This window comes from Micromonospora sediminicola (assembly GCF_900089585.1).
Classification (GTDB): domain Bacteria; phylum Actinomycetota; class Actinomycetes; order Mycobacteriales; family Micromonosporaceae; genus Micromonospora; species Micromonospora sediminicola.
In genome coordinates, this window is the sequence record NZ_FLRH01000003.1 from 3,799,981 (window position 1) to 3,910,802 (window position 110,822).

114 protein-coding genes and 2 riboswitches (2 of these 116 only partly in view) are annotated in these 110,822 nt (G+C 74.3%); of the genes, 59 read left to right on the plus strand and 55 right to left on the minus strand.

Annotated elements, in window-relative coordinates; translation table 11 throughout:
* The 3 genes from GA0070622_RS18150 to GA0070622_RS18160 form a co-directional block, all read left to right on the plus strand.
* On the plus strand, positions 1-197 hold the 3' portion of the coding sequence (locus GA0070622_RS18150) for a globin domain-containing protein (RefSeq protein WP_091574406.1). It extends 964 nt beyond the left edge of the window; the window shows 197 of its 1,161 coding nt (coding positions 965-1,161); its start codon lies off the left edge, out of view; the stop codon is at positions 195-197.
* Positions 194-874, plus strand: a complete 681-nt coding sequence (locus GA0070622_RS18155; protein ID WP_091574407.1) for a DivIVA domain-containing protein — start codon at positions 194-196, stop codon at positions 872-874. Before GA0070622_RS18150 ends, GA0070622_RS18155 begins: the two co-directional genes overlap by 4 nt.
* A 122-nt stretch (positions 875-996) precedes the next feature.
* Positions 997-1,728, plus strand: a complete 732-nt coding sequence (locus tag GA0070622_RS18160; RefSeq protein WP_245666387.1) for a MerR family transcriptional regulator — start codon at positions 997-999, stop codon at positions 1,726-1,728.
* Here the strand turns inward: GA0070622_RS18160 and GA0070622_RS18165 are convergent.
* Positions 1,725-2,381 carry an NAD(P)H-binding protein gene (locus GA0070622_RS18165; protein WP_091574408.1) on the minus strand — a complete coding sequence of 219 codons (657 nt, stop codon included), beginning with the start codon at positions 2,379-2,381 and terminating at the stop codon, positions 1,725-1,727. The two genes, GA0070622_RS18160 and GA0070622_RS18165, sit on opposite strands and share 4 nt — an antisense overlap.
* Positions 2,382-2,526: 145 nt before the next feature.
* Between GA0070622_RS18165 and GA0070622_RS18170 the strand changes: the two genes are divergently transcribed.
* Both GA0070622_RS18170 and gcvP read left to right on the plus strand, forming a co-directional pair.
* Entirely contained in the window at positions 2,527-3,372 is an 846-nt protein-coding gene (locus GA0070622_RS18170) for an NAD-dependent protein deacetylase (protein ID WP_091574409.1), read from the plus strand.
* A 56-nt stretch (positions 3,373-3,428) separates the two neighbouring features.
* Positions 3,429-3,519, plus strand: a riboswitch (glycine riboswitch).
* A 73-nt stretch (positions 3,520-3,592) separates the two neighbouring features.
* Positions 3,593-6,406 (plus strand): aminomethyl-transferring glycine dehydrogenase, encoded by a 2,814-nt coding sequence (gcvP, locus tag GA0070622_RS18175; protein WP_091574410.1) that lies wholly within the window; start codon positions 3,593-3,595, stop codon positions 6,404-6,406.
* Between the two features lie 94 nt (positions 6,407-6,500).
* On the opposite strand, the gene GA0070622_RS18180 is transcribed toward gcvP, so the two are convergent.
* On the minus strand, positions 6,501-6,701 hold the full coding sequence (locus tag GA0070622_RS18180) for a DUF5999 family protein (RefSeq protein WP_013286363.1): 201 nt from the start codon (positions 6,699-6,701) through the stop codon (positions 6,501-6,503).
* Between the two features lie 123 nt (positions 6,702-6,824).
* On the opposite strand from GA0070622_RS18180, the gene GA0070622_RS18185 reads away from it, so the two are divergent.
* A complete protein-coding gene (locus GA0070622_RS18185) occupies positions 6,825-8,015 on the plus strand; it encodes a chorismate-binding protein (protein ID WP_091574411.1) in 1,191 nt (396 codons plus the stop codon).
* 53 nt (positions 8,016-8,068) lie between these two features.
* Here the strand turns inward: GA0070622_RS18185 and pip are convergent, their stop codons facing one another.
* On the minus strand, positions 8,069-9,016 hold the full coding sequence (pip, locus tag GA0070622_RS18190; RefSeq protein ID WP_091574412.1) for a prolyl aminopeptidase: 948 nt from the start codon (positions 9,014-9,016) through the stop codon (positions 8,069-8,071).
* A gap of 106 nt (positions 9,017-9,122) precedes the next feature.
* Here pip and def point away from each other — a divergent pair, with 106 nt between their 5' ends.
* The gene (gene def / locus GA0070622_RS18195; protein WP_091574413.1) at positions 9,123-9,632 is read left to right on the plus strand and encodes a peptide deformylase; all 510 of its coding nucleotides are present in this window, start codon (positions 9,123-9,125) and stop codon (positions 9,630-9,632) included.
* Here the strand turns inward: def and GA0070622_RS18200 are convergent.
* Positions 9,612-10,418, minus strand: a complete 807-nt coding sequence (locus GA0070622_RS18200) for a GNAT family N-acetyltransferase (RefSeq protein WP_245666388.1) — start codon at positions 10,416-10,418, stop codon at positions 9,612-9,614. The genes def and GA0070622_RS18200 overlap by 21 nt on opposite strands.
* Positions 10,418-11,194: a sulfite exporter TauE/SafE family protein gene (locus GA0070622_RS18205; RefSeq protein WP_176558786.1), complete on the minus strand. Its 777-nt coding sequence runs from the start codon at positions 11,192-11,194 to the stop codon at positions 10,418-10,420. The genes GA0070622_RS18200 and GA0070622_RS18205 overlap by 1 nt, the downstream gene beginning before the upstream one ends.
* Before the next feature lie 174 nt (positions 11,195-11,368).
* Between GA0070622_RS18205 and GA0070622_RS18210 the strand changes: the two genes are divergently transcribed.
* Positions 11,369-12,148 carry an endonuclease/exonuclease/phosphatase family protein gene (locus tag GA0070622_RS18210; protein ID WP_091577620.1) on the plus strand — a complete coding sequence of 260 codons (780 nt, stop codon included), beginning with the start codon at positions 11,369-11,371 and terminating at the stop codon, positions 12,146-12,148.
* Between the two features lies 1 nt (position 12,149).
* Here the strand turns inward: GA0070622_RS18210 and GA0070622_RS18215 are convergent, their stop codons facing one another.
* The 3 genes from GA0070622_RS18215 to GA0070622_RS18225 form a co-directional block, all read right to left on the minus strand.
* Entirely contained in the window at positions 12,150-13,010 is an 861-nt protein-coding gene (locus tag GA0070622_RS18215; RefSeq protein ID WP_091574415.1) for a bifunctional 5,10-methylenetetrahydrofolate dehydrogenase/5,10-methenyltetrahydrofolate cyclohydrolase, read from the minus strand.
* A 13-nt stretch (positions 13,011-13,023) separates the two neighbouring features.
* Positions 13,024-13,105, minus strand: a riboswitch (ZMP/ZTP riboswitch).
* Complete coding sequence (locus GA0070622_RS18220; protein WP_091574416.1) at positions 13,103-14,128, minus strand: hypothetical protein; 1,026 nt, start codon at positions 14,126-14,128, stop codon at positions 13,103-13,105. (Overlaps the previous riboswitch by 3 nt.)
* Before the next feature lie 231 nt (positions 14,129-14,359).
* Positions 14,360-15,358: a tyrosine-type recombinase/integrase gene (locus tag GA0070622_RS18225; RefSeq protein WP_091574417.1), complete on the minus strand. Its 999-nt coding sequence runs from the start codon at positions 15,356-15,358 to the stop codon at positions 14,360-14,362.
* A 99-nt stretch (positions 15,359-15,457) separates the two neighbouring features.
* On the opposite strand from GA0070622_RS18225, the gene GA0070622_RS33150 reads away from it, so the two are divergent.
* Both GA0070622_RS33150 and GA0070622_RS33155 read left to right on the plus strand, forming a co-directional pair.
* Positions 15,458-15,718, plus strand: coding sequence for a phosphotransferase (locus GA0070622_RS33150; RefSeq protein WP_245666389.1), 261 nt, complete (start codon positions 15,458-15,460; stop codon positions 15,716-15,718).
* Between the two features lie 4 nt (positions 15,719-15,722).
* Positions 15,723-16,094, plus strand: coding sequence for a phosphotransferase (locus GA0070622_RS33155; protein WP_245666390.1), 372 nt, complete (start codon positions 15,723-15,725; stop codon positions 16,092-16,094).
* 119 nt (positions 16,095-16,213) lie between these two features.
* Here the strand turns inward: GA0070622_RS33155 and GA0070622_RS18235 are convergent, their stop codons facing one another.
* The 7 genes from GA0070622_RS18235 to pdxY all read right to left on the minus strand — a co-directional run bounded on the left by GA0070622_RS18235 (position 16,214) and on the right by pdxY (position 22,746).
* Positions 16,214-18,574: an ATP-binding cassette domain-containing protein gene (locus GA0070622_RS18235; RefSeq protein WP_091574418.1), complete on the minus strand. Its 2,361-nt coding sequence runs from the start codon at positions 18,572-18,574 to the stop codon at positions 16,214-16,216.
* 27 nt (positions 18,575-18,601) lie between these two features.
* A complete protein-coding gene (locus tag GA0070622_RS18240; RefSeq protein ID WP_091574419.1) occupies positions 18,602-19,051 on the minus strand; it encodes a pyridoxamine 5'-phosphate oxidase family protein in 450 nt (149 codons plus the stop codon).
* An 8-nt stretch (positions 19,052-19,059) separates the two neighbouring features.
* Complete coding sequence (locus tag GA0070622_RS18245; protein WP_091577623.1) at positions 19,060-19,473, minus strand: VOC family protein; 414 nt, start codon at positions 19,471-19,473, stop codon at positions 19,060-19,062.
* Between the two features lie 5 nt (positions 19,474-19,478).
* On the minus strand, positions 19,479-19,946 hold the full coding sequence (locus GA0070622_RS18250; protein ID WP_091574420.1) for a helix-turn-helix transcriptional regulator: 468 nt from the start codon (positions 19,944-19,946) through the stop codon (positions 19,479-19,481).
* A gap of 45 nt (positions 19,947-19,991) precedes the next feature.
* Positions 19,992-21,026, minus strand: coding sequence for a hypothetical protein (locus tag GA0070622_RS18255; protein WP_091574421.1), 1,035 nt, complete (start codon positions 21,024-21,026; stop codon positions 19,992-19,994).
* Between the two features lie 109 nt (positions 21,027-21,135).
* Entirely contained in the window at positions 21,136-21,804 is a 669-nt protein-coding gene (locus tag GA0070622_RS18260; RefSeq protein ID WP_141684590.1) for a hypothetical protein, read from the minus strand.
* Positions 21,805-21,894: 90 nt separating this feature from the next.
* On the minus strand, positions 21,895-22,746 hold the full coding sequence (pdxY, locus tag GA0070622_RS18265) for a pyridoxal kinase PdxY (RefSeq protein ID WP_091574423.1): 852 nt from the start codon (positions 22,744-22,746) through the stop codon (positions 21,895-21,897).
* Between the two features lie 139 nt (positions 22,747-22,885).
* On the opposite strand from pdxY, the gene GA0070622_RS18270 reads away from it, so the two are divergent.
* Both GA0070622_RS18270 and GA0070622_RS33475 read left to right on the plus strand, forming a co-directional pair.
* Positions 22,886-24,304, plus strand: a complete 1,419-nt coding sequence (locus tag GA0070622_RS18270) for an OFA family MFS transporter (protein WP_091574424.1) — start codon at positions 22,886-22,888, stop codon at positions 24,302-24,304.
* The gene (locus GA0070622_RS33475; protein ID WP_255292581.1) at positions 24,301-24,426 is read left to right on the plus strand and encodes an MFS transporter small subunit; all 126 of its coding nucleotides are present in this window, start codon (positions 24,301-24,303) and stop codon (positions 24,424-24,426) included. Before GA0070622_RS18270 ends, GA0070622_RS33475 begins: the two co-directional genes overlap by 4 nt.
* Positions 24,427-24,467: 41 nt before the next feature.
* Here GA0070622_RS33475 and GA0070622_RS18275 read toward each other — a convergent pair whose 3' ends face one another.
* Complete coding sequence (locus GA0070622_RS18275; protein ID WP_091574425.1) at positions 24,468-25,196, minus strand: SDR family NAD(P)-dependent oxidoreductase; 729 nt, start codon at positions 25,194-25,196, stop codon at positions 24,468-24,470.
* 75 nt (positions 25,197-25,271) lie between these two features.
* Here GA0070622_RS18275 and GA0070622_RS18280 point away from each other — a divergent pair, with 75 nt between their 5' ends.
* Positions 25,272-26,105 (plus strand): patatin-like phospholipase family protein, encoded by an 834-nt coding sequence (locus tag GA0070622_RS18280; RefSeq protein ID WP_091574426.1) that lies wholly within the window; start codon positions 25,272-25,274, stop codon positions 26,103-26,105.
* 56 nt (positions 26,106-26,161) lie between these two features.
* Here the strand turns inward: GA0070622_RS18280 and GA0070622_RS18285 are convergent, their stop codons facing one another.
* Both GA0070622_RS18285 and GA0070622_RS18290 read right to left on the minus strand, forming a co-directional pair.
* Positions 26,162-27,397, minus strand: coding sequence for an RNA polymerase sigma factor (locus tag GA0070622_RS18285; protein ID WP_245666392.1), 1,236 nt, complete (start codon positions 27,395-27,397; stop codon positions 26,162-26,164).
* 4 nt (positions 27,398-27,401) lie between these two features.
* Positions 27,402-27,779 carry a YciI family protein gene (locus tag GA0070622_RS18290; RefSeq protein ID WP_218012380.1) on the minus strand — a complete coding sequence of 126 codons (378 nt, stop codon included), beginning with the start codon at positions 27,777-27,779 and terminating at the stop codon, positions 27,402-27,404.
* Positions 27,780-27,884: 105 nt separating this feature from the next.
* Here GA0070622_RS18290 and GA0070622_RS18295 point away from each other — a divergent pair, with 105 nt between their 5' ends.
* Positions 27,885-28,349 carry a peroxiredoxin gene (locus tag GA0070622_RS18295; RefSeq protein WP_281187017.1) on the plus strand — a complete coding sequence of 155 codons (465 nt, stop codon included), beginning with the start codon at positions 27,885-27,887 and terminating at the stop codon, positions 28,347-28,349.
* Positions 28,350-28,414: 65 nt separating this feature from the next.
* Positions 28,415-29,104, plus strand: a complete 690-nt coding sequence (locus GA0070622_RS18300; RefSeq protein ID WP_091577627.1) for a hypothetical protein — start codon at positions 28,415-28,417, stop codon at positions 29,102-29,104.
* Positions 29,105-29,177: 73 nt separating this feature from the next.
* Here GA0070622_RS18300 and cydB read toward each other — a convergent pair whose 3' ends face one another.
* Positions 29,178-30,176 (minus strand): cytochrome d ubiquinol oxidase subunit II, encoded by a 999-nt coding sequence (cydB, locus tag GA0070622_RS18305; protein ID WP_091574429.1) that lies wholly within the window; start codon positions 30,174-30,176, stop codon positions 29,178-29,180.
* A 13-nt stretch (positions 30,177-30,189) separates the two neighbouring features.
* A complete protein-coding gene (locus GA0070622_RS18310) occupies positions 30,190-31,602 on the minus strand; it encodes a cytochrome ubiquinol oxidase subunit I (protein WP_218012381.1) in 1,413 nt (470 codons plus the stop codon).
* A gap of 176 nt (positions 31,603-31,778) precedes the next feature.
* Here GA0070622_RS18310 and GA0070622_RS18315 point away from each other — a divergent pair, with 176 nt between their 5' ends.
* Together GA0070622_RS18315 and GA0070622_RS18320 are read left to right on the plus strand one after the other, a co-directional pair.
* Positions 31,779-32,549 (plus strand): lysophospholipid acyltransferase family protein, encoded by a 771-nt coding sequence (locus GA0070622_RS18315; RefSeq protein WP_091574431.1) that lies wholly within the window; start codon positions 31,779-31,781, stop codon positions 32,547-32,549.
* A gap of 41 nt (positions 32,550-32,590) precedes the next feature.
* Complete coding sequence (locus GA0070622_RS18320; RefSeq protein ID WP_091574432.1) at positions 32,591-33,433, plus strand: SDR family NAD(P)-dependent oxidoreductase; 843 nt, start codon at positions 32,591-32,593, stop codon at positions 33,431-33,433.
* Positions 33,434-33,436: 3 nt separating this feature from the next.
* Here the strand turns inward: GA0070622_RS18320 and GA0070622_RS18325 are convergent, their stop codons facing one another.
* Both GA0070622_RS18325 and GA0070622_RS18330 read right to left on the minus strand, forming a co-directional pair.
* The gene (locus tag GA0070622_RS18325; protein ID WP_091574433.1) at positions 33,437-33,805 is read right to left on the minus strand and encodes a DUF4180 domain-containing protein; all 369 of its coding nucleotides are present in this window, start codon (positions 33,803-33,805) and stop codon (positions 33,437-33,439) included.
* A complete protein-coding gene (locus GA0070622_RS18330) occupies positions 33,798-34,250 on the minus strand; it encodes a helix-turn-helix domain-containing protein (RefSeq protein WP_245666394.1) in 453 nt (150 codons plus the stop codon). The genes GA0070622_RS18325 and GA0070622_RS18330 overlap by 8 nt, the downstream gene beginning before the upstream one ends.
* A gap of 88 nt (positions 34,251-34,338) precedes the next feature.
* Here GA0070622_RS18330 and GA0070622_RS18335 point away from each other — a divergent pair, with 88 nt between their 5' ends.
* From GA0070622_RS18335 to GA0070622_RS18345, 3 genes are all read left to right on the plus strand, one after another.
* The gene (locus GA0070622_RS18335; RefSeq protein WP_091574435.1) at positions 34,339-35,106 is read left to right on the plus strand and encodes a glycerophosphodiester phosphodiesterase family protein; all 768 of its coding nucleotides are present in this window, start codon (positions 34,339-34,341) and stop codon (positions 35,104-35,106) included.
* Between the two features lie 17 nt (positions 35,107-35,123).
* On the plus strand, positions 35,124-36,515 hold the full coding sequence (locus GA0070622_RS18340; RefSeq protein WP_091574436.1) for an MFS transporter: 1,392 nt from the start codon (positions 35,124-35,126) through the stop codon (positions 36,513-36,515).
* Positions 36,516-36,582: 67 nt separating this feature from the next.
* Positions 36,583-37,302: a thymidine kinase gene (locus GA0070622_RS18345; RefSeq protein ID WP_091574437.1), complete on the plus strand. Its 720-nt coding sequence runs from the start codon at positions 36,583-36,585 to the stop codon at positions 37,300-37,302.
* On the opposite strand, the gene GA0070622_RS18350 is transcribed toward GA0070622_RS18345, so the two are convergent.
* Complete coding sequence (locus GA0070622_RS18350; RefSeq protein WP_091574438.1) at positions 37,303-37,761, minus strand: Rv0361 family membrane protein; 459 nt, start codon at positions 37,759-37,761, stop codon at positions 37,303-37,305. It abuts the gene before it with no gap.
* Positions 37,762-37,871: 110 nt separating this feature from the next.
* On the opposite strand from GA0070622_RS18350, the gene GA0070622_RS18355 reads away from it, so the two are divergent.
* Positions 37,872-39,023 carry an outer membrane protein assembly factor BamB family protein gene (locus tag GA0070622_RS18355; RefSeq protein WP_091574439.1) on the plus strand — a complete coding sequence of 384 codons (1,152 nt, stop codon included), beginning with the start codon at positions 37,872-37,874 and terminating at the stop codon, positions 39,021-39,023.
* Between the two features lie 35 nt (positions 39,024-39,058).
* A complete protein-coding gene (locus tag GA0070622_RS18360) occupies positions 39,059-39,424 on the plus strand; it encodes a VOC family protein (RefSeq protein ID WP_091574440.1) in 366 nt (121 codons plus the stop codon).
* 4 nt (positions 39,425-39,428) lie between these two features.
* On the opposite strand, the gene GA0070622_RS18365 is transcribed toward GA0070622_RS18360, so the two are convergent.
* Positions 39,429-40,274: an LLM class flavin-dependent oxidoreductase gene (locus GA0070622_RS18365; protein WP_091574441.1), complete on the minus strand. Its 846-nt coding sequence runs from the start codon at positions 40,272-40,274 to the stop codon at positions 39,429-39,431.
* Between the two features lie 29 nt (positions 40,275-40,303).
* Positions 40,304-41,290, minus strand: coding sequence for a tyrosine-type recombinase/integrase (locus GA0070622_RS18370; RefSeq protein ID WP_091574442.1), 987 nt, complete (start codon positions 41,288-41,290; stop codon positions 40,304-40,306).
* 81 nt (positions 41,291-41,371) lie between these two features.
* Between GA0070622_RS18370 and GA0070622_RS18375 the strand changes: the two genes are divergently transcribed.
* On the plus strand, positions 41,372-42,394 hold the full coding sequence (locus GA0070622_RS18375) for a helix-turn-helix transcriptional regulator (protein WP_091574443.1): 1,023 nt from the start codon (positions 41,372-41,374) through the stop codon (positions 42,392-42,394).
* Positions 42,395-42,401: 7 nt separating this feature from the next.
* Here the strand turns inward: GA0070622_RS18375 and GA0070622_RS18380 are convergent, their stop codons facing one another.
* The 4 genes from GA0070622_RS18380 to GA0070622_RS33480 all read right to left on the minus strand — a co-directional run bounded on the left by GA0070622_RS18380 (position 42,402) and on the right by GA0070622_RS33480 (position 44,537).
* On the minus strand, positions 42,402-42,836 hold the full coding sequence (locus GA0070622_RS18380; RefSeq protein ID WP_091574444.1) for an Hsp20/alpha crystallin family protein: 435 nt from the start codon (positions 42,834-42,836) through the stop codon (positions 42,402-42,404).
* Positions 42,837-42,910: 74 nt separating this feature from the next.
* Positions 42,911-43,420, minus strand: coding sequence for a GNAT family N-acetyltransferase (locus GA0070622_RS18385; RefSeq protein WP_245666396.1), 510 nt, complete (start codon positions 43,418-43,420; stop codon positions 42,911-42,913).
* The gene (locus GA0070622_RS18390; RefSeq protein ID WP_091574445.1) at positions 43,417-43,941 is read right to left on the minus strand and encodes a DUF2087 domain-containing protein; all 525 of its coding nucleotides are present in this window, start codon (positions 43,939-43,941) and stop codon (positions 43,417-43,419) included. The genes GA0070622_RS18385 and GA0070622_RS18390 overlap by 4 nt, the downstream gene beginning before the upstream one ends.
* 83 nt (positions 43,942-44,024) lie before the next feature.
* Positions 44,025-44,537: a MarR family winged helix-turn-helix transcriptional regulator gene (locus GA0070622_RS33480; RefSeq protein WP_091574446.1), complete on the minus strand. Its 513-nt coding sequence runs from the start codon at positions 44,535-44,537 to the stop codon at positions 44,025-44,027.
* Between the two features lie 76 nt (positions 44,538-44,613).
* On the opposite strand from GA0070622_RS33480, the gene GA0070622_RS18400 reads away from it, so the two are divergent.
* Positions 44,614-45,837 carry an MFS transporter gene (locus GA0070622_RS18400; protein WP_281187040.1) on the plus strand — a complete coding sequence of 408 codons (1,224 nt, stop codon included), beginning with the start codon at positions 44,614-44,616 and terminating at the stop codon, positions 45,835-45,837.
* A gap of 10 nt (positions 45,838-45,847) precedes the next feature.
* Here the strand turns inward: GA0070622_RS18400 and GA0070622_RS18405 are convergent, their stop codons facing one another.
* Positions 45,848-46,243, minus strand: coding sequence for a cupin domain-containing protein (locus tag GA0070622_RS18405; protein WP_091574447.1), 396 nt, complete (start codon positions 46,241-46,243; stop codon positions 45,848-45,850).
* Positions 46,244-46,270: 27 nt separating this feature from the next.
* Complete coding sequence (locus tag GA0070622_RS18410; RefSeq protein ID WP_091577633.1) at positions 46,271-46,759, minus strand: GNAT family N-acetyltransferase; 489 nt, start codon at positions 46,757-46,759, stop codon at positions 46,271-46,273.
* A 106-nt stretch (positions 46,760-46,865) separates the two neighbouring features.
* Here GA0070622_RS18410 and GA0070622_RS18415 point away from each other — a divergent pair, with 106 nt between their 5' ends.
* The 10 genes from GA0070622_RS18415 (at position 46,866) to GA0070622_RS18460 (ending at position 55,727) form a co-directional block, all read left to right on the plus strand.
* The gene (locus GA0070622_RS18415; RefSeq protein ID WP_091574448.1) at positions 46,866-48,407 is read left to right on the plus strand and encodes an ArnT family glycosyltransferase; all 1,542 of its coding nucleotides are present in this window, start codon (positions 46,866-46,868) and stop codon (positions 48,405-48,407) included.
* 24 nt (positions 48,408-48,431) lie between these two features.
* Positions 48,432-49,250 carry a TIGR04222 domain-containing membrane protein gene (locus GA0070622_RS18420; RefSeq protein WP_091574449.1) on the plus strand — a complete coding sequence of 273 codons (819 nt, stop codon included), beginning with the start codon at positions 48,432-48,434 and terminating at the stop codon, positions 49,248-49,250.
* A gap of 68 nt (positions 49,251-49,318) precedes the next feature.
* Positions 49,319-50,788, plus strand: a complete 1,470-nt coding sequence (locus tag GA0070622_RS18425) for a hypothetical protein (protein ID WP_091574450.1) — start codon at positions 49,319-49,321, stop codon at positions 50,786-50,788.
* A gap of 38 nt (positions 50,789-50,826) precedes the next feature.
* Positions 50,827-51,135: a hypothetical protein gene (locus tag GA0070622_RS18430; RefSeq protein ID WP_091574451.1), complete on the plus strand. Its 309-nt coding sequence runs from the start codon at positions 50,827-50,829 to the stop codon at positions 51,133-51,135.
* A 222-nt stretch (positions 51,136-51,357) separates the two neighbouring features.
* Entirely contained in the window at positions 51,358-52,311 is a 954-nt protein-coding gene (locus GA0070622_RS18435; protein ID WP_091574452.1) for an SMP-30/gluconolactonase/LRE family protein, read from the plus strand.
* A 192-nt stretch (positions 52,312-52,503) separates the two neighbouring features.
* On the plus strand, positions 52,504-52,962 hold the full coding sequence (locus GA0070622_RS18440; protein WP_091574453.1) for an HNH endonuclease: 459 nt from the start codon (positions 52,504-52,506) through the stop codon (positions 52,960-52,962).
* Between the two features lie 392 nt (positions 52,963-53,354).
* Positions 53,355-53,915 (plus strand): DUF1062 domain-containing protein, encoded by a 561-nt coding sequence (locus GA0070622_RS18445; RefSeq protein WP_091574454.1) that lies wholly within the window; start codon positions 53,355-53,357, stop codon positions 53,913-53,915.
* A gap of 64 nt (positions 53,916-53,979) precedes the next feature.
* Positions 53,980-54,465 carry a GNAT family N-acetyltransferase gene (locus GA0070622_RS18450; RefSeq protein ID WP_091574455.1) on the plus strand — a complete coding sequence of 162 codons (486 nt, stop codon included), beginning with the start codon at positions 53,980-53,982 and terminating at the stop codon, positions 54,463-54,465.
* 38 nt (positions 54,466-54,503) lie between these two features.
* Positions 54,504-54,923: a nuclear transport factor 2 family protein gene (locus tag GA0070622_RS18455; RefSeq protein ID WP_091574456.1), complete on the plus strand. Its 420-nt coding sequence runs from the start codon at positions 54,504-54,506 to the stop codon at positions 54,921-54,923.
* 24 nt (positions 54,924-54,947) lie between these two features.
* Positions 54,948-55,727 (plus strand): class I SAM-dependent methyltransferase, encoded by a 780-nt coding sequence (locus GA0070622_RS18460; protein ID WP_091574457.1) that lies wholly within the window; start codon positions 54,948-54,950, stop codon positions 55,725-55,727.
* Positions 55,728-55,759: 32 nt separating this feature from the next.
* Here the strand turns inward: GA0070622_RS18460 and GA0070622_RS18465 are convergent, their stop codons facing one another.
* The 3 genes from GA0070622_RS18465 to GA0070622_RS18475 all read right to left on the minus strand — a co-directional run bounded on the left by GA0070622_RS18465 (position 55,760) and on the right by GA0070622_RS18475 (position 57,365).
* Positions 55,760-56,428, minus strand: coding sequence for a nucleotidyl transferase AbiEii/AbiGii toxin family protein (locus GA0070622_RS18465; protein WP_091574458.1), 669 nt, complete (start codon positions 56,426-56,428; stop codon positions 55,760-55,762).
* Complete coding sequence (locus GA0070622_RS18470) at positions 56,428-56,784, minus strand: hypothetical protein (RefSeq protein ID WP_091574459.1); 357 nt, start codon at positions 56,782-56,784, stop codon at positions 56,428-56,430. The genes GA0070622_RS18465 and GA0070622_RS18470 overlap by 1 nt, the downstream gene beginning before the upstream one ends.
* A 95-nt stretch (positions 56,785-56,879) precedes the next feature.
* Positions 56,880-57,365: a DnaJ family domain-containing protein gene (locus tag GA0070622_RS18475; RefSeq protein WP_091577636.1), complete on the minus strand. Its 486-nt coding sequence runs from the start codon at positions 57,363-57,365 to the stop codon at positions 56,880-56,882.
* A 110-nt stretch (positions 57,366-57,475) separates the two neighbouring features.
* On the opposite strand from GA0070622_RS18475, the gene GA0070622_RS18480 reads away from it, so the two are divergent.
* Positions 57,476-57,871, plus strand: coding sequence for a YkvA family protein (locus GA0070622_RS18480; RefSeq protein WP_091574460.1), 396 nt, complete (start codon positions 57,476-57,478; stop codon positions 57,869-57,871).
* 3 nt (positions 57,872-57,874) lie between these two features.
* Here GA0070622_RS18480 and GA0070622_RS18485 read toward each other — a convergent pair whose 3' ends face one another.
* Positions 57,875-58,420, minus strand: a complete 546-nt coding sequence (locus GA0070622_RS18485; RefSeq protein ID WP_091574461.1) for a GNAT family N-acetyltransferase — start codon at positions 58,418-58,420, stop codon at positions 57,875-57,877.
* 119 nt (positions 58,421-58,539) lie between these two features.
* Here GA0070622_RS18485 and GA0070622_RS18490 point away from each other — a divergent pair, with 119 nt between their 5' ends.
* A complete protein-coding gene (locus GA0070622_RS18490; RefSeq protein WP_091574462.1) occupies positions 58,540-59,190 on the plus strand; it encodes a LysE family translocator in 651 nt (216 codons plus the stop codon).
* On the opposite strand, the gene GA0070622_RS18495 is transcribed toward GA0070622_RS18490, so the two are convergent.
* Positions 59,109-61,199: a beta-galactosidase gene (locus GA0070622_RS18495; protein WP_091574463.1), complete on the minus strand. Its 2,091-nt coding sequence runs from the start codon at positions 61,197-61,199 to the stop codon at positions 59,109-59,111. The genes GA0070622_RS18490 and GA0070622_RS18495 overlap by 82 nt on opposite strands.
* 114 nt (positions 61,200-61,313) lie before the next feature.
* Between GA0070622_RS18495 and GA0070622_RS18500 the strand changes: the two genes are divergently transcribed.
* The 4 genes from GA0070622_RS18500 (at position 61,314) to GA0070622_RS18515 (ending at position 68,614) form a co-directional block, all read left to right on the plus strand.
* Positions 61,314-63,647: a TIM-barrel domain-containing protein gene (locus GA0070622_RS18500; protein ID WP_091574464.1), complete on the plus strand. Its 2,334-nt coding sequence runs from the start codon at positions 61,314-61,316 to the stop codon at positions 63,645-63,647.
* A 78-nt stretch (positions 63,648-63,725) separates the two neighbouring features.
* The gene (locus GA0070622_RS18505; RefSeq protein ID WP_091574465.1) at positions 63,726-64,937 is read left to right on the plus strand and encodes an ROK family transcriptional regulator; all 1,212 of its coding nucleotides are present in this window, start codon (positions 63,726-63,728) and stop codon (positions 64,935-64,937) included.
* A 234-nt stretch (positions 64,938-65,171) separates the two neighbouring features.
* Positions 65,172-67,592, plus strand: coding sequence for a glycoside hydrolase family 3 C-terminal domain-containing protein (locus tag GA0070622_RS18510; RefSeq protein ID WP_091574466.1), 2,421 nt, complete (start codon positions 65,172-65,174; stop codon positions 67,590-67,592).
* Positions 67,589-68,614: a LacI family DNA-binding transcriptional regulator gene (locus GA0070622_RS18515; RefSeq protein WP_091574467.1), complete on the plus strand. Its 1,026-nt coding sequence runs from the start codon at positions 67,589-67,591 to the stop codon at positions 68,612-68,614. Before GA0070622_RS18510 ends, GA0070622_RS18515 begins: the two co-directional genes overlap by 4 nt.
* A 7-nt stretch (positions 68,615-68,621) precedes the next feature.
* Here the strand turns inward: GA0070622_RS18515 and GA0070622_RS18520 are convergent, their stop codons facing one another.
* The 4 genes from GA0070622_RS18520 to GA0070622_RS18535 are packed head-to-tail and all read right to left on the minus strand — an operon-like array spanning position 68,622 to position 71,973.
* Complete coding sequence (locus GA0070622_RS18520) at positions 68,622-69,131, minus strand: NUDIX hydrolase (RefSeq protein WP_091577638.1); 510 nt, start codon at positions 69,129-69,131, stop codon at positions 68,622-68,624.
* 10 nt (positions 69,132-69,141) lie between these two features.
* The gene (locus tag GA0070622_RS18525; protein ID WP_091574468.1) at positions 69,142-69,966 is read right to left on the minus strand and encodes an SDR family NAD(P)-dependent oxidoreductase; all 825 of its coding nucleotides are present in this window, start codon (positions 69,964-69,966) and stop codon (positions 69,142-69,144) included.
* Positions 69,963-71,273: a flavin-containing monooxygenase gene (locus tag GA0070622_RS18530; protein ID WP_091574469.1), complete on the minus strand. Its 1,311-nt coding sequence runs from the start codon at positions 71,271-71,273 to the stop codon at positions 69,963-69,965. The genes GA0070622_RS18525 and GA0070622_RS18530 overlap by 4 nt, the downstream gene beginning before the upstream one ends.
* 55 nt (positions 71,274-71,328) lie before the next feature.
* Positions 71,329-71,973, minus strand: a complete 645-nt coding sequence (locus tag GA0070622_RS18535) for a TetR/AcrR family transcriptional regulator (RefSeq protein ID WP_091577641.1) — start codon at positions 71,971-71,973, stop codon at positions 71,329-71,331.
* Between the two features lie 76 nt (positions 71,974-72,049).
* On the opposite strand from GA0070622_RS18535, the gene GA0070622_RS18540 reads away from it, so the two are divergent.
* Genes GA0070622_RS18540 through GA0070622_RS18550 form a run of 3 tightly spaced genes read left to right on the plus strand, consistent with a single transcriptional unit; the run spans position 72,050 to position 75,203 of the window.
* Positions 72,050-73,402, plus strand: a complete 1,353-nt coding sequence (locus tag GA0070622_RS18540) for an MFS transporter (RefSeq protein ID WP_091574470.1) — start codon at positions 72,050-72,052, stop codon at positions 73,400-73,402.
* 12 nt (positions 73,403-73,414) lie between these two features.
* A complete protein-coding gene (locus GA0070622_RS18545) occupies positions 73,415-74,554 on the plus strand; it encodes a hypothetical protein (RefSeq protein WP_091574471.1) in 1,140 nt (379 codons plus the stop codon).
* Positions 74,555-74,612: 58 nt separating this feature from the next.
* Complete coding sequence (locus GA0070622_RS18550; RefSeq protein ID WP_091574472.1) at positions 74,613-75,203, plus strand: pyridoxamine 5'-phosphate oxidase family protein; 591 nt, start codon at positions 74,613-74,615, stop codon at positions 75,201-75,203.
* A gap of 7 nt (positions 75,204-75,210) precedes the next feature.
* On the opposite strand, the gene GA0070622_RS18555 is transcribed toward GA0070622_RS18550, so the two are convergent.
* The gene (locus tag GA0070622_RS18555; protein WP_091577643.1) at positions 75,211-76,692 is read right to left on the minus strand and encodes a peptide MFS transporter; all 1,482 of its coding nucleotides are present in this window, start codon (positions 76,690-76,692) and stop codon (positions 75,211-75,213) included.
* 224 nt (positions 76,693-76,916) lie between these two features.
* Here GA0070622_RS18555 and GA0070622_RS18560 point away from each other — a divergent pair, with 224 nt between their 5' ends.
* Positions 76,917-77,258 carry an RNA polymerase-binding protein RbpA gene (locus tag GA0070622_RS18560; protein ID WP_046564157.1) on the plus strand — a complete coding sequence of 114 codons (342 nt, stop codon included), beginning with the start codon at positions 76,917-76,919 and terminating at the stop codon, positions 77,256-77,258.
* Between the two features lie 70 nt (positions 77,259-77,328).
* Here GA0070622_RS18560 and GA0070622_RS18565 read toward each other — a convergent pair whose 3' ends face one another.
* The 3 genes from GA0070622_RS18565 to lnt are packed head-to-tail and all read right to left on the minus strand — an operon-like array spanning position 77,329 to position 80,247.
* A complete protein-coding gene (locus GA0070622_RS18565) occupies positions 77,329-77,838 on the minus strand; it encodes an FxsA family protein (RefSeq protein ID WP_091574473.1) in 510 nt (169 codons plus the stop codon).
* A gap of 55 nt (positions 77,839-77,893) precedes the next feature.
* On the minus strand, positions 77,894-78,685 hold the full coding sequence (locus GA0070622_RS18570) for a polyprenol monophosphomannose synthase (RefSeq protein ID WP_091574474.1): 792 nt from the start codon (positions 78,683-78,685) through the stop codon (positions 77,894-77,896).
* Between the two features lie 26 nt (positions 78,686-78,711).
* Positions 78,712-80,247 carry an apolipoprotein N-acyltransferase gene (gene lnt, locus GA0070622_RS18575; protein ID WP_245666636.1) on the minus strand — a complete coding sequence of 512 codons (1,536 nt, stop codon included), beginning with the start codon at positions 80,245-80,247 and terminating at the stop codon, positions 78,712-78,714.
* Positions 80,248-80,418: 171 nt separating this feature from the next.
* Here lnt and GA0070622_RS18580 point away from each other — a divergent pair, with 171 nt between their 5' ends.
* The 3 genes from GA0070622_RS18580 to GA0070622_RS18590 all read left to right on the plus strand — a co-directional run bounded on the left by GA0070622_RS18580 (position 80,419) and on the right by GA0070622_RS18590 (position 85,377).
* Positions 80,419-83,553, plus strand: a complete 3,135-nt coding sequence (locus tag GA0070622_RS18580) for an ATP-binding protein (protein ID WP_091574475.1) — start codon at positions 80,419-80,421, stop codon at positions 83,551-83,553.
* Positions 83,554-83,620: 67 nt separating this feature from the next.
* A complete protein-coding gene (locus GA0070622_RS18585; RefSeq protein WP_091574476.1) occupies positions 83,621-84,598 on the plus strand; it encodes an ATP-binding cassette domain-containing protein in 978 nt (325 codons plus the stop codon).
* Entirely contained in the window at positions 84,595-85,377 is a 783-nt protein-coding gene (locus tag GA0070622_RS18590; RefSeq protein WP_245666399.1) for an ABC transporter permease, read from the plus strand. The genes GA0070622_RS18585 and GA0070622_RS18590 overlap by 4 nt, the downstream gene beginning before the upstream one ends.
* A gap of 411 nt (positions 85,378-85,788) precedes the next feature.
* Here GA0070622_RS18590 and GA0070622_RS18595 read toward each other — a convergent pair whose 3' ends face one another.
* From GA0070622_RS18595 to kdd, 6 genes are all read right to left on the minus strand, one after another.
* Entirely contained in the window at positions 85,789-87,123 is a 1,335-nt protein-coding gene (locus tag GA0070622_RS18595; RefSeq protein ID WP_091574477.1) for a glutamate mutase L, read from the minus strand.
* 112 nt (positions 87,124-87,235) lie between these two features.
* On the minus strand, positions 87,236-87,634 hold the full coding sequence (gene kal, locus GA0070622_RS18600; RefSeq protein ID WP_172967784.1) for a 3-aminobutyryl-CoA ammonia lyase: 399 nt from the start codon (positions 87,632-87,634) through the stop codon (positions 87,236-87,238).
* On the minus strand, positions 87,631-88,398 hold the full coding sequence (gene kamE / locus GA0070622_RS18605) for a lysine 5,6-aminomutase subunit beta (RefSeq protein ID WP_091574479.1): 768 nt from the start codon (positions 88,396-88,398) through the stop codon (positions 87,631-87,633). The genes kal and kamE overlap by 4 nt, the downstream gene beginning before the upstream one ends.
* Complete coding sequence (gene kamD, locus GA0070622_RS18610) at positions 88,395-89,954, minus strand: lysine 5,6-aminomutase subunit alpha (RefSeq protein WP_091574480.1); 1,560 nt, start codon at positions 89,952-89,954, stop codon at positions 88,395-88,397. The genes kamE and kamD overlap by 4 nt, the downstream gene beginning before the upstream one ends.
* Positions 89,951-91,522 carry an amidohydrolase gene (locus GA0070622_RS18615; RefSeq protein ID WP_091574481.1) on the minus strand — a complete coding sequence of 524 codons (1,572 nt, stop codon included), beginning with the start codon at positions 91,520-91,522 and terminating at the stop codon, positions 89,951-89,953. Before GA0070622_RS18615 ends, kamD begins: the two co-directional genes overlap by 4 nt.
* Positions 91,523-91,526: 4 nt before the next feature.
* Positions 91,527-92,588 carry an L-erythro-3,5-diaminohexanoate dehydrogenase gene (kdd, locus tag GA0070622_RS18620; protein WP_091574482.1) on the minus strand — a complete coding sequence of 354 codons (1,062 nt, stop codon included), beginning with the start codon at positions 92,586-92,588 and terminating at the stop codon, positions 91,527-91,529.
* Positions 92,589-92,732: 144 nt separating this feature from the next.
* Between kdd and GA0070622_RS18625 the strand changes: the two genes are divergently transcribed.
* Complete coding sequence (locus GA0070622_RS18625; RefSeq protein WP_091574483.1) at positions 92,733-94,139, plus strand: KamA family radical SAM protein; 1,407 nt, start codon at positions 92,733-92,735, stop codon at positions 94,137-94,139.
* 61 nt (positions 94,140-94,200) lie between these two features.
* Here the strand turns inward: GA0070622_RS18625 and GA0070622_RS18630 are convergent, their stop codons facing one another.
* Positions 94,201-94,395 carry a CsbD family protein gene (locus tag GA0070622_RS18630; protein WP_091574484.1) on the minus strand — a complete coding sequence of 65 codons (195 nt, stop codon included), beginning with the start codon at positions 94,393-94,395 and terminating at the stop codon, positions 94,201-94,203.
* Positions 94,396-94,551: 156 nt separating this feature from the next.
* On the opposite strand from GA0070622_RS18630, the gene GA0070622_RS18635 reads away from it, so the two are divergent.
* On the plus strand, positions 94,552-95,166 hold the full coding sequence (locus GA0070622_RS18635; protein ID WP_091574485.1) for a histidine phosphatase family protein: 615 nt from the start codon (positions 94,552-94,554) through the stop codon (positions 95,164-95,166).
* On the opposite strand, the gene GA0070622_RS18640 is transcribed toward GA0070622_RS18635, so the two are convergent.
* From GA0070622_RS18640 to GA0070622_RS18655, 4 genes are read right to left on the minus strand one after another with little or no spacing between them, the layout of a single operon-like run.
* The gene (locus tag GA0070622_RS18640; protein WP_091574486.1) at positions 95,096-95,602 is read right to left on the minus strand and encodes an Lrp/AsnC family transcriptional regulator; all 507 of its coding nucleotides are present in this window, start codon (positions 95,600-95,602) and stop codon (positions 95,096-95,098) included. The two genes, GA0070622_RS18635 and GA0070622_RS18640, sit on opposite strands and share 71 nt — an antisense overlap.
* A gap of 59 nt (positions 95,603-95,661) precedes the next feature.
* Positions 95,662-95,877: a DUF433 domain-containing protein gene (locus GA0070622_RS18645; protein ID WP_091574488.1), complete on the minus strand. Its 216-nt coding sequence runs from the start codon at positions 95,875-95,877 to the stop codon at positions 95,662-95,664.
* A 9-nt stretch (positions 95,878-95,886) separates the two neighbouring features.
* Positions 95,887-97,029 carry an acyl-CoA dehydrogenase family protein gene (locus GA0070622_RS18650; protein ID WP_091574491.1) on the minus strand — a complete coding sequence of 381 codons (1,143 nt, stop codon included), beginning with the start codon at positions 97,027-97,029 and terminating at the stop codon, positions 95,887-95,889.
* Entirely contained in the window at positions 97,026-98,135 is a 1,110-nt protein-coding gene (locus GA0070622_RS18655) for a M24 family metallopeptidase (protein WP_091574493.1), read from the minus strand. Before GA0070622_RS18655 ends, GA0070622_RS18650 begins: the two co-directional genes overlap by 4 nt.
* 226 nt (positions 98,136-98,361) lie before the next feature.
* On the opposite strand from GA0070622_RS18655, the gene GA0070622_RS18660 reads away from it, so the two are divergent.
* The 10 genes from GA0070622_RS18660 to GA0070622_RS18705 form a co-directional block, all read left to right on the plus strand.
* Entirely contained in the window at positions 98,362-98,832 is a 471-nt protein-coding gene (locus tag GA0070622_RS18660) for a hypothetical protein (RefSeq protein WP_176710556.1), read from the plus strand.
* The gene (locus tag GA0070622_RS18665; RefSeq protein WP_091574499.1) at positions 98,832-100,229 is read left to right on the plus strand and encodes a hypothetical protein; all 1,398 of its coding nucleotides are present in this window, start codon (positions 98,832-98,834) and stop codon (positions 100,227-100,229) included. The genes GA0070622_RS18660 and GA0070622_RS18665 overlap by 1 nt, the downstream gene beginning before the upstream one ends.
* Positions 100,226-101,551 (plus strand): VWA domain-containing protein, encoded by a 1,326-nt coding sequence (locus GA0070622_RS18670; RefSeq protein ID WP_091574502.1) that lies wholly within the window; start codon positions 100,226-100,228, stop codon positions 101,549-101,551. The genes GA0070622_RS18665 and GA0070622_RS18670 overlap by 4 nt, the downstream gene beginning before the upstream one ends.
* Before the next feature lie 13 nt (positions 101,552-101,564).
* A complete protein-coding gene (locus GA0070622_RS18675; protein WP_091574504.1) occupies positions 101,565-102,680 on the plus strand; it encodes an ATP-binding protein in 1,116 nt (371 codons plus the stop codon).
* A complete protein-coding gene (locus GA0070622_RS18680; protein ID WP_091574507.1) occupies positions 102,677-105,472 on the plus strand; it encodes a DUF5682 family protein in 2,796 nt (931 codons plus the stop codon). Before GA0070622_RS18675 ends, GA0070622_RS18680 begins: the two co-directional genes overlap by 4 nt.
* A gap of 97 nt (positions 105,473-105,569) precedes the next feature.
* Complete coding sequence (locus tag GA0070622_RS18685) at positions 105,570-105,950, plus strand: YccF domain-containing protein (RefSeq protein WP_098744876.1); 381 nt, start codon at positions 105,570-105,572, stop codon at positions 105,948-105,950.
* Between the two features lie 670 nt (positions 105,951-106,620).
* Positions 106,621-107,391, plus strand: a complete 771-nt coding sequence (locus GA0070622_RS18690) for an FkbM family methyltransferase (protein WP_176710505.1) — start codon at positions 106,621-106,623, stop codon at positions 107,389-107,391.
* A 231-nt stretch (positions 107,392-107,622) separates the two neighbouring features.
* The gene (locus GA0070622_RS18695; protein ID WP_091574512.1) at positions 107,623-108,624 is read left to right on the plus strand and encodes a LacI family DNA-binding transcriptional regulator; all 1,002 of its coding nucleotides are present in this window, start codon (positions 107,623-107,625) and stop codon (positions 108,622-108,624) included.
* Positions 108,625-108,745: 121 nt separating this feature from the next.
* Positions 108,746-110,425 carry an ABC transporter substrate-binding protein gene (locus GA0070622_RS18700; RefSeq protein ID WP_091574515.1) on the plus strand — a complete coding sequence of 560 codons (1,680 nt, stop codon included), beginning with the start codon at positions 108,746-108,748 and terminating at the stop codon, positions 110,423-110,425.
* Between the two features lie 84 nt (positions 110,426-110,509).
* Positions 110,510-110,822, plus strand: partial view of an ABC transporter ATP-binding protein gene (locus GA0070622_RS18705; RefSeq protein WP_091574518.1) — the start only. The gene runs 779 nt beyond the window's last position; 313 of the gene's 1,092 nt are visible here — the first part of the coding sequence; the start codon lies at positions 110,510-110,512; its stop codon lies beyond the right edge, outside the window.

The following is a 110,822-nucleotide window of genomic DNA, read 5'->3' on the forward strand; positions in this document are numbered from 1 at the left end:
ACCGGGTGCTGGCCGACGGGGACTGGCGGTCGCGGCACGTGTACGTGTGTGGCTCCGACGAGCTGGTGAGCCATTCGGTGGCGGCGTTGACCGGTGCCGGCTACCAGCCGGGTCAGGTGCACCACGAGGGTTTCGGCAAGCACTGGTACGGGCCGACGTGGCGGACCGTGACGACCCCTGACGGAGGTATCCAATGAGTGCGACTCCGATCAGCCGGTACGACGCGCAGCAGGTGTCCGGGCCGGTGCAGGTGCGGCTGACCCCCGACCGGGTGCGGCGGTGGGAGTTCGGGTCGGCGGCGTTCACCCGCCGCGGCTACGAGCAGGCCGACGTGGACCGGTTCCGGATGCAGGTGGCCGACGAGTTGGATCTGCTGGCCGCGCAGGTCGCGAACCTGCGGGCGGAGAACGAGCGGCTCAACGACCATCTGGAGCTGCACCGGCACGGGGTGATCCCGAGCGCCGACAAGCCGGCGATGCCGGCGGCGAAGGAGGTCAACCTGCTGTCGGCGGCGCAGCGGGAGGCCGAGCAGATCATCGCGCAGGCCCACGACTACGCCCGCCGGGTCGCCGAGTACGCCCGGACGCAGTACGAGAGTTACATGCGGGCGGCGGCGGAGGAGGCGAAGCAGGAGGCCGAGCGGGTGGTGGCGGAGTACCGCAGCAGCGCCGGCGGGAGCTTCGACGACTCGGTGGCCGCGCGGGAGGCGTTGCGGATCTTCGGCGAGATGATGATGTCGCACATGCAGGCGGCGGCCCGGCACCTGGACGAGGGCAGCGAGCAGTTGGCGCGCACGATGGAGCGGATCGCCCGTGAGGCGCCGCCGGTGGGTGGCGTCGCGGCGCAGCCGGCGTTGCCGCGTCACCAGCGGTAGGTCCTCAGCCGCCGGCCCGGCTCACCCGAGCGTCCGGCCCGGCCCACCCCGCCGGTGGGCCGGGTCGGGCGGTCGCCCGTATCGTCGGGGTCGACGGTGGACCCTTCGACGATCCGGGCGGGGTGGTGGGGCGGCACCCGCGGGCACGCGACCGGCTGCGGCCGGTGGACCTGGCGCGCGCGTACGGCGTGTCCACTCAGGCGGTGCGTAACTACGAGGCGGCCGGGGTGTTGCCGCAGGCGGCGCGCACCGGGCACGGCTACCGCACCTACACGCCCCGGCACGCGGCGGCGTTGCGGGCGTTCCTGGCTCTGGTCGCCGGGCACGGCCATGGGGCGGCGACGGCGATCATGAGGGCGGTGCACCGGGGTGCGGTGGACGAGGCGCTGCGGCTGGTCGACACCGGTCACGCCCGGTTGCTGGACGACCGCCGGACCCTCGACGCGGTGGCGGCGGCGCTGGCGGACCTGCCGGCCGGGACCGGCGAGGACGTGGCGTCGGGGCGCGGCGCGGTGTTCGTCGGTGCGCTGGCCCGCCGGCTGGGGGTCCGGGCGGCCACGCTGCGGCAGTGGGAACGCGCGGGTCTGCTGTGCCCGGGCCGGGACCCGCGCACCGGTTACCGGGTGTACCGGCCGGCGGACGTGCGGGACGCGTTGCTGGTGGGTCAGTTGCGGCGCGGCGGTTACCCGCTGGCCCGGATCGTCCCGCTGCTCGTCGAGGTCCGCGCCGCCGGGGGTGTGGCGGACCTGGACGCGGTGCTGGGCGACTGGCGGGCCCGGTTGGGGGCGCGCGGGCGGGCCCTGCTCACCGGCGCCGCCGCTCTGGCCGCCTACCTCGACGGGGACGGGAGCTAGCCGGCGAGGGCGCCGACGGCCTCGGCGATGGGGGTGTCCCCGCCGACGAGTTCGACGGTGTGGCCGGCGGTGCCCGGGGCGTTCAGCAGGGCCAGCAGCACCCGGGCCACGTCGGCGCGGCTGACCGCGCCGGCGTCGACGTGCCGGGCCAGGGTGATCCGGCCGGCCGGTTCGTCGTCGGTGAGCCGGCCCGGGCGCAGCACGGTCACGTCCAGGTCCCGGCCGGTGACCTCGTCCTCGGCGGCCTTCTTCGCCCGCAGGTACGCCGCCCACACCTCGTCGGTGCCGGCGGCGGGCGGGTCGTCCACGCCCATCGAGGAGACCAGCAGGTAGCGGCGGACCCCGGCGCGGACGGCGGCGTCGGCGAGCAGCACGGCGGCGCCCCGGTCGACGGTGTCCTTGCGGTCGGCGCCGCTGCCCGGCCCGGCCCCGGCGGCGAACACCACCGCGTCGGCGCCGGCGAGGTGGGCGGCGAGGGCGTCGACGTCGGTGTGTTCCAGGTCGCACACGACGGGTTCGGCGCCGGCGGCGCGCAGCGCGGCCTCGTGCTCGGGGTTGCGGATCAACCCGACGGCGGTGTCCCCGCGCCCGGCGAGTTCCCGCTCCAGCAGCTTGGCGATCTTCCCGTGGCCTCCGGCGATGACGACGCGCATGCCCTCAACCTAGCCCGCCACACCGCACCCCGCCGGGCGACCGGCCCCGCCGATCATGAGGTCGGCGACGCCAACCTCATGATCGACGCAGTGATGCGGGCAGCGTGGCTGGGAGGTGTGGGGGTGGGCGAGGGAGCATGGACGGGTGAGTGACGAGTTCGAGGCGTTGACGCGGCTGGTGGCCGCCGGGGGTGTGGTGGTGCTCAGCGGCGCCGGCCTGTCCACCGAGTCGGGTATTCCCGACTACCGGGGGCCCAGCGGCGCGGCCCGCCGGCACACCCCGATGACCTACCAGGCGTTCACCCGCGACCCGGTGGCCCGGCGGCGCTACTGGGCGCGCAGCCACCTGGGGTGGCACACCATCGCCCGGGCCGCGCCCAACGACGGGCACCGGGCGGTGGCCCGCCTGCAACGCGCCGGGCTCCTCGACGGGATCATCACCCAGAACGTCGACGGGCTGCACACCGCCGCCGGCGCCACCGGGGTGATCGAGCTGCACGGGCGCCTCGACGAGGTGACCTGCCTGGACTGCGGCAACGCCACCGGCCGCGACGAGCTGCACCGGCGCCTGTCCGAGGCCAACCCGGGCTTCGACGCGGTCGCGGCGCACGTCAACCCCGACGGCGACGTGGACCTGCCCGACGAGGCGGTGACCGGGTTCCGCGCCGTCGACTGCGGGGTGTGCGGCACCGGCATGCTCAAACCGGACGTGGTGTTCTTCGGCGAGACGGTGCCGGCGCCCCGGGTGGCGGACTGCTTCGCGCTGGTCGAGCGGGCCCGGGCGCTGCTGGTGCTGGGATCGTCCCTGACGGTGATGTCGGGGCGGCGGTTCGTGTTGCGCGCGGCGAAGCACGGCATCCCGGTGGGCATCGTCAACCAGGGCGTCACCCGCGGCGACGGGTACGCCACGCTGCGCCTGGACGCCCCGCTGGGCGCCACCCTCACCGCGCTGACCGCCGCGCTCACCGAACCGGTGCCGGCGGCGCGGTGATCACCCCCGGGACATGAGCCGGAAACACGCCCGCTGGTAGCGTGGGAGGTGCCGGTACCACCCACGTGGGAGAGACCGTCTCGCCGACGGCGCCGAAGGGGCAGATTCTCCCCGGAACCTCTCAGGCAAAAGGACCACGTGGGCAGGCGCTGTGGAGCGCGTCAGCGCGACTCAGGGGGAGGCCGACCCGTCGACCTCGCCCCCACAAGGAGCGCCGCCCATGACCGCAGAGCAGTTCGCCGACCGGCACATCGGCCCCGGCCCGGACGACGAGCGCCGGATGCTGGAGGCCGTCGGCTACAGCTCCGTTGACGAGCTGATGGACGCCGCGATCCCCGAGGTGATCCGCTGGCACGGCACCCTCGACCTGCCCGCGCCCGCCTCGGAGCGGGAGGCCCTGGCCGAGCTGCGCGCCCTGGCCGCCCGCAACACCGTCGCCGTGTCGATGATCGGCCTGGGCTACCACGGCACCCACACCCCGGCGGTGATCCGCCGCAACGTGCTGGAGAACCCGGCCTGGTACACCGCGTACACCCCGTACCAGCCGGAGATCAGCCAGGGCCGGCTGGAGGCGCTGCTGAACTTCCAGACCATGGTCACCGACCTGACCGGCCTGGCCACCGCGAACGCCTCGATGCTCGACGAGGGCACCGCCGCGGCCGAGGCGATGACCCTGGCCCGCCGCGCGTCCAAGAGCAGGAGCCCGGTGTACGTGGTGGACGCCGACGCGCTGCCGCAGACCGTCGCGGTGATCACCAGCCGCGCCGAGCCGCTCGGCATCGAGGTGCGCGTGCTCGACGTGGAGCGCGACGACCTGCCGGCGGAGTTCTTCGGCCTGCACCTGCAGTACCCGGGCGCGTCCGGCGCGGTCCGCGACCACCGGGCGCTGGTCAAGGCGGCGCACGGCGTGGGCGCGCTGGTGACCGTCGCGGCGGACCTGCTGGCGTTGACGTTGCTGCGCCCGCCGGGGGAGATCGGCGCGGACATCGCCGCCGGCACCACCCAGCGTTTCGGCGTACCCATGGGCTTCGGTGGCCCGCACGCCGGCTACCTGGCGGTGCGCGCCGGCCTGGAGCGGATGCTGCCGGGCCGGCTGGTCGGGGTGTCCCGCGACGCCGACGGCAACCCGGCGTACCGGCTGGCGTTGCAGACCCGCGAGCAGCACATCCGCCGGGAGAAGGCGACCAGCAACATCTGCACCGCGCAGGTGCTCCTCGCCGTGATGGCCGGCATGTACGCGGTCTACCACGGCCCGGACGGGCTGCGCGCGATCGCCCGGCGCACCCACGAGGCGGCGGCCCGGCTCGCCGCCGGCCTGCGCGCCGGCGGTGTGGACGTGGCCGACGTGCCGTTCTTCGACACGGTCACCGCGACCGTGCCGGGCCGCGCCGCGCAGGTGGTGGCCGCCGCCGCCGAGCGCAACGTGAACCTGCGGCTGGTCGACGCCGACCGGGTCGGTGTCTCCTGCGACGAGACCACCACCGCCGCGCACCTCGCCGCGGTGTGGGCGGCGTTCGGCGTGGACGGGTTCGACGGGGACGTCGACGCGGGCCTGCCGGGCGGGCTGACCCGCACGTCGGACTTCCTCACCCACCCGGTGTTCCGCACCCACCACTCGGAGACGGCGATGCTGCGCTACCTGCGCCGGCTGGCCGACTTCGACTACGCCCTGGACCGGGGCATGATCCCGCTGGGCTCGTGCACGATGAAGCTCAACGCCACCACCGAGATGGAGCCGATCACCTGGCCGGAGTTCGCGGACGTGCACCCGTTCGCGCCGGACGCGCAGACCGTCGGCTACCGGGAGATGATCGCCCAGCTGGAGGGCTGGCTGGCGGAGGTCACCGGCTACGACGCGGTCAGCGTGCAGCCCAACGCCGGCTCGCAGGGTGAGCTGGCCGGGCTGCTGGCCATCCGCGCCTACCACCGCGAGCGCGGCCAGGGGCACCGCGACGTGTGCCTGATCCCGTCGTCGGCTCACGGCACCAACGCCGCGTCGGCGGTGATGGCCGGCATGCGGGTGGTCGTGGTCGGCTGCGACGCCGACGGCAACGTCGACCTGGTCGACCTCGACGCGAAGATCGACAAGCACCGGGACGCGCTCGCCGCGATCATGGTGACGTACCCGTCGACGCACGGGGTGTACGAGACCGGCATCGCGCAGCTGTGCGCGAAGGTCCACGACGCCGGCGGTCAGGTGTACGTCGACGGGGCGAACCTCAACGCGTTGGTCGGGTTCGCCAAGCCGGGCAAGTTCGGGGCGGACGTGTCGCACCTGAACCTGCACAAGACGTTCTGCATCCCGCACGGCGGCGGCGGCCCCGGCGTCGGGCCGGTGGCGGTGCGGGCGCACCTGGCGCCGTTCCTGCCGGGCGACCCGGCCGACGGGCGGCCGGCGATCTCGGCGGCCCGGTACGGGTCGGCGGGGATCCTGCCGATCCCGTGGGCGTACCTGCGGATGATGGGCGCGGACGGGCTGGCCCGGGCCACCGGCGTGGCGGTGCTGGCCGCGAACTACGTGGCAGCGCGGCTGCGCGCGCACTTCCCGGTGCTCTACGCCGGCAACAAGGGCCTGGTGGCCCACGAGTGCATCCTGGACCTGCGGCCGCTGACCAAGGCGACCGGGGTGAGCGTCGACGACGTGGCCAAGCGGCTGATCGACTACGGCTTCCACGCGCCGACGATGTCGTTCCCGGTGGCGGGGACGCTGATGGTGGAGCCGACCGAGAGCGAGGACCTGGCCGAGCTGGACCGGTTCTGCGAGGCGATGATCGCCATCCGCGCGGAGATCGACAAGGTCGGCTCGGGAGAGTGGCCGGCGGGGGACAACCCGCTGTCCCACGCGCCGCACACGGCGGCGATGGTGTCCGCTGACGAGTGGCCGCACCCGTACCCGCGGTCGGTGGGCGCCTACCCGGGCGACACGGACCGGGTGGGGAAGTACTGGCCGCCGGTGCGGCGCATCGACGGCGCGTACGGCGACCGGAACCTGGTCTGCTCGTGTCCGGCGCCGGAGGCGTTCGAGGAGGACTGAGCGCATCGCGCCGGGGCGGTGGGGACACGGCCGCCCCGGCCGGCGCGCCGACGATCTCCGTCGGCGCGTACGCTCACTGACGCTGCGTGATCGCTCAGGCGACGAGGGCGTGGCGGGCCGGTCCCCGGTGCGGGGCGATGGTCCGCCCGTCGGGGAGCAGCTCACCGGTGTCCTCGAAGACGATGACGCCGTTGCAGAGCAGGCTCCAGCCCTGCTCAGGGAAGCAGGCGAGGACGCGGGCGGCTTCGCGGTCGGTCGCGTCGGCGGAGGGGCAGGTGGGCTGGTGCTGACACATCGGGTTCTCCGGACTGTGGGGGCACTGTGTCATGGTTCACATGACCAGTGACGCACAGTACCAAGGAAAACTGAGCGGCATCGAGCAAGGATGCGTCTTGTTCACCCAGAATCGGCTGAACGGATGAGCCGGAACCACCCGGACGTTGTGGAAGCGCTCCCACAGGTGCCGGTCGATGCCCCCGGCGCACCCCCCGCCTGCCGTGGTCGGCTGGTCGAGACCGCCCGGCTGCAATGGCGCGTCGCCGACGGCGGCGACCCCGCCGACCTGGCGCAACGCTTCCTCGCCGCGCACGGCGTACCGACCGACGACCTTGCCCGACCCGCCCGGCACACGCCGGACGGGGTGTGCGGCGCGGCGCTGTTCCTGTCCGCCGCCGCCGGCGCCCACACGATCGGCGCCCCACCCGGCGCGCCGAGCCCCGCCCCGGCGCTGCCGGACCTGGCCGTGGTCGTCTACCACCACACCGACCGGCCACCCACCCGTCGCCCGACGCCCGACCGATGGTGGCTGGGGGACTGGCAGGACAGCTGGAGCGCCACCGAGCACGCCGCTGCCGTCGACGCCGTCCGCGCCGCCATCGGACGCGGCGACGTCTACCAGGTCAACCTCGTCGGCCACGCCGCCGCCCCGTACGCCGGGGACCCCCGCCCGGCGCTGGCCCGCCTCGCCGCGCTGCCCGGCGCCCGCTACGGCGGCACCCTCACCGGCGCGGGCTGGGCGGTCGGCTGCGCCTCCCCGGAGACACTCGTCGCGCTGGAACACGGCCGCCTGGTCACCCGACCGATCAAGGGCACCCGCCCGGCCACCCCCGCCGGCCGCCGCGAACTGCTCGCCTCGGCCAAGGAACGCGCCGAACACGTGATGATCGTCGACCTGGAACGCAACGACCTCGCCCGGGTGGCCCGCACCGGCTCCGTGCGCGTCGACGAACTGTTCGCCGTACGCCGCTGGTGCGACCTGTGGCAGGCCGAGTCGACCGTGTCCGCGGCACCCGCCGACGGCCTCGGCCTGGCCGACCTGCTGCGCGCGGTCAGCCCCGGCGGGTCGGTCACCGGCGCGCCCAAACACGCCGCCCTGGCGCACCTGGCCGCGCTGGAACCGGTCGGACGCGGCGCCGGCATGGGCGCGCTCGGCTGGATCGGCCCCGGCCGGCTCGACCTGGGACTGACCATCCGCACCGCCGCCGCCGACGCCCACCGGCTGCACCTGTGGGCCGGCGGCGGCATCACCTGGGGCAGCGACCCCGCCGCCGAGGTCGCCGAGGCCGCCGCCAAGGCCGCACCCGTGCGCGCCCTGCTCGCCGCCGGCTGAGCACCGACAGCCCGGAGCCGCCCGGCGGTCCCGCGCGGGACCGCCCGCGACGCTCAGGCGGCGGCGAACGCGTCCAGGGCGGCGACCACCCGCTCACCCACACCGTGCCCGCTGCCGTGCCCACCGGCCTCGACGATCTCCAACCGCGCGTCCGGCCAGTCCCGCGCCAGGCGCCACGCGACGTCCGGCGGACCACTGACGTCCAACCGGCCCTGCACCATCACCCCCGGAATGCCGGCCAGGCGGCCCGCGTCGCGGAACAGCTGCCCGTCGGGCAGGAACCCCCGGTTGGCGAAGTAGTGGGTGACCAGCCGGGTGAACCCGAACCGGAACACCGGGTCGGCGAACCGGGGGTCCGGCGCGAACCCGCCGGCCAGGGAGACGTGCACGTCCTCCCAGTCGCACCAGTCGCGGGCCGCCCGCTCCCGCACCGCCGGGTCGGGGTCGTTCACCAACCGGGCGTACGCGGCCGCGAGATCACCGTCACGGTCGGCCTCCGGCACCCCGTCGCGGAACCGCGCCCACTGCTGCGGGAACACCCGACCCATGTCCCGGGTCACCCACTCGACCTCCCGCGCGGTCGTGGCCACCACGCTGAACAACACCAGCGCGCTCACCCGATCCGGGTGCCGCTGGGCGTACGCCAACGACAGCGTCGACCCCCACGAGGCGCCGCACACCAACCACCGGTCCACCCCCAGATGCGCGCGCAGCGCCTCCATGTCGGCCAGCAGATGTCCGGTCGTGTTCACCGACAGGTCGGTGGCCGGATCGGACACCGGCGGGGTGCTGCGCCCGCAGCCGCGCTGGTCGAACAACACGATCCGGTAGGCGGCCGGGTCGAACAGCCGCCGCCACGACGCGCCCGCGCCCGACCCGGGGCCACCGTGCACCACCAGCGCCGCACGGCCGTCGGGATTGCCGCTGGTCTCCCAGTGGATCCGCTGCCCGTCACCGACGTCCAGCATCCCCCGCGCGTACGGCTCGACCGGTGGATACATGCCACACCCCTCCCACGACGGATCCGACAGCGCGCACCCTACGACCCGCCCGCCGCGCCGACGGGTGGGCACCCGGGGCCGGTAAGCAACGGATAGCCTTCCGGGCATGACTATGCGCCCGATCCGGATCATCGGCGACCCCGTGCTGCGCACCCCCAGCGAGCCGATCACCAGCTTCGACGCCGAGCTGCGCACCCTCGTGCAGGACCTGATGGACACCCTGCTCGGCGCACCCGGGCGCGCCGGCGTCGCCGCCCCGCAGATCGGCGTGAACGCCCAGGTGTTCGTCTACCAGGCCGACGGCCACCGCGGCCACATGGTCAACCCCACCCTGGAATTGTCCGAGGAACTCCAGGACGACGACGAGGGCTGCCTGTCCATCCCCGGGCTCTACTTCCCGACCCCCCGGGCGCTGCACGCCACCGCCCACGGCGTCGACCAGCACGGCGAACCGCTCACCGTCACCGGCACCGGCTTCCTCGCCCGCGCCCTGCAACACGAGACCGACCACCTGCGCGGCCGCCTCTACGTCGACACGCTGCGCGGCGACACCCGCCGCCGCGCGCTGCGCGAGATCCGCGCCGGCCGGTTCGACTCACCCAGCCGCGCCCGCTGACCCGGCCGCCGGCCCGGTCAACCGGGTCAACGCGCACTCGGTGAACCCGGCGACCGCGGTGAACCCCAACCGCTCGTACAACCGCACCGCCGCGGCGTTGTCCGCCCGCACGTTGAGCGTCACGTGATCCACCGACGCCCGCAACCGCGCGCACAACGCCGCCACCACACCCGCACCCAGACCACGCCCCCGCACGTCCGGATGCGTCGTCACGTTCCCCAACGCCGCCACCCGCCACCGCGGCGACCACACGTGCACCCCGGCCACCGCCACCAACCGGCCCCGATCCCGCACCCCCACGTACTGGCCGGTGTCCAGCATCCGCGGATCGAACCAGTTCCCCGGATACGCCACCGCGTACAACTCCCGCAACTCCGCCAGATCAGCCCGACCCAACGGCTCACCCACCGCCGGCACCGCCGCCGCACGCGGAGGATCCGTCCACGCCATCCGCAGGTGCGCCGCCGCGTCCGACACCGCGTACCACCGCGACACCGTCGCCTCCAGGCCGGGGGACAGGTGCGCCCACAACCGCGCCGGCAGCACCGGCGCCGCCTCCACCAGCAACGCCGACAGCGCCGCCACCCGCTCCGGCGCCGCGAACGCCAACAACGTCGGCAACTCCACCCCGTGGTACAGCAACACCACCTCGTCACCACGACGGAACCACGACGTGTACGGCCAGAAGAAATCGTCCAGATCACCCAACTGGTACGCGTGCAACACCGGATCCCGACCCAACAACCCGGCCAACACCGCCCGGTCGTGCTCCGCCCGCACCGCCATCACCGCACCGCCGTCCACTGGTCGTAACCCAGCCGCGCCACCAACGCCAGCACCACCACCAGCAGCACCACCCGCACGAACCCGGCGCCGCGCCGCAACGCCATCCGCGCACCCACCATCGCCCCCGCCACGTTGCACACCGCCATCGCCGCACCCAACAGCCACCACACGTGCCCGGTCACCCCGAACACCACCAGCGCCCCCAGGTTCGTCCCCGCGTTGACCACCTTCGCCATCGCCGACCCGTGCAGGAAATCCGCACCCACCAGCGCGGTGAACGCCAACACCAGGAACGTGCCCGTACCCGGACCGATCAACCCGTCGTACAACGCGATGCCCACCCCGGCCACCGCCACCGCCGCCACCACCCGCCCACGGGTCCGCCGCGCCGGCGACGCCACCACCCCCAACCGCGGCCGGGTCAGCACGAACACCGCCACCGACACCAACACCACCAGCACCACCGGCCGGTACGCCCCCGCCGGCACCAACCCCGCCAACGCCGCACCCAACCCCGCCGTCACCACCGCCAACCCCGCCGCCGGACCCGCCACCGCCCAGTCCAGCTTCGTCCGCCGCGCGTACGTCACCGCCGCCGTCGACGTCCCGAAGATCGCCGCCAGCTTGTTCGTCCCCAACGCCGTGGCCACCGGCAGCCCCGGCGCCGCCACCAACAACGCCGGCAACAACAACAGCCCACCGCCGCCCACCACCGCGTCCACCCACCCGGCCAGCGCGGCAGCGCCCAACAACGTCGTCAGCGACACGGCATCCACGGCCGCATTCTTCCCACCCCGCCACCGGCGACGAGACCCCCTGTGGCCAGCCTCACCGGCCCCGACGCCGCCGCAACCACATCCCCACCGACGCCACCGCCACGAACACCAGCATCGAACAGCACAGCAGCTTCAGCACCCGGCAAGCCTGCCACGGCGACGTAGGGTGTGCAGGTGCGCCTGGCCACCTTCAACCTGCTGCACGGCCGTTCCCTTACCGACGGGCTCGTCGACCCGGACCGGCTCACCGCCGCCGTCACCGCCCTCGACGCCGACGTCCTCGCCCTGCAGGAGGTCGACCGCGACCAGAGCCGCAGCGGCAAACTCGACCTCACCGCCCTCGCCGCCCGCGCCCTGCACGCCGAGCACCACCGCTTCGCCGCCGCCGTCGTCGGCACCCCCGGCGAACAGTTCCGCCCCCTCACCCACGACGACGACGGCCACGGCGAACCCCTCTACGGCATCGGCCTGATCAGCCGCCACCCCGTCCGCTCCTGGCAGGTCACCCGACTGCGCGCGGCACCCGTACGCTCACCCATCTACGTACCCGGCCCCGGCGGCGGACTCGTCCTGCTCCGCGACGAACCCCGCGTCGTGCTCGCCGCCGTCCTCGACACCCCCCACGGCCCACTCACCGTCGCCGCCACCCACCTGTCCTTCGTCCCCGGCTGGAACGTGTGGCAACTGCGCCGCGTCGTGCGCGCCCTGCGCGCCCTGCCCGCACCCCGGATCCTGCTCGGCGACCTCAACCTGCCCGCCGGACCCGCCGCCGCCCTGTCCCGCTGGCGACCCCTGGCCCGCCGCCCCACCTACCCGGCCGGGCAGCCCCGCGTCCAACTCGACCACATCCTCGCCGACCGGCAGCACCTCGACCGGCTCCCACCCGTCACCGCCGTCGACACCCCCCTGGCCACCATCTCCGACCACCGGCCCCTCGTCGTCGACCTCGGGTGACCTAGCCGGTCTGCCGCGCCGTCGCCCGCACCGCGTTGCGGAACAACATCGCCACCGTCGTCGGACCCACCCCACCGACGCGCGGCGTGATCGCCCCCGCCACCTCGGCGCACGACTCGTCCACGTCCGGCAGCAACCGCCGCCCCTCGTAGCGCACCCCACCACCGACCACCACCGCACCCGGACGCACATGCTCCGGACGCACGATCCCCGGCACCCCCGCCGCCGCCACCAGGATCTCCGCCCGCCGCGTGTACCGCGGCCAGTCCGCCACCCCGGTGTGCACCACCGTCACCGCCGCGTTCGCCGTCGGCCGCTTCTGCGCCAGCAACATCGCCAACGGCCGACCCAACGTCGCACCCCGACCGAGGATCACGACCTCCCGGCCCGCCACCGGCACCCCGTGGAACGCCAGCAACGCCTCGATCCCCGCCGGCGTACACGGCAACGGACCCGGCAACCCCAACGCCAACCGGCCCATGTTCACCGGATGCATACCGTCGACGTCCTTGTCCGGGTCCAGCTCCGCCAACGCCCGGTCGTAGTCCAGGTGCCCCGGGATCGGATGCTGCACCAACACCCCGTGCACACCCTTGTCCGCGTTGAAGTCCGCCAGCACCGCGTGCAGATCCGCCTGCGACGCCGACGCCGGCAGATGCACGTGCGGCGACGCGAAACCCAACTCCGCCGCCTGCCGAGACTTGATCCGGATGTAACCCGCGCTCGCGTCGTCGTCACCCACCAGCACCGTCGCCAACGCCGGCGTCACCCCCGCCGCACGCAGCTCCGCCACCGACGCGGCGACCTCCGCCAACACCCGCTCCGCCACCGGGGCACCCGGCAACAACCGCGCAGAAGACATACGACACCTCGCCCGCGGAGGCCCAGGCGGTCGACCCCCGCGACGAGCTCCCCGATGGTCAACCCATCCCCGTGCCGCCAGTCGCGTCCCCCTCACCCTGCCACAGCACGCGCCGCGACCGCATCCACCACCGCCTGCCACCCCGGCAACGCCGCCAGCAGCGCATCCGCCCGCCGCCGCCGATCCGCCGCCGACGCCACCCCGAGATCCGCCAGCATCGCCGCGAACGCCGGCCGCAGCGCCCGCTCCCGCCGCGGCGCCACCGACGCCAACACCGCATGACACCGCGCGTACGTCACCAGCACCCAGAACATCGCCTCCCGGTGCCGCCCCGCCGCCACCAGCTCCGCCGCCCCGTCGAACACCACCGGCCGCCCCGCGGCACCCAGATCCGCCCCGAACGCAAACCCCTCCCGCGGCAGGCCCGCCACCTCGTCGAACACCACCGCCAACCCGGCCAGGTGCTCCCGCACCCGCCCCGCGCCCACCCCACCGCTGTCCAGCGTCGCCAGCAACTCCGGATACCTCCCGGCGAAACCGAACCGCTCCAACACCTCCGCCGCCCGCACGTACCGCCGCCGCACCGTCGGATCCACCAACCCCGCCACCGCCGGCCACACCGCCACCAGCGACGCCGGGAACACCCACGCCAACACCTGCTCCGCCGGCGGCGCCTCCGCGTCCGGGACCCGCAATCCGACCTCGACCCGCCGCCGCACCCCGGCACACCGCCGCCGGACCCACACCGGATCCGCGAAGACCGCCGCCACCCGCTCGCTCAGCACGGCCAGACGGCCCGACGGATCCGCGATCACTCCATCGGTACGGAACATCGGCGCGAACACCCACGACCCCAACACGTCCTCCGGGCCACCCAACTCGTCCCAGGTGACCGCGCCGACGTCCAGCAGCACCCCCCGGTGGGTGAGCTTGCCCAGCTTCGTCGCGGGGGAGTCACGCACCAGCACCACGTCCACGTCCGACGACGCCGGCAGCTCCGCGTCCTCCGGCATCCCCAGCGTCGACCCGCTGAACACCGCGCCCCGCACCGACGGATCCACGCGCATCCGCTGCCGCACCCAGTCGACCGCCACCGCTCGCGCCGCACCCACCCGCACCGACCCGATCCTGCCAGCGTCCGATCCACCGGACCATCGACGTGACACCGCGTCGCGCGAGCGCTCGGTGAAAGGGCACCCCACAACGCGATATACCGCTTAGTCATAAATATGACCCAGCGGTATATCGCCAAGAAGGGGGACACTGCCCCGACGCCCGACGCCCGACGCCCGACGCCCGACGCCCGACGCCCGACGCCCGACGCCCGACGCCCGACGCCCGACGCCCGGTCAGCTCCGTGTCGTCAGCCCGGACAACGCCCGGTTCGTGCGGTTCGCCGCCACCGCCGCCCGCTGCTGACCCGCCGTCACCTCGATGTACGTCTGCGACGACGCCAACGACGCGTGCCCCAGCAGCCGCATGATCTCCGCCGCGCTCGCCCCGTCCTCGGCCAACCGCGTGGCGAACGTGTGCCGCAACGCGTGCAACCGCGCCCCCCGCGGCACCCGGTCCCCGATGCCCGCCCGCCGGTAACACGACTCCACCAGATACTGCAGGCCGCCCCGGCGCAACGGCTCACCCCGCCGGTCCACCAGCAACGGCCCGTCCGGACGCACGCTGCGGGCGCCGAACCGGAACCGACGACTGTCCAGGTAGCCGGCCAGCACCCGGTCCACCCCCGCCTCGATCGGCACCGTGCGGGGCCGCCCACCCTTGCCCGCCACGTCCACCCGACGCTCGCCGGCGCGGCCCGCCACCGACGACACCCGCAACGCCAACAGCTCCGACAGGCGCAACCCCGCGCACAGCGCCAGCGCCAGCACCGCGAGGTCCCGCTCCGGCCACGGATCGCGCTGCCGGCCCTCCGCGCGCGCCACCGCCGCCAGCAGTTCCTCCGGCGTGTCCTCGCCCCGCAGCGGCTTCGGCCGGGGGAGCGGCGTGCGGGGCCGCCCCACCGCCGGCATCGGATTCCCGGGCACGACACCCTCGGCGACGAGGAAGGTGAAGAAGCTGTTCCAGGTGGACCAGGCACGGTGGACGGACGCGGCGGCGCGGGGAGCGGCGAAACGCGCGAACGCCGCCCGCATCACGCGGGGGGACAGGGCGGTCACCGGCAGCCGGTTCAGGGGGAGGGGAGTGCCGCCGTCGTCGGCCGCCACCAGGGCGGCCACCGTGGTCAGGTCCCGGCGGTAGGCGGCCAGGGTGTGGGGGGAGGGCTTACGGGTGGCCCGCGCGGTCAGGAACTCCTCGATCAACACCTCGACCATTTCGTCCACTTTGTCGTGCATAAGGGATATTATGCACGATTCTCGCGTTCTCGCCAGTGGGGCGTTCCCGGGGGAGAGCGGACGGAAAAACGCGTTGTGGACCTCCGGAGACTGGACCGCATGGTGGAGATCGACGCCGCGCTCGTCCGGACTCTCGTCGCCGCGCAGTTCCCGCAGTGGGCGCACCTGCCGGTCACCGCGGTCACGCGACAGGGGTGGGACAACCGGACCTTCCGTATCGGCGACGACCTGCTGGTCCGCCTGCCCAGCGCCGAGGGCTACGCGTCGGCAATCGCCAAGGAGGACCACTGCCTGCCGATCCTGGCCCGCCATCTGCCGCTGCCCGCACCCGAACCCGTCGCCACTGGAGCGCCTCGGTGACCGGGTGGACGGCGACGCCTGCCGCGAGGTGTGGGCGCGTGCACTGACCTCGGCCTGGCCGGGAGTGCCGGTGTGGTTCCACGGTGACGTCTCGGCGGGCAACCTGTTGGTCGTGGACGGGCGGCTCGCCGCGGTGATCGATTTCGGCACGTGCGGGGTGGGTGATCCGGCGTGCGATCTGGTGCCGGCGTGGACGTGGTGCGTCGGCGCCGAACGCGCGGTGTTCCGGGACGCGGTCGGTCTGGACGCCGACAGCTGGCGTCGGGCCCGCGGGTGGGCGCTGTGGAAGGCGCTGATCTCGGTCGCGCACGGCAGCGAGGCTCCGGAGGAGCCGTTGCGGGTGGTGGCGGAGGTCCTCGCCGATCCGGTGGTGTGAACGGGCGCGGGGAGGCCCCGATCCGCTTTACTTGACATAATGTAGATTATCGAATCGAGCGGTACGGGGTGCGGGGCGGCGGTGTCGGTGCCGGACGCCGCCGCCCCGCGTACGCCGGGTCAGGCCCCGACGTAGTCGGCGAGGTGTTCGCCGGTGAGCGTCGACCGGGCGGCCACCAGCTCGGCCGGCGTGCCCTCGAAGACGATCCGGCCGCCGTCGTGGCCGGCGCCTGGACCGAGGTCGATGATCCAGTCGGCGTGCGCCATGACCGCCTGGTGGTGTTCGATGACGATGACCGACTTGCCGGATTCGACCAGCCGGTCGAGCAGGCCGAGGAGTTGGGCCACGTCGGCCAGGTGCAGGCCGGTGGTTGGCTCGTCGAGGACGTAGACGCCGCCCCTGTCCCCCATCCGGGTGGCGAGCTTGAGCCGCTGCCGCTCTCCCCCGGACAGGGTGGTGAGCGGCTGGCCGAGGGTGAGGTAGCCGAGTCCGACGTCGGCGAGCCGGTCGAGGATGGCGTGGGCGGCCGGGGTGCGGGCGTCGCCGGCGCCGAAGAACTTCTCGGCCTCGTTGACCGGCATGGCGAGGACCTCGCTGATGTCGCGGCCGCCGAGGTGGTAGTCGAGCACGGCGGCCTGGAACCGCTTGCCGTCGCAGTCCTCGCAGGTGCTGGCGACGCCGGCCATCATGCCGAGGTCGGTGTAGATGACGCCGGCGCCGTTGCAGGTGGGGCAGGCGCCTTCGGAGTTGGCGCTGAACAGGGCGGGTTTGACGCCGTTGGCCTTGGCGAAGGCCTTGCGGATGGGGTCGAGCAGGCCGGTGTAGGTGGCCGGGTTGCTGCGGCGGGAGCCGCGGATGGCGGTCTGGTCGACGCTGACCACGTCGTCGCGCTTGCCGAGGGAGCCGTGGATGAGGGAGCTCTTGCCGGAGCCGGCGACGCCGGTGACGACGACCAGGACGCCGAGCGGGATGTCGACGTCGACGTCGCGCAGGTTGTGGGTGCGGGCGCCGCGGATGGGCAGGGTGCCGGTGGGTGTGCGGACGGTGTCCTTGAGGGTGGCGCGGTCGTCGAGGTGGCGGCCGGTGACGGTGTCGCTGGCGCGCAGGCCGGCGACGGTGCCCTGGTAGCAGATGGTGCCGCCGTCGGTGCCGGCGCCGGGGCCGAGGTCGACGACGTGGTCGGCGATGGCGATGGTCTCCGGTTTGTGTTCGACGACGAGGACGGTGTTGCCCTTGTCGCGCAGGCGCAGCAGGAGGTTGTTCATCCGGGCGATGTCGTGCGGGTGCAGTCCGATGGTGGGTTCGTCGAAGACGTAGGTGACGTCGGTCAGTGACGAGCCGAGGTGGCGGATCATCTTGGTGCGTTGGGCCTCGCCGCCGGAGAGGGTGCCGGAGGGGCGGTCGAGGCTGAGGTAGCCGAGGCCGATCTCGACGAAGGAGTCGAGGGTGTCCCCCAGTGCGGTGAGCAGTGGGCCGACGGAGGGTTCGTGCAGGTCGCGTACCCAGGTGGCGAGGTCGCTGATCTGCATGGCGCAGGCGTCGGCGATGGTGATGCCGTTGATCTTCGAGGAGCGGGCTTCGGGGCTCAGTCGGGTGCCGTCGCACTCGGGGCAGGTGGTGAAGGTGACGGCGCGTTCGACGAAGGCGCGGATGTGCGGCTGCATGGCGTCGACGTCCTTGGCGAGCATCGACTTGCTGATGGCGGGGATGAGGCCGGTGTAGGTGACGTTGATGCCTTCGACCTTGACCTTGGTGGGCTCCTTGTGGAGCAGGTCGTGCAGTTCGCGTTCGGTGTAGTCGCGGATGGGTTTGTCGGGGTCGAACATGCCGCTGGCGCGGAAGATGCGGCCGTACCAGCCGTCCATGCTGTAGCCGGGGATGGTGATGGCGCCCTCGTTGAGGGTGCGGTCGGCGTCGTAGAGGACGGTGAGGTCGAAGTCGGTGACGGCGCCGCGGCCCTCGCAGCGGGGGCACATGCCGCCGAGGCGGTGGAAGGTGCCCTTCTTGGTCTGGGTCTTGCCGGGGCCGCGGTCGACGGTGATGGCGCCGGCGGCGCGGACGGAGGGGACGTTGAAGGAGTAGGCGTTGGGTGGGCCGATGTGGGGTTGGCCGAGGCGGCTGAAGAGGATGCGCAGCATGGCGTTGGCGTCGGTGGCGGTGCCGACGGTGGAGCGGGGGTCGGCGCCCATGCGTTCCTGGTCGACGATGATGGCGGTGGTGAGGCCTTCGAGGATGTCGACCTCGGGTCGGGACAGGGTGGGCATGAAGCCCTGGACGAAGGCGCTGTAGGTCTCGTTGATGAGTCGTTGGGACTCGGCGGCGATGGTGCCGAAGACCAGGGAGCTCTTGCCGGAGCCGGAGACGCCGGTGAAGACGGTGAGGCGGCGTTTGGGCAGGTCGACGTCGACGTCGCGCAGGTTGTTCTCGCGTGCGCCGTGGACGCGGATGACGTCGTGGCTGTCGGCGGTGGCCGTGGTCATGGTGTCTCCGTCCGGTCGTGCGGGGTGTCAGTCGAGCCAGGCGCCGTCGCGCATGAGCGTGCGGTCGGTCATCTCGTTCACCTCGCGCCAGGCCTGGATGCGGCGGGGTCGGATGCGGTACCAGTGGTAGGGCTCGGTCAGGGTACGGGGGTCGAAGCCGGTGCGGGTGGCGAAGCGGTCGCCGCGGTCGGTGGGTAGGGCGTGGATGTCGAGGGTTTCGACGTCGCCGTCGATCATGACGACGTCGCGGGTGTGGCCGAGGCCGACGCGGGCGCGGCCGGTGGCGAGGTTGCGGCCGGTGGGGCTGTGCGCGGCGGTGGCCAGCAGCAGGGTGTGGCCGTCCCAGTCGAAGGACAGGGGCACGAGGTGGGGGGTGCCGTCGGGGTCGGCGCTGGCGACCCAGCAGTCGATGTCGTGGTCGAGCCGGTGGGTGGTGTCCTGGCGGCGTCGGGCGCGGGTGCGGGGGGCGTCGGTCATCGGTGGGTTCAGCGCCGCTCGTTGATGCGGATGAGGTTGCCGGTGGGGTCGCGGAAGGCGCAGTCGCGGACGCCGTAGGGCTGTTCGGTGGGTTCCTGGACGACGTCGGCGCCGCTGGCCTGGAGGCGGTCGAACAGGCCGTCGAGGTCGTCGGTGGCGAGGGTGAGGGCGCCGTAGCTGCCCTTGGCGATGAGTTCGTGGATGGTGCGGCGCTCGTCGTCGGTGATGCCGGGGTCGACGGCCGGGGGGTGCAGGACGATGCCGGTCTCGGGCTGTTCGGGTGGGCCGACGGTGAGCCAGCGCATGGTGTCGCCCTGGCCGACGTCGTTGCGCAGGTCGAAGCCGAGGGTGTCGCGGTAGAAGGCGATGGCGGCGTCGGCGTCGGTGTGCGGCAGGAAGGCGTAGTGGATGGTGATCGTCATGGTGGTCACGCTAGTGGGGGCGTGCCGGTGCGGGCTTCTCGATTCCTGATCGGTCGGGTGGCCTGCTTGGTCAGGCACGGGGGTGGTTCGGGGGTGTCGGGTGTGTGGCGGGCGCGGTAGGCGCTGGGTGGTTCGCCGACGAGTTCGGTGAAGCGGGTGCTGAAGGTGCCGAGGGACTGGCAGCCGACGGCGAAGCAGACGTCGGTGACGGTGAGGTCGCCGCGGCGTAGCAGGGCCATGGCGCGTTCGATGCGGCGGGTCATGAGGTAGGCGTAGGGGGATTCGCCGTAGGTCTGGCGGAACTGGCGGCTGAGGTGGCCGGCGGACATGTGCACGCCGCGGGCGAGGGCTTCGACGTCGAGGGGGCGGGCGTATTCGCGGTCGATGCGGTCGCGGACGCGGCGCAGCCGGGCGAGGTCGCGTAGTCGTTGGGCGAACGCGGGGTCTTCGGTGGCCGGGTGGTGGGCGTGCACCTGTGCATCTTCCCTGCTCGGCGGCGGGGTCGTCCACCTGTTCGGTCAGGGCGGCGTGTCGGTCGACCCGGCGGCCCAGGCGGTCCAGGCGTCGCGCCAGGCCTGGTCTGCGGCGGCGCGTCGGTGGAGGTCGGCCGTGGGATCCGGCACCAGTCGTTGGTGGTGTCGCCAGGCTCGGTGGGCCGGGCCGCTGGGTGGGTCGTCGGCGAGGCCGGTGACGTGCAGGAGGGTTTCGGTGATGGCGCGTTCGCGTAGCCGGGGTGAGGTGTCGAACCAGTCGGCGTGCCCGGCGAGCGTGGTGAGGTGGGCGATCGCGTCGGACACCGCACGGTTGGCCGCCGGTTCGCTCTGGTCGGTCAGTTCCTGCTGGCGGCGCACGGCGGCGCGCCAGAGGCCGGACCAGTGAGCCGGCAGTTCGGGGTGTGCTCCCCCGCCGGCGATCCAGGTCAGGGTTTGGCGGCGGTGGGTCAGGGCGGCGTCGATCAGCGCCCGGTGCGGTTCACGGGCGAGGTCTTGTGGCACGGGCGGTGGGGGTGGCTGCGGGAGCGGGTCGGGTCGACGCCATGTGCGGTCGAGCAGGGGTGCCGGGTCGGCGACGAGGCGGAGCTGGATGGTGGCCGCGGGCCAGTCGCGGGCCACGACCGTGATCTCGGCGTCGATCAGGGCGTCGGCGCAGCGGGTCGCCGTCCACCGGTCGCCGGCTCGCACGGTGCGTCCGGTGACGGGTCGGCCGTCGAGGTGCATCGTGGCGTCGTCCTCGGTCCATTCGACGTCGGACAGGTGTGCGCCGGCCATGCGCATCGCATGTTCCAGTCGGTGGCGGAGGGGGTCGCCCCGGTTGTCGGCGCGGCGCGCGGTGTCGACGACGGCCCACGGGCCGGTCGTCGCGTCGCCGTGCGCGACCCGTACGTGGGTGATCGTGCCGTCGGTGGATTCGAGTCCGGCGAACCGCGCGGTGGTGGGCAGGCCGGGGCCGGTGAGCGCGACGACGGGCAGGCCGCTGTCGCGCAGTTCACGGCGCAGGTGCTCGGTCTGTCGTGCGAGGCGCTCGTCGACGTGGGCTCTCGGGTCGTGTTCCACCGCGACCTCCTCGTCCGCGCGGGGTTTCCGGCTGCGACGGTACTCGCGCGGGTCGCCGCCCGGTCGCGTCAGGCATGTTGGCGCGGCCGGGCGGCGGTGTCGGTCGGGGTCAGGTGATGGTCGTGGACGTGGTCGGCGAGTAGGAGTAGCAGAGCCAGCCGGCTTCGGTGATGGTGAAGCTGCCCCAGGTGACGGTGGCGTTGGCCCAGCCGCGGGTCAGGTTCAGGGTGCGGGCGCTGGCGGCCCAGGACAGGCCGAGGCCGGAGTAGTAGCCGTCGTACTCGTCGTAGTTCTGGGTGGAGTGGCCGCCGTTGTCGCTGATGTCGACGTGCCAGTGGATGTCCCATGGGCCGCCCGAGGCCTGGACGAGGGTCATGCCCGTCGTCAATGTCGCCCGGCCGCCGCCTCTGGGGTCGAGGCCGACCCATGAGCTGCCGCACTCGCCGGTTGCCGCGCCGTAGCTGTTGGTGGACATCGAGCTGCCCGGCTTGAGGACACCGTGCTCGGGCACGTAGCGCCCTTCGGTCGCTGCCGTTGCCTTGTCGGCCGGCACCGAAGACTGGGAGCCGTCGGGCAACGTCACGACGCGGTAGCCGTGCGCCTCGGCGACCTTCGCGTCGAAGCCCACCAGGCCCATGCCGAGACGGTCGGTCTTGGCGACGGCGCCGGGTGCCGCGGCAGCCGGGGTCGTGAGGGCCGGGACGCCTGCCGTGGCGAGTGCGAGAGCGAGCAGCGCTGATGCGGACAGTCGGGTGCGTCGTCTGTTCCTGGTGGTCATTCCTTCTCCCCGTGTGAGTGACGTTCCCCGAGCCTATTCGAGATGCGTCAATATTTATAGAGAAGGATGGATGTGTTTCGAGATAGCTGGTCAGCGCAGTTGGCGGGCGGTGAAGCGGGTGGGTGGGTCGGCGATGGCGTCCTGGGCGGCGACGAGTTGCAGTTCGCGGGTGCCGGCGGCGAGGGTGGCCTCGAGTACCGCGAAGATCGAGTTGGTGGTGCGTTCGAGCGCGGTCTCGGGTGAGCCGGTGGTGGCGAGGTGGGCCAGGTAGAGGGCGGCGGTGACGTCGCCGCCGCCGTTGGGGGCGATCGGCAGCAGCGGGGTGGTGACCGCCCACGCGCCGGTGTCGGAGACGGCGACCACGTCGAGGTGGTCGGCGGGCAGGTCGCCGTGCAGGACGCTGGTGACCAGGACGTGGCGGGGGCCGGTGGCGCGGACGGTGTCGACGGCGGCGAGCAGGTCGTCGAGGGTGTCGGTGGTGCGGCCGGCGAGGAACTCCAGCTCGAACTGGTTGGGGGTGACGATGTCGGCGCGGGGGACGACGGTGTCGCGGAGGTATTCGGGGATGCCGGGGCGGACGAACATGCCGCGGCCGACGTCGCCCATGACCGGGTCGCAGCAGTAGAGGGCGTCGGGGTTGGCGGCCTTGACCTGGGCGACGGCGTCGAGGATGACCGCGCCGACGGCCGGGTCGCCCTGGTAGCCGGAGAGCACGGCGTCGGCGGTGCCGAGGACGCCGCGGTCGGCGATGCCGGCGATGACGTCGGCGACGTCGGTGGGGGCGAGCAGGGGGCCGCGCCAGGCGCCGTAGCCGGTGTGGTTGGAGAAGTGCACGGTCAGTACGGGCCAGACCTCGTGGCGGAGGCGTTGCAGGGGGAACACGGCGGCGGAGTTGCCGACGTGGCCGTAGGCGACCGACGACTGGATGGACAGGATCTTCACCGGTTCATCGTCGCATCCGGGGCCGGTGGTGACCGTTCGGCTCAGGGTTTCGACCGTCGGGCGCGGGGCGGGTTTGGGCGCAGCGTGCGGCGGGGGCATGAAGCGAGGTGTTCTCGTCATCCGGACGGAGGAAGCACTGATGCTTTCCGCACTCGATCGTCGGCACACCGTCGCGCCACCGGGTTACAGCCGTTGGCTGATTCCCCCGGCGGCGTTGGCGATCCATCTCTGCATCGGGCAGGTCTACGCGACCAGCGTGTACAAGAACTCTCTGATCGCGCACTTCGACACCGGGCAGACGGCGATCGGGGTGATCTTCAGCATCGCGATCGTGATGTTGGGGTTGTCGGCCGCGGTGGCCGGTACGTGGGTGGAGGCGAACGGGCCGCGTAAGGCGATGTTCGTCTCGGCGTGTTTCTGGGCGGCGGGATTCCTGGTGGGCGCGTTGGGGATCGCGACGTCGCAGCTGTGGCTGCTGTACCTGGGATACGGGGTGCTGGGCGGAATCGGTCTGGGGATCGGGTACATCTCCCCCGTCTCCACGTTGATCAAGTGGTTTCCGGACCGGCCGGGTCTGGCGACCGGTCTGGCGATCATGGGGTTCGGTGGTGGGGCGATGGTGGCCTCTCCCCTGTCCCGGCAGCTGTTGTCGTTCTTCGACTCCGGGTACGACCCGTCGAACAGCGGTTCGACGGCGTCGGGGTCGGCGTTGGTGTGGTTGTTCGTCACCCTCGGCGTCGGCTATTTCGTGATCATGATGTTCGGGGTGTTCAACGTGCGGGTGCCGGCGGCGGACTGGCGTCCGGCCGGCTTCGACCCGGCGAGGGTGGCGGCGAAGCCGCTGGTGACCACCGCGAACGTGTCGGCGGCGAACGCGGTGAAGACCCGTTCGTTCTGGCTGCTGTGGGTGGTGCTGTTCTGCAACGTGACCGCCGGGATCGGCATCCTGGAGCAGGCCAGCCCGATGATCCAGGACTTCTTCCGCGAGGGTGGCACGTCGGCGGTGTCGGTGGCGGCGGCCGGCGGTTTCGTGGGGCTGCTGTCGTTGTTCAACATGGCGGGCCGGTTCGTCTGGTCGTCGACCTCGGACGTGATCGGCCGGAAGCCGATCTACGTGGTGTACCTGGGTGTGGGCATGGTGCTGTACCTGCTGCTGGCGCTGGTGGGGCAGAGCGCGACGGCGTTGTTCGTGCTGCTGGCGTGCGTGATCCTGTCGTTCTACGGCGGTGGGTTCGCCACCGTGCCGGCGTACCTGCGGGACCTGTTCGGCACGTTCGAGGTGGGTGCGATCCACGGTCGGCTGCTGACCGCGTGGTCGGCGGCGGGGGTGGCGGGTCCGCTGATCGTCAACGCGTTCCTCGACGCGCAGGGCGAGCCGGGCACGTTGACCGCGGCGGCGTACCGGCCGGCGCTGTTCACGATGGTCGGGGTGCTGGCGGTGGGGTTGGTGGCGAACCTGCTGATCCGGCCGGTGCCGCAGCGGTTCCACGAGCCGGCGTCGGGCCGGGAGGAGAGGGCGGACGAGCGGCCGGTGGCGGCGGAGAGGAGCGGGTCGTGAACGAGCGGGTCGGTGGCGGGCAGCGGGTCCGCCTGGTGGTGTCGTGGCTGGTGGTGTCGGTGCTGTTGGGTTACGGCGTGGTGCAGACGCTGATCACGGCGGCGAAGCTGTTCACGCAGTGAGGGCGGCTGCGGCCCGGGTCTCCCCCGGGCCGCCGCGCCGCTCAGAGGCCGCCGGCCACGCGTAGGACGGCGCCGGTGGTGTACGAGGCGTCGGGGCCGAGCAGGTGGGCGATGGCGCCGGCGACCTCGTCGGGTTCGCCGGCGCGGCCCAGCGGGATCCGACCGGCGGCGGTGTCGGGTCGGTCCGGCACGCCGGAGCGGGCGTGGATGTCGGTGCGGATGATGCCGGGCGCGACCGCGTTGACCCGGATGCCGCGCGGGGCGAGTTCCTTGGCCAGGCCGACGGTGAGGGTGTCGGTGGCGGCCTTCGCGGCGGCGTAGTGGATGTACTCGCCGGGGCTGCCGAGGGTGGCGGCGGCGGAGGAGACGTTGACGATCGCGCCGCCGGCGGTCATCCGGCGGGCCGCCTGCTGGGCGCAGAGGACGTAGCCGACGAGGTTGACGTCGACGACCTCGCGCAGGTCCTCGGCGCGCAGGTCGGTGAACGGGCCGATGGGGCTGGTGACGCCGGCGTTGTTGACCAGGCCGGTGAGCGGGCCGAGCCGGTCGGCGGCGTCGAAGATGCGGCGTACCTGCTCGGGGTCGCAGGTGTCGGCGGCGACGGTGACCGCGCGGCGGCCGGCGGCGCGCACGTCGGCGGCCACGGATTCGGCGGCCGCGTGGTCGGTGCGGTAGCCGATCACCAGGTCGTGGCCGTCGGCGGCGAGTCGTCGGGCGGTGGCCGCGCCGATGCCGCGCCCTCCCCCGGTAACGATGGTGACGGAGGTCAATGCCCTTCTCCCCTGCCTGGTGGTGGGGGCGACGTTACCGTGAGCGGGACCACCCGGGGTGGAGAGGACTGTCACATGGGGCGCGCGTTGGTGTTGGGTGGCGGCGGGGTGACCGGGGTGGCCTGGGAACTGGGTCTGCTGGCCGGGTTTGCCGGGCACGGGTTGCGGCTGGACGAGGCGGACCTGGTGGTGGGCACGTCGGCCGGGTCGGTGGTCGGGGCGCAGGTGCGTTCGGGTACGCCCCTGGCAGAGCTGTACGAGGCGCAGTTGCGGCCACCGCGCGACGAGGTGCCGGCCCGGCTCGGGGCGGGGGTGCTGTTGCGCTGGGCGTGGGCCGGTGGGCGGGGCCGGGACGCGGCGCGGGCCCGGGCGCGCATCGGCGCGATGGCGTTGTCGGCGCGTACCGCGTCGGAGCAGTCGCGGCGGGCGGTGATCGCGGCGCGGTTGCCGTCGTCGGAGTGGCCGGCGGCGCGGCTGCTGGTCACCGCGGTGGACGCGGCGTCGGGTGAGTTCGTGGTGTTCGACGCGGACAGCGGGGTGCCGCTGGTGGACGCGGTCGGCGCGAGTTGCGCGGTGCCGGGGGTGTGGCCGCCGGTGACCGTCGGTGGCCGGCGTTACGTCGACGGCGGTGTCCGTTCGCCGGTGAACGCGGATCTGGCGGCCGGGTGCGGGCAGGTGGTGGTGCTGGCGCCGACGACCGCCGCGGTGGGGCCCATGCCGCGGTTGGCGGCGCAGGTGGTGGCGTTGCGCAAGGCGGGGGCGCGGGTGGCGGTGGTGTCGCCGGACCGGGCGGCGCGCACGGCGATCGGTCGTAACGTGCTGGACCCGGCGCGGCGGGCGGCGTCGGCGCGGGCCGGGTTCGCGCAGGCCGAGGCGGTGGCGCACGAGGTGGGCGCGGTGTGGCGCTGACCGGGGGCGCCGAGCACGACGCGGCCTGACCGGCCGCGCCGCTGCCACCGGCGGTGTCAGGAGGCGCCGGTCAGGCGGGCCAGGCGTCGGTTGAGGTAGCGCTGTTCGGGCAGGCTTCCGGACAGCCGCGCCGCCAACCGGTAGTGGTCGGCTGCGGCCCGCGGATCGCCGTCGAGTTCCAGCAGGTGGGCGCGGACGGCGTGCAGCCGGTGGTGGCCGCGCATCGCCGGGTCGGCCAGCAGCGGTTCGAGCAGCGCCAGCCCGAGGCCGGGGCCGTGCGCCATGGCCACGGCGACGGCCTGGTTGAGCGTGACGAACGGGCTGGGAGCGACCCGGCTCAGCATGTCGTAGAGGACGCTGATCTGCCGCCAGTCGGTGTCCGGGAAGGCCGGCGCCTCGGCGTGGACGGCCGCGATGGCCGCCTGGAGTTGGAAGCGGCCCACCGGCCCGTGGGGCAGGGCCCGACCCAGCAGCGTGACGCCCTCGTCGATGAGGTCGTGGCGCCAGCGGGAGCGGTCCTGGTCGGCCAGCGGCACGAGGTCTCCGGCGGCGTCGGTGCGGGCGGGCGACCGGGCGTGGGTGAGCAGCATCAGCGCCAGCGCGCCGGTGACCTCGTGGTGGTCGGGCAGCGCGGCGTGGACCTGACGGGTGAGCCGGATCGCCTCCTCGGTGAGTTCCACGTCGACGAGTTGGTCGCCGGAGGTGCGGGTGTAGCCCTCGCTGAACACCAGGTGGCACACGTCCAGCACGGCGGCCACCCGGTCGGGCAGCGCGTGCCGCGGCGGCATGGTGAACCGGGCGCCCGCGTCGCGCAGCGTCGCGCGTGCCCGGCTCAGCCGCTGGGTCATGGTCCGGGCCGGCACCAGGTAGGCGGCGGCGATCTGCTCCACGCGCAGCCCCGCCACCGCGCGCAGGGTCAGCGCGACCTGGGAAGGGCGGCTCAGCGCCGGGTGGCAGCAGAGGAACAGCAGCCGCAGCGTGTCGTCCGTGTCGGTGACGGGTGTGTCGTCGACCGCCGGCACGACACCGGCGTCGGGCTGCCGGGCCGCGTCGAGCCGTTCGCGGCGGGTGCGGGCCGTCTCGGCGCGCACCCGGTCGATCAGCCGTCGCGAGGCGACCCGGATGAGCCAGGCGCGGGGTTCGTCGGGGACACCGGTGAGCGGCCACCGGGCGGCTGCTGCCTCCGCCGCGTCCTGTAGGGCGTCCTCGCAGGCGTCGGGGTGCCCGTGGTGGCGCAGCAGCGCGGCGCGGACGTGCGGCGCCTCCCGGCGCCACACGTCCGCGAGCGCCACGACGTCACTGATCGGAGCCGCCCGGCCACATCGAGGGCCGCAGCTCGACGGTTTCCCCGGGGCCGGCGAACCTCGCGGCGACGGCCTCGGCGCGGGCCTGGTCCTCGACGTCGATGAGGAAGAAACCGGCGAGGTGTTCCTTGGCCTCGGAGTACGGGCCGTCGGTCGCCAGGGGTGCGCCGTCGCGCCACCGGTAGAGCCGGGCGGTGCGGGGGTCGGCGAGCGCCTCACCGACGACCAGCTCACCGTTGGCGTGCAGCTCGGTCATCACCTGCTCGAAGTCGGCGTTGAGCCGGTCGCGTACCTCGGCGGGCAGCTCCTGGTGGGCGGCGAGGTATTCGGAGGTGGGGTGGCCCCACGGCTCCGGGTTGGAATGGATCATGATCACGTACTTCACTGTCTGTCCTCCGCGTCGTGCGGCGGTGTCTCCCCGCCGCTCGCCCGGTACGACGGAGCGGGATCGCCGATGTCTACATATCCTCGCGTCATGAGTGACGCGGTGGGTGTCGGTGACCTGGTCGAGGATTTCACGCTGCCGGACGAGACGGGCACGCCACGGCGCCTGTCGGAGTTCCTGGCCGCCGGTCCGGTGGTGCTGTTCTTCTACCCGGCGGCGATGACGCGGGGCTGCACGGCGGAGAGCTGCCACTTCCGGGACCTGGCGGCGGAGTTCGCGGCGGTGGGCGCGCAGCGGGTGGGGATCAGCCGGGATCCGGTGCAGCGGCAGGCGGAGTTCTCCCGCCGGCACGGGCTCGGCTATCCGCTGCTGTCGGACATCGACGGCGAGGTGGCGCGGGCGTTCGGGGTGCGGCGGCGGCTGCCGCTGGGCGCACTGAGCACCCGGCGGATGACGTTCGTCATCGGCACCGACCGGCGGGTGCTGGCCGTGGTGCACAGCGAGCTGAGCATGAACGAGCACGCCGACGCGGCGCTGCGGGCCCTCGGGGGCTGATCATCGCGGTGTCGCAGCCGGCTGGTATCAAGGCTGCGTCAAACAGGTGTACGGAAGAGGGCGTGATGGCGGGTCAGGGTTTGTCCACTGACGAGGTTCAGGGAATCCGGGAGGCCCTTGCGGCGGGCCGCAAGCCCCGGGTGGTGTTCACCGAGGCGGCCGGGCAGATGGCCGGGCAGCTCGGGCAGGTGGTGGAGCTGACCGACCCGGCGGCGTCGGAGGAGTTCGTGGTGGTGCGGTTCGGCCGCGACGAGCTGCCCTTCTCCCCCGCCGACGTGGCGATCGCCCCCAAGGGCGCCGGGCGGCGTCCGGCGGCCGAGGCGAAGCCGGAACCGGAGCAGGCGCCGGCCGCCCCGCCGGAGCCGGAGTTCGTGCTGGACACCCCGCGGGTTCCGGCGCCGCGACGGGAGGAGCCGAAGGCGGAGCAGCCGACAGCGGAGCCGAAGCCGGCGAAGCGGGCGGTGAAGGCCGCGAAGCCGAAGACTCCGCCGGGGCTGACCGTGACGCTTGCCTACGCCGAGGGTGAGTGGACGGTCGCCGCGCAGCAGGGCACGAAGGCGCTGGCCCGGCCGTACGTGGTGAAGCCGGCCGAGGCGCTGCGGATGGTGGCGCTGGTCGACGTGCCGGGGGTGCAGGAGGCGGTGGAGCAGATCCTGGCCGCGGAGCGGGCCGAGGCCGAGCAGCAGGCGGAGAAGCTGCGCGCCGAGCTGGCCGAGATCGAGGCCCGGCTGGCGGAGCTGCGCGAGGCGCGCTGACCCCGGAACGCCCCGCGGGGCCGGTGCGACCCCCTCGCACCGGCCCCGCGTCACCCCTGCGCCCGCAGGTCCATCAGTGTTGCGGAATGTTCTGTACCCCGATCCGGCGTCGGAACACCCAGTACGTCCAACCCTGGTAGGCCAGGACGATCGGCGTGAAGACCACCGCCACCCAGGTCATGATCTTCAGGGTGTAGGGGGTGGACGCGGCGTTGGTGGCGGTGAGCGTGCCGGCCGCGTCGAGGGTGGAGGGCAGCACGTTGGGGAACAGCGCGGCGAACAGCGTCGCCACGGCCAGGGCGATGGCCACGGCGGTTCCGGTGAACGCCCAGCCCTCCCGGCGTACCCGGGCGGCGGCCAGGCCGCCGAGCAGCGCGAGAGCGGCACCGGCGGCGAGCACGACGGCGGCGGCGCTGGAGCGGATGGTCAGCGACCAGCTCAGGAACGCCACCGCGGCCACGGCGGTGCCGGCGCCGAGCTTGACCGCGAGGGCGCCGGCGCGCTCGCGGATGTCGCCGGTGGTCTTCAGCGCGAGGAACACCGCGCCGTGGGTGAGGAACAGCCCCAGCGTGGTCAGGCCACCGAGCAGCGCGTACGGGTGCAGCAGGTCGAGCAGGCCGCCGACGTACTCGTGGTCGGCGTCGAGCGGCACGCCGCGGAAGATGTTCGCGAACGCCACCCCCCACAGCACGGCCGGCACGGCCGAGCCCCAGAAGATGGCCTGGTCCCAGCGGCGCTTCCAGGACGCCTCGGGCCGCTTGTGCCGGTACTCGAACGCCACGCCGCGGGCGATCAGGGCCAGCAGGATGAGCAGCAGCGGCAGGTAGAAGCCGGAGAACAGGGTGGCGTACCACTCGGGGAACGCGGCGAACATGGCGCCGCCGGCGGTGATCAGCCACACCTCGTTGCCGTCCCACACCGGGCCGATGGTGTTGATCAGGACGCGGCGTTGCCGGTCGTCGCGGCCGAGCACGGGCAGCAGCATCCCGACGCCGAAGTCGAAGCCTTCGAGGATGAAGTAGCCGGTGAAGAGCACGGCCACGAGGAGAAACCAGACGGTCGTCAGTTCCACTGTCGGCTCCGGGTCAGTAGGCGAACGCGAGCGGGCGCTCGGCGTCGTCGGTGTCGTCGTCGGTGGGTTCCGGGGTGAGGTCCGGTACGCCGGCGCGGGCGTAGCGGACCAGCAGCTTGAACTCGATCACCGCGAGGGTGGCGTAGATGAGGGTGAAGGCGGTGAAGGAGGTGAGGACCTCGGTCAGGGAGACGCTGCGGGACACACCGTCGCGGGTGAGCATCTCGCCGAACACGATCCACGGCTGGCGGCCCATCTCGGTGAAGATCCAGCCGAAGGAGTTGGCCAGCAGCGGCAGCACCGGCATGACCAGGCCGGCGCGCAGCAGCCAGCGGCTGGTGGGGGTGCGGCCCTTGCGCTGGCTCCAGAGCACCAGCAGCGCGATCGCGGCGGCGGCCAACCCGAAGCCGATCATGAAGCGGAAGCTCCAGTAGGTGACCGGGATGATCGGGGCGTAGTTGCCGGGGCCGTACTGGCTGGCGTACTGGGCCTGCAGGTCGTTGATGCCCTGCACGGTGCCGTGGGGGTCGCCGGTGCCGAGGAACGACAGCAGGTAGGGGATCTTGAGGGCGAACACCTCGCGGCTGCCGTCGAGGCTGCCGACGGTGAGCACGGAGAACGAGGCGGGGCTCTCGGTGGTGTAGAGGCCCTCGGCGGCGGCCATCTTCATCGGCTGCACCTCGGTCATGATCTTGCCTTGGATGTCGCCGGTGAGGACCACCAGCGCGGACGAGACCAGGACCACCCAGGAGCCGAACTTCGTGGCGAAGCGGTAGGCGCCGGTGTCGGCGCTGCCCCGGTTACGCATCACGTGCCACAGCCCGACGGTCACCACGAGGGACCCGGCGACCAGGAACGACCCGGCGAGGGTGTGCGGGAAGGTGACCAGGGCGACCTTGTTGGTGAGCACGGCGACGAAGTCGGTCAGCTCGGCCCGGCCGCTGTCGGGGTTGATCCGGAAGCCGACCGGGTTCTGCATGAACGAGTTCGCGGCGAGGATGAAGTACGCCGACAGGTTGGTGCCGATCGCGGCGGCCCAGATCGCGGCGAGGTGCAGCCGCTTGGGCAGCCGGTCCCAGCCGAAGATCCACAGGCCGATGAAGGTCGACTCCAGGAAGAACGCCACCAGGGCCTCGATGGCCAGGGGGGCGCCGAAGATGTCGCCGACGAAGCGGGAGTAGTCGCTCCAGTTCATGCCGAACTGGAACTCCTGCACGATGCCGGTGACCACGCCCATGGCGAAGTTGATCAGGAACAGCTTGCCGTAGAACTTGGTGAGCTTGAGGTACCGCTCGTTGCCGGTGCGGTGCCACATCGTCTGCAGGACGGCGACGAGCACGGACAGGCCGATGGTCAACGGCACGAACAAGAAGTGGTAGACGGTGGTGACACCGAACTGCCAGCGGGCGACGTCCAACGCGTCCACCTGAAACCCCCAGCTGTGCATACTACGAGACGTAGTAAATACTACTCGGCGTCGTAGAGAAAGCGGCAGGGCCGCACGGCCCGAACGGTCCCGGGACCAATGACCCTGATCACCTCGGCCGGGTGGCCCGTGCCGGGGCGCACGGTCACCCCCGCACGTGCGACCATCCAGCACTGATGAACAGCACCCCCTGGCGCGCGCCGCTGCTGTGGCGCGGCGCGCAGACGCTCGCCCGCGCCGCCGTCGGGCTGGTCGGTCGGCTGGAGGTCACCGGCGACGTGCCGCAGGCGCTGCGGCACGGGCCGCTGATCCTGGCGGCCAACCACATCAGCCCGTTCGACCCGGTGGTCCTCGCCGCCGCGTGCCGGGTCCGGCGGGTCGCCCCCCGGATCATGGCCACCGCCGGGCTGTTCCGGGCCCCGCTGATCGGGGCGCTGATGCGCCGCGCCGGGCACATCCGCGTCGACCGGGGCACCGCCGCGGTGCACCGGTCGCTGGAGGTCGCCGCCGACGCGGTGGCCGGCGGCTCCGTGGTGCTGGTCTACCCGGAGGGACGCATCGGCCTCGACCCCGGCATGTGGCCCGAACGGGGCAAGACCGGCGCCGCGCGGCTCGCGTTCGCCAGCGGCGCCGCCGTCGTCCCGGTCGCCCAGTGGGGCTCGCACGAGGTGCTGCCCTACCGGGCGCCGAAGGGGATGCTGCGCGGCCTGGCCCGGGCGGTGGCCCGGCGGCCCGTGATCCGGGTGCACTTCGGCGCGCCGGTGACGCTGCGCGACCTGCACCCCACCACGCCCGGCGCGGCCCGCCGCGCCACCGACCGGATCATCGACGCGATCACCGAGGACCTGGTTGCGCTGCGCCCGCTGGAACCCGACCGGCCGCGACACGTCGACCCGGGCCGCCCGGTGGACCCCAGCCGCGCGCACCGCCGCCCCCGGACCGGCTGAAACCCACCCCGGCGCCCCGGCGAGGTGAGACCGTGGCAGGCGTGAGCGCACCCGTCGTGCTGATCACCGGCACGTCCACCGGCATCGGCCTGGAGACCGCCGTGGGCGCCGCCCGCGCCGGCTGGCGCACCGTGGCCACCCTGCGCGACCCCGACCGCGCCGGCCGGCTGCGCGCCGCCGCCGACGCCGCCGGGGTCGGCGACCTGCTGGAGGTACGCCGGCTCGACGTGGTCGACCAGGCCTCGGTCGCCGCCTGCGTCGCCGACGTGGTGGCCCGCCACGGTCGGCTCGACGCGGTGGTCAACAACGCCGGCGCCGGACACGTCGGCACCCTGGAACAGGAGACCGTCGACGACGTGCGGGCGGTGTTCGAGGTCAACTTCTTCGGCGTCCTGCACGTCACCCGCGCGGCCCTGCCACACCTGCGCGCCGCGCGCGGGCGGCTGATCACCGTGACCAGCGTCGGCGGCGTGGTGGGCCAACCGTTCAACGAGGCGTACTGCGCGGCCAAGTTCGCCGTCGAGGGGTTCATGGAGTCCCTCACGCCGGTGGCGGCCACCGTCGGGGTGAGCGTCAGCGTGGTCGAGCCGGGCGCGGTGGCCAGCGAGTTCGTCGCCAACGTCGGGATCGACCGGGACGCGGCGGTGACCGACGCCGGGCCGTACGGGGCGGCGCTGCGGGCGTACCTCGATCGCAGCGCCGCCGCGTTCGCGGCCGCGCAGTCGCCGGCCGAGGCCGCCGCGGCGGTGGTGGCGACGCTGACCGACCCGGAGCCCGCGCCCCGGGTGCAGACCTCGGCCGCAGCCCGGCAGTTCGTCGCGGTCAAACTGGCCGACACCGACGGTCTCGGGGTGACCGCGCTGACCGCCGGCTGGCTGCGGTAACGGTCAGCCGGCGGCGCGCAGCCGCTCGTCGAGCGCGTCCAGGTCGGGCAGGAACCACACCTGGTCATGCCGGTTGGACTCGGCCACCAGTGCGCGCAGCGCGCCGCTTCGCGCCAGGTGGGCCGAGATGTCCCCGACCACCACCAGGCGCAGCCGGTAGTTGACGAACTTCTGCATGACCTCGCCGGCGAACCGGGTGCCCAGCGCGAAGAAGCTCGGATCGAGCCGTGCCGCGGGCACCGCCACCACCGTGGCGCCGAGGAACGCCGCGCCGATCAGGTCCAGCACGTCGCTCTCGGTGACGATCGGCGGGCCGTCCGGGTCGCCGACCAGCACGGTCGCGCCGCCGAGGTCGCGCAGCTCGTCAGCCACGCTCGGCCCCCTCGCCGGCGAGCAGGCCGTTGTCGCCGCCCAGCACCGCGTCGACCAGCCGCAGCAGGTCGGCGGTGGCGGCGACGTCGCCCAGGATCACGATCTTCATGCGGTGGCGCTCCTCGTCGTGGACCGTCTGCACGCGCAGCGGGCGGTCCGGATCGTGGTGGGTGTTCACGCCGGCGAGCACCAGCGTGGCGAGTCGGTCGGCGGCGGCCCGGTCGACGCCGTCGAGCTGCACGATGCTCGACACCTCCGCCGTCGCCGACGGTGCCGACGACGCCGGACGGCCGGTCAGCGCGTCCAGGTCGGCGCGGGCGATCCGGTACTGCTTGCCGATGCGCACCGCCCGCAGCCGTCCGGCCCGGATGTAGCCGCGCACCGTGCGGACGTGCAGCCCGAGCAGCTCCGCGACCTGCTCCACCGAGTACATGTCGTTACCCATCGCACCCTATGCTAGCGAATTCAGGGAAGGATAGGTAATTTCACCGGCCGGTCACCCCGCTGCCACCTGGGCCCGGCATACTGCGGGCGTGCAGCCCCGTCACGGCTACCTCGACGCGCCCGCGCCGCTGGCCTTCGCCCACCGTGGCGGCGCGGCCGACGGAGACGAGAACACCGCCGCCGCGTTCGCCCGCGCCGTCGCCCTGGGCTACCGGTACGTGGAGACCGACGTGCACGCCACCGCCGACGGCGTGCCGGTGGTCTTCCACGACCCCACACTGCGGCGGGTCACCGGCGAGGCGGGGCGCATCGCCGACCTGCGCTGGGCCGACCTCGCCTCGGTACGCGTCGGCGGCGCCGCCCTGGTCCCCCGCCTCGACGACGTCCTCGGCGCCTGGCCGCAGGTGCGGTTCAACGTCGACGTCAAGGCCGACGGCGGCGTCGAGCCGACCGTCGAGGCGGTCACCCGCGCCGGCGCCGCCGACCGGGTGCTGCTGGCCTCGTTCAGCGACGCCCGGCTGACCCGGCTGCGGGCCCTGGCCGGGCCGAAGGTCGCCAGCAGCCTCGGCATGCGCGGCGTGGCCCGGCTGCGGATGGCCTCGCTGCACGGGCGGCCGATGCGCCTGCCCCCGTCCGTGGTCGCCGCCCAGGTCCCGGTCTCCTACGGGCGGATCCCCGTGGTCGACCGCCGTCTGCTGGCCTACTGCCACCGGATCGGGCTTCAGGTGCACGTCTGGACGATCGATGAACCCGCCCAGATGCACCACTTACTTGATCTTGGTGTGGATGGCATCATGACCGATCACGTCGGCGTGCTCCGCGACGTCTACCGCAGCCGCGGCCACTGGGCCGCCTGAGCCCCGAGGACCACCCGATGGCCGATACGGTCACCCCCGCCGTCGCCGAGCCCGAGCGCCCGGGCAGCACCCGCCGCGAGCGCACCGGCTGGTACTTCTACGACTGGGCGAACTCCGCGTTCCAGACCACCGTCATCACGGTCTTCCTCGGGCCGTTCCTGACCACGGTCACCGAGCTGGCCGCCGGCTGCGAGCTGGGCGCGGACAGCTGCGACGGGGTGGTGCACCCGCTCGGCATCAGGGTCGCCGCCGGCTCCTACTACCCGTACCTGATCTCGCTGTCGGTCTTCCTCACCGTGTTCGTGCTGCCCGTGGTCGGCGCGATCGCCGACCGGTCGGTGCACAAGAAGCGGCTGCTCGCCGCCGCCGCGTTCACCGGCGCCGGCGCGACCATCGCCTTCGCGTTCGTCACCGGCGAGCGGTACCTGCTCGGCGGCGCGCTGTTCCTGATCGCGAACATCTCCTTCGGCGCCGCCGTGGTGGTCTACAACTCGTTCCTGCCGCAGCTCGGCGGCCCGGACGACCGCGACGGCATCTCCAGCCGGGGCTGGGCCATCGGCTACCTCGGCGGTGGGCTGCTGCTCGCGCTCAACCTGGTCGCGGTCACCATGCTCAGCGAGGAGGGCAACGCGCAGCGCACCCTCGACCTGGCCCGCTGGTCGATCGTCTCGGCCGGCGTGTGGTGGGCGGCGTTCACGCTGCTGCCGCTGCGCTGGCTGCGCGAGCACCCCACCGCGGCCGCGCTGCACGGCGGCGCCAACGTGCTCACCGACGGGTTCCGGCAACTCGGCCGCACCCTGCGGGAGATCAAGGCGTACCCGCTGACGCTGTTCTTCCTGCTCGCGTTCCTGGTGTTCAACGACGGCATCCAGACCGTCATCACGCTGGCCAGCCAGTACGGCACCGAGGAGCTGCGGCTGGAGCAGAGCACCCTGATCGTGACCATCCTGCTGGTGCAGTTCCTCGCCTTCGGCGGCGCGCTCGCCCTGGGCGCGCTCGCCCGGCGCATCGGCGCGTGGAAGACCGTGCTGCTGTCGCTGGTGCTCTGGACCGGCGTGATCATCGCGGCGTTCCGGCTGCCCGCCGAGGCGCCCGTGCCGTTCATGATCCTCGGCGGCTGCATCGGCCTGGTCCTCGGCGGCAGCCAGGCGTTGAGCCGTTCGCTGTTCAGCCAGCTCATCCCCGCCGGCAAGGAGGGCGAGTACTACGGGTTCTACGAGATCAGCGACAAGGGCACCAGCTGGCTCGGCCCGCTCGCGTTCGGCCTGGTGTTCCAGCTGACCTCGTCGTACCGGGTCGGCCTGGTGTCACTGCTGATCTTCTTCGTGGTCGGGTTCGCGCTGCTGGCCGCCGTGCCGATGCGCCGGGCCATCATCGCGGCCGGCAACACCCCGCCCCGGGTCCTCTGACCCGGACGCCGGTCGGTGGATCATCGCCGACCGATGCAGCGGCGTCGATCGGCTAGGCTGCCCCGACGTGACCGACGACGCCGCTGCCGCCCTGACCTGCCTGGCCCGCCCTCTGCCCGGGCCCGGCGACGACCGCGCCGGCGGCTGCGCCGCCGCCCGGGGCGTGGACGGCCGCCCGTTGCACGCCGCCGCGCTGAAGTTCTTCTGGGGCCCGATGGACTGCGGCAAGTCGACGATGGCGCTGCAGATGAACCACAACCACGCCCGGCAGGGCCGGCGCGGCCTGGTCACCACCCGCATCGACCGTTCGCTCGGCCCACAGGTCACCACCCGCATCGGCCTGGCCCACGAGGCCGTCGAGGTCACCGACGACCTCGACCTGCGCGACCTGGTCCGCGACGCCTGGGCCGAAGGGGTACGGGTCGACTACCTGATCTGCGACGAGGCGTCGTTCTACAACCTGGAGCACGTCGAGCAGATGGCCGAACTGGTCGACAAGTTCGACGTCGACGTCTACGCGTTCGGCCTGGCCACCGACTTCCGCTCCTGCCTCTTCCCGGCCGCGCAGCGGCTGTTCGAACTGGCCGACGAGGTGGCCCGCATCCAGGTCGAGGTGCTCTGCTGGTGCGGGCGCGAGGGCCTGCTCAACGCCCGCGTGGTGCGCGGCGAGGTGGTCCGCGAGGGCGCGCAGGTGGTCATCGGCGACACCGTCGACACCGCCGACGTGCGCTACCAGGTGCTCTGCCGGCGGCACTACCGCTCCGGCGACCTCGGGCCGCGCGCCTGATCAGAACGGGTCCCCGCACACCCGCCAGCCCCCGTCCTCCGGCACCACCGACAGCTCCCGCTCCTCGCTGCCGCCGCCGTCGCGGTTGATCCGCACCACGACCGTGCCGCGCGGCCGACCGCCCCGGGTCGCCACCGACACGTCGACGATCTCGTAGCCGCTGACCACCGGCGGCGTGCGCATCCAGCTGCCGAACCCGACCTGGCTCCACCGGCCGCGCGTCTCCCGGCACAGCCGCTCGTAGGCCCGGTCGGTGTCGCCGGCCGCGACGTCGCGGAAGAACCCGTCCGCGGTCTCCCGCACCGGCCCGTCGGCCTGCAGCACCACCTGGGCGTTCCACACCGCCAACCCGGCCACCCCGACCAGGCAGGTGCCCAGCCCGAGCACGGCGACCAGCACACCGGCGCGTACCGGCCGGCGACGCCGGGCCGGCCGATGCCATCCCTGCTCCCTGCCCATCACCACCGACGGTAGGCAACCGGCGACCGGCGCGCAGCCGGTTGCGCCGCTGTCGTACCGCGACGGCGGATCGTCTACCGTCGGCGCACGACCCCCTCAAGGAGCGGTGGATGACGCGTGACGGGCGCCCGCAGACGGCCGTGATCGAACTGGACCGGCCACCCGCGCGACCACAGCCCCGCCCGCCTCGCCGCCGCCGGTGGCGGACCGCGGCGACACTGGCCGGATGCCTGCTGCTGGGCGCCGCCGCGCCGCCGCGCTCCGGGCCGGTCACCGGTCTGCCGCTGTCCGCCCGGGTCGCCCTGCTCGGCGCCGGCGGGCTGCTGCTCGTGGCCGATCCGCCCGCGCTGACCGCGTACGGCCGCGACGGCCGGGTGCGGTGGCGGGGTCCGGCTCCCGTCGGCGCCTGGTCCGCGGCGGCCACCGAAGACCTGATCCTGGTGACCGGCCGCGACAGCGCGCGGCAGGTGACCGGCACCTGGGCGTACGCGGTCGGCACCGGAGAGGTGCGCTGGTACCGGCCCGATCGCGTCCGGCCCGCCGGTGACGGCGCGGTGGCGGTGACCGAGGTCCGCAGCGTCGCCGACCCGGGCCAGCGGATCCAGGGCGCGGTGCGCGGCGTCGACCTGGCCACCGGCGTCGACCGGTGGTCGGTGCCGGTGCCGTCGACGGCCGTGCTGGCCACCACGCCCGGCCGGGTCGTGGTGGTGCACGACGACGGGCTGGCCCGGGTGCACGACGTGCGCGACGGCGCCCGGCTCGGCGAGACCCGACTGCCCCCGGCCGGCTACGCCCCGGGCAATCCCCTCGTCGTCGGCACGCACCTGGTGCTGCGGCACCCGGCGCCGGCCGGCGCCGCCCTCAGCGGCTACGACCTGCCGGCGCTGACCCCACGCTGGCGCCGGCTGCTGCCGGCCGGGGAGACACCCTCCGCGGGCTGCGCCGCGGTGCTCTGCCTGAGCGGCGTGCGGGACCGGCGTGCGCTCGACCCGGCCACCGGCGAGCAGGTGTGGCGCTGGCCCGGCGGCGCCGACTGGCGGGCCGGCGCCGACGACGGAGACCCGGCCCGGCAGGTGCTGCTGCGCCCCGCCCGCGTCGACGGACCCACGCTGGTGGTCACCATCGGCCGCGACGGTCCCCGACCGGGGCCGGTGCTGCCCGCCGGCACCCGCGACTGTCACGCCGTGGCCGGCGCGCTGGCCTGCCGGGGACCGCACGGGCGGCTGGCGGTGTGGCCGTGGGGATCCGCCGGAGGTACCTGACAGCAGGTGACAGGTACCGGCGACACACTGCCGGCATGACGACGCACGCCGACCTCGCGATGGTCAACCTGGACAGCTCCGACCCGGCCGCGCACGCGGCCTTCTACGCCCACGCCCTCGGCTGGGAGATCACCCACAGCGAGACCGAGTACGCCATGATCACCAAGGACGGGACCTCGATCGGCTTCGGCCGGGTGCCCGGGTACGCGCCGCCGGCCTGGCCGGACCCGACCGGCGGCAAGCGCTACCACCTCGACCTCACCGTCGACGACGTGGCGGTCGCGGAGAAGGACCTGGTGGCGGCCGGGGCGACCCGGCCGGAGTTCCAGCCCGGCGGCGAGCGGTGGACCGTGCTGCTCGACCCGATCGGGCAGCCGTTCTGCCTGTGCCCCCGACGCTGACCGGTCAGCGCAGCGGGCCGCGGGCGACCGCGGCCCGCATCGCGGCCGGGTCACCGGCCGGCACGTACTCCAGCCACCAGGTGGCGCCCGCCCCCGCCAGCTCCGCCAGGTAGGCCCGCTCGGCCCGCTCGTCGGTCCGGCGACGCCTGCCGCCGACCACCACGTCGAACGGCTGCCCGTCGGCCCGGGTGGCCGGCAGCGCGGCGACCAGGTCGGCGACCTCGTCCGGGGTGAAGTCGGACCAGTCGTCGGTGTCGGTCAGCTTGTAGGGCACGATCCCGTCGGCCCGGGCGGCACGCCGCAGCACCGCCCCGGCCTGGGTGCTGCCGCCCACCCAGACCGGCACCCGCGGCGACTGCACCGGCGCGGGACGCAGGGCCACGCCCTCGGCCCGGTAGTGGGTGCCCTGGTGCGTGACCCGCTCGCCGCCGAGCAACCCGACCAGCAGGTCGAGGCCCTCGTCGAGCATCGCGGCGCGGGTCCTGAGGTCGGTCGGCTCGCCGAACGCGGCCAGGCCCCGGTCGCCGGGGTCGCCGACACCGACCGCGACGCCGGCCCGCCCGCCGCTGAGGTGGTCGAGGGTGAGCACCTCACGGGCCAGCTTGGCCGGGCGGCGTCGGGGCAGCGCGGTCACGGTGGTGCCCAGCCGCACCCGCTCGGTGCGCCCGGCCACCGCCGCCAGCACCAGCCACGGGTCCCAGGTGGGCGGCTCGTCCCCGGCGTGGTGGATGAGGTAGTCCTCCAGGAACACGCCGTCCCAGCCGGACCGCTCGGCCAGCTCACCGAGCGCCACCAGCTCGGCCACCGTCACCGCGGCGCCGCCGCAGCAGATCTCCAACCCGTGTCGCACGCCGGCACCCTACGACCCGGGTACGACGCTCACCCGCGGCGGCGGGCGCGAGCCGCCCAGATCGCGTACGCCGGGTCGCGGTCCAGATTGTGCCGGTCGCGGTCGTAACGGCGGGTGGTACGCGGGTCGGCGTGACCCATGGCGTCCTGCACGTCCTCCAGCGGCACCCCCTCGGAGCGGGCCGTGGTGGCGAACGCGTGCCGCAGCGAGTGCGGTGACAACCGCGCCCAGGCGGCGATCCCGGCGGTCTGCGCGAGCCGGCGCACCAGCCGGAACACGGCGTGCCGGTCCAGCCGGCCCCCGGTCGCGGTGACCAGCAGCGGACCGGTCAGCTCCGGCACCGTGACGCCCTGCGCGGCGGCCCGGGCGGCCAGGTAGGCGTCGAGCGCGTACGCGGTGCCGGGGGTGAGCGCGCGGCGACGAGCCTTGCCGCCCTTGCCGACGAAGCGGACGCTGCGGTGGCCGCGTTCGCTGCCCAGGTCGGCCAGGTTCAGCGAGACCAGCTCGCCGACCCGCAGCCCCAGGTCGGCCAGCAGCGCCAGGGTGGCCCGGTTGCGGGCGGCGGTCGGGCCGGTGTCGGCGTCGGCGGCCGCGAGCAGCGCGTCGACCTCCTCCGGGCTCAGGCCGACGGTGGCGGAGTGGTCCCGGTCGACCCGGGGGCGGTCCGCCGCCGCGACCGGGTTGGCCGGCACCGCGCCCAGCTTCGCCAGGAAGTCGTACCAGCTGGACAGCGCGGACAGCCGGCGTGCCACGGTGGCCGGGGTCAACGGCCGGCCGTCGCGGCCCCGGGGGGTGGACTCCAGGTCCCGGCCGTAGGCGTTGACGTCGAGGAAGGTGACCCGCAGCGGGTCCAGCCCGCGCTCGGCGCACCAGGTCAGCCAGCCGGTGACGTCCCGCCGGTACGCGTCGCGGGTGTGCTCGGACAGACGCCGGTTGCGCAACCACGCCTCGGTGAAGTCGGCCGGACCGCCGGGCAGCGCGGGACGCGCGTGGGACAGCACCTCGGGACGCAGCATGTGAGAAAGGTTCTCAGTCGGCGGGGCGTTTCGCGACGAGGCGCGCCCGGGCGGATTCGCCGCGCGGGTTACCGTCACCGGGTGCGCGCCAGCCGGCTGGTCTCCCTGCTGCTGCTCCTGCAGACCCGGGGGCGGACGACCGCCCAGGAACTCGCCGACGCCCTGGAGGTGTCGGTGCGGACCGTCTACCGCGACATCGAGTCACTCGGCGCCGCCGGCGTGCCGGTGTACGCCGACCGCGGGCCGGCCGGCGGCTACCGCCTGCTGGAGGGCTGGCGTACCCGGCTGACCGGCCTGACCGGGCCGGAGGCCGAGGCGTTGTTCCTCGCCGGCGTGCCCGGGCCGGCGGCGGAGCTGGGTCTGGCGTCGGTGGTGGCCGCCGCCGAGCTGAAGGTGCGCGCCGCGCTGCCCGGGGACCTGGCCGACCGCACCGGCCGGATCCGGCAGCGGTTCCACCTGGACGCCCCCGGCTGGTTCCGGCACCCCGAGCCGGTGCCGCACCTGGAGACGCTGGCCGGCGCGGTGTGGGAGGACCGGCTGGTGCGGCTGCGGTACCGGCGCTGGCGCGCCCCGCGCGAGGTGAGCCGGACGGTCGCCCCGCTGGGCGTGGTGCTCAAGGCGGGCCGGTGGTATCTGGTGGCCCGGTGCGGGGAGCAGATGCGCACCTACCGGGTCGGGGCGGTGCTCGACGCGGTGGTCACCGAGGAGCGCCACGACCGCCCGGACGACTTCGACCTGGCCGCCTACTGGCGGGAGTGGACCGCGCGCTACGAGCGCGACGTCTACCGGGGCGAGGCGCGGATCCGGCTCACCGTGGCCGCGCTGGAGTTCATGCCGTACGTCTTCCCGCCGGAGATGAGCCGGGCGGCCCGGGCGGCGGCCGGCGAACCGGGCCCGGACGGCTGGTTGGAGACCACCGTGCCGATCGAGTCGGCCCGGCACGCCCACGCCGAGCTGCTCAAGCTCGGCGCCGAGGTGGAGGTGCTGGCGCCGGCCGAGCTGCGGGACCGGTTCACCGCCACGGCGCACGCGCTGACCCGGCTCTATCCCGCCGACGCCGAGGCGGGGTCGGCCGGCGCTCCGGCCTCCCCCGCCTCGGCGTGACCCGCGCTCAGGCGGTGGTGAGCTGCCGGTGGCCGTTGCCCTCCGCGGTCGACGTGACCGTGATCCGGCGCGGCTTGGCCCGCTCGGCGACCGGGATGCGCAGCGTCAGCACCCCGTTGTCGTAGCCGGCTTCGAGGCGGTCGGTGTCGAGCGTGTCGCCCAGGAACAGCTGGCGGGTGAAGGTGCCCATCGGGCGCTCGGCGGCGACCAGTTCGACGTTCTCGCCGGTCGGGCGGCGCCGCTCGGCGCGGACGGTCAGCACGTTGCGCTCGACCGTGCAGTCGATGCTGTCCGGGTCCACGCCGGGCAGGTCGAAGGCGGCGTAGAAGTGGTCGCCGTCGCGGTAGGCGTCGAGGTGCATCACGGCCGGCCGGGTGGTGGTGCCGAAGAACTGCTCGGCGATCCGGTCGATCTCACGGAACGGGTCGGTACGCATCAACATGGCAGTGCCTCCTCGGTTCTCCTGGCCCAAGGTCTCACGTTGAGTCTGGTCGACTCAACTTCCCGATTTCTGTTTTAGCGCGGCGTCGCGGCGTCGTCAACTCGCGCCGGCAGTGACTTCTCGAACCAGTGCTGCGCGTACGGGCCGGAGGTGTAGGCGGGGATCTCCCGGTAGCCGTGGCGGGCATACAGGGCGCGTGCCTCGACCAGGTCGGAGCGGGTGTCCAGGCGGATCCGGGCCGCCCCCGCGTCGACCGCGTACGCCTCGGCCGCCGCGAGCAGGGCCGCGCCGCCACCGGCGCCCCGGTGCGCCGGGCGCACGTACAGCCGGGTCAACTCCGCCCAGCCCGGCCGCCACCGCAGCCCGGCGCACCCGGCGGGAAGGCCGTCGTGGTGAGCTGTCATCAGCAGGCCGGTGGGCGGGGCCAGGTCGTCGCTGGGCATCTCGGTCAGCGCGGCGTCGACCTCGCCGGGCCGCTCCGGGCGGCCGTACCAGCGGCGGACCATCTCCGCCATGTACTCCCGCAGCAGCACCCGCGCGACCGGACCGTCGGGCGGGTCGAGGCGGGTGTCCCAGCCGGTCACGGGCCGGTCCGCCAGTAGACGCCGTGCTCGCGGGTGAGCAGCATGTCGTCGACCAGGTAGCGGCGCAGCGTCACGTGGTCGGCCTCGCCGCCGGCGCACCAGGGGCGCAGCGCGTCGTCCACCGCCCGTTCCGGATAGCGCAGCCCGGGTTCGAAGGTGTGCGTGGTGATGTGTTCCAGCAGCACGCGCCGGCGGCCGCGCTGCGCGGGCAGCCGGGTCAGCGCGCCGTCACGCAGGAACGTGCGCAGGATCGACTCGCGCCGGTCGGCGGGCGGGGCGGACGGCGTCGCCCCGGAGCGGGCGACGTCGCGCAGCCACCCGTCGTCGACGCGCAGCCCGGAGCCGTCGTCGACGAGCACGCCGGTGTCGGTGAGCCGGCGCACGGCGGTGGCCACGTCGCGGGCCGGCAACCCGGTGCGGGCCACCACGGCGGGCACGTCCCGGGCGCCGAGGACGACGGCGGCGAACACGACGCGGCGGCGCTCGTCGACGAGCGCGCCCGCGAGGGCATGGGCGGTCATGCCCGGCAGCCTGTCAGCACCCGACGCGGACGGCCAGGCGTTTTCGGCCCGTGCGGGGGATGCCCGCCGGCGGTGTCAGGCCGTCACGGGCCCCCGACGTTTCCGGTCGGTCGCTCGGCGGCCGAGTTCACCCGGCGCAGCAGGTCGGCCAGCGTCCGCCGCTCCGCCGCGTCCAGTGCGCCGAGCACCCGGTGCTCCTCGTCACCGACGACGTCCAGGGCCTGCCGCCAGATGGCCTCGCCGGCCTCGGTGAGCGCCACGTCGACGCGCCGCCGGTCGACCTCGGACGGGATCCGGCGCACGAAGCCGCGCCGGACCAGGGCGTCCACCCGGGCGGTGATCGAGGCGGGCGCCATCCGCAGCGCGTCGGCGATCTCCGACGGGGCGGCGCGCCCGCCGCGCCCGGCGAGGACGTGCAGCGTGCCGTACTCCTTCTCCTGCAGGTCGAGGTCGGCCAGGACCCGGTCCTTGACCGCGCGCAGGTGCCGGGTGAGCAGCATCATCCGCACCACCGCGCCCTCCACGTCGGGGTCGAGGTCGGGCAGGACGGGCTGCCAGCGCGCCACGTGCTGGTCGACGGAGTCACGGTCGGTCACGACAGCCACGGTACGTCGAACCCAAAATATTCGTTGTCGAAATATTCGACGTCGAAGTAGTCTGCGGCGGTGACGCATCCCCTCCGGCTCCGCGCCTTCCGTCTGCTCTTCCTCGGCCGTACGGTGTCCGCCCTCGGCGACGCCGTGGTCCCCACCGCGCTCGCGCTCGCCGTGCTGCGGGCCACCGGCTCGACCGCCGCGCTGGCCCTGGTGCTCGGCTGCGCCATGGTGCCCCGGCTGCTGCTGCTCCCCGCTCGGCGGCGTGGTCGCCGACCGGTTCGCCGCCCGCCGCGTCGCGCTCGCCACCGACCTGATCCGCGGCGCCGCCCAACTGGTCGTCGGCGTCGAACTGCTCGGCGGCGCGCCGACCCTCGCCCACCTCGCCGTGGCCTCCGCCGTCGGCGGGGTCGCCTCCGCCTTCGCCATGCCCACCGCGTCCCCCCTGGTCGCCGGCGTCGTCGACGCCGCGGGACGGCAGCGGGCCAACGCCCTGCTCGGCGCCACCACCAACGCCAGCCGGCTCGCCGGCCCGGCCCTGGCCGGCCTGCTGGTCTGGACCGCCGGCCCCGGCTGGGCGTTCGTCATCGACGCCGCCTCGTTCGGCGTCAGCGCCGCACTGCTGGCCGCCATCCAGGTCCGGCACGTGCCGGTCGAGCGCCGCTCACTGCGCGCCGACCTGGTCCTCGGGTGGCGGGAGGTCCGCGCCCGCGACTGGTACTGGAGCAGCCTGGTCGCCCACGCCGTCTGGAACGGAGCCGCCGCCGTGCTGCTCACCGTCGGCCCGGCCGTCGCCGTCACCCGGCTCGGCGGCGAGGGCGTCTGGGTACTGCTGCAACAGGCCGGCGCGGTCGGGCTGCTGGCCGGTTCGCTGCTGGCCAGCCGCGCCCGCCCCCGCCGCCCGGTGCTGGTGGGCAACCTGGCGCTGGCCACGTACGCGGCGCCGCTGCTGCTGCTCGCCGTGGCCGCGCCCGCCGCGCTGACCGTGGCCGCCTACTGCCTGGCGCTGAGCGCCCTGGGCTTCCTCAACCCGGTCTGGGAGACCGTGGTCCAGGCCCGCTTCCCCACCGAGGTGCTGGCCCGGGTCACCTCCTACGACTGGCTCATGTCGCTGGGCGCCATGCCCCTCGGTTACGCCCTCGCGCCGCTCGCCGCGTCGGCCTGGGGCGCCTCGACGCCCCTCGCGGTCGCCGGGGTGCTCGTGCTGCTCGCCTGCGCCGGCACCGCCGCCGTGCCCGGCGTACGCCGGGTGGGCTGGACCGTCGCCGCCGCGCCGGCCCAGCCGGAGCCGGCGCGGCGGTGACCAGGACGACTCAGAGCCGGTGCCCGGTGGTGGCGTCGACGCTGTCGGGGACGGCGTCGTGCCGGTCCCCCACGCTGGACGTGCCGGACGGCTCGAACATGAGGATCGAGGCGCCGTCCGGCGCGTACGGCCGGTGCTCCACCCCGCGCGGCACCACGAACACCGCGCCGCGCGGCAGCGTCACCTCCCGCTGCGCGGCGTCCGCGCCGTCGCGCAGGGCGATGCGCAGCTCCCCGTCGAGCACCAGGAAGAACTCGTCGGTGTGGTCGTGGGCGTGCCAGACGTGCTCGCCCGCCACCTTCGCGACCCGGACGTCGTAGTCGTTGACCGTGGTCACGATCCGCGGACTCCACAGCTGGTCGAAGCGCGCCAGGGCGGCGGCCAGCTCGATCGGCTCAGGGTTCATCCGACCATCCTCGCGCACCGGCGGCGGTCACAGGGGACGGTGCATGACGTGCAGGCCCACCCGACCCCGCGCCGGGTGGGCGAACGACTCCGGCACGGTGCCGATCACGGTGAAGCCCAACCGCCGGTACAGCGCCACGGCCGCCGCGTTGGTCTCCACCACGGCGTTGAACTGCATCGCGGCGAAACCCTGCCGGCGGGCCCAGTCCAACGCGTCCTCGCACAGCGCCCGGCCCACGCCGCGGCCCCGCGCGCCGGCGGCCACCATGAAACTCGCGGTCGCCACGTGCGAGCCCGGCCCGGGCCGGTTCGCGCCCATCTTGGCGGTGCCGAGCACGGCGGCGTCGTCGTCCACCGCCACCGAGGTACGCCCCGGGGGGCGTTCCACCCACACCTCGTGGGCCACCTCGGCCGGCCAGGCCGGGTCGTAGGGGAACGTGTCCCCGGCGGTGACGACGTCGGAGAAGATCGGCCAGACCTGGCCCCAGTCGGCGTCGGTGTAGTCACGGATGCGCACGGCGGGCACGCTAGTCGGGACCCGACCGTCCGGCCACCGGATTCCGTCCACCCGGCCGAGGCCGGCGGGACGACGTCGGACCGCCCCGCCGGGCCATCATGGGCAGGTGGCCGAATCAGTCGCCGACGTCGATCGTCGCGAGGCCGCCACGCCCGCCGGGCCGCCGCCGCCCGGGCCACACACGGCGGTCCCGTGGCTGGTCGGCGCGGCCCTCACCGCCGTCCTGCTGCTGCTCGCCGGCCGCTACGGCTACCACCGCGACGAGCTCTACTTCCTGCTGTGCGGCCGGCACCTCGACTGGGGCTACGTCGACCAGGGGCCGCTCGTGCCCGCCCTGGCCCGGCTGGCCGACACCGTCGCGCCGGGCAACCTGGTGCTGCTGCGCACCCCGTCGGCGGTCATCGGCGGCGCCGCGGTGGTGCTGGTCGCCGCGATCGCCCGGGAGTTCGGCGCCGGTCGGGTCGCCCAGTCGGCGGCGGCGGTGCTCGCCGCCGCCTCGGGCATCGTCCTGGCCGGCGGGCACCTGCTCAGCACCACCAGCGTCGACCTGCTGGTGTGGCTCGTCGCCGCGTTCTGCGTGGCCCGGATGCTGCGCACCGGCGACACCCGCTGGGCGCTCGGCGCCGGGCTCGCCCTCGGCGTGGGAATGCTCAACAAGCCACTGCCCGCCCTGCTCGGCGTCGGCCTGGTCGCCGGGGTCGTGATCGCCGGGCCGCGTCGCCTGCTGCGGGACCGGTGGGTCCTCGCCGGGGCGGTGATCGCCGTGCTGCTCGCCGTGCCGTACGGGGCGTGGCAGGCCGCGCACGGCTTCCCGCAGCTCTCCGTCGCCTCGGCCATCGCTGGCGGCGACAGCTCCTACAGCGGCCGGCTGGACGCGCTCGTGTTGCAACTGCTCATCATCAGCCCGTTCGCCGTCCCGGTGTGGGTGACCGGGCTGGTGGCGCTGCTGCGCCGCCCGGCCTGGTCGGCGTACCGGGCGATCGGCTGGGCGTGGCTGGTGGTGGTCGCGGTCGTCGTGCTGGCCGGCGGCAAGGGCTACTACGACGCGCCGCTGCTGCTGGTGCTCACCGCCGCCGGCGTGACGCCCACCCTCGACTGGGCGCGGCGCGGCGCCGCCCGGGCCCGACAGACCGCACTCGCCGCCGCCGCCGTGCTGATGGCGGCCAGCAGCGCGGTGCTGCTGCTGCCCACGCTGCCGGCCGACCGGCTGCCCGGGTTCGTCGTCGCGGCCAACCCCGACGTCGGCGAGACGATCGGATGGCCGGAGTTCGCCGACTCGGTCGCCGCCGTGCACCGGGGTCTGCCGCCGGCCGAACGCGACCGGGCGGTCATGCTCACCGCCAACTACGGCGAGGCCGGCGCGCTGGCCCGCTACGGCCCGGCGCGTGGCCTGCCCCGCGCGTACTCCGGGCACAACAGCATGGTCACGTTCGGCCGGCCGCCCGACGGCGCCGACGTGGTGATCGCCGTCGGCTGGTCCCGCCCCGACCGGCTGCGCGCCTGGTTCACCGAGGTCACCGAGGCCGGCCGGGTCGACCAGCGGGTCGACGTCGACAACGAGGAGAACGGCGGGCCGATCTTCGTCGCCCGCGGTCCGCGCCGCCCCTGGTCGCACATCTGGGACAGCGAGGTCCGGCACGCCTCCTGAGGCCGGCGGGCCATACTTGTCGCCATGCTCTGGGGTGTCAGCGGGCCGCTCTTCCTCCTCGACTACCTCGGCGCGGTCGCCGTGGCCGCCGCGATCGCCCTGGCCGTACGGGAACTGACCGGCCGGCGGGCCGCCGGCGCGACGCCCGACCGGGTCGAACTGGCCTACCTCACCGACCGCGCGCTGCTGGCCTGCCAGGTGGGGATCGCCGCGCTGCGCCGCGCCGGCGGGGTGAGCACCGGCGAACTCGCCACGCTGCGCGCCAACGGCCCCCCACCGGCCCGACCATCCGGTCTGGTCCGCGCCCTGCACACCGCCCTGCGCCGCCCGCAGACCTGGGCCGCCGTCCTCGCCGACCCCGACGTCGCTCGGGCGCTGCGCCGGATGGTCGGCCGGCTGGTCCGCGACGGTTGGCTGCTCACCCGCGCCCAACGCCGCCGGATCGCGCTGGGCACCCTGCCGCTGTTCGCGATCGCCGCCGTCGGCGTGACCCGGCTCGTGGACAGCGCCGTCGAGGGACGCTCCGCCGGCGGCCCGGCCTCGGTCGCCGGGCTGCTGCTGTGCTGCCTGGCCACCGCGCTGGGCGGCTGGTGGCTGACCGAGGTGCCGGAGACCGGCGCCGCCGCCCGCCGCCTGCTGCGCCGGCTACGACGCGAGCACGCCGACCTCGACCCCGAACGCCGCCCCACCTGGCAGGGACGGGACACCGACGCGCTGCTGACCGCCATGGCGCTGTTCGGTCCCCGCCCGCTGCTCGCCGTCGACCCGGCCTTCGCCGTCCAGGTCGGCGTCGACCCGGACCGCGGCCGACCCCGCCCGGAGCCGAAACCCGCCCGCCGCTGAGCCCTCGACGGGCGGCGGCGACGCCGATGCGGCAGAGTGGCCCCACGACCGCGAGCAGGAGGTGACCCGTGGACGGCCCGACCGGGGTGGTGTTCCCCGCGACCGCCGACGGCCGGCGCAGCACGACCGCGCTGGGACGCGCCGTGGTCGCCGACGCGCTGCGCGCGGTCGACCCGATCGGCGCGCGCTCCGCCGAGCACGAGACCGACTGGCGGCGGGGCTACGTCGGCCACTTCCGCCGCCTGGTCGAGGCCGGCCTGCTCTCCCGCGACGCCGCGCTCACCGTCGCCCGCGACGGCCTCGCCGCGCTGCACACCCGCATGCGGTACGCCCCGCCGCGCGGCGGCCCCGAGACCACACCGGCCGAGGCGTTCGCGTCGGACGACCGGGAACCGCCGCTGCGGACCGCCACGGTCACCGGCTCCGGCCCGGTGGAGCGCGAGCTGTCCCTGCCCTACCGGGGGCAACGCCTGCGCGGCGACGACCTGCGCCGCCGGCTCGACGCGTGGGTCGACGCCGGGGTCATCGAGCCCAGCTGCGCCGAGGCGGTCGGCCGGGTGCTGGCCAACCCGGACTGGCTGGACCTGCGCGACCAACGGATCGTGGTGCTCGGCGCGGGCGCCGAGATGGGCCCGCTGCCCTCGGTGCTGCGCTGGGGCGGCGACGTCGTCGCGGTCGACCTGCCCCGCCCGGAGATCTGGCGCCGCGTCCTGCGTACCGCCCGCCGCCACGGCGGCCGGCTGCACCTGCCCGTGCCGCCGGACACCGGGGACGACGACGCGGCGCTGACCGCCGCCGCCGGGGCGGACCTGCTGCACCGCCTCCCGCAGGCCGCCCGGTGGCTCGCCGGGCTCGACGGTCGGCTCGTGCTCGGCAACTACGTCTACGCCGACGGCGCCACCAACGTCCGGGTGGCCACCGCGGTCGACGCGCTCACCGTCGAGCTGACCGGGCAGCGCCCGGACGCCGCGCTGGCGTTCCTGGCCACCCCCACCGACGTGTACGCGGTCCCCGGCGACGCGGTCGCCCACGCCGAGCGCGGGTACGCCGCCCGTGGCACGGCTCGACGGACCCTGCGGCTGATCTCCGGCGGCCGGCTGCTGCACCGCAACTACCCGCCCGGCGCCGACCCGGGCATCAACGACAGCCTGGTGCCCCAGCAGGGGCCGAACTACGCGCTGGCCAAGCGGCTGCAACGCTGGCGCGCGGCGGTGGCCCGAGACGCCGGCGCCACGGTGTCGTTCACCGTCGCGCCGCCCACCCGCACCCGGTCGGTGCTGCGCAACCGCGCGCTCGCCGCCGCGTACGCCGGGGCGCACCGCTTCGGCGTCGAGGTGTTCGAGCCGGCCACCAGCAACACACTGATGGCCGCGCTGCTCGTGCACGATCTGCGCACCGGCGGTGGACCGGCGCAGGAGCACCCGTGGCGGGACGAAACGTACGCGGCGGCACACGGCGGACTGTGGCGCGTGCCGTACGCCCCGCGCAGCGCGCTGGGCCTGGCGGTGCTGCTGGGCCTCGGCGGGGCCCGGGCCTGAGCGGGTTTCCTTGTCTTGGGCGCCGGGAAGGCTCCGGTATGGCCGAGACATTCGTGAGCGAAGACCTGAAGACGCTGCAGTCGATGGCGCGCGGGGCCGGGATTCCGGATGCCGAGCGTCTGTCCCACGACGACCTGGTGGAGGTGTTGCGCCGGGCCGGGCTGGCCGACGGCAGCCAGGACGACTGGCCGGACCAGCCGATCGAGGATCCGGCGCACCTGGCCGGACTGCCCCGCAGCTCGCTGCGGCAGGGTGACGAGAGCACCGGCGGTCGGGCCGCCGAGGAGGCGATCGGCGCCCGGCCCGGCGAGTCCGGCACCGAGATTGACGACCGCACCGAACGCTGACCGCAAGAACGGGCGGCTCCCGCAGAGCGGGGGCCGCCCGTTCGTGCTCCCGGTACCACGACTACGGCGTGCCGATGATTCCGGGAGGCTGGCCGGGCACGCCGGGCAGCAGTCCCGCCGCTGACAACCGATCGGGCCGCCCGAACGGTTTCCTCACTGTCGGGCTCCACAAGGGAGCCCAGGTCAGGTCAGGTGGTGGCTCTGTTGCGCAGAAACTCGATCATGGTCCTCGTTCCGGTGCTGGCCGCGGTCGGCCTCGTCGCTCCCAGCCCGGCGATCGCCGACGCCGGCGCTTCCTCGCCTCGCGTCGCCGGCCCGTCCCACCGCACCTACTTCCCGTCCCGCATCGCGTTGCCGGACGGCTTCACACCGGAGGGACTCACCATCGGCCGCGGCACCACGGTCTACGTGGGGTCCATCCTCGACGGCGCGATCTGGCGGGGGGACCTGCGCACCGGACGGGGCGCAGTACTGGTGCCGGGGGTGCCCGGCACCGACAAGGCGGGACTGAAGGTGGACGCGCAGGACCGGCTCTGGACCGCCGACTTCTCCGGTGGCGGCGCCAGCGTGTACCACGCTCGGACCGGTGCCCTGCTGGCTCGCTACCGGTTCACCGATCAGCCCGGAAGCCTGGTCAACGACTTGGTGATCACTCCCCGGGCGGTGTACTTCACCGACTCCACCCGACCAGTGCTGTATGTCGTGCCACTTGGTCCCCGTGGCCGGCTGCCGGCCGGCTCGGCCGTTCGGACGCTCGCCCTCAGCGGGCCGGCGGCCGAACCGGACGCGTTCGCGAACGGGATCGTCACGCTGCCGGACGGAGACCTGCTGGTCGCCCAGATGCTCGCCGGTCGGCTGGTCCGGATCGATCCGGCCACCGGTGCCAGCCGTGCGTTCGACCTCGGCGGCTACTCCGTGACCCGGGCCGACGGGTTGGTGCGGCGGGGCCGCACCCTCTACGTCATCCGCAACCTGACCAATGTCGTGGCCGTCTTCCGGCTGTCGCCCGGGTACGACTCCGCGACTCTGGTCCGAGAGATCACCGATGTGCGACTGCGGGTGCCGGCGACCGGCGACCTCTTCGGACCCTGGCTGTACGTGGTCAACGGCCGGTTCGACGTCGAGCCGACACCGAGCACCGACTACGACATCGTCCGGCTGCCCGCCTGGCAGTGAGACGACGCCGACTGACCGGGGCCGCCGGCCCAGGTCAGCCGGCCGCTCGGGTGAGTCGCCCCGCTGACCGGGGCGGCTCACCCGTCTTCTCGTCGCCGGGTGACCCCGCTGAGCCCCGGCACGGGGCCGGCATCTGGCGGACCGGGGGCAGGACCGCAGAGCGTTGTCGGAGGACGTCTCTACGCTTTCTGCATGCTGTCCCAGGTGACCGGCCTGTCCCGGCACTTCACGGAGGAATCACTACGCTCCTACCTGCTGGCCCGCTCGCAGCGCCTGCCGACGGGCTGCCTCGTGGTGCGTGGATATGGCGGCCAGCGCGGCGTCTACCAGAAGCTCGCCGGACGCGCCTGGGCCCACATCGCGGCATACGCGGTCTTCGTCGGCGGCTACCGGCCGGACCTTGACGTCCATCACGACTGCGGTGTGCCCGACTGCATCGAGCCGACCCACCTGCGTCAGCTCAGTCACGCCGACAACTGTCGGGAACGTCGACAGCAGTCGCTCTGCCGTAACGGACACGACCGGGAGGTCGATCCCGACACCGGACGCTTCCGGAAGGTGTGCCGTCGCTGCAACAGCGAAGCGCAGAGGCGGTGGCGTGAGCGGCGCGCGGCCGAGGTGGCCGCGGCCAAAGCTTCCTACCGGTCGTGAACGGGACGTCGTGGCCGCCCGGTACACCACCGTAAAGCCTTACGCATAGGAACTGTCATTATGATGTACCGCCCTTTCGTCCGTTATGTCTGCGCTAATTAATGGATTGTCGTTACCGGTAATCCGTTAATTAGGGCGTGGGTCGGCGGTAAAGCGCTTGAGGCGTACCTCGGCCCTCGCTTACGGTCGCCGCGACCCCGCACCCCTGAGGACAGAGGACGAACCGCGTGACCCCGCCTGCTCTCTGAACCTGACACGCCTTTCACCCACCCCGAGCCGACGCTTCCCCGTCGGCTCCGCCGGGCTGCCTCCACGCGCCCGGTCACACGGCGATCGAGGCCGCGCGTCATCGGCCTCGTGTCAGGTCTACAGAGATCAGGTTTTCCGTCCTCATGTCTTCATCACCCCATGTCGTGCTGCCCTGGTTCGTCCGCCGGACCAGGGTTCCGCTGCTGTCACTGCGCTGCGTGGACTGCCGATCGGAGTCCGCCACCACCGGCGACGGCCGGTTCCGGGTCAACGCCAACGGCAAACTGCTCGACGTCTGGCTGCTGGTCCGATGCGTCTCCTGCGACCGGACCAGCAAGCTGACCGTGCACGAGCGGGCGCCGGTCAGCTCGCTCGACCCGGCCACGCTCCACGGCTACCACGTCAACGACCCGGTCCTGGTCGCCGTCACACTGGTCGATCCGGCGCTGGCCCGGCGCGGTCGCTTCACGTTGGACTGGACCGGCGCCTGGCGTCTGGACACCCCGACCGAACGGCCCGCCGAGGCGTGGCCGCTGCGGGTCGAGGTCACCTTCGAGGACCCGGTGCCGGTGCGCCCGGACCGGCTCATCGCCCACGGCCTGGGCCTCAGCCGGCACGAGGTGCTGCGCCGGGTCAAGGGCGACGTGTCGCTGCGCCGCCCGAGAAGCACCGACTTCACCTTCACCGTGCTGGCCGAGGGTTAGCGACGCGCCGGTCGTGGCGGGGCACCCCGCCCGCCACGACCGGCGCGTGGGCGACACTTGCGGAGTGACAACGACGATCGTGCCGATGACCTGTGCTCATCCGGCGTTCGACCGCACCGCTGCCCTGTTCGACGCCTACCGGGTGCACTACGGCCTACCGTCATCTCCCGAGACGACCCGCTCCTGGCTGCACGATCAGCTCGCACAGCACCGGATCTCCGCTGCTGCCGCCGTCCAGGCCGACCAGGTCTGCGGTTTCGTCACGGCCATGGTCATGCCCGCATCGCTCATGCTGGGCACCGCGTGGTCGATCCGTGACCTGTACGTGGACCCGCGCCACCGCCGTAGCGGTGTCGCGTCCGCACTCCTGCAGCACGTCATCCACAGTGCTCGTGCTGCCGGTGCCTCGCGCCTGTCGCTGCAGACCGAGACCGACAACGTCCCGGCCCTGACGCTCTACACGCAGGCCGGCTTCCGGCCCGTCACCGGCCTGGAACTACTCAATCTCCGCCTCGACCCCACCCCGGAAGATCCAGGAGACACGACCTAGGCTGGTTCCGTCGATGAGGATCCATCTCGGGAGGCACGATGGCGGGTCGGGCACGGGAGGTCGTCGAGCGGGTCCTGCGCGCCAGCCGGGAGGGCGACGTCGAGGCGTTCGTGGAGCTGATGGCCCCGGAAGGCTACATCGAGTGGCCGTTCCGCCCCGCCGGTGTGCCCGGCCGGGTGCGGGGGCGGGCCGACGTCCGCCGGCACCTGATCGAGACGGCCGGCACCCTGATCACGTTCGACGAGTACCGCGACGTGGTGATCCACGAGACGCTCGACCCCGAGGTGGTCATCGTGGAGTACGACGCCGTCGGCAGCGTGGTCGCCACCGCGGAGCCGTTCGAGCAGACGGTGATCGCCGTGTTCCGCGTCCAGGACGGACTCGTCGTGTCCTACCGCGACTACATCAACCCGCTGCCGCTGATGGAGGCGCTGACCGGCGGCGCGGGAAACCGCTGAGGCGAACGACGGAAAGGCGGGTCCATGGGACACGACGACCAGGTCCGACACTCCTCGTCCTTCGGCGCGGCGGCGACCGCGTACGCCGAACACCGCCCGGACTACGCGCGCGACGCGGTGCGGTGGGCGCTCGCACACTCGCCCGGCCCGCGGGTGCTCGACCTCGGCGCCGGCACCGGCAAGCTCACCGCCGGACTGCGCGCGGCCGACGTCGACGTCAGCGCGGTGGAGCCCGATCCGGCGATGCTGGCCGAGCTACGCCGCGCGGTGCCGGACGTCCGCGCGCTGCCGGGCAGCGCCGAGGCGATCCCGCTGCCGGACGCGTCCGTCGACGCCGTGCTGGCCGGCAACGCGATGCACTGGTTCGACATGGCCGCCGCCGGTCCGGAGATCGCCCGGGTGCTCGCGCCCGGCGGCACTCTGGCCGGGCTGTGGAACGTGCTGGACGACCGGGTGGACTGGGTCGCCGAGTTGGCGCGGGTCAGCGGGAGCGCCGCCGTCGGCCCTCGGGACACGCCCGCCTCCTGGCGCGTCGAGACGGCGCGGATGCACGTCCCGACCAACGGCGCCGCCGCCCGGTTCGAACGTCCGGAGCAGGCCGAATTCCCGCACGGACAGCGTCGTACCGCCGACTCCCTGGTGGCGACGCTGGCCACCCGCGCCGGGATGCTGGTCATGCCGGCGGAGGAACGCGACGCCACGCTCGGCCGGATCCGCGCGTTCCTGGCGAGCCGCCCGGAGACCGCGGCCGGCGAGTTCACGCTTCCGATGCTGACCTGCGTGCTCCGCGTGCGGCGACGCTGAACCCGCGCGGATGCCGTCTCATGCGCCGCGCGCTAGGCAGCGCTCGCCCGGGGCCAGTCCGTGAAGGCCTTGCGCAGCTCGTGGATCTGCGTGGGGGTGAGTCGGTAGAGCGCGAAGACGGTGTCGGGTAGCCGGTCGAGCCGTCGGATCGCATCGGAGACCTCTTCGTCGGTGAGGTCGGGATCGGCGCGACGCCCGAGCGTGATCAACTCATGCCGGTCGTGACGCTTCATGAGCGCCGCGACATCTATGTAGTCGCGGGGTTGAGCACGGGTAACCATGGCTGCGACCTTCGTGCCGATGACGTCGTCGAGGTGCAGCACCGGGCCGATGTCGAGGACAACGGGGCTGGCGGTGCGGGCGAAGCGCACGAGTTGCAGCCGAACGGCCTGGTCGTCCCGGTGTACCTCGAACTCGGTCATCTCCTGGTCTAAGCCGTAGAAGACACCGCTCAACTCGCTGGACTCGGCCATGATCTCGACCTGGAAGCCCGCGTCGAGCAGGGCGCCGCGGACGTGTCCGCTCGCGGCGGCGACGCCTCCGTCGACGTTCGTGAAGAGGTCGACGTCCTCGGTGGGCCGTTCACCGATGCCGTGAGCGATCAGTGCCTGACCACCGGCGAGGGCAAACCCGTGGCTACTCGCTGCGGCGAGCGCGATGCGGGCTACGTCGTGCTGGAACTGGTCGGGTGCAGACGACATCAGGCGGCAGCCTCGCGGGAGCGCAGGACCGGGTGACGCTCCTCCCAGGCGTGCCGCACCCCCCGGGGAAGGTAGAGCTGGGGCCAGAGTCGGACGAGGGTGGGGCCGTGCAACCAGGTGCGTAGTTCGTCGGATCGGACGGCTTCGGTGAGCACGGTCTCGTACATCCAGGTCAACAGGCCCGGCCGGTCGAGGTCGACGTGCCGGTCAGGCTGCCAGAACAGGCGGTGGGGCAGCTCGACGACGCCGGTGGTCGGGCCTCTCAACTCGCCGAGATCAGCGACCACGGCGGGCCGTCGTCCCGGCCGCGCCTCGTGCGGTCGACGCGAGCTGCGGACGAAACCGCTCGGATCCATGTCCCCAGAATAGGCCCTGGTGACCTGCGTTCGGGCCACGCCGGGCGCGGCCGGTCAGGAATCGGCGTGCCACAGGGTTGTGCGGCGGCGCCCGGTCAGCGGCGCCACCAGCGCCAGCCGCGGCGGGGACGCCCCGCGCGTCGACCGGTGTCCTGCGGCTCCGCCGCGGCGGCCGCCGACCGCTCGGCCGCGGCGCGTTCCCGGTCGGCCCGCCACCGGCGCACCGCCTCGTCGACGTTGACCGGGCGGACCACCACCCGCGGCCCGGTCGGGGTGCGCAGCCAGGCCACCACCTCGGTGTTGAGCGCGGCCACGTACGACCGCACCGCCTCCTCGGTGGGCAGGTCGCGCAGCTCGGCCGGGAGCTGCTCGATGCGGCGGCGCAACTGCAGCGGCGTGGGCAGCATCAGGTCGGACGGGATCTGTTCCCGCTCCATGAAGCTGCGGATCCACCAGCCCTCGTCGTAGGGCAGGTCCCGGCCCGGGATCGGCTTGCCCGCGCCCGGCAGGTTGTCGAACTCGCCGCGCTCCTGGGCCGAGCGGATCTGCGCCTCGACCGCGGCCTCCCAGCCTGTCGTCACCGCCGTCACCTCCCGTACCCACCGTATCCGCCGGTTCCCGACCAGGGTCAGCGTCGGACGGGCCCGGGGTTGTTCCCGGCCGTGCCGGGAGCAGGCGTAGCGTGCCCGGCATGCGCGACTGGCTGATCGGGCTCGGGGTGGCGCTGGCCTGCCTGGTGGTGAGCTGGGCGGTGCTCGTGCTGCTGGCCCGGCGGCTGCCGCCCGGGCCGCTGCGTGACCTGGCCGCGTTCCTGCCCGACTGCGCCACCACGGTGCGGCGGCTGCGCCGGGACCCGAGGGTGCCGCGCCGCGCCCGGATCGCGATCATCGTCGCCGGTGTCTGGGTGGCCAGCCCGATCGACCTGATCCCGGAGTTCCTGCCGGTGATCGGCCCGTTGGACGACGTCGTGGTGGTCGCCCTCGCGCTGCGCTACGCCGGCCGGCAGGTGCCCCGGCAGGTGCTGCTCGACGCGTGGCCGGGCGAGCCGCGCCTGCTGCTGCGCCTGCTCGGCGCCCCGGCGGACTGACGGTCAGGTCAGCCGGCGGACGTGCCGGTGCCCGTCGCGGGGGAACGGTGGACGGGCCGGCAGCACCTCGACGAAGGCGTACCCGCTCTTCTCCGCCACCCGGCAGGAGGCCGGGTTGTCGATCTGGTGCAGCAGCTCCAGGCGGGTCAGCCCACCGGCGGCGAACCGGGCGAACGCCCAGCCGGTGACCGCCTCGACCGCCCGGGGCGCGACGCCCCGCCCGCGCGCCGGCGCCGCCGTCCAGTAGCCGACCTCGGCGTCCGGGCGGCCCGGCCGGACCTCCTTGAGCACCACGCAGGCCACCAGCCGCTCCCCCGGCGCGTCCTCCACCACCGCGAAGCTGAACCGGCGGTCGGCGGCCCAGCCCTGCCGGCTGCGGCGCACATAGTCCCGCGCCTCGGCCGGGGTGGTCACCGGGCGGCTGGTCCAGGCCCGCAGCACCGGGTCCCGGTAGGCCTCCAAGAGCGCGTCGGCGTCGCCGTCGCGCCACGGACGCAACAGCAGACCGGGCGCGGTGGGGGTGGCGTCGGCGGACAACACGATCGACATCCGGTCAGTATGGCGTCGTCCGGGTGGCGCGCGTCACCCCGCGCGGCGGCCGGAGCAGGACCGTGGCGTCACCGCCGGCGGCGTAGGGTCCGGGGCAGGGCCGACGGCGGGAGGGCGACATGGTCACGCTCGGTGCGGTGGTGGGGATCGCCCTGGTGGCGCTCGGTCTGGTGCTCACACCCGGGCCCAACATGGTCTACCTGGTGTCCCGGTCGGTCACCCAGGGCCGGCGGGCCGGCCTCGTGTCGCTGCTCGGGGTGGCGGTCGGGTTCGGCGTCTACCTGGCCGCCGCGGTCGCCGGCATCGCCACCGTCTTCGTGCTGGTGCCGCCGCTCTACACGGCCGTGAAGCTGGCCGGCGCGGCCTACCTGCTCTGGTTGGCGTGGCGCACGCTGCGCCCGGGCGGTCGGTCCGCGTTCACCCCGGCGCCGCTGCCGCCGGACCGGCCCCGACGGCTGTTCACCATGGGTCTGGTCACCAACCTGCTGAATCCGAAGATCGCCATCCTCTACGTGTCGCTGCTGCCGCAGTTCGTGGACCCGTCGCGCGGACACGTGGCGGTGCAGAGCCTGCTGCTCGGGCTGACCCAGATCGGCATCGCGCTGACCGTGAACGCGCTGATCGTGCTCAGCGCGGGGTCGGTGTCGGCGTTCCTCACCCGCCGGCCGGGCTGGGCCCGCGTCCAGCGTTACGTGATGGGCACGGTGCTGGCCGGGCTCGCGGTGCGCATCGCCGCCGACCGCTCGCGCGCCGCCGTCGCCACCCCCTGAGGCGGTACGCGCTCGCGCAGCACCGCCACGCCGCCCGGCGCGAGGGTGAGCACCTCCGCGACCGGCTCGTCGGTGAGCAGCTCGTGTCCGTCGGTCGCCACCCGCTGCGGCCGGTCGGTGTGGTTGAACAGGTACAGGCGGGTGTGGTCGCCGGCGTGCCGGCGTACCGCCTCGACGCCCGGGGGCGCCTCGGGGCAGGTGGGGCCGACGCCGGCGCGGCGGGCCACGTCGGTGAGCAACCGCCGGTAGGTGTCGTCGTCGGGGCGGGTGGAGACGTACCAGGTGAGGGCGTCGCCGACCCGCTGTCGGGTCACCGCCGGCCGGCCGTCCAGCACCCCGCCGATGTAGGCGGTGACCGGCTCCGCCCCGGTCAGGTGCACCGTCTCCGACCAGATCCGGCCGATCCCGCCGCTGGTCAGCGGCACCCGTTCGTCGTCGGCGAGCGGGTGGAACTCCTCCACCCGCACCCCGAGCAGGTCCCGGTACGCGCCCGGGTAGCCGCCGGGACGCACGCGGGCGTGTTCGTCGGCGACCCCGCTGAGCCAGGTGACCAGCAGGTGCCCGCCGGCGTGGACGTGGCGGCGGACCCAGTCGACGGTGGCGTCGGAGGCCAGGTAGAGCGCGGGGAGCAGGAGCAGCCGGTGCCCGTCGAGCGGGTCGCCGGGGGTCACCAGGTCGACGGTGATGCCGGCGTGCCACAACGCCCGGTGCGCGGCGGCCACCTCGCCCGGGTGGTCGAGGCCGTCGCGGGGCATGCCGGGGTGGCGCAGCGCCCAGCCGCTGGCGGTGTCGTGGGCGATCGCGACGCCCGCCTGCACCGCACCGCAGGCGGTGCCGGCGAGCCGGCCGAGCATGGCGCCGAGCCGGGTGACCTCGCGGAACACCCGGGTGTCCGCGCCGGCGTGCGACACCACCGCGGAGTGGAACCGTTCCGCGCCGCCGGCCGGTGCGCGCCACTGGAAGAACATCACCCCGCCGGAGCCGCGGGCCACGTGCGCGAGGCTGTGCCGGATCATCCGGCCCGGTTCCTTGGTGTGCATGCGGTGGGCGGTGTGGATCTGGCTCGGCGCGCTCTCCATCAGCAGCCACGGCACGGGACGGCCGGCCCCGTGGCGGGCCCAGCCCCGCGCGAGGTCGGCGGCGAGCGCGGTCTGCTCCTCGGCGCCCCGGTCGGTGCGGGACGGGTAGTGGTCGACGGCCACCAGGTCCACCTCCCGCGCCCAGCGGGCGTGGTCGACGGGCACCCAGTCGCCGAGCGCGTAGTTGGTGGTGACCGGCACCGCCGGGTTCGCCGCGCGCAGCAGGTCCCGCTGCGCGGTGTACGCGGACAGCAGCGTGTCGGACCAGAACCGGCGGAAGTCGAGCAGCTGCCCGGGGTTGCCCAGGTACTGCGTGGCGCGGGGCGGGGCGACCTGCGCCCAGTCGGTGTAGTGCTGGCCCCAGAAGCTGGTCACCCAGGCGTCGTTGAGCGCGTCGAGGTCGCCGTACCGGTCGGTGAGCCAGCGGCGGAACGCCGTCTCGACGTGCCCGCAGTGGCAGGTGGTGCCGTACTCGTTGTGCACGTGCCACAGCGCCAGCGCCGGGTGGTGGGCGTACCGGGCGGCCAGCACCTCGGCGATGCTCCGGGCGGCGGTCCGGTAGGCGGGCGCGGCGGCGCAGTAGGTGTCCCGGCTGCCGTGGTGCAGGCGTACCCCGTCGGCGGTGACCGGCAGCGCGTCCGGGTGGGCGAGGGAGAACCAGGGCGGCGGCGAGGCGGTGGGGGTGGCGAGCGCGGCCCGGATGCCGGCGTCCTGCAGCAGGTCCAGCACCCGGTCGAGCCAGTCCAGGGTGTAGCGGCCGGGTGCGGGCTCCAGGCGGGACCAGGCGAACACGCCGACGGTGACGAGGTCGATGCCGGCGGCGCGCATCAGCGCGACGTCCTCGCGCCACACCGTCTGAGGCCACTGCTCCGGGTTCCAGTCGCCGCCGTACCGGAGTCGACCGTCGGCCCACAGTCCTTTAGTTGTCATCAAAGCCAAAGTAAGAACAGGTGAGAGCGAAAGTCAATGCGGTCGCTCATTGACAGTTAGTTGTGGTTCCAAAGAAACTGGCGGAACCGCCCGTGTCGCCGCGAGGAGACGCCCATGCTGTACCGCCCGCCCCTGGTCCCGTTCGAGACGTTCGTGGCCGACCCGCCCGACCTGCCGGTGCGCGCCCCCGGCGAGGAGGGCGCCGACGACGTGCTGCGGGCCGAGGTGGCCGCCACCGACGCGCACGGGGTCACGCTCACCGCCACCTGCGCCTCCGGCCGCACCGTGGTCGCCCGGGTGGAGGCCGCCGGCCACGGCATCCTGCGGGTACGCCTCGCCGACGACCTCGCCGTGCGCAGCCGCTCGGCGCGGGCGCTGCCCCTGGTCCGGCCCGCCCCGCACCCGGCCGTGGTCACCGTCGACGACGCGTACGCGCGCGTGGACGCCGGCGCGGCGGTCGCCGAGGTGCGCCTCGACCCGTGGGGGCTGCGGTTCCTCACCCCGGACGGCCGGCTGCTGCTGGCCGCCGACACCGGCACCCGGGACATCAGCGGCCGGCGGCGCACCCTGCCGTTCGGGCGCTCCACCGTGGACGGTGAGCCGGCCGCCTGGCACGAGAGCTTCGTCGCCCCCGGCGACGAGCGGTTCGTCGGCTTCGGGGAGAAGTTCACGCCGCTGGACAAGCGCGGGCAGCGACCGCTGATGTGGAACTTCGACGCCTTCGGCGGGGAGTCCGACCGGTCGCACAAGAACGTGCCCTTCTACCTCTCCGACCGCGGCTACGGGGTGCTCGTCGACAGCGGCCTGCCGGTGCAGTTCGACGTCTGCGCCAGCACCCACAGCAGCGTGCAGGTGCTCGTCCCGGACGACCTGCTCGACTACTACGTGCTGGCCGGCCCGACCCCGGCGCAGGTGCTCGACCGGCTGGACGCGCTGACCGGCCGGCCCTATCTGCCGCCGCGCTGGGCGTTCGGGGCCTGGATCTCCTCCGGCTTCTTCCCGGACAGCCAGCAGCGGGTGCTGGAGCGGGCCCGGCTGATCCGCGAGCGGGACATCCCCTGCGACGTGCTGCACCTGGACTGCTACTGGCAGGTCGCCGGGCGCTGGTCGGAGCTGCGCTGGGACGAGCGGGCCTTCCCCGACCCGGCCGCAATGCTCAAGGACCTGGCCGAGCAGGGGTTCCGGGTGTGCCTGTGGATGAACCCCTACCTGATGACCGACAGCCCGCTCTACGCCGACGCCGAGGCCGCCGGCTACTTCCTGCGCCGCCCGGACGGCGCCACGTACGTCGCCGACACCTGGCACGGCAGCTATCCGGTCTGCGCCATGGTGGACCTCACCAACCCGGCGGCGGTGCGCTGGTTCCAGGGCCTGCTGCGCCCCCTGCTCGCGCAGGGCGTCGCGGTGTTCAAGACCGACTTCGCCGAGGCGGTGCCCGCCGACGCCGTGGCGCACAACGGCATGACCGGCGTCGAGCTGCACAACGTGTACGCGCTGCTGTTCAACGACGCGGTCGCCGACGTCACCGAGGAGGTGGCCGGGCACCGCACGGTCTGGGCACGCTCGTCGTACCTGGGCGGGCAGCGGCACAGCGCCCAGTGGAGCGGCGACGTCAACGCCACCTGGCCGGGAATGGCCAGCACGCTGCGCGGCGGGCTCTCCCACGGCCTGTCCGGGGTGCCCTTCTGGAGCCACGACACCGGCGGCTTCCACGGCACCCCCGACGCGGACCTGTACGTGCGCTGGACCCAGTTCGGCGCGCTGTCGCCGCTGGTCCGTCTGCATGGCACCACCAGCCGGCTGCCCTGGGACTTCCCGCCGGAGGCGGAACGGCACGCGGTGGCCGCGCTGCGGCTGCGGTACCGGCTGCTGCCGTACCTCTGGTCGGCGGCAGTGGACGCGGCCCGCACCGGCGCTCCGATGCTGCGCGCACTGCTCGTCGACACCCCGGACGACCCCACCGCCTGGACCACCGACCTGCAGTACCGTCTCGGCCGCGACCTGCTGGTCGCGCCGGTGCTCGACCCGTCCGGGGAACGCGCCGTCTACCTGCCGGCCGGCGACGACTGGCTGGACGCGACCACCGGTGAGAGCCACCGCGGCGGCCGACACCTGCGGGTACGCGTGCCGATCGACCGCCTGCCGCTGTACGTGCGACGCGGGGCGCTGGTCCCGGTGACCCCGGCCGCCCCCACCGTCGCCGAGGGGCCGTTCCGCGACGTCACGCTCGTGGCCTGGGGCGGCGCCGACGGCGTCACGGTCATACGCGACGAGGCCGGCGACACCACGGTCACCGCCGCCCGCGACGGCGACACGCTGCACGTGCGGGTGGACGGGCCGCTGGACGTGCGCGGAGTCTCGGTGGTCGGGGCGGACCCGCCGCGCCGGATCGTGCTCGACGGCGAGACCGTGCCGCCGACCGCGTTCGAGCCGTGGTTCGGGGGCTGACTCCGGCCCTCCGGACCGTCGCCGATTTAGTTTAAGCTGTAGCCGAAACCGGGGCCGGGCGCAGGAGGCGGGCAGTTCGTGATCAGCATCGACCGGCCGTCACGGACGGCCGACCTGGGCGACGTACGGGTGGCCAACCGGGCCGCGGTGCTGCGGCACGTCCGGCTGCACGCCCCCTGCTCCCGGGCCGACGTCGCCGCCCGCACCGGGCTGAACAAGGCCACCGTCTCCAGCCTGGTCGGCGAGCTGGTCGAGCACGGTCTGCTGCGCGAGACCGGACTGACCGAGAACCGGGTGGGCCGCCCGGCGACCATGCTCGTGCTCGACGGCTCCCGCTACGTCGGGCTCGGCCTGCGCATCGGCGCCGACGAACTGGTCGTGGTCGCCGTCGACGTGGCCGGCGAACGGGTCCTCACCTGGCGGCGGGCGTTCGCCGCCGCCACCGCCGGCCCGGACGAGACCGTGGCGGCGCTCGCCGCGCTGGCCCGCCGGGCGATCAACCGGGTCACCGGCACGGGCCGCACCGTGCTGGGCCTCACCGTGGGCGTGCCCGGCCCGGTGGACGCCGACGGCGTGGTGCCGGCGGCGCCGGCACTGGGCTGGCGCGGTGTGCCGCTCGCCGCCGCGCTGCGTCGCGCCCTGCGCGACCCGGGTTTCCCGATCGGCGTCGACACCGACGCCAACCTCGCCGTCTCGGCCGAGCTGCGACACGGTCCGTACGCCGGCACGGCCGACCTGGTGCACCTCACCGGCGGGCCGACCGCCGGGGTGGTCAGCGGCGGGCGGCTGCTGCGTGGCGGCCGGGGCTTCGCCGGCGAGATCGGCCACCTGCCGGTGCTGCCGGACGGGCCGGCGTGCGGGTGCGGTCGTCGGGGTTGTCTCGCCGCGCTCGTCGGCGTGGACGCCGTGGTGCGCCGCCTGCTGCCGGACGCCTTGCAGGACGGTCCGGTCACCGACCACCTGCCGGAGATCGAGCGGATCCAGGCGCTCGCCCGCGCCGGGAACGACCCGGTGCGGACCGGGCTCACCGAGGTCGGCCGGCAGCTCGGGCGGGCGGTGTGCGTCCTGGTCGACCTGCTCGACCCGGAGGTCGTCGTGCTGGGTGGGCACCTGGCCGCGCTCGCGCCGTGGCTGCTGCCGGCCGTCCGCGCCGAACTCGCCGACCGGACCCTGGCACCGCCGCCGGTGGTCCGGGTCGAGGCCAGCACGCTGGGCTCGGAGGCCAGCGCCCTCGGCGGCGCCACCGCCGCACTGGCCACCGTGGAGGCCGGGCACCTGCCCGCCGCCTGACCCCTTGACCGCGCCCGCGCGGGGTGCCAACCTCGGTAACGCCGTCACCGCGACCGGGCAACCCGGTGCCGGCGTGTTTTTCGGCGGTCGTCGAAGCGCTTCACCACCGCTCCGGGCCGACGCCGCCGCCCGACCACCACCCCCCTTTCCGCGTGCGCGCCGCCGTCTCCCGGCCCGGTTGTCGAAGCGCTTCGACACACCGGGGTGCCGCACGCTTCCCCGGAGGCGCCCGCCATGACCGATCCCGTCGCACCCCGTCCCGACGACCTGCTGGCCCGGCTCACCCTGCCGGAGAAGCTCGGCCTGCTGCACCAGTGGCAGGCGCCGGTCCCCCGGCTCGGCCTACCGGCGTTCCGCACCGGCACCGAGGCGCTGCACGGGGTGGCCTGGCTCGGCGAGGCCACCGTCTTCCCGCAGGCGATCGGGCTGGCGAGCAGCTGGAACCCGGACCTGATCCGGGCGGTCGGCGCCGCCGTCGGCGACGAGGTCCGGGCCAAACACCAGGCGGACCCGGGTCGGGTCGGGCTCAACGTGTGGGCGCCGGTGGTCAACCCGCTGCGCGACCCCCGGTGGGGCCGCAACGAGGAGGGCTGGTCCGAGGACCCGTGGCTGACCGGCCGCCTGGCCACCGCCTACGCCCGCGGGCTGCGCGGCGACCACCCCACCCGACTGCGGACCGCGCCGACACTCAAGCACTTCCTCGGCTACAACAACGAGACCGACCGGGCGGTCACCTCCAGCGACCTGCCGCCGCGCGTGCTGCACGAGTACGAGCTGCCGGCGTTCCGCGCCCCGCTGGCCGCCGGGGCGGCGGTGGCCGTGATGGCGTCGTACAACCTGGTCGACGGCGTGCCGGCGCACCTGAGCCCGCTCATCGACGGGGAGTTGCGCGGCTGGGCCGACGACGAGGTGCTGGTGGTCGGCGACGCGGGCGCGGTCGGCAACATCGCCGGCGTGCAGGCGTACCTGCCCGACCACGTCACCGGGTTCGCCGCCGCGCTGCGCGCCGGGATCGACAGCTTCACCGAGGACGACGACGACCCCGGCCCCACAGTGGCCCGGTTCACCGAGGCCCTGGCGCGCGGGCTCGTCACCGAGTCCGACGTGGACCGCGCGGTCCGGCGGATCCTGTCGGTGCGCACGCGCCTGGGTGACCTGGACCCGCCCGGCCACGACCCGTACGCCGGGGTGCCGGCCGACGTGGTGAACTGCCCCGCGCACCAGGAACTCGCCCGGGAGGCCGCCCGCCAGTCGGTCGTGCTGCTGCGCAACGACGGTCTGCTGCCGCTGGCACCGGACACCCGGGTCGCGGTGCTCGGCCCACTCGCCGACACCGTGCTCACCGACTGGTACAGCGGCACGCCGCCGTACGCGGTGAGCGCGTACCGGGGGCTGCTCGGCCGACTGCCCGACGTGCGCACCCACTGCGGCGCGGACCGGATCACGTTACGCGTCGGCGAACGGGCCGTGCGGTGCGTCGACGGCGCACCGCTGACCCTCGGCGACGGCGCACCGACGGAGTTCGACGTGGTCGACTGGGGGCAGGGCGTGGTGGCACTGCGCGTGGCCCACCACGGCCGGTACGTCGGCGCCCAGGACTCCGGCACGCTGGTCGACGACCGTCCAGGCCCGGGCGGCTGGGTGGTCCGGGAGACGTTCCGCCTGCGCCACCGGCCCGACGGCACCGCGCTGCTGCACCACCTGGCCACCGGCCGGCACGTCGGTGTCGACCCGGACGGCCGCCTGCGCGTCGACACCGGCGACCCGGCCGGGTTCACCGTCGACCTGGTCGTCGACGGGGCCGCCGAGGCCGCCGCGCTGGCCGCCGCCGCCGACGTGGCGCTGGTGGTGCTCGGCAACCATCCGATGGTCAACGGGCGGGAGACCGAGGACCGGGCCGACCTGGCGTTGCCGTCCGGCCAGCAGGACCTGCTGCGCGCCGTGCGGGCGGCGAACCCGCGTACCGTGCTGGTGCTGACCAGCAGCTACCCGTACGCGGTGGGCGGGGCGCGGGAACACCTGCCGGCGGTGCTGTGGAGCGCCCACGGTGGACAGGAACACGGCAACGGGCTGGCCGACGTGCTGCTCGGCGCCGCCGACCCGGGCGGCCGGCTCACCCAGACCTGGTACGCCGACACCGCCGAGCTGCCCGACCTGCTCGACTACGACGTCATCGGCGCCGACGCCACCTACCTCTACCACCGGGGCGAGCCGCTGTACCCGTTCGGGCACGGGCTCAGCTATGCCGCGTTCGACTACGCTGACCTCCGGCTGAGCACCGCCACGGCGCACGCCGGCGAGGAGGTGCAGGTGAGCGTCGAGGTCACCAACACGGGCCGCCACCCGGGCACCGAGGTGGTGCAGCTCTACACCCGGCAGCGTCGTTCCCGGGTCAAGCAGCCGCTGCGGCAGCTGCGCGACTTCGCCCGGGTCACCCTCGACCCGGGGTGCGCGGCCCGGGTGACGCTGCGGCTGCGTACCGCCGATCTGGCCTGGTGGGACGAGAACCGCGCCGCGACGGTGGTGGAGGACGCCGTCCACTCGGTGCTGGTCGGCCGGTCCGCCCGGGACGTGCGGCTGGTCGGCGCGCTCGCCGTCACCGGCGGCGACGCCGCGCCGGTGACCACCGACGGGCGGTCGGGGGCCGCCCGGTGACCGGCCGGGTCGCCGGTGACCAGGTCACCATCGCCGACGTGGCCCGCCACGCCGGGGTCGCCGCCAGCACCGTGTCGTACGTGCTCAGCGGCAAGCGCGCCATCTCGGCGACGACCCGGGGCCGGGTGCTGGCCAGTGTCCGCGCGCTGGGCTACCACCCCAACGCCGGGGCGCGGGCGCTGGCCAGCCGCCGCGCCAACGTGATCGCCCTGGTGCTGCCGCTGCGCACCGGCATGCAGGTGCCGGTGGTGATGCGGTTCGCCACCGCGGTGGTCACCACCGCCCGCCGCCACGACCACGACGTGCTGCTGGTGACCGCCGACGAAGGGCCGGCCGGGCTGCACCGGATCGCCGGCAGCGCGTTGGTCGACGGCGTCCTGCTGATGGACGTGGAGCTGGAGGACTCCCGGGTGCCGTTGCTGCGGGAGCTGGCGCTGCCCGGCGTGCTGATCGGGCACCCGACCGACAGCAGCGGGCTGGCCTGCGTGGACCTGGACTTCCGGCGGGCCGGGGAGCTGTGCGTGGAGCACCTGGCCGGCGCGGGGCACCGGCGGATCGCGTTGCTCGGCGCGCCGGCCGCCGTCTACGACCGGGGCACCGGCTTCGCCCACCGGACCCGGGCAGGGGTGCTGGCCGCCGCCGACCGGCTCGGCGTCGACGCGGTGGCCCGGCCCTGCGAGGAGGGACCGGCGGCGGTCCGGCGGGACCTGGAGGCGCTGCTGGCCGACCACCCCGACGTCACCGGGCTGGTGGTGCAGAACGAGTCGGCCGTCGGGCCGGTGCTGTCGGCGTTGCCACTGCTGGGCCGGCGGGTGCCGCGGGACGTCTCGGTGGTCGCGGTGTGCCCCGACGAGCTGGCCGAGCAGTTCGGGCTGACCGGCGTGCCGGTGCCCGCCGAGGAGGTCGGCCGGCAGGCGGTGACGCTGCTGATGCGGCGGCTGCGTGACGAGCCGGTGCCGGAGGTGACCCTGCTGGAACCCCGGCTGACCGTGCGCGACACCAGCGGCCGACCCGGTCGGTGAGGACCGGTCAGAGGCTGTCCGGGCGGCGCAGCGCCGGATGCTGCTCGCCCGGGGCCGCGTACCAGGGTGGGGCGTCGTCGTCGAGCGCGGTGCCGATCCGCAGCCGCGACCAGTCGTCCAGCTCGGGCAGCGCGTCCGGGGCGAACCAGGCCACCGCCAGGGACTCGTCCCCGTCGGCGGTGGCGGTGCCGCCCACGGCCCGGCAGCGGAACCAGATGTTGAGGTATTCGCAGGCGTCGCCGTTGGGATAGACCACCGGGTGGGTGGCCACGCCGGCCAGCCGCTCGATCGTCACCTCGACGCCGGTCTCCTCGCGCACCTCACGCACCAGCGCGTCGGCGGGCTGCTCGCCCGGGTCCACGGTGCCGGCGGGCACCGACCAGCGGCCGTTGTCCCCTCGGCGGGCCAGCAGCACCCGCCCCGCGTCGTCGGTCACCACGCCGCTGACCCCGTAGAGCATGAGCAGGTCGTGGCCGACGTGCCGGCGCAGCCGGGCGATGTAGGGCGACACGGGCATGGCGAGCAGGCTACCCGCGTGCCTGGCGGTGCCGCCGCACCATCCCGGCGGCCAGCGCCGCGCCGTCCAGGTCACCGGCGGCGACGCGCCCGGCGACGGTCCGCCGCACCAGCCGGTCGGCCAGCGCCGGCGCGTGCCGGGCCAGCGCCAGCTCGACCCGGCCGCGTCGGGTGGTGGCCACGTCGCGGGGCGCGCGCCGGGCGGCGGCGGCGCGCAGGATCGCCGCGACCACTCCCTCGACCGGCTCGGGCCGGGACACCCCGCTCAGCGACAGTCCGGCGGCGACGGTGCTGTCGTGGATCGGGGAGGCGACCATGCTGGGGTAGACGACGCTGACCCCGACGTGCGTGCCGACCTCGTGGCGCAGCGCGTCGGCGTACGCGACCAGGGCCCGCTTGCTCACCCCGTACGCGGCGGCGAGGGGCAGCGGCAGCACCGCCATCCGGCTGGCCACGAAGATCACCCGGCCGCGGGCGGCCTCCAGCGCCGGCATCGCCGCGGCCGTGGTCCGCCAGGCGGCGAGCAGGTTCACCTCCAGTTGCCGGCGCACCACCTCGTCCGGGGCCAGCTCGGCGGGGGCGGGACCGCCGACGCCGGCGTTGTTGACCAGCAGGTCCAGCCCGCCGAGCCGGTCGACGGCGGCGGCCACCGCGGCCGGCGTCGCCGCCGCGTCGGTCAGGTCGACCCCGAGCACCGGCGGCGTCGCGTCGGCGTCGGCGTGCAGGTCCAGGCCGACCACGTGCGCGCCGGCGTCGGTCAGCGCGGCGCTCAGGCGCCGGCCGAACGTGCCGTGCGCGCCGGTGACCAGCACCCGCCGCCCGGCGAGCGCGCTCACCGGGCCGCTCCGGCCCGCCGGCGGCCGGCGGCCAGTTCCCGGCGCAGCTCGGCCAGGTACGCGTCGAAGTCCACCCGCATGTGCGGCCGGCGCTGTCCCCAGCGGGCGGTGGCGGCGCGCAGCTCGGCGCGGCAGGCGGCGGCCTGGCGGTCGCGTTCCGGCGGCGCCCAGGTGCCGGCCAGCCGGGCGGCGACGAGCCGGGCCTGCGCCTCGACCAGCGGGAACGCCGCGCCGGTGGACTGCATGAGCCCGACGAAGGCCAGGCCGGGGGCGTCCAGGTGGAACACGTGCCGGTACAGCGGCAGTCGGTCGGCGCCGTCGCCGAGCAGCGCCGGGTCGAGGAACGGCACCTCCACCCGGTAGCCGGTGCACCAGATCACCAGGTCCACCTCGTCGACCCGGCCGCCGGTGAACTCGACCCGGTCGCCGGCGAAGCGGGCGATGCCGGGACGGGCCTGCACGTCGCCGTGGGTGAGCCGGGACAGCAGCGTGTCGGAGAGCGTCGGGTGGTCCTGGAGGAAGCCGTGCTCCGGGGCGGGCAGCCCGTAGCGGGCGGGCGGGCCGACGGTGGCGGTGAGCATGGTCTGGCTGATCCGCTGGCGCAGCCGCCAGGGCAGCCGGCGGGCCAGCGCCCCGTTGAGCGTGTCCGACGGGCGGCCGAGCAGATACTTGGGCACCACCCAGACGCCCCGGCGTAGCGACAGCAACGTCCGGGTGGCGGCGTACGAGGCGTCGACGGCGATGTCCATGGCGGAGTTGCCGCCGCCGACCACCAGGACCCGGCGGCCGGCGAGCTGCTCGGGTCCACGGTAGTCGTGGCTGTGCATCTGCTGCGCGGCGCATTCGCCGGGATAGGGCGCGGGCCGGTTCGGCACCCGGTTGTGCCCGTTGGCGACCACGACCGCCTCGACGTCGACGGTCACCGGGCCGTCCGGGCCGGTCGCGTGCACCCGCCAGCCGTCGCCGGCGGCGGTGACCCGGTCGACGGTGTGCCGCAGCCGCACCGCGTCGCGCAGGCCGAACCGGTCGGCGTAGTCGCCGAGGTAGCCGGCGACGCGGGTGTGGTCGGGGTAGTCGGGCCAGTCGGCGGGCATCGGGTGGTCGGCGAACTCGGTGCGCCCCCGGCTGGTGTTGAGGTGCAGCGTCCGGTACGCCGGCGAGCCGGGCGCACCGTAGACCCAGAGGCCGCCGAGGGTGTCGGCGGTCTCGAACGCGACCGCCGGCACGCCGGCGTCGCCGAGCGCCTTGAGCGTGGCCAGTCCGGCCGCTCCGGCGCCGACGACCGCGACCCGGGGTGGTGCCGACATGCCCGCCTCCTTTTATCCAACGACTGCTGGATAATCCCCGGTGGGCGGGACGCCGTCAAGGGGTGGCCGGTGGGTAGAGCCCGTCGAGCAGGCGGTGCACGAACGCCCGGAACTCACGCCGCTCCCGCGCTGCGGAGCCGGAGCGCGCGGCGAGCGCCACCACGTGCCCGTGCACCGCCCAGACCAGGCTGCGCACGGTCACGTGCGGGGCCGGCTCGACCAGCGCCCCGGCTCCCGCCGCGGCGGCGAGCAGGCGCTCGACCTGCGCGTACAGCGGCGCGGAGTAACGCCGGTCCAGCTCCGCGTGCCGCTGCGGCTCCAGCCAGCGGCGCAGCCACAGCGCGGTGGTCTCCGGCCGGTCCTCCAGGAAGTCGACGAACACGTCGACCAGTTCGTGCAGCGCGCGCAGCGCCTGACCCGGGCCGGCGGTCAGGGCCTCGGCCGCGCGCTGCCCGGCCGCCTCCAGGACCTCGCGCTCGGCGCTGAACACCCGGGCGAAGCAGGCGTCGTAGAGCTGCGCCTTGGTGCCGGTGTGGTGGGCCACCGTGGCCACGTCGACGCCGGCCGCGGCGGCCACGTCCCGGACGCTGACCGCGTCGAACCCGCGCTCGGCGAACAACGCGGTCGCGGCGGCGAGCACGAGGTCGTGGGTCGGTCGCTGGTCGTCGCGGCGGGGGCGGCCCGGCCGCCGGCGGGGCATGGTCATCCGGCCATTGTTCCCCCTACAATCCAGCATCCGTTGGATTGGGGCGGCGCGCCCCGGGACAGGAGACGGCATGACCGGGCTGGACCAGCGGCGCGACGACGCCGTCGCCCTGCCACGCGGACCGCTGGTCGGGTTCGCCGCCGGCTCGCTCGGCATGGGTGTCTGGGTGACCGTGCCGGGGCTGCTGCTGCTCTACTTCCTCACCGACGTCCTCGCGGTCGCACCATGGCTGGCCGGGCTGACCCTGCTGCTGCCGAAGATCGCCGACGTGCTGCTGCACCCGTGGATCGGGCACCGCTGCGACGTCGAGCAGGCCCGCCGGGGTCACCGCCGGCGGCTGCTGCTGGCCGGCTGCGCGTTGCCGGTGGCGTTCGCCGCGCTGTTCGCCGTGCCCGGCCACCTCACCGGCGCGGCCGCCGCGGGCTGGGTGGCGGTGTTCTTCGTGGCCGGCAATCTGCTGTTCGCCGCCTACCAGGTGCCCTACCTGGCCACCCCGGCCGACCTGCGGATCGGCTACCACGAGCGGACCCGGCTGATGGCGTTCCGGATGGTGGTGCTGACCCTCGGCATCCTGGTCTCCGGGCTGCTGGCGCCGCTGCTGACCGGCGGCGACGACGCCACCCGCGCCGGTTACCTGAAGATGGCCGTGGTGCTGGCGGCCGGGATGCTCGCCGCGATGGCGGTCGGCGTGGTCGGGATCGACCGGCTGCGTCGTACCGCCGCCGCCCCGGCGGCCCCGCACGGCGCCGGCGGGTGGCGGACGCTGGCGGCCAGCCTGCGCGACCGGCAGTTCCGCGCGCTGGTCGGCGCCTACCTGGCCATGTCGACAACCACCCACCTGGTCCTGGCCGGGGTGCCCTACTACGCCGAGTACGAGCTGGGCCGCCCCGGGCTCACCACGGTGCTCGTCGCCGCGTTCGTCGCGCCGGCGCTGCTGGTCACGCCCGCCTGGCTGGCGTTGGCCCGCCGGGTCGGCAAGCAGCGCGCGCTGCTCGCCGGGCAGGCCGCGTTCGCCGCCGGGTCGCTGGTGCTGGCGGTCGGGCGGCCCGCGGGGCTGCCGGTGCTGGTCGCCGCCGTGGCGGTGCTCGGGGTGGCGTTCGCCGGCATGCAGCTGCTGCCGTTCTCCATGCTGCCCGATGTGATCCGCGCCGCCGGCACCGAGCGGGCCGGCACGTACACCGGGGTGTGGACCGCGACCGAGGCCACCGGCGCGGCGCTGGGCCCCTACGCGTACGCGTTGTGCCTGGCCGCCGGCGGGTTCGTCGCGTCCTCGGCCGGGCAGACGGTGACCCAGTCCTCGGCGGCGCTGGACGCGCTGCGCTGGGGCTTCGGTCTGCTGCCCGCCGCGGTGATGGTGGTCGCGGTGCTGGTGCAACGCCGCTACACCCTCGACGGCGCGGCCCGCGCCGGGACCGGCCACTAGACTTCGCCCCCGATGGACGTCGAGCCCGCCACCGAGACCCGCCCCTGCGCCCACTGTGGGCGGGAGGTGCCGCAGCGCTTCGGCGCGGGCCGCCCGTTCCGTTACTGCCGGGACAACGACGGCGCCTGCCAGCGCGCCGCCCGCAACTCGCGCATGCGCCACCGCAACTCCCCCGGCCTGCCCGGGCAGGTGGCACGCACCTGGGAGGCGGTGGACCGGCTCGACCAGATCGTGGAGACGCTCAGCGAGGCGTTGCACGCCGAGCTGTCCCCGGCCGGGGTGGAGCGGCAGCTCGCCGAGCTGCGCGCGCAGACGGCCGCGCAGGTCGCCGCCGCGCACGCCGAACGCGACGAGGCCCGCCGCGACGCCGAGGACGCCGCCGCGGCGGCCACCCGCGACCGGCAGGACGCGCGCGCCGCACACGCCGAACGCGACGCCGCCCGGGACCGGGCCGACCGCGCCGAGACGACCGCCGCGGCGGCGGCCGAGCGGGTCGCCGCCGCCGAGGACGCCCGGGACGCCGCCCGCGCCGAGGCGGGCGCCGCCCAGGCGCTGCGGGTGCAGGCCGAGCGGGACCGCGACGCCGCCCGCCACGAGCTGCGCACCGTGCGGGCCGAACGCGACGGCGAGCGGCAGCGGGTCGCCGAGCTGACCGCCGAACGGGACACCGCCCGCGCCGACGCGGAGCGGGCCATCCGCTCGGCCGCCGAGGCCCTCGACCGGGCCGAGCGGTCCCGCGTCGACACGCAGGCCGCCGCCGCCCGGGCCGTCGAGGCCGAGCAGGCGGCCCGGGCCGCCGCGGAGCGGGCCGACGCCGAGGCCGCCGCCGCGCGGCAGGCTCTCGTCGCGCGGGACCGCGCCGGCGCGGCCCGGGCCGAGGCCGAGGCGGCGGTGGAGCGACTGCGCGCCGAGGTGGCCGCCGCGGCGCAGCAGGCCGCCGCCCGTACCGCCGAGCGGGACGGGCTGGCCGCGGAGCTGGCCGACGCGCGGCGGGCCGCGAGCGCCGCCGAGGCCCGGGCGGGTGACCTGGCCGCCCGCACGGCCGCGGCCGAGGCCGAGCGGGACGCCGCGCAGCGGCGCGCCGGGCAGCTCGCCGACCAGGTCAGCGACCTGGCCACGGCCCTGGCCCGGCTCGGCACGCGCACCGGCTGACCGGCCACGGGCTGGGACGGGACAGCGCCACACCCCGCTGCCCGGGGAGGATCGGGGCATGGGAAAGACGTACGAGCGCATCGACGGCCGGCTGCGGGACTTCATCGAGGCGCAGCCGATGTTCTTCGTGGCCACCGCCCCGCTGTCCGGCGACGGCACCGTCAACCTCTCCCCCAAGGGCCTGCGCGGTTGCCTGGCGGTGCTCGACGAGCACACCGTGGCCTACCTCGACTTCGCCGGCAGCAACGCCGAGACCATCGCCCACCTGCGGGAGAACGGCCGGGTGACGCTGATGTGGTGCGCGTTCGCCGGGCCGCCGACCATCGTGCGGGTGCACGGGCGCGGTGAGCCGGTGTTCCGCGACGACCCGCGCTGGCCCGACCTGCTGCGGCACTTCCCGGACATCGACCCGAGCCCGCACGGGCTGCGGGCGGTGATCGTGGTGCGGGCCGAGCTGATCCGCGACACCTGCGGCTACACCGTGCCGCTGATGAGCTACGACACCGACCGGGACCTGCACGGGCGGCGGTTCGCCCGGGAGGACGACGCGTCGCTGAGCGCCTACTTCGCCGGCAAGGAGCACGTGGCGACCAGCATCGACGGGCTGCCCGGCTTGCCGCTGCCGTTGCCGCCCGTGCCGGCGGGGTGAGCGGCGGTCAGTGGATGCCGGCCATCAGGCCTCGGATCTGGCGGGTGAACATCACCGCGGCCAGGCCCAGCACCACCGAGGCCAGGCCGAAGGTGAGGAAGTAGGTCGCCTGCGACCAGCTGTCCGCCAGCCGGGCCACCTGACCGCCGATGGCGTCGCCGACGGCGGTGGCGAGGAACCACAGGCCCAGCATCTGGCTGGCGTACTTGACCGGGGCCAGCTTCGTGGTGGCCGACAGGCCCACCGGGCTCAGCGACAGCTCACCGGCGACCTGGATCGCGTACACGGCGACGAGCCACCACGGCGAGACCAGGTCGCCGCCGACGGCGGCCTGGGCGGCGGCGGCCATCAGCACGAACGACAGGCCGTTGAGCACCAGGCCGACGGCGAACTTCGTCGGCGTGGACACCCGGTGGCCGAGCTTGAGCCACAGCCACGCGGCCAGCGGCGCGCCGATGATGATGAGGATCGGGTTGACCGACTGCAACCAGGACGCCGGGAAGGTGAACCCGCCGACGTTCCGGTCGGTCCGGTCGGCGGCGAAGATGTTCAGCACCGACCCGGCCTGGTCGTAGATCAGCCAGAACGACGCGGCGAAGAGGAACAGCCACACGTAGGCCTTCATCCGGCTGCGCTCGGTGTCGCTGATCTCCCGGTCGGTGAGGATCCGCGCGAAGTAGGCGACGGTCACCAGCACGGTGACCACGGTGAGCAGGTTGACCACCGTGTCGACGGTGAACCAGCCGGTCAGCAGCAGCGCGAGCAGCACCACCAGCACCACGGCGGTGGCCACGCCGACGCGGGTCAGCGCCCGCCGCCGGTCGGCGCCGAGCAGCGGGTCGGCCGGCCGGGCGCCGGCGTCGCCGAGGTTGCGCCGCCCGGCCACGTACTGGATCACGCCGAAGGTCATGCCGATGGCGGCGGCGCCGAACCCGAGATGCCAGTTGATCTTCTCGCCGAGGAAGCCGGTGATCAGCGGGGCGATGAACGCGCCCAGGTTGATGCCCATGTAGAAGATGGAGAACCCGGCGTCGCGGCGGGGTGAGTCCCGCTCGTAGAGGTCGCCGACCATGGTGGAGATGTTCGGCTTGAGCAGGCCGGTGCCGAGCACGATCAGCGTCATGCCGGCGAACACGCTCCACCCGGTGGGGATCGCCATCACGTAGTGGCCGGCGGCGATGACCACACCGCCCCACAGCACGCTGCGCCGCGCGCCGATGAGCCGGTCGGCGACCCAGCCGCCGGGCAGCGCCATCAGGTAGACCATCGCGTTGTAGGTGCCGTAGACGGCGTTGGCGCTGGACTCGCCGATGCCGAGCCCACCGTCGGCGACCGCGGCGGTCAGGTAGAGCACCAGGATGGCGCGCATGCCGTAGAAGCTGAACCGCTCCCACATCTCGGTGAGGAAGAGGGTGGACAGCGCCCGTGGGTGACCGAAGAAGGTCTTCCCGGCGGGCGGTCGTGCGCCGACCGGCGCGTCACTGGTCATCGTCACCTCCGGCACGCATGCGGGTGGGTAACATCCCCGTTGACAGGCGAAACACTCCACCGATTCGGCCCGGCCGGGGACGACCCCGCCGGGCAGCTGTCATGGCCGGTTACCCTTGATGCTTCCGACCCGCGTACGGCCCTGCCGGCGTGGGTGGGGAATGGGCGGGCGGTGACCGGCCGTTACACCTGAAGACCAGCACCACGGACGAGGGGAAGTCGATCATGGGCGAGCGTATGCTGCGCGGTAGCCGGCTGGGCGCGGTCAGCTACGAATCCGACCGCAACACGGAGCTCGCGCCGCGTCAGACCCGCGAGTACCTGTGCGCCAAGGGCCACCAGTTCGAGGTGCCGTTCGCCGTCGACGCCGAGGTCCCGACGACCTGGGAGTGCAAGTTCGACGGCAGCGTCGCCCGGCTGGTCGACGGCAGCGAGCCGGAGCAGAAGAAGGCCAAGCCGCCGCGCACCCACTGGGACATGCTGCTGGAGCGCCGCTCGATCGCCGAGCTGGAGGACATCCTCGCCGAGCGGCTGCAGGAGGTCCGCACCCGCCGCGGTCGCGCCTGAGCACCCGTAGACGACCGAAACGCCCCCGGGATGATTCCCGGGGGCGTTTCGTCGCGTCTGGGGGGTTGCGTCAGCGGTCCACGATCTCACCCTCGATGGCCCGGCCGGGCTCGGCCACCGGCGGCTGCTGCGGCGTGGGCGTCGGCTGCGACTGCCCCTGGTAGACCCGCACCCGGCGCGGCCCGAACAGGTCACCGGCGACCATCGACGACACCCGCCGCTCGGTGGCCCGGCGCACCCCACCGCCGGCCAACCGACGCAGCGGCGGCACCAGCAGCAGCAACCCCACCGCGCCGCTGACCAGACCCGGCAGCGCCAGCAGCAGCGCACCGAGCAGGCCCACCAGCCCGTCGGTGACCTGCGGCCCCGGCGGCTGGCCGGCCTGCGCGGCGGCCCGGAACCCCCGCCACGCCCGCATGCCCTCGCGGCGCAGCAGCACCAGACCCAGCAGCGAGGCCGCGAACACCAGCAGCAGCGCCGCGCCGAACCCGACGGCCCGGCCCACCAGGACGAAAACGGCCAGCTCCAGCAGCGTCAGCAGCAGCAGGGCCGGTGGTAGGTATCTCAGTCCTCGGCGCATCTCACCTCATCCGCCCGGTGTGTCGTCACGCCCCTCCAGCATGACACGCCCGCGCTCACGGCCACCGGGCCAACGCCGCCGGCCGGCCCCGCACCGACGCCCGCCGGTCCCGCACCCCCCACCGGGTGACCCGCCACAACGCCTCCGCCACGATCAGCGGGCTCATCTTGCTGTCGCCGTGCTCCCGCTCGGCGAACGTGATCGGCACCTCGACGATGCGCACCCCGGCGCGGTGCGCCAGCCGGGACAGCTCCACCTGGAACGCGTACCCCTGGGAACGCACCGAGTCCAGGTCGATCGCGTCCAGCGCGCTCGTCCGGTACACCCGGTAGCCGCCGGTGGCGTCGCTGACCGGCATACCCAGCGCCACCCGCGCGTACAGGTTCCCGACGCGCGACAGCAGCAGCCGACGCCACGGCCAGTTCAGCACCCGCGCGCCCCGGGTCCACCGGGAGCCGATCACCACGTCGGCGTCGCGGGCCGCCGCCAGCAGCGCCGGCAGGTCCTCCGGGGCGTGCGAGCCGTCGGCGTCCATCTCCACCACCGCGTCGTAGCCACGCCGCCGCGCCCACGCGAAACCGGCCAGATAGGCCGCGCCGAGACCTTCCTTGCCCGGACGGTGCAACACGTGCACCCGGGGGTCGTTCCCGGCGATCGTGTCGGCGATAGCGCCGGTGCCGTCGGGGCTGTTGTCGTCGGCGACGAGGACATCCACCGCGGGTGCCGCCACGCGGACCCGGTCGACGATGCGGCGCACGTTGTCGGCCTCGTTGTAGGTGGGGATGACCACCAGGACCCGCCCCACCCCGGGATGGCCGACCGTCCGCCTGTCGGCTGCCACGCCCACCGTCGCACCGCCTCCCGCTCGTCGGTTCAGCCGGCGGTGGCCCTGCGGCGGCGGCGCAGCACGGCCGCGCCGGCCAGCGCCGCGACCGCGAGGGCCGCGAGCGCCACCTCCGGCCACACCCCGGCCGTGGTGGCCGGGGTACGCCCGTCCCCGAGTCGCATCTGCCGCACCACCACCTCGGCGGTGTTGAACCCGGTCGCACCGTCTACCCGCCCGTCGGGGGAAACGAACCCGGACACCCCGACCGTGGAGGCCATCAGCGCGGACCGGCCGTGCTCCACGGCCCGCAACCGCACCATGGCCAGCTGCTGGCGGGCCTCGGCCACGTCGAACGTGGCGTTGTTGGTCTGCACCACCAGCAGCTGCGCGCCGCCGGTGACGGTGTCCCGGACGATGCCGTCGTAGGCCACCTCGAAGCAGATCACGTCGCCGAGGGTCACCGCGCCCGTGTCCAGCACGCCCGGGCGGGTGCCCGGGACGAAGTCCGAGCGCACCCGGTCGACCTCGGCGCTGACCTTGCGGGCGATCGACCGCAGCGGCACGTACTCGGCGAACGGCACCGGGTGCCGCTTGGTGTACAGCTGGGTCAGGTCGGCGCCGCTGCCCGGGCGCCACAGCAGACCGGCGTTGCGGACCTGCCCCTGACCGGGGCCGAGCAGCACCGCACCGACCAGGATCGGCGCGCCGATCGCGTCGGCGGCCTGGGAGATCCGGTCGCCGGCGCCCGGGTTGCGCAGCGGGTCGATGTCGCTGGAGTTCTCCGGCCACACCACCAGGTCAGGGCGGCGCTGCCCGCCCTGCGCGACCTGCTCGGCCAGTTTCAGGGTGGCGTCGACGTGGTTGTTGAGCACCGCCTGCCGCTGGGCGTTGAAGTCCAGCCCGAGGCGGGGCACGTTGCCCTGCACGATGGCGACGGTGACGGTGTCACCGGCCCCCCGTACCCCGGTCGGGACGGCCGTGCCGGCGGCCACGACCGCGACGAGCGCGGCGGTGAGCCCGGCGACCGGCCGCCACTGCCCGGCGGTGCGGCGCCAGTCCCGCCAGGCGAGGGTGAGCAGGATCCCGCCGGCGAGCGCGACGGCGAACGTGACCAGCGGCGCGCCGCCGAGCGCGGCCAGCCGCAGCAGCGGCGAGGTGTCCTGGCTGAACGCCAGCCGCCCCCACGGGAACCCGCCGAACGGGGTGCGGTCGCGCAGCGCCTCCTGACCCACCCACAGCACGGCGGTGAGCAGCGGCCACGCCGCCCGGTGCCGGTCGGCCAGCGGTGACACCCAGGCGGTGGCCGCGCCCAGCAGCGCCAGGTAGCCGGCCTGCAGCAGCGACAGCAGCACCCACGGCAGGTAGCCGGTGTGCAGGTTGGTCCACTCCAGCAGCGGCGCGAACAACGCCACCCCGGCGAGGAAGCCCAGCCCGGCGCCGGCGCGCAACCGCCGCCGGTGCACCGCTGCGGCCAGCAGCGCCACCCCGACCGGCGCGAGCGGCCACAGCCCGTACGGGGGGAACGCGACCAGCAGCGCCAGACCGGCCAGCACGGCGGCGGGCACGGCCAGCGTCAACGGCAGAGGACGCGCGTCGGCGTCCGGGCGTGCCCCGTCGGTGGCACGCGGCTGTTCCCGGTCGAGCGTCGTCACCGGCACCTCACCACGATCACGGGCCGAAGGCTACCCGGCCGCGACGTCGACCGGCCCGGCCGGTGTGGGCCGGACCACCAGGGGCAGGCGACAATCGGGCGTATGCGGTTCGGTGTCCTCGGCCCCACCCAGGCGTACGCCGCCGACGGCACCGCGCTGCCCGTCGCCGGGCAGCGGCTGCGCGCCCTGCTGGCGTTGCTGCTGCTCGACGCCGGCCGCACGGTGCCGCCGGGACGGCTCGTCGACGGCGTCTACGACGCCGACCCCCCGCAGCGGGCCGCGAACGCGCTGCAGTCACAGGTGTCGCGGCTGCGCCGGCTGCTGCCCGGCGTGGAGATCGAGTTCGGTCCGGCCGGCTACCGGCTGGCCGTCGACCCGCAGCAGGTCGACGTGCATGAATTCGCCGGCCTGGCCGAGGCCGGCCGGGTCGCGCTCGCCGCCGGCGACCCGGGCCGCGCCGGCGCGCTGCTGCGGCAGGCGCTGCGACTGTGGCGCGGCGAGCCGCTGGCGGACGTCACCGGCACGGTGCTGGCCGCCGAGGCGGCCCGGCTGCGGGACCTGCGCCTCGCCGCGGTCGAGGACCGCGTCGAGGCGGAGCTGGCGTCCGCGCCGGCCGGTCCGCCGCTGGTGGCGGAACTGCGGGCGCTGGTGGCGGAGCACCCGCTGCGGGAGCGGCTGTACGGGCAGCTGATGCGCGCCCTGCACGGCGCCGGACGACGCGCCGAGGCGCTGGCCGTGTACGCCCGGGCCCGGGAGGTGCTCGCCGACGAGCTGGGCGCCGACCCGTCGGCGGAGCTGACCGCGCTGCACACCGCCCTGCTGCGCGACGACGGTCCGCCCGCCGGTGGCACGCCGTCACGGCTGCCGACTCCGCTGACCAGTTTCGTCGGTCGGGAGCGGGAACTGCGCCGGGTCGGTGAGCTGATCGCCTCGGCGCGTCTGGTGACCCTGCACGGGCCGGGCGGCGCCGGCAAGACCCGCCTGGCCGTCGCCGCCGCGAGCCGCCACGACGCCCCCGTGTGCCTGGTGGAGTTGGCGTCGGTGGCGCCCGGGTCGGCCGTGGCGCCGGCGGTGCTGGCCGCGCTGGACCTGCGCGACGCCGGGCTGCGCGCCCCCGGCGGCCCCCGTGACCTCACCGACCGGTTGGTGGCGGCGCTGACCGACCGGCGGCTGCTGCTCGTGCTGGACAACTGCGAGCACGTGGTCGACGACGCGGCCCGGTTGACCGCCCGGCTGCTCGCCGCCGCACCCGACCTGAGGGTGCTGGCCACCAGCCGGGAGCCGCTGGGTCTCACCGGCGAGGCGATCTGCCCGGTCGGTGGGCTGCCGGTGCCCGCCGGCCCGGTGTCACCGCAGGCGGCCGCCGCCTACGCCGGGGTGCGGCTGTTCACCGACCGGGCCGCCGACGTCGCGCCGGGCTTCACCCTGGACGCGGCCACCACGCCGGCCGTGCTGCGGATCTGCCGCACCCTCGACGGCCTGCCCCTGGCTCTGGAGCTGGCCGCGGCCCGGTTGCGGGCCCTGCCGGTGGCGCAGGTGGCGGCGCGCCTGGACGACCGGTTCCGGCTGCTGCGCCGCGGCGACCGGGCGGCGCAGCCCCGGCACCGCACGCTGGAGGCGGTGGTGGGGTGGAGCTGGGAGCTGCTGGACGAGCCGGAGCGGCGCCTGGCCGCCCGGATGGGCGTGTTCGTCGGCGCCGCCGACCTGCCGGCGGTGCAGGCGGTGTGCGGGCCGACCGGCGACGACGACGTCGTCGACGTGCTCACCGGGCTGGTGGACAAGTCCCTGGTGGAGGCCGACGACGGACGGTACCGGATGGTGGACACCATCCGCGCCTACGCGGCGCGGCGGCTCACCGACGGCGGGGAGGCCACGCGGGTGCGGGCCGCGCACACCGCGTACTTCCTGGACCTGGCCCGGGCCGGCGACGCCGGCCTGCGCGGTGCCGGCCAGGACCGCTGGCTGCGCCGGTTGGACGCCGCCCGCGACGACCTGCACGCGGCGCTGCGCCGGGCGGTGGACGACGGGCACACCGAAGCCGCGCTGCGGCTGGTCGCGGCGCTGGCGTTCTACTGGTGGCTGCGGGGGCTGCGCGGCGAGGGCGCCGAGCTGGCCGGGCGGCTCGTCGACCGGCTCGACGCGGCGCCGGCCGGCCTCGACGAGGAGTACGCGTTGTGTCTGCTGGTCGCCACGCTCGCCGGCGCCGGCGACGCCACGGCGGTCGCCACGGCCTCGCGCATCCTGTGGGACCGCGACCGGCCGCCCCGACACCCGTTCCTGCTCTACCTGTCCGGCATGGCCAGCGGCCCGCCACCGCCGCACCGGCTGGCCGTGCTGACCGACCGGGCCAGCCGGGAATGGCTGCTCGGCACCGACCCGTGGAGCCGGGCCCTGGGCGTGCTCGGCACCGCCACCGTGCACCTGCTGCACGGCCACCACGACCGGGCCCGCGCCGACCTCACCGAGGCGCTGGCCGGGTTCCGGGCGCTGAACGAGCGGTGGGGCATGATCCTGGCGCTGAGCACCCTCGCCGAGACCGCCTACCGGGAGGGCGACGCCCGCGCGGCCGCCGCGCCGATGGCCGAGGCGCTGCGCCTGGTCGAGCAGCTCGGCTCCACGCTGGACCTGGCGGAGCTGCTGCGCACCCGCGCCGACGGTCGCCTGCTCGTCGGTGACCTGACCGGCGCGGGCGACGACTACCGGCGGGTGCGCCGGATGGCCGGGCCGGCCGGCGCGCCGGAACTGGTCGCCGCCGCCGACCTGGGGCTCGGGGAGATCGCCCGGCGCGACGGCGACCCCGACCGTGCCCGGACGCTGTGCGAGCGGGCCCTCGCCGGGTGCCCGTCGGGCTGGTTCGGCGCGGAGGTGGTCCGGTTGGCGGCGCGGGTGACGCTCGGGCAGCTCGCCGACGCCGCCGGTGACCCGGCGGCGGCCCGCGCCCACTACCGGCGCGTCGTCACCGCGACCGTCGGGGTGTGGGACGTCCCGACCGTCGTCGCCGCGGTGGACGGGCTGGTCCGGCCGCTACTGGCCGACGACGGGCCCGAACAGGCCGCGTACCTGCTGGGGGCCGTGTCGGCGCTGCTGGCCGGCACCGGCGCGGCCGACGCCCCGACGGTCGCGCCGGTCGCCGACGCGGCCCGGTCGCACCTCGGCGCGGCAGCGTTCGCCGCGGCGTTCACCCGCGGCGCCGCGCTGGCGCGGCCGCAGGCGGTGGCCGTGCTCGCCGCCGGCTGACCGCGCCACCGCCGCCCGGTCAGCGCGCGGTGCGCCCCCGGTCAGCGGCGCCGGCGACGCTGGCGCCATGACCGATGAGACGACGGCCGTGCTGGCCGAGGGGTTACGCAAGCGGTACGGCCCGACCACCGCCCTGGACGGGTTCGACCTGGCGGTACCGGCGGGCACGGTGTGCGGGATGCTCGGCCCCAACGGGGCGGGCAAGACCACGGCGGTGCGGATCCTGACCACGCTGCTGCGCGGCGACGGCGGCCGGGCCCGGGTCGCCGGACACGACGTGGCCGCCCGCCCGGATCGGGTACGCGAGGCGATCAGCCTGACCGGGCAGTACGCAGCCGTGGACGAGGTGCTCAGCGGCCGGCAGAACCTGGTGCTGTTCGGCCGGCTGCGGCGCCTGCCGGCGCGTACCGCCCGTCGCCGCGCCGACGAGCTGCTGGACCGTTTCGGGTTGGCCGCGGTGGCGGACCGGTCGGCCGGCACCTACTCCGGTGGGATGCGTCGCCGCCTGGACCTGGCCGCCAGCCTGGTCGTGCCGCCGCGGGTGCTGTTCCTCGACGAGCCGACCACCGGGTTGGACCCGCGCAGCCGCAACGGGTTGTGGACGGCGGTGCGGGAGCTGGTCGCCGACGGCACCACGGTGCTGTTGTGCACCCAGTACCTGGAGGAGGCCGACCAGCTCGCCGACCGGGTGTGCGTGCTCGACGCCGGCCGGGTGGTGGCCGAGGGCACCCCGGAGCAGCTCAAGGCGCGCATCGGCGCCGACCGCGTCGAGCTGGTGGTGCGACGCGCGGCGGACGTGCCGGCGGCGGCGACGGTGCTGGAACGGGCCACCGGGGCGGCGGTGACGGTGGACGGGGAGCTGCGCCGCGTGGACGCGCCGGTGACCGACCGGATCGCCGTGCTCACCGCGGTCCTGCGGGAGTTGACCGACAGCGGGGTGGAGGTGGAGGACGTGCTGGTGCGTCGACCCACGCTGGACGAGGCGTTCCTGCGGTTGACCGGCCACACGGCGCACGCGCGGCAGCGTGCGGAGGTGGCGGCGTGACGGCGCTCGTCGACGGCTGGGTGATGGCCGGACGGAACCTGCGGCACGTGGTCCGCTCCCCCGAGGAGATCGTGCTCTACTTCACCCTGCCGATCATGTTCGTGCTGGTGTTCGGCTACGTGTTCGGCAGCGGCATGGCGGTGCCCGGCGACGGCAGCTACCGAGAGTTCCTGCTGCCCGGGGTGTTCGTCATGACGATGCTCTACGGTCTCGGCGCCACCGCCTCGGCGATCGCGGTCGACGCCGGCCGCGGCGTGGTGGACCGTTTCCGCTCCCTGCCGATGGCCCGCTCGGCGCCGCTGTCCGGGCGGGCCGGCGCGGACCTGGTGCGGGCGTGCCTGGAGATGGCCACCCTCGTGGTGTGCGGGCTGCTGGTGGGCTGGCGGTGGCGTGAGGGCCTGCTCGCCGCACTCGGGGCGGTGGCGCTGATCCTGCTGCTGCGCGCCGCGCTGACCTGGGTGGGGATCCTGCTGGGGTTGCTGGTGCCGAACCCCGACACGGTCGGGGTGGTGGTGTTCCCGCTGGCGTTTCCGCTGACCGCGCTGTCGAACGTGTTCGTCGCACCGGAACTGATGCCCGACTGGTTGGGCGCGGTCGCGGCGTGGAACCCGCTGTCGGCGACGGTGGCGGCCGTGCGGGACCTGTTCGGCAATCCGGGTGTCGGCGCGGACTCGTGGCCGGCGCGGCACGCGCTGCTGCTGGCGATCGCCTGGCCGCTGGCGCTGATCGCGGTGGCCGCCCCGGCGGCGGTGCGCCGCTACCAGCGGCTCGGCCACTGACCCGGCCGGTGACGGAAATCGGGGCGCGGCCTAAGCCGCGCCCCGATGCTCCCAGGCCCTCCCCGGCCGGTGGGGCGAGGACGATCGGCGCCGACCTTCGGACCGACCGGACGTGGACTGGCTGCCCCCGCCTGGCCGTTGTCTACTGGCCGTTCCTCTCACCCTGCCCGTACACCGGTAACCGCGGCCGGTTCGCGCCGCCCCGCCGACCCCCGCCCGCTGGACCTGGCCGCCGCAACCTTCCGGTCACTCGGCCAGCGGACGAAGGGACGAAGCGAACAACAGCCGCTTCCCGTAGTAGGACTCAAAGACGGTACGGCGTAGACCCCCGCCGCTGTCAACCCACCCCGGCCTGTCGTGTGTTGCGCCACGGCGTGTCGCGTCGGCGCGTCTCGATCCGTGGACGGTCGGTCAGCCGGTCAGGTGCTGGCGCAGCACCGCCGCCGCCGCACCCGGATGCTCGTCGGCGAGCAGCCCGGCGGCGGCCAGCACGTAGTCGACGTCGACGACCGGCCGGGCGGCGCGCGGCAACGGCCACCCCCCGGCGTGGTCGGTGAGCACCGCGTCGAGCACCGCCGCCGCGTGACCCGCCTCGGCGTGGCGCAGCACCCCGCCGGAGCCGACGAGCAGCCGCACCTCCCGCAGGTCCCGGCCGGCGCGTTCCCCGGTGGCCGCGCCCCGGGCGTGCCGCCGCAACGCCACCGTCGCCGCGAGGGTCGCGATACGCCGGTCGGCGGCCCGCTCGGCGTCACCGGCGGCCAGGAACCCCGGGTCGGCGGCCCGCACCGCCGCCGCCTCGGCCAACGGCCCCTCCTCCCCCGGGTCGAGCAGCCGCTCCTCGGCGGCGGCCCGCACCACACCCGGCGCGCTCCACCGCATGCCCAGGTCCCCCTCGACGGTGCGGGCCCGCCACAGCGTCCCGGCGACCTCCTGACCGGGGCCGCTGTCGCGCTCGTCGGGGGTGAGCACCGAGTACACGTCGGTGGTGGCCCCGCCCACGTCCACCACGGCCAGGTCACCGCCGAGGGTGTCGGCGAGGACCTCCACCCCGGTCAGCACCGCGTCGGGCGTCGCCGCGCGGACCAGCCGCGCGAACCGGGTGCCCCGCGACAGCCGCTTGCCGCCGATGACGTGCCGCAGGAACACCTCGCGGATCGCCGCCCGGGCCGGCGCGGGCGCCAGCACCCCGATGCGGGGCAGCACGTTGTCCGCGGCGGTCACCGGCACCCCCGCCGCCACCAGCACGGCGTGCAGGTCGGCGCGGACGTCGGCGTTGCCGGCCAGCACCACCGGAACCCGCCAGCGGGCCCGCGCCAGTCGGGTCGCGTTGTGGGTGAGGGTGTCGGCGTCACCGCCGTCGGTGCCACCCACCAGCAGCACCACGTCCGGTCGGGCCGCCCGCAACGCCGACAGGTCGGCCGCGCCGAGCCGGCCCGCAGCCACGTGCACCACGTTCGCACCCGCCGACAGACCCACCCGCCGGCCCGCCTGCGCCGTCACGAGCGGCTCGTAGCCGATCACCGCCAGCCGCAGCCCACCACCGGCCGACGAGCACACGTACCACGGCACGTCACCCACGCCGGCTGACGCGGTGGCCGCGCCGACCGCGGCGTCCAGGCCGTGCAGCACGTCCGTGCCGACCGTGGTCGGCGCGGACGCCGCGCCGACCAGCCGACCGCCGTCGAGGTCGACCACCGCCGCCTTCGTGTACGTCGACCCGACGTCGGCGCAGACCGCCACGTTCACGCGCGGCCGCCCGTCGCCTGCGGGGCTCGCAGGACCGGCTCGCTCCTCGCGCTCACGGGGCTGGTCTTCGTTCGCGACTGCGGGGCTCGCAGGACCGGCTCGCTCCTCGCGCTCACGGCGCCGGCGGCACGACCACGGTGCCGGTGGCGGTGACCGCGACGATCGGAGGGTCCAGCACCTCGGCCGCCGACTCGCCCCGGTCCGGGCGGCCCCGGCACACCACCGCGCAGCTCAGCTCCAGCGTCCGGCTGCGCGAACCCACGCGGGCGACCTGCGCCGTCACCTCCACCACGTCACCGGCCCGGATCGGCGCGGTGAACCGCACGTCCGAATAGCCGGCGAACAGCCCCTCGTCGCCGTCGGTGCGGATGCACACCTCCGTGGCCACGTCACCGAACAACCCCAACGCGTACGCCCCGTCGACCAGGTTCCCCGCGTAGTGCGCGTGGGCGTACGGCACGTACCGGCGGTGGGTGACGGTCAACCCCAGCCGGGGATCCTGCTCGCTCAACTGCTCGCCTTCCTGGAGGTGATCAACGCGTGGACGAGGTAACTGGCGACCTCGCCCGGGGTGGTGCCGCGACCGAAGATCCGGTCGACGCCCAGCTCCGTGGTCATCGTCTCGTCGAACCGGGGCCCACCGACGATCAGCAGCGGCCGCTTCCCCGCCGGCATCGCCTCCCGGAACGCCGCCGACATCTCCCGCGTGTTGTGCAGGTGCGCGTCGCGCTGCGTCACCACCTGCGACACCAGCACCGCGTCGGCCTTCTCCGCCCGGGCCGCCTCCACCAACTCCGGCACGCTGACCTGCGCACCCATGTTGGTGACCTTCAACTCCCGGTAGTACTCCAGGCCCTTCTCCCCCGCGATGCCCTTGACGTTCAGGATCGCGTCGATGCCCACGGTGTGCGCGTCCGTGCCGATGCAGGCGCCCACCACCGACAGCTTGCGCCGCATCCGCTGCTTCACCACCGTGTTGACCTCCTTGGCCGACAGCAGCGGGAAGTCCCGTTCCACCACCTGCACCCGGTCCAGGTCAACCAGGTGGTTCACCCGCCCGTAGACCACGAAGAAGGTGAACCCGTCACCGATCGGCTTGGCGTGCACCAGCATCGCCGGGTCCATGCCCATCTTGTTGGCCAACTGCACCGCGGCGCCCTCGGCCCGCTTGTCGTGCGGCACCGGCAACGTGAACGACACCTGCACCATGCCGTCACCGGTGGTGTCCCCGTACGGCCGCACGATCTTCTTCTCGCTCGGGCTGTGCTGGCTCATGCCGACTGCTCCAGGATCTCGGTGGCCGGGTTGAAGTAGTCGGCCTCGTGCCTCGCGACGCCGTCGAGGCCCTTGCCCCGGTCCGCGGGCCGCTTCATGATCCCGAACGTGCCCTCCGCGATCGCCGTCAACAGCGACTGCTCACCGATGCGCTCCAGCAGATCGACCGCCTCACCGAGCACCCGGTGCGCCCGCTGCTGGATGAACCCGCCCGGCGCCGGCACGAAGTCCTCGTGCAACCCGCCCGCCGCACCCAGCACGTACCGCACGTTCTGCAACGCGATGTCCCGGTCCGACAACCACGGCGTCACCACCGCCTCGGTCATCATCCCCACCAGCAGGATGCCCTGCCCGGTCATGGTCCCGACCAGGTTGAAGAACCCGTCCAGCAGGTTGCCCCGGAACACGTCCCCGGTCATGTGCTTCGTCGGCGGCATCCACTTCAACGGCGCGTCCGGGAACAACTCCCGCGCCAGCAACGCGTGCGCCAACTCCAACCGGAACGACTCCGGCACCTCCGGGTTGATCTCGAACGCGTGCCCCAACCCCAGCAACCCGTCGGACAACCCCGCCTCGTGCGCGAAGAACTCGTTGAGCAACTGCGACACCGTCACCGTGTGCGCCTCGTCCACCGCGTCCGCGGTGGTCAGGTAGTTGTCCTCACCGGTGTTGATGATGATCCCCGCCCGCGCGTGCACCTGCCGGGAGAACCGCTGGTCCACGAACGTACGGATCGGGTTGATGTCACGGAACAGGATCCCGTACATCGAGTCGTTGAGCATCATGTCCAGCCGCTCCAGGCCGGCCAACGTCGCCATCTCCGGCATGCACAGCCCCGACGCGTAGTTCGTCAGCCGCACGTACCGGCCCAACTCCCGCGACGACTCGTCCAACGCCGCCCGCATCAGCCGGAAGTTCTCCTGCGTCGCGTACGTGCCCGCGAACCCCTCCCGGGTCGCCCCCTCCGGCACGTAGTCCAGCAGCGACTGCCCCGTCGACCGGATCACCGCGATCACGTCCGCGCCGGCCCGCGCCGCCGCCTGCGCCTGCGGAATGTCCTCGTAGATGTCACCGGTCGCCACGATCAGATAGATCCACGGCCGCTGCTTCGGATCCCCGTGCCGCTTCACCAGACGGTCCCGCTCGGCGCGCCGCCGGTCGATCTGCCGCACCCCCGCCGCCACCGCCCGCCGCGCGGCCCTCCTCGCCGCCGTCGCCGCCTTCGCCGTCGGCTGCGCGAACCGCACCGACCCCGCCGCGGCCTTCTGCGCCAGCAACGTCACGTCCGACACGCCCTCCCGGGCCATCGCGTCGAACACCGGCACCGCCACCCCGTGGCCCAGCCCCACGTCGGCCACCACCGCGTCCACCAGACGGTTCACCCACGGGATGCCGTCCGGGTCCGCGCCGGTCACCCCGGCCAACCGCAGCACCGCCCGCTCCACCGACACCGTCGTGTGGCTGCGCGCCAGATCCACCACCGGCTGCCCGGCCCGACGCGCCAACTCCCGCGCCCGCGCCACCAACGCCGGATCCAGCCCAAGCTTCCCTGTCACGAACTGCCTTCCTGATAGATCACGTCACCGCGCAACACCGTGGCCCGGCACACCGGCAGCGGCGTCGGATCCTCCGGACCCCGCGCCTCCGGGTCCTCCGCCTGCAACACCGGCAAACCCCGCTCCACCCCCGCCGGGGTGTCCCACACCGCGAACGTCGCCGGCGCACCCAACGCCAACACACCCTCGTTGTCCAGGTGCACCGCCCGCCAACCACCGCGCGAGTGCGCCGCGAACGCCGCCCGCACACTCATCCGCTGCCCCGGGTTGTGATGCGCCGCCGCCGCCCGCACCGACCCCCACGGATCCAGCGGCGTCACCGGCGAATCCGACCCGAACGCCAACGCCACCCCGACCCCGTGCATCGCACCCATCGGATTCGACTCCAACGACCGGGCCAGACCCAACCGCGACTCGTACATCCGACCCGCGCCACCCCACAACCGGTCGAACGCCGGCTGCATCGACGCCACGATCCCGTACTCCACGAACCCGGCGATCAACCGCTTGCTCATGATCTCCGCGTGCTCCACCCGGTGCCGCGCCGCCCGCACCCGATCCGTGCCCAACGTCCGCGCCGCCGCCGCGAACCCCTCCAGCACCGTGCCGATCGCCGCGTCCCCGATCGCGTGGAACCCGCCCTGCATCCCGTGCGCCGCGCAGTCCACCAGATGATCACGCACCTGCTCCGCCGTCACGTACCCGTGCCCGCACGCCCCCGGCTCACCGTCCAGGTACGCCGCCGACACGTGCGCCGTCCGCGACCCCAACGCCCCGTCCGCGTACAGGTCCCCGCCCGCGCCCACCGCACCCAGATCCCGGGCCTTCGCCGCGCCCAGCAGCTCACCCCAGTACCCGTACACCTCCGGCACCCCGTCCCCGGACACCGCCAGCAGACCCGTGAAGTCCGACTCGTCCGACGTCCCCGGACCGCCGCACTCGTGCACCGCCGCGATCCCCAACGACGCCGCGTGCCGCAACGCCGCCCGCTGCGCCACCACCCGCTGCGCGGCCGACACCGAACCCAGCGCCGCCTCCCGCACCACGTGGTGCGCGTCCCGCCGCAACCAGCCCGACGCGTCGTACCCGGGCGCCGCCACCACATCCGGACACGCCGCCAGCAACGCCGCCGACACCAACGCCGAATGGATCGACGCCTGCGACAGGTACACCCGCCGCCCTCCGGCCGCCCGGTCCAACGCCGCCGCGTCCGGCACCACCGGCGCCGCCCACGTCGACTCGTCCCAACCGTGCCCCAGCACCACCGCGTCGCCCGGCAACCCCGCCGCGAACGCCGCCACCGCCTCCAGCAGCTCACCGGCCGACCGCACCGCCGACAGATCCAACCCCGACAGGGCCAGACCCGTGTCCGTCGCGTGCACGTGCGCGTCCACGAACGCCGGCGTCACCAACGCCCCGCCCAGGTCCACCACCCGATCGGACACCGGCGCGTCCGCGTCCGCACCCAACCAGGCGATCCGCCCGTCCCGCACCAGCAGCGCCGTCGCGCTCGGGTCGGCCGGACAGTGCAGCACTCCACCGCGATACAGCGTCGAGGGGTTCGTCATGGCCTCAGTCTGCCGCCAGCCGCGCCTCGAACAGCCCGCGCACCCCCGGCTCGGCGCGCAACAACTCCAACGCCAACTCCGCGTGCCCCGGCACATACCCGTTGCCCACCAGCATCGTCACGTCCGCCGCCAGGCCCTCCGCGCCCAACGCCGCCGCCGCGAAACTCGTCGCCATCGAGAAAAAGATCACCGTACCGCCGTCCGCCGTGGCCAGCACCGCGCCGTGCTCACACCCCGGCACGTCCACGCACACCACCGTCACGTCCGCCGGCACCCCCAACGCCGTCGTCACCGCCGTCGACAGACCCACCGGATCCCGGGCGTCCGCCAACGCCACCACGTCGGCCACCCCGGCCGCCGTCAGCGCGTCCCGCTCCGCCGCCACCGGCACCACCCCGACCGTACGGCCGGCGCCCGCCCGCCGCGCCGCGGCCAGCGACAGCGACCCGCTCTTGCCGGCCCCGCCGATCACCGCCACCGACACCGGACGCGGATCACCCTCCCGCGCCCGCCGCGCCACCTGCTCGGCCACCACCCGCGACGTCAACGCCGGCGCCCCGCACACGTCCAGCACCGCCAGGGACAACTCCGGGTGCAGATCCGCCGGCAGCACCGCCGCGATCGACCGCGCGAACAGGATCGCGTACCCGTCGCACGGCACCTGCTCGCTGCGCCCGTCCCACCGGGCCAGGCCGTCGGTGATCGTCAACGGCGTCAGCGTCAACGACACCAACGTCGCCACCCGGTCCCCCGGCCGCAACCCCAGCGGCGAGCGGCGACCCGCCTCCTCCACCGTGCCGATCAGCATGCCGCCCGACCCGGTCACCGGGTTCTGCATCTTCCCCCGGGTCGAGATGATCTCCAGCACCTCGGCGCGGACCTTCTCCCCGTCCCCGCCGTGCTTCTCCGCCAACTGCCGGAAACTCGCCGCGTCCAGGTTCAGCCGCTCGACCCGGATCCGCACCTCGTTCGCCGCGATCCGGGGGTCGGCGTCCAGCCGCCAGGCCGCCTGCGGCAGCACCCCCGCCGGTTCCACGACTCGGTGCAGACCCACCGGTGACGTCACGCCGACCCCCTATGTCCAGCCGCCCGAACCCCCGGTCAGGGCTCGCGTCGCGGGAAAACTTCCGGCAGACTAATTTCTTTACCGCAGATTTTCCAGTAGCGTTCGCACCCGCTGATCAACCGCACCGCACGACGAGGAGGGGCCGTGACCCAGACCCAACCGGTGGAGACCATCCCGACGTCCCGCCCCGCGCCCGTCGCCGTCCCCACCGCCGGACAGCCCTACGAATACCGGCGCGCACCCCTGGTCGAACCCGACTGGACCCGCTTCCCCGGCTGGCGCCACGTCACCCGCGACCAGTGGGAGAGCGCCCAGTGGCAGCGCGTCAACTGCGTCAAGAACATCAAGCAGCTGCGCACCGTCCTCGGCGACACCGTCGACGAGACCTTCTACGCCGACCTGGAGGCCGACCAGAAGGCCCTGGCCACCATGTCCATGCTGGTGCCCCCGCAGATGCTCAACACCATGGTGCCGTTCGCGCCGATGAGCACCGAGGCGCTGCTCGCCGACCCGGTCCGCCGCTACATGATCCCGGTCGCCTCCGACCGGCGCACCGACTGGCCCTCACACCCCTACGCCAGCCGCGACAGCCTGCACGAACACGACATGTGGGTCGCCGAGGGACTCACCCACCGCTACCCCACCAAGGTCCTCGCCGAGCTGCTCTCCACCTGCCCGCAGTACTGCGGGCACTGCACCCGGATGGACCTCGTCGGCAACTCCACCCCCGCCGTCGACAAGCTCAAGCTCACGCTCAAGCCGGTCGACCGCTACGACGCCCACATCACCTACCTCAAGGCCCACCCCGGTGTCCGGGACGTGGTCGTCTCCGGCGGCGATGTCGCCAACGTGCCGTGGCGTAACCTCGAGTCCTACCTCATGCGCCTGCTGGAGATCGAGACCATCCGCGACATCCGGCTCGCCACCAAGGCGCTCATGGGCCTGCCGCAGCACTGGCTCCAGCCCGACGTGGTCGAGGGCCTCGAACGGGTCGCCCGCACCGCCGCCCGCCGCGGCGTCAACCTGGCCATCCACACCCACGTCAACCACGCCCAGTCGCTGACCCCGCTGGTCGCCAAGGCCGCCCAGACCGCGCTCGACGTCGGCGTCCGCGACGTCCGCAACCAGGGCGTGCTCATGCGCGGCGTCAACGCCACCAGCGCCGACCTGCTCGACCTGTGCTTCGCGCTGCAGGGCGAGACGGGCATCCTGCCGTACTACTTCTACATGTGCGACATGATCCCCAACGCCGAGCACTGGCGGGTCCCGGTCTGGCACGCCCAGCAGCTCCAGCACGACATCATGGGCTACCTGCCCGGCTACGCCACCCCGCGGATCGTCTGCGACGTCCCGTTCGTCGGCAAGCGCTGGGTGCACATGCTCACCGACTACGACCGCGAGCGCGGCATCTCCTACTGGACCAAGAACTACCGCACGTCGATCGAGTCCGCCGACCTGGAGGCGCTCAACAAGCGCTACGCGTACTACGACCCGATCGACACCCTGCCCGAGGCGGGCCAGTCCTGGTGGCACGCCCACCGCGACGACTGACCGTCCCGTCGCACCACGTCGCCCCCGCCGGCTGAGCCGGCGGGGGCGACGTGCGTCCGGGTCACTTCTCGAACGCGTCCTTGACGTCCCGGCCGGCCTGCTTGACGTCCTGCCCGGCCTGACGCGCCCGTGCCGCGCTCTGCTCGCTGGCGCCCTCGGCCCGCAACCGCTCGTTGTCGGTGACGTCGCCGATGCGCTCCTTGGCCATGCCGCTCATCTCCTGGGCCTTCATCTTCGCCTTGTCGGTGAAGCTCATGTCGCCCTCCTCGTCAGCGTGCGGCTTGCCCTTGTCGCGTCCCCGGTGCCGAGCTCGACAAACGCTGTTGACCGGCGCACATCCCCTAAGGCATCCTAGGACAATAGGTCAGAGCGGTTCCCGGTGCCGGCCCGACGGGCGTGGTTGACTGGGCGGGTGAACGAGATACTGCTGATCCGGCACGGCGAGACCACGTGGAGCGCCAGCCACCGGCACACCTCGTACACCGACCTGGAGCTGACCCCTGACGGTGAGCGGCAGGCCCGCGCGCTCGCTCCCCTGCTCGCCGGCCGGCGCTTCGTCCGGGTGCTGTCCAGCCCCCGGCAACGCGCCACCCGCACCGCCCACCTGGCCGGGCTGACCGTCGACGCCACCGACCCCGACCTGGCCGAATGGAACTACGGCGACTACGAGGGCCGCACCAGCGACGCCATCGGCGAGGAACGGCCGGGCTGGAGCATCTGGACCGACGGCGGCGGCCCCGGCGGCGAGTCACCGGCCGAGGTGGGCGCCCGGCTCGACCGGGTGCTCGACCGGGTCGCCCCGCTGCTGGATCGGGGCAGCGTCGCGCTGGTCGGGCACGGGCACAGCCTGCGGGTGCTCGGGGCGCGGTGGATCGGCCTGCCCCCGTCGGGCGGCGGACTGCTGCGGCTCGACACGGCCACGCTCAGCGTGCTCGGCCACGAGCACGGCCGGCGGGTCATCCGGCGCTGGAACCTGCCGGCTCCGTCGCCGACCGGGACCGACCCCGACCGGGCAGCTCGGCACTGATCCGCGGCGGGCGGTTCTCATACGGCGTGGACAGCACCACAGTGGTGCGGGTCGTGACGTTGGCCGAGATGCGGATCTCCTGCAGCAGCCGTTCCAGGTCGGCCGGGCCGGCCACGCGCACCAGCAGGAGATAGAAGTCCTCCCCCGCGACCGAGTAGCAGGAGTCGATCTCGGGCAGGTGGGCCAGCCGCTCCGGCGCGTCGTCGGGCTGCGACGGGTCGAACGGCCGGATCGCCACGAACGCGGTCAGCGGCAGGTCCAGCGCCTCGAACGACACCCGCGCGGCGTACCCCTTGACCACGCCACGCTGCTCCAGCCGGCGGACCCGCTGGTGCACGGCCGACACCGACAGGCCCACCCGCTCGGCCAGGTCCGTGTACGACAGCCGACCGTCCCCGGTCAGCGCGGCGACGATGGCGCGGTCGATCTCCTCCACGCGGCGCAGCCTAGCCGCAAAAGCGCTCCCACGCCGCACCCGGCCCGCCGGGATGACGCTCAGCGCGCCGTCCGGTCGCGCACCGCGTCGGCGGCGTAGTTGAGCACCTCCGCCATGTCCTCCTCGTCCAGGAACGGCAGATCGGTGAGGATGTCGGTGACGGACATGCCCTCGGCCATCATGGCCAGCAGGGTGGCCACGGGGACGCGCGACTGCCGCACGCAGGGCGCACCCCCCATGACGTCGGGGTCGACGGTGATCCGGGGGAAGGTCACCGCGACAGGTTAGCCCTTGGCCAGGGCGCGGGAGATGACCAGCCGCTGGATCTGGTTGGTGCCCTCGACGATCTGCAGCACCTTCGCCTCGCGCATGTAGCGCTCCACCGGGTGGTCGGCGACGTAGCCGGCGCCGCCGAGCACCTGCACCGCGTCGGTGGTCACCCGCATCGCCACGTCGGTGGCGAACAGCTTCGCCTTCGCCGCCTCGATCGAGTACGGCCGGCCGGCGTCGCGCAGCCGCGCCGCGGCCAGCATGAGCGCGCGGGCCGCGGAGATCTGGGTCGCGTGGTCGGCCAGGTTGAACCCGAGGCCCTGGAAATCGATGATCGCGCGGCCGAACTGCCGGCGCTCCCGGGCGTAGCCGACCGCGTAGTCCAGGGCCGCCTGCGCCAGCCCCACCGCGCAGGCGGCGATGCCGAGGCGGCCGGAGTCCAGCGCGGACATGGCGATGGTGAACCCGGCGCCCTCGCCACCGATCAGCCGCTCGGCGGGCACCCGCGCGTCGTCGAAGGCGATCTGCGCCACCGGGGAGGAGTGCAGGCCCATGGTCCGCTCGGCGGCCTGCGGGTGGATGCCCGGCGTGCCCCGGTCGGCCAGCAGGCAGGAGATGCCCTTCGGGCCGGGCCCGCCGGTGCGGCAGAAGATGTTGTAGAAGTCCGCGACCCGGGCGTGGGTGATCCACGCCTTGGTGCCGGTCACCACGTACGCGTCGCCGTCGCGCACCGCCCGGGTGGTCAGCGCCGCCGCGTCCGAGCCGCCCTGCGGCTCGGAGAGGCAGTATGCCCCCAGCAGCTCCCCGCCGATCATGTCGGGCAGCAGCTTGCGCTGCTCGTCGGAGCCGAACTGCGCCACCGGGTAGCAGGACAGCGTGTGCACGCTGACCGCCTCGGCCACGGCCAGCCACCGGCTGGCGAGGATCTCCAGCACCTGCAGGTAGACCTCGTACGGCTGGGCGGCGCCCCCGTGCTCCTCGGCGTAGGGCAGGCCGAGCAGGCCGGCGCGGCCCAGGGTGCGCAGCACCTCGCGGGGGAACTCGGCGCGCTCCTCGAAGCCGGCGGCCTTCGGGGCCAGCTCCCGGTCGGCGAGCTCGGTGGCGAGGTCCAGCAGGTCGTGGGCCTCGTCGGTGGGCAGGATCCGGTCGACGTTCATAGCGCGATGAGCTCCGTGGGGGTGGTGTTGAGCCGTTGCCCGCCGTCCGTCGTGCAGACGACGATGTCCTCGATCCGGGCGCCGTACCGCCCGGCGAGGTAGATCCCGGGTTCGACCGAGAAGGCCATGCCGGCCTCCAGCGGACGCGGGTTGCCGGTCACCACGTACGGGTCCTCGTGGGTGTCGAGGCCGATGCCGTGCCCGGTGCGGTGCAGGAAGGCGTCGCCGAAACCGGCGGCGGTGATCATGTCACGGGCGACCGCGTCGAGGTCCTCGGCGGTCACCCCGGGTCGCACGGCGGCCACGGCGGCGCGCTGTGCGTCCCGCAGCACCGCGTAGAGGTCGACGAACCCGGCCGGCGCGGGGCCGCCGGCGACGTAGGTGCGGGTGCAGTCGGAGCGGTAGCCCGAGGGCATGGTGCCGCCGATGTCGACCACCACCGGCTCGCCCGCGCCGATCGGCCGGTCGGAGGTGCCGTGGTGCGGGCTGGCGCCGTGCGGGCCGGCGGCCACGATGACGAAGTCCACCTCGGCGTGCCCGGCCGCGCGGATCGCGGCGGCGATGTCGGCGGCGACCTCCCGCTCCGTGCGGCCCGGGCGCAGCCACTGCCCCATTCGCCGGTGCACGGCGTCGATCGCGGCGCCCGCCTCGGCCAGCGCCGCCACCTCGGCCGGGGACTTGCGGATCCGCAGCTCACGCAGCACCTCGGAGGCGAGCCGCTGGGCCGCGTCCGGCAGCGCGGCGCGCAGCGCGAGCACCTGCTGCGCCCACATCCGGTCGGCGATCCCGACGGCGCGCACCGGGCCGGGCAGCGCGGCGCGGACGAGCGGCCACGGGTCGTCGCCGTCGGCGTGGTCGACGATCCGGAGGCCGCCGCCGGGGGCGGCCTCGGCGTCGGGGCGTTCCAGCGCCGGCACCACGAGCGTGGGCTCCCCCTCGGCGGGCAGCACCAGGCAGGTGAGGCGCTCGCTCTCGCGGGCGTCGTAGCCGGTCAGCCAGCGCAGGTCGGAGCCGGGGGTGAGCAGCAGCGCGTCCAGGCCCGCCGCGGCGGTGGCGTGCCGGGCCGCGGACAGTCGCCCGGCCGGGTACAGCTCCTCGGTTCCCACAGTCGAAGCTTAACGGTCGTTCGGGCGGTGGCGGGAGTCCGGTCGTCCCGTTCCGGACCGCTGCGCCGCGCGTCGTCTTGTCGTACCGGTGGGCCATGATCCTTGTCGTCACAGCGGCACGGGTCACGGGCCGGCGACGGCGGTCCGGCGTGCCCGGAGCCGGTCGCCGGCGGGGAGGTCGGGAACGATGACGGAGGCGACGGACGCCTCGTGGCGGCACCGCAGCGTGCTGCGGGTGGCGCCGCCGGCGCGGGCGCGCAAGCTGGCCAAGGTGCCCTTCGTGGAGCTGGCCGACGGCCGGCTGCAGGGGGTGGTGTCCAGTGGTTCCGACGTGGAGCGGGTCTACGTCTCCTCGGTCGCCGCCGGCAGCCACGCGGTCAACTGCAGCACCAACAACAACCGGCCCTGCGGCGGCCTGCGCGGCAGCCTGCTCTGCAAGCACCTGCACGCGCTGGCCGACGAGGCCGTGCTGCAGTACGGGATCGCGCAGGTGGCCCGCTACCTGCGCGTCGACGTCGGCGACGGCGTCGACAGCGGCACCGACCTGCTGGCCCGCACCGACGCGCGGCACGAGCCCGGCCCGGCGGCGGTGGTGTTCAGCCGCTTCCTGCGCCACCTGGCCTACCTGGAGGTCCCGGCGAGCACCACCGCGGTGCCGGAGCTGCACTGGTTCCCGGCCACGGCGGGGGTGCGCTGATGCTCGCCGCCCACCTTGCCCGGCTCACCGACGGGGAGGTCCCCGGGCTGGCCGAGACGCTCGCCGTGGTCGACGACGTCGACGACGCGCTGACCCGCGGTCTGGCCCGGGTGAGCGAGCCGGACGCCGCCGCCTGGGCCGCGCTGGCCGGTGCGGTCGCCGACACCCCGCTGGCCGACCGCACCGCCGACGCGGTCCGCGCGGCGACCACCGGCGCGCCGACCGAGGCGCACCTGGCCGTCCTCGCCGGCGCCCGCGCGGCGTTGCTCGGCGCGGCGCACGACGCGCTGCTCGACCGGGTCGACGCGGCGCTCGGACGTTCCCGGGCCCCCTGGGCCGCCGCGCCCGGCCTCGCGCCGGATCCGTCGCCCGCCGTCGCCGGGGCGCGGGCCTGGCTGCACGAGCTGGCCCTCGCCGGCTGGCGCGGCGCCGACCACGACCTGGTCTCCGGCGCCGCCGCGCCGGTGGAGGCCGCGCTCGCCGTGCCGGGCCTGCGCCGGCTCGCGGTGCTGCTGGACGGCCTCGCCGCCGAACTGCGCGCCGGCCTGCCGGTGGCCGCCATGCCCCGGGTGCCGGCCCGCCGGTGGGCCGACCTGTGGTCCCGGGCCGTCCTGCTCGCCGCCGGCGCCGCCGCCGAGGCCGCTGCCCCGGAGACCGTCTCCGGCCGCCTGCTGCCGCTCGGCGTGGACGTGCACGAGCACGACACCGCGTTCCAGGCGCAGCTGCACGCCCTGCTCGAACCGGCCGGCGGCGGTGACGTCCGCCTGGTCCGGGTCACCGTGGCCGCGGCGAAGGTCGCCACCATCGTCGGGCCGGCCGGCTGGCGGCTGCTCGAGGCGTACCCGATCCTGCTCAAGGCCCTGGCCGAGCGGCGCGCCGTGACCGTCACCGACCTGCCCGCCCACGGCGGCGACCTGCGCTGGGTCGACGAGCGGGCCGAACTCGCCGACCCGACCGACCCGTTCGCCGCCGCCCGGGTGCTGCTGGCCGGCGCCACCGCGGCCGCGACCCCGCCGCTGACCCGGCACCCGGCCGCGATCGCCGAACCGGTCCTGGTCGAGGGCTACACCGCCCGCCACGACGACGGCGGCCTGTTCTTCGACCTCGACGGCCGCGCGGTCCCGGTGGCCGTCGACCGGCTGCCGGCCGCCGGGCCGCTCACCCCGGCGCTGGTCGCCGCCTCCACCGCCTGCCTCGCGCTGCTGCGCTGGGACGACGGCCGTTGGCTGCTGCAACCCCTGGCGGTGCGGGCCAGCGTGAAACGGCAGGCCGTCGAGGCGCACAACGGCGACTGGGCGTGCGGCGTCACCGACCCGAAGACGGCGAAGGCCGAGGCCAAGGCGGGCGACGCCGTGGCCGTGCTGCGCGAACGCGCGGGACGGTTGCTGCGCCGATGACCGACGAACGCGCCCACGCCAACCGCCGCCAGGTGCTCTACTGGCGGCTGCTCGCCCGCCTCTTCCACCCCGACGAGCAGCCCGGGCTGGAGTCGGCGAGCGTCGCCGTCGTCGACGACCTCGGCCTGCCCGCCGCGCTGCTGGACCCCACCGTCTCCGTCGACACCGTCGTGCAGCGCTTCCCGGCGCTCGCCGACGAGCTGCGCGGCCTGCTCACCGCCGACGACGACACCCCGGCCACCGCCGGGCCGTTCCAGCCCGGCGAGACCGAGGTACGCCGCGCCGCGCTGGTGTCCAAGCTCCTGCTCAACGTTTTCGCCACCGGCTCCGGCGAGGTCAGCGCCGGGCAGCTCGCCCGCTGGCAGGCCGACGCCGGCTGGTTCGAGCAGGCCTGCGGCGTCGACGCCGGCGAGCTGCGTCGCGGCGGCACCGGCCTCGGGGCCACCCTCGCCGGCATCGAGGGCGACCTGGTCGGCCGGATGCGGCTGCGCGAGGTGCTCGCCGACCCGACGTTGGCCGCCCGGCTCACCCCGAGCATGTCGCTGATCGAGCAGCTGCTGCGCGACAAGTCGAACCTGTCGGGGGTGGCGCTGGCCAACGCCAAGTCGTTGATCCGCCGCTACGTCGACCAGGTCGCCGAGGTGCTGCGCACCCAGGTCGCGCAGGCCACCGTCGGCACGGTCGACCGGTCGGTGCCGCCCAAGCGGGTCTTCCGCAACCTCGACCTGGACCGCACGATCTGGCAGAACCTCACCAACTGGAGCCCGGACGACGAGCGTCTCTACGTCGATCGGCTCTACTACCGGCAGACCGCCCGGCGGACCACCCCGGCCCGGCTCATCGTGGTGGTCGACCAGTCGGGCTCGATGGTCGACTCCATGGTCAACTGCACGATCCTCGCATCCATCTTCGCCGGGCTGCCCAAGGTCGACGTGCACCTGATCGCGTACGACACCCGGGCGCTGGACCTCACCCCCTGGGTGCACGACCCGTTCGAGGTGCTGCTGCGCACCAACCTCGGCGGCGGCAACGACGGCCCGGTCGCCATGGCCCTGGCCCGCCCCAAGATCGTCGAGCCGCGCAACACCGTGCTGGTGTGGATCTCCGACTTCTACGAGTTCGACAGGTCGCAACCGCTGTTCGACGGCATCGAGGCGGTGCACCGCTCCGGGGTGAGGTTCATCCCGGTCGGCTCCGTCAACAGCTCCGGCCACCAGAGCGTCAACCCCTGGTTCCGGCAGCGCTTCAAGGACCTGGGCACCCCCGTCATCTCCGGCCACATCCGCAAGCTCGTCACCGAGCTGAAGAACTTCCTCACCTAGGAGAGCACCCCTGATGTCCGACATGCTCCGCGCCCCCGCCGAGGTCAAGTACGCCGACGAGCTGGCCTACCTGGAATCGGTCGACACCGGGCCGAAGCCGTTCTCCTGGCGGCTGAGCCCGCACATGGTCCGCCTGTTCGTGCTCGGCTCCGAACGCGCCGACGGCCTCGACCGGGAGATCCCGCAGAAGTGGTTCGGCGACCGCAGCTTCGTCGAACGCAGCATCGTCACCCTCGCCTCCGACCGTGGCCTGCTGCTCATCGGCGACCCCGGCACCGGCAAGAGCTGGCTCGCCGAGCTGCTCTCCGCCGCGATCTGCCGCAACTCCACGCTGGTCGTGCAGGGCACCGCCGGCACCACCGAGGACCACATCAAATACTCGTGGAACGTGTCCATGGTCATCGCCCGCGGTCAGTCCCGCGAGTCGATGATCCCCTCGCCGATCATGACCGCGATGGAGCAGGGCGTGATCGGCCGCTTCGAGGAGCTGACCCGCTCCACCAGCGACGTGCAGGACGCGCTCATCTCGATCCTGTCCGAGAAGTACGTCTCCATCCCGGAGCTCAACGACGACAACATCGTCTTCGCCAAGCCCGGCTTCTCGATCATCGCCACCGCCAACAGCCGCGACCGGGGCGTCAACGACCTCTCCTCCGCCCTCAAGCGCCGATTCAACTTCGTCCGCATCCCGGTCGTCACCAACAAGCGCAGCGAGGCCGAGATCGTCCGCTTCCGCACCGAGGAACTGCTGCGCCGGCACCGCATCGAGCTGGACGTGCCGCCCACGCTGCTCGACATCCTGTTGCAGAGCTTCGCCGACCTGCGCGCCGCCGCGACCGCCGCGAGCAGCGACGACGAGAAGCTGGAGTCGGCGCTGTCCACCGCCGAGCAGATCGGCGTGCTGGAGGACGCCATCCTGCACAGCCAGTTCTTCGGCGACCGCACCCTGCGCGCCCAGACCCTCGCCGGGTCGCTCATGGGCTCGCTGGCCCGCCGCAGCCCGGAGGACCTGGCCATCCTCAACAAGTACCTGCACGGCGTGGTCGAACCCCGGGCCAAGGCCGACGACGGCGGCGACTGGGCCGGTTTCCTCGACGGCGGCCGCCAGGCCATCGCCTCGCTGTCGTGACCGCGCCCGCCCCGACCGGCCTGTTCGGCGCGCTGCGCGAGCAGCTCACCGACGCGGCCGCCGCCTTCGCCGACTCCCCCGACGCGCTCGCCGGCATCCTCGCCGGCATGGTCGACGACGTCGACCGGGCGCTGCGCGAGCGGCTGGAGATCTTCCCGGTCTGCCACCACTCCCCCGCCTCCGCCCTGGCCATGGCACGCCGCCTGCGCGCCCGCCCGCCGAAGGTGATCTACCTGGAGCTCTGCGAGGACCTGCGCCCCCTCCTCGACGAGTTGCGCAACTGCCGCCTGCCGGTGGCGGTGCAGGCGTTCGCCACCGAACTCGACGGCTTCCCCGCCGAGTGGAGCCCGCTGAGCGTCATCGCCCCGATCACCGAGGCCTCCGCGGAATACCAGGCCATCGCGTACGCCCTGGACACCCCCGGCGTGGAACTGGTGCTGGTCGACCGCTCCACCGACCACGTCTTCCAGTGGACCCCGCGCCCCGACGGCCCCGACGCGGCCCCGACCTCCGACGAGGACGCCGCGCTGCACGGCGACGCGGTCGGGGTGGAGATCGGCGACCTGCGCCCCCGGTTCGCCGAACTGGAGGCCTACCTGCTGCACCACGGCAAGGTGCGGCACTGGTCGGAGTGGTGGGACCAGTACGTCGAACGTCCGCTCGCCGACGCCGACCACGACACCTACCGGCAGGTGATGGTGCTCGTCGGCAGCCTGTTCCGACGGCTGCGCCCCACGGCGTCCGCCCGCGACGACCGCGACGAGGACCGCGAGCGGCACATGTGGACGCGGATGCGCCAGCACCTCGCCGCCACCGGCGCCGACCCGGCCGACTGCCTCTACGTCTGCGGCGCGTTCCACGCCGCCAGCGGAGTCGAGCAGTTCGGGCTCGACTCCACCGCACCCGACTTCGCGATCAGCCCCCGCACCGGCACCCGCTGGCGCTACGGGCTCATCCCGTCCAGCCACTCGGCGATCGAGGCGCAGTTCGGCCTCGCCCCGGGCGCCGTCTCCATCGCCGCCGCGAACTGGACCACCGCGGTGGCCCGGACCCGGCTCACGCCGTACCGGCTGGCCGGGCAGCAGACCGGGAAGAAGGGCCGGCGCGCCCGCACCGCCCCCGCCACCGCCGCGCCGGAGACGAGCACCGACCGGCTCACCGGCTTCCTCGCCGCCCCGCCCACGCTCGACGGGCTGGACGAGGCGGAGCTGCGCGGCTGGTGCGTCGACATCGTCCGGCTCGCCCGCCGCAACGGCTACCTCGCCAGCACCGCCGACGCGATCGCCGTGTTCGAGACGTCGATCCTGCTGGCCAACCTGCGCAACCGCGCCCGACCGACGCCCTACGACTTCGCCGACGCCGCGGTCACCTGCATCGAGAAGGACGTGGTGCCCGGCCGGCGCGACGTCCGCCGCCTCTGCGAGATCCTGCTCGGCGGCGACCGGATCGGCCAGGTCGGATACGACTCCCTCCCGCCCCTGGCTCGCGACGTCCTGGACCGCCTCCGCCCACTCGGCCTCGACCTGGAACGGCGCACCGTGCAACGGGCCCTGCTCGACCTGCGCGCCGACCCGGAGCTGGAACCCTGCTCCGACCTGCTGTGGATGCTGCGGCATCTGCTGCCCGCCGACGCCGTCCGCCCGATCATGGGCGAGCGCCGCCTCGGCCACCGCTCCACCCAGGAGAGCTGGGACCTCGCCCTCGGCCGCAACCAGCGCGCCCTCATCGAACTCGGCTACGAGGGCGTCACGGTCGAGCAGGTGCTGGAGCAACGGCTGCGCCGGGCGGTCCGTCGGCCGGACGCCACCGCCGCCAACGCGCTGGCCGCCGTCGAGGACGCGATCCGCCTGCTCGACAGCCCCCGCCTGGTCGACGAACTCGGCACCCGGGCGGTCGAGCTGCTCGCCGCCGAACGCACCGTGGACGACGCGCCCGAGGTGCTGCGCCGCATCCGGCGGCTGCTCGCCCACCACCGCACCAGCGCGCCCGCGCTGCCCGCGTGGTGCCAGGCGTTCGTCACCACCGGGTACGCCCACTACTGCACGCTGCTGCCCACCGCGTTCGTCGACGAGGCGACCGGCGTCCGGCAGGTCGGCGCGATGCTCGGCTTCCTGTTCGGCATGGAGAGCCTCGCCCTGTCCCTCGGGTGCGACCGGTCCCAGCTCGAGCTGGCCGTCGCGCAGGCCCATCCGGAGACGCCGGCCAAGGTGGCGCTGCTCTGGGCCGCCCACCACCAGCTCGGCCTGCTGCCGCTGGCACAGCTGCGGGAACGCTGCGCCGAGCTGCTGGCCAACCCGCTGGTCGTGCCGGCGTTCCCGCAGTACCTGTCCGGCTTCGTGCACGCGCTCGAACCGGTGCCCGGGCTGGCGCCGTTCGTCGTGGAGACCATGTCGGCCGCGTTCGCCGGCCTGCCCGACCCGGTGCTGCTGCCCTGGCTGCCCACCCTGGTCACCACGCTGCGCGAGCACGGCGCCGAACTGGTGCCGCTGCTGGTCCGCGAGGCGGAACGCACCTTCCCCGCCACGCTGCCCGCGCTTGACGGGTGGACACCGCCGTGGGCCGCCGGGCCGACGCCGCGGGCGGCGCCGACGCCCACGGTCGAGACCGGTGCGGTGCACGGCCTGGTGAGCGGCCACCCGGAGGCCGTGGACGCGGTGGCCGCGCTGCTCGGATGCGACGCGCCGTGGCGCTCCCCCGCCGGCGCAGCCCCGCCGGTCGACGCCGCGTCGACGCTTGTCGCCACGCATCCGGCCACTGCCTACGCCGTCGCGGCGCTGGTGACGTCGGGCTGACCGGTGCCGGTCCTCGCGCCGCCGACCCGCGGGGCGAGGGCCGCCGCCGCGGACGGCGGTCCCGATGCGGCTTGCGAGCCGCGGGCACCATGGAGGGGTGATCCGCTTCCTGCTGAACCTGCTGTGGCTCGTCTTCGGTGGCGGCTTCGTCCTGGCCCTGGGCTACGGCGTCGCCGCTCTGATCTGCTTCGCGCTCGTCGTCACCATCCCGTTCGGCGTCGCCTCGCTCCGGCTCGCCTCGTACTCGCTGTGGCCGTTCGGCCGCACCCTCGTGTCCAAGCCGGGCGCCGGTCTCCCCTCCGGCCTGGCCAACGTGCTCTGGGTGGTGCTGGCCGGCTGGTGGCTCGCCCTGTCGCACATCCTGGCCGGCGTCGCGCTCTGCGTGACGATCATCGGCATCCCGTTCGGGGTGGCCAACTTCAAGCTGGTCCCGGCGGCGCTGTGGCCGCTCGGCCAGGAGGTCGTCGAGACGCCCTGACCCGGCCCGCCGGCGACTCCCCTTCCCGCCGCCTGTCGAGCTGATATCGCGGACGACTCAGCCGCCGGCCGGTCGGCCCTCGGACGCCTCCGTCGCCGGCCGGTCGGCCCTCGGACGCCTCCGTCGCCGGCCGGTTGATCCTCGACGCCTCCCGTGCCGGCCGCACCCCACGATGGGCGGCACAGGCGGGGTATGGCCCGGCAGACACCGCCCGGTCCGGCGTCTGGTCCGCGTCCGGTCGCCTGCCCGGCCGGTCCGCCCCCACGGGCTGGGCGAAGGGGCGTCAGCCGAGACCGGGAGCACGGCAGTGGCGTGGTCCGCCCCGGCCGGGCCCGCCGGCCGGGGGCCGGACCGTGAGTCGTCCGCGATATCAGCTCGACAGGCGGTGTCCGGCGCACTCTCCCTTCCGCCCTGCCTCCGGTGGCGCCCGCCGGGCGTCGTCACCGCGGTCGACCGCAACGCCGTCCTCGCGGAAGCCCCCAGGGCCGGCGGCGGAACTGGTGCGGAGACGAGTCGCCCGGGCGACGGGGCGTCCAGGTGCGCAGAGGCTACGGCTCGCGTCGGAGTCGCGGTCGACGCCGACACACCCCGTCGAGCGTCCTAGGAGGCTGGGGTGAGTCGCGGTCCGAAACTGGCTCGCGGAACCGGCGGGGTGGCTACCGTCGGTGACATGGGGGGTCGGGACGCGGTGGTGGAGGCGCTCAAGGCGGATCCGACAATGGCCGGCCTGCGCCGGTCGCTGGAGTTCTACCACGGCGACCCGGACCGTGACGCGGCGCTGGACGCGTTCTACGCACCCCTGGTCCACGCCGGTGACCTGGTCTTCGACGTCGGAGCGCACGTCGGCGACCGGCTGGGCAGCTTCCGCCGGCTCGGCGCGCGGGTGGTGGCGGTGGAGCCGCAGCCGCTGTGCGCCCGCGCGCTGCGTGCCCTCCACGCCGACGATCCGGCGGTGACCGTGGTGCAGGCCGCGTGCGGCGCCGCCACCGGGCCGGTACGGCTGCACGTCAACTCCGCGAACCCGACGGTCTCCACCGCCTCCCCCGGCTTCGTCCGGGCCGCCGCTCAGGCCGGCGGGTGGCGGGACGAGACCTGGGACGACGAGATCGAGGTGGCCGGCACCACGCTGGACGCGCTGCTCGAGGCGTACGGCGTGCCGGCGTTCGTGAAGATCGACGTGGAGGGGTTCGAGGACGCGGTGCTGGCCGGCCTGAGCCGTCAGGTGCCGGCGCTGTCGTTCGAGTTCACCACCATCGCGCGGGACCTGGCCGCCGACTGCCTGGACCGGCTGACCGCGCTCGGCTTCACCCGGTTCACCGTGGCGCTCGGTGACGAGATGGCCTTCGACCTGCCCGGTTGGCATCCGGCGGCCGAGGTGGCGGCACACCTGCGCGCGTTGCCGCACGACGCCAACTCCGGCGACGTGTACGCGCGAACCTGACGTCCGTCCATAAAGGATGGTCGTGTCGAACTCGAAGGCGCATCGACGCTGCTCATCGCCGTGATCGACACATCCGCTGCCCGGCCACTTTTTTCAGGTGTCGAACTTAGCCATGGTTTGTTACCTGCCCGTTATTGACGTGACCGGCGCCACTTCGGTTGACTGCCACGGAACCGCTTCCGCAACCGGTTCCGAAACACCCCGCTCATCCCTGCGACCCGGGAGCGTCACGTGCCGATCACCATCGCCGACGTCGCCACCCGCGCCGGGGTGAGCAAGACGACGGTCTCCCGGGTGCTCAACGGCAAGGGCGAGGTGCACATCCGCACCGCCGACCGGGTCCGGGCCGTGATCAGCGACCTCGGGTACGTGCCGAGCGCCCGCGCGGTCGGCCTGGCCCGCGGGCGTACCCGGGTGGTCGGCATGCTGGTGCCGGCGCTGACCTGGCCCTGGATGGGCGAGGTGCTCCAGGGCGCGGCCGAGGCGGTCGAGGCCGAGGGCTACGGGATGCTGTTGTTCACCTGCACCCGCGGTGACGAGTCGATGCGGCGCTTCGCCTCGCAGGTCTCCGCGAAGTCCTTCGACGGGCTGCTCGTGGTCGAGCCCGAGGGCACCCTGGACTACATCACCGACCTGCACCGTCGCGGTCTGCCGGTCATCCTCATCGACGACCGCGGGCACCAGCCCGGCTTCCCGTCGGTGCGGACCACCAACGAGGACGGCGCGCGGGCCGCCGCCGCGCACCTGCTGTCGCTCGGACGCCGACGACCGCTGGTCATCACCGGCCTGCGCCGCTTCGGCTGCACCCGCGAACGGCTCGCCGGGTTCGCCGACGGCTACGCCGCCGCCGGCGTACCGATCGGGCCGGAACGGGTGGTGGAGGGCGACTTCACCTTCGAGTGCGGACGCGAGGCGGTGCGGCGGCTGCTCGCCCAGGGGGTGGCGTTCGACGCGGTCTTCGCCCACAACGACCTCTCCGCCGCCGGCGCGCTGCAGGCGCTGCGCGACGCCGGCCGGCGCGTCCCGCAGGACGTCGCGGTGGTCGGCTTCGACGACCTGCCGCTGGCCGGGCACACCCATCCCCCGCTCAGCTCGGTGCACCAGCCGCTGCGGGAGATGGGCGCCGCCGCCGCCCGGCTCCTCATCGCCCACCTCACCGGCACGCCGCTGCCGGACACCCCGACCGTCATCCCGACCGGCTTCGCCGCCCGCGCCTCCACCCGCGTCACCTGACCCCACCCCGCCGAATCCCGGCGACCACGCCGGCGGGCGCACGCCCGCCGGTGGCACCACCGCACACCCTCCATCCACCACATCCCGCCCGAGGAATGCGGGACCACCGAGGGAGACCTCCATGAGAAGACGGCAACTCCTCGCCGTCGCGCTGGCCGGCGCGATGGTCACCACCACGGTCGCCGCGTGCGGCGACAGCCCCAACGCGAACAAGAAGAGCGGCCAGGCCGCGACCGTGCTCAACGTCGGCATGCCCAACGGTCCGCAGGCCGAGAACAACAACCCGTTCCTCACCACCTCGGCCGCCGCGTCGTTGGGCTACCGCTGGCAGATCTACGAGCCGCTGATGATGTGGAACCCGGTCAAGCCGGCCGAGCCGTTCAAGCCCTGGCTGGCCACCAAGGCCGAGTGGTCGGCGGACTACAAGTCGGTCAAGGTGACCGTCCGCGACAACGCCACCTGGTCCGACGGGCAGAAGGTCACGGCCGAGGACGTCGCCTTCACCTACAACCTGGTCAAGAAGTTCCCGGCGCTCAACGACCAGGGCGTGCCGTACACGGACGCGACCGCGAGCGGCAACGAGGTCACCATCTCGATGTCCAGCCCGCAGTTCGTCAACCAGCAGAAGGTGCTGTGGCGGGTGCCGATCGTGCCCAAGCACCTCTGGGAGAAGATCGGCGACCCGACGACGGACCCGGTGAAGCAGCCGGTCGGCAGCGGGCCGTACACGTTGAAGTCGTTCACCCCGGCGACGACGACGCTCACGGTGCGCGACAGCGGCTACTGGCAGGACGCGCCGAAGGTGAAGGAGCTGCGCTTCACCTCGTACACCGACAACAGCGCGCAGACCACGGCGCTGGCCAACGGCGAGTCGGAGTGGAGCTTCGTCTTCATCCCCAACTACCAGGCCGTCTTCGTGGCCAAGGACCAGAAGAACCACAAGGTGTGGGCGCCGCCGGTGCTGGGCATCCACGGCCTCTACCTGAACACCACGAAGAAGCCGTTCGACGACCCGACGCTGCGCAAGGCGATGAACATGGTCGTCGACCGCGCGGACATCTTCACCACCGCCGAGGCCGCGTACTTCCACCCCGAGGTGAAGAGCGTGACCGGCCTGCCCAGCCCGGCCGGTGACTCCTTCATCGCCGCGGAGTACAAGGGCCAGGAGCACAAGGTCGACGTCGAGGGCGCCAAGGCGCTGCTCACCGGCGCCGGCTACAAGCTCGACGGCACCACGCTGAAGGACAAGAGCGGCAAGCCGGTCACGATCAAGCTGACCGACCCGGCCGGCTGGTCCGACTACCAGACCAGCCTGGAGATCGTGAAGGACAACCTGTCCAAGATCGGCATCGCGGCGACCATCGACAAGGCCAACCAGGACGCCTGGTTCCGCAACGTCGAGCAGGGCAACTTCGAGGCCACGTTCCGGTGGACCGAGAGCGGCGCGACGCCGTACGACATCTACCGGACGATCATGGACGGCCGGGTGCTCAAGCCGATCGGCACCGCCTCCCCGGCGGGCAACTTCGGTCGGTTCCAGAGCAAGGAGGCCACCGACGCGCTGGTGTCGTACGCCAACGCGACCGACGACGCCACCCGCACCACCGCCCTGGCCACGCTCCAGAAGATCTTCGTGGAGCAGGTGCCGATGATCCCGGTCGGCGCGGACAACATCGGCGGCGCGTACAGCACGAAGAACTGGACCGGCTGGCCGGACGACGCGAACCCGTACGGCGCGCTCCAGCCCACCCAGCCCAACGCGCTGGACGTGGTGCTGCACCTCAAGCCGGCCGCCGGCTGACCCGGCGCCGCCTCCCCGGCCGGGACGACCGGCCGGGGAGGCGGGCCCCGCCCCCGACCCGGCAACCCCAGACAGGAATGCGGCATGACGACGACCGAGAGCGCCCCGGCGCCGGTCGACGAGGTGGTGCTGGAGGCCGTCGGCCTGACCAAGCACTTCCCCGTCCGCCGGCGGTTGCGCAGTCTCCTCTCCCGGACCCCGACGGTGGTGCACGCCGTCGACGACGTGTCCATCGCGCTGCGCCGTGGGCGGGTGACCGCGCTGGTCGGCGAGTCCGGCTCCGGCAAGTCCACGGTGGCCCGGCTGCTGGCCCAGCTCTACCCGCGCACCGCCGGCGACATCCGGCTGCACGGCACGTCGACCCGGGTCCGCGGCGGCCGCCCGTTCCGCGCCTATG

Bases quoted from the DNA above. Each gene is read 5' to 3' on its own strand.
- GA0070622_RS18155 (WP_091574407.1), top strand. From the start codon at position 194: ATGAGTGCGACTCCGATCAGCCGGTACGACGCGCAGCAGGTGTCCGGG.
- GA0070622_RS18165 (WP_091574408.1), bottom strand. From the start codon at position 2,381: ATGCGCGTCGTCATCGCCGGAGGCCACGGGAAGATCGCCAAGCTGCTG.
- gcvP (WP_091574410.1), top strand. From the start codon at position 3,593: ATGACCGCAGAGCAGTTCGCCGACCGGCACATCGGCCCCGGCCCGGAC.
- GA0070622_RS18180 (WP_013286363.1), bottom strand. From the start codon at position 6,701: ATGTGTCAGCACCAGCCCACCTGCCCCTCCGCCGACGCGACCGACCGC.
- GA0070622_RS18185 (WP_091574411.1), top strand. From the start codon at position 6,825: ATGAGCCGGAACCACCCGGACGTTGTGGAAGCGCTCCCACAGGTGCCG.
- pip (WP_091574412.1), bottom strand. From the start codon at position 9,016: ATGTATCCACCGGTCGAGCCGTACGCGCGGGGGATGCTGGACGTCGGT.
- def (WP_091574413.1), top strand. From the start codon at position 9,123: ATGACTATGCGCCCGATCCGGATCATCGGCGACCCCGTGCTGCGCACC.
- GA0070622_RS18200 (WP_245666388.1), bottom strand. From the start codon at position 10,418: ATGGCGGTGCGGGCGGAGCACGACCGGGCGGTGTTGGCCGGGTTGTTG.
- GA0070622_RS18215 (WP_091574415.1), bottom strand. From the start codon at position 13,010: ATGTCTTCTGCGCGGTTGTTGCCGGGTGCCCCGGTGGCGGAGCGGGTG.
- GA0070622_RS18225 (WP_091574417.1), bottom strand. From the start codon at position 15,358: ATGCACGACAAAGTGGACGAAATGGTCGAGGTGTTGATCGAGGAGTTC.
- GA0070622_RS33150 (WP_245666389.1), top strand. From the start codon at position 15,458: ATGGTGGAGATCGACGCCGCGCTCGTCCGGACTCTCGTCGCCGCGCAG.
- GA0070622_RS18235 (WP_091574418.1), bottom strand. From the start codon at position 18,574: ATGACCACGGCCACCGCCGACAGCCACGACGTCATCCGCGTCCACGGC.
- GA0070622_RS18240 (WP_091574419.1), bottom strand. From the start codon at position 19,051: ATGACCGACGCCCCCCGCACCCGCGCCCGACGCCGCCAGGACACCACC.
- GA0070622_RS18245 (WP_091577623.1), bottom strand. From the start codon at position 19,473: ATGACGATCACCATCCACTACGCCTTCCTGCCGCACACCGACGCCGAC.
- GA0070622_RS18260 (WP_141684590.1), bottom strand. From the start codon at position 21,804: ATGACCACCAGGAACAGACGACGCACCCGACTGTCCGCATCAGCGCTG.
- GA0070622_RS18270 (WP_091574424.1), top strand. From the start codon at position 22,886: ATGCTTTCCGCACTCGATCGTCGGCACACCGTCGCGCCACCGGGTTAC.
- GA0070622_RS18280 (WP_091574426.1), top strand. From the start codon at position 25,272: ATGGGGCGCGCGTTGGTGTTGGGTGGCGGCGGGGTGACCGGGGTGGCC.
- GA0070622_RS18290 (WP_218012380.1), bottom strand. From the start codon at position 27,779: ATGATCCATTCCAACCCGGAGCCGTGGGGCCACCCCACCTCCGAATAC.
- GA0070622_RS18295 (WP_281187017.1), top strand. From the start codon at position 27,885: ATGAGTGACGCGGTGGGTGTCGGTGACCTGGTCGAGGATTTCACGCTG.
- GA0070622_RS18300 (WP_091577627.1), top strand. From the start codon at position 28,415: ATGGCGGGTCAGGGTTTGTCCACTGACGAGGTTCAGGGAATCCGGGAG.
- GA0070622_RS18315 (WP_091574431.1), top strand. From the start codon at position 31,779: ATGAACAGCACCCCCTGGCGCGCGCCGCTGCTGTGGCGCGGCGCGCAG.
- GA0070622_RS18330 (WP_245666394.1), bottom strand. From the start codon at position 34,250: ATGGGTAACGACATGTACTCGGTGGAGCAGGTCGCGGAGCTGCTCGGG.
- GA0070622_RS18340 (WP_091574436.1), top strand. From the start codon at position 35,124: ATGGCCGATACGGTCACCCCCGCCGTCGCCGAGCCCGAGCGCCCGGGC.
- GA0070622_RS18350 (WP_091574438.1), bottom strand. From the start codon at position 37,761: ATGGGCAGGGAGCAGGGATGGCATCGGCCGGCCCGGCGTCGCCGGCCG.
- GA0070622_RS18355 (WP_091574439.1), top strand. From the start codon at position 37,872: ATGACGCGTGACGGGCGCCCGCAGACGGCCGTGATCGAACTGGACCGG.
- GA0070622_RS18360 (WP_091574440.1), top strand. From the start codon at position 39,059: ATGACGACGCACGCCGACCTCGCGATGGTCAACCTGGACAGCTCCGAC.
- GA0070622_RS18370 (WP_091574442.1), bottom strand. From the start codon at position 41,290: ATGCTGCGTCCCGAGGTGCTGTCCCACGCGCGTCCCGCGCTGCCCGGC.
- GA0070622_RS18380 (WP_091574444.1), bottom strand. From the start codon at position 42,836: ATGTTGATGCGTACCGACCCGTTCCGTGAGATCGACCGGATCGCCGAG.
- GA0070622_RS18390 (WP_091574445.1), bottom strand. From the start codon at position 43,941: ATGACCGCCCATGCCCTCGCGGGCGCGCTCGTCGACGAGCGCCGCCGC.
- GA0070622_RS18405 (WP_091574447.1), bottom strand. From the start codon at position 46,243: ATGAACCCTGAGCCGATCGAGCTGGCCGCCGCCCTGGCGCGCTTCGAC.
- GA0070622_RS18420 (WP_091574449.1), top strand. From the start codon at position 48,432: ATGCTCTGGGGTGTCAGCGGGCCGCTCTTCCTCCTCGACTACCTCGGC.
- GA0070622_RS18430 (WP_091574451.1), top strand. From the start codon at position 50,827: ATGGCCGAGACATTCGTGAGCGAAGACCTGAAGACGCTGCAGTCGATG.
- GA0070622_RS18435 (WP_091574452.1), top strand. From the start codon at position 51,358: ATGGTCCTCGTTCCGGTGCTGGCCGCGGTCGGCCTCGTCGCTCCCAGC.
- GA0070622_RS18440 (WP_091574453.1), top strand. From the start codon at position 52,504: ATGCTGTCCCAGGTGACCGGCCTGTCCCGGCACTTCACGGAGGAATCA.
- GA0070622_RS18445 (WP_091574454.1), top strand. From the start codon at position 53,355: ATGTCTTCATCACCCCATGTCGTGCTGCCCTGGTTCGTCCGCCGGACC.
- GA0070622_RS18455 (WP_091574456.1), top strand. From the start codon at position 54,504: ATGGCGGGTCGGGCACGGGAGGTCGTCGAGCGGGTCCTGCGCGCCAGC.
- GA0070622_RS18460 (WP_091574457.1), top strand. From the start codon at position 54,948: ATGGGACACGACGACCAGGTCCGACACTCCTCGTCCTTCGGCGCGGCG.
- GA0070622_RS18465 (WP_091574458.1), bottom strand. From the start codon at position 56,428: ATGTCGTCTGCACCCGACCAGTTCCAGCACGACGTAGCCCGCATCGCG.
- GA0070622_RS18470 (WP_091574459.1), bottom strand. From the start codon at position 56,784: ATGGATCCGAGCGGTTTCGTCCGCAGCTCGCGTCGACCGCACGAGGCG.
- GA0070622_RS18480 (WP_091574460.1), top strand. From the start codon at position 57,476: ATGCGCGACTGGCTGATCGGGCTCGGGGTGGCGCTGGCCTGCCTGGTG.
- GA0070622_RS18485 (WP_091574461.1), bottom strand. From the start codon at position 58,420: ATGTCGATCGTGTTGTCCGCCGACGCCACCCCCACCGCGCCCGGTCTG.
- GA0070622_RS18490 (WP_091574462.1), top strand. From the start codon at position 58,540: ATGGTCACGCTCGGTGCGGTGGTGGGGATCGCCCTGGTGGCGCTCGGT.
- GA0070622_RS18495 (WP_091574463.1), bottom strand. From the start codon at position 61,199: ATGACAACTAAAGGACTGTGGGCCGACGGTCGACTCCGGTACGGCGGC.
- GA0070622_RS18500 (WP_091574464.1), top strand. From the start codon at position 61,314: ATGCTGTACCGCCCGCCCCTGGTCCCGTTCGAGACGTTCGTGGCCGAC.
- GA0070622_RS18510 (WP_091574466.1), top strand. From the start codon at position 65,172: ATGACCGATCCCGTCGCACCCCGTCCCGACGACCTGCTGGCCCGGCTC.
- GA0070622_RS18520 (WP_091577638.1), bottom strand. From the start codon at position 69,131: ATGCCCGTGTCGCCCTACATCGCCCGGCTGCGCCGGCACGTCGGCCAC.
- GA0070622_RS18530 (WP_091574469.1), bottom strand. From the start codon at position 71,273: ATGTCGGCACCACCCCGGGTCGCGGTCGTCGGCGCCGGAGCGGCCGGA.
- GA0070622_RS18535 (WP_091577641.1), bottom strand. From the start codon at position 71,973: ATGCCCCGCCGGCGGCCGGGCCGCCCCCGCCGCGACGACCAGCGACCG.
- GA0070622_RS18540 (WP_091574470.1), top strand. From the start codon at position 72,050: ATGACCGGGCTGGACCAGCGGCGCGACGACGCCGTCGCCCTGCCACGC.
- GA0070622_RS18545 (WP_091574471.1), top strand. From the start codon at position 73,415: ATGGACGTCGAGCCCGCCACCGAGACCCGCCCCTGCGCCCACTGTGGG.
- GA0070622_RS18550 (WP_091574472.1), top strand. From the start codon at position 74,613: ATGGGAAAGACGTACGAGCGCATCGACGGCCGGCTGCGGGACTTCATC.
- GA0070622_RS18555 (WP_091577643.1), bottom strand. From the start codon at position 76,692: ATGACCAGTGACGCGCCGGTCGGCGCACGACCGCCCGCCGGGAAGACC.
- GA0070622_RS18560 (WP_046564157.1), top strand. From the start codon at position 76,917: ATGGGCGAGCGTATGCTGCGCGGTAGCCGGCTGGGCGCGGTCAGCTAC.
- GA0070622_RS18565 (WP_091574473.1), bottom strand. From the start codon at position 77,838: ATGCGCCGAGGACTGAGATACCTACCACCGGCCCTGCTGCTGCTGACG.
- GA0070622_RS18580 (WP_091574475.1), top strand. From the start codon at position 80,419: ATGCGGTTCGGTGTCCTCGGCCCCACCCAGGCGTACGCCGCCGACGGC.
- GA0070622_RS18585 (WP_091574476.1), top strand. From the start codon at position 83,621: ATGACCGATGAGACGACGGCCGTGCTGGCCGAGGGGTTACGCAAGCGG.
- kamE (WP_091574479.1), bottom strand. From the start codon at position 88,398: ATGAGCCAGCACAGCCCGAGCGAGAAGAAGATCGTGCGGCCGTACGGG.
- GA0070622_RS18615 (WP_091574481.1), bottom strand. From the start codon at position 91,522: ATGACGAACCCCTCGACGCTGTATCGCGGTGGAGTGCTGCACTGTCCG.
- GA0070622_RS18630 (WP_091574484.1), bottom strand. From the start codon at position 94,395: ATGAGCTTCACCGACAAGGCGAAGATGAAGGCCCAGGAGATGAGCGGC.
- GA0070622_RS18650 (WP_091574491.1), bottom strand. From the start codon at position 97,029: ATGAACGTCGACCGGATCCTGCCCACCGACGAGGCCCACGACCTGCTG.
- GA0070622_RS18665 (WP_091574499.1), top strand. From the start codon at position 98,832: ATGCTCGCCGCCCACCTTGCCCGGCTCACCGACGGGGAGGTCCCCGGG.
- GA0070622_RS18670 (WP_091574502.1), top strand. From the start codon at position 100,226: ATGACCGACGAACGCGCCCACGCCAACCGCCGCCAGGTGCTCTACTGG.
- GA0070622_RS18675 (WP_091574504.1), top strand. From the start codon at position 101,565: ATGTCCGACATGCTCCGCGCCCCCGCCGAGGTCAAGTACGCCGACGAG.
- GA0070622_RS18690 (WP_176710505.1), top strand. From the start codon at position 106,621: ATGGGGGGTCGGGACGCGGTGGTGGAGGCGCTCAAGGCGGATCCGACA.
- GA0070622_RS18700 (WP_091574515.1), top strand. From the start codon at position 108,746: ATGAGAAGACGGCAACTCCTCGCCGTCGCGCTGGCCGGCGCGATGGTC.